Annotated in this window: 114 protein-coding genes, 3 tRNA genes and 2 pseudogenes (2 of these 119 only partly in view); 56 read left to right on the forward strand and 63 right to left on the reverse strand. The window is 65.2% G+C overall.

The window, feature by feature from the left end:
* The 6 genes from atpA to N539_RS0104205 form a co-directional block, all read left to right on the forward strand.
* On the forward strand, nt 1-1,460 hold the 3' portion of the coding sequence (gene atpA / locus N539_RS0104180) for a F0F1 ATP synthase subunit alpha (protein ID WP_028969262.1). 70 nt of this gene lie to the left of the window's left edge; only the last 1,460 of its 1,530 coding nucleotides appear in the window; the start codon falls outside the window, past its left edge; its stop codon occupies nt 1,458-1,460.
* The gene (locus N539_RS0104185; protein WP_028969263.1) at nt 1,461-2,348 is read left to right on the forward strand and encodes a F0F1 ATP synthase subunit gamma; all 888 of its coding nucleotides are present in this window, start codon (nt 1,461-1,463) and stop codon (nt 2,346-2,348) included.
* A gap of 26 nt (nt 2,349-2,374) precedes the next feature.
* Nucleotides 2,375-3,898: a F0F1 ATP synthase subunit beta gene (gene atpD, locus N539_RS0104190; RefSeq protein ID WP_028969264.1), complete on the forward strand. Its 1,524-nt coding sequence runs from the start codon at nt 2,375-2,377 to the stop codon at nt 3,896-3,898.
* On the forward strand, nt 3,899-4,102 hold the full coding sequence (locus N539_RS0104195) for a hypothetical protein (protein ID WP_028969265.1): 204 nt from the start codon (nt 3,899-3,901) through the stop codon (nt 4,100-4,102).
* Nucleotides 4,083-4,343, forward strand: coding sequence for an ATP synthase F1 subunit epsilon (locus N539_RS0104200; protein ID WP_028969266.1), 261 nt, complete (start codon nt 4,083-4,085; stop codon nt 4,341-4,343). Before N539_RS0104195 ends, N539_RS0104200 begins: the two co-directional genes overlap by 20 nt.
* 120 nt (nt 4,344-4,463) lie before the next feature.
* Nucleotides 4,464-5,978 carry a CpaF family protein gene (locus N539_RS0104205; RefSeq protein WP_028969267.1) on the forward strand — a complete coding sequence of 505 codons (1,515 nt, stop codon included), beginning with the start codon at nt 4,464-4,466 and terminating at the stop codon, nt 5,976-5,978.
* A gap of 28 nt (nt 5,979-6,006) precedes the next feature.
* Here N539_RS0104205 and N539_RS0104210 read toward each other — a convergent pair whose 3' ends face one another.
* Nucleotides 6,007-6,369, reverse strand: coding sequence for an ATP-binding protein (locus N539_RS0104210; protein ID WP_028969268.1), 363 nt, complete (start codon nt 6,367-6,369; stop codon nt 6,007-6,009).
* A gap of 104 nt (nt 6,370-6,473) precedes the next feature.
* Here N539_RS0104210 and N539_RS0104215 point away from each other — a divergent pair, with 104 nt between their 5' ends.
* Nucleotides 6,474-6,908: a FecR family protein gene (locus N539_RS0104215; protein WP_197018337.1), complete on the forward strand. Its 435-nt coding sequence runs from the start codon at nt 6,474-6,476 to the stop codon at nt 6,906-6,908.
* Nucleotides 6,909-6,931: 23 nt separating this feature from the next.
* Nucleotides 6,932-7,489: an OmpA family protein gene (locus N539_RS0104220; RefSeq protein WP_028969270.1), complete on the forward strand. Its 558-nt coding sequence runs from the start codon at nt 6,932-6,934 to the stop codon at nt 7,487-7,489.
* On the opposite strand, the gene N539_RS0104225 is transcribed toward N539_RS0104220, so the two are convergent.
* The 9 genes from N539_RS0104225 to N539_RS0104265 all read right to left on the reverse strand — a co-directional run bounded on the left by N539_RS0104225 (nt 7,486) and on the right by N539_RS0104265 (nt 16,966).
* Nucleotides 7,486-9,552: a CHASE2 domain-containing protein gene (locus N539_RS0104225; protein ID WP_081774186.1), complete on the reverse strand. Its 2,067-nt coding sequence runs from the start codon at nt 9,550-9,552 to the stop codon at nt 7,486-7,488. The genes N539_RS0104220 and N539_RS0104225 overlap by 4 nt on opposite strands.
* A complete protein-coding gene (locus tag N539_RS0104230; protein WP_231462872.1) occupies nt 9,527-10,516 on the reverse strand; it encodes an MBL fold metallo-hydrolase in 990 nt (329 codons plus the stop codon). The genes N539_RS0104225 and N539_RS0104230 overlap by 26 nt, the downstream gene beginning before the upstream one ends.
* The gene (locus N539_RS0104235; protein ID WP_028969273.1) at nt 10,513-10,851 is read right to left on the reverse strand and encodes an STAS domain-containing protein; all 339 of its coding nucleotides are present in this window, start codon (nt 10,849-10,851) and stop codon (nt 10,513-10,515) included. The genes N539_RS0104230 and N539_RS0104235 overlap by 4 nt, the downstream gene beginning before the upstream one ends.
* 61 nt (nt 10,852-10,912) lie before the next feature.
* On the reverse strand, nt 10,913-11,782 hold the full coding sequence (locus N539_RS0104240) for an RDD family protein (RefSeq protein WP_028969274.1): 870 nt from the start codon (nt 11,780-11,782) through the stop codon (nt 10,913-10,915).
* Nucleotides 11,772-12,800, reverse strand: a complete 1,029-nt coding sequence (locus tag N539_RS0104245) for a stage II sporulation protein M (RefSeq protein ID WP_051531326.1) — start codon at nt 12,798-12,800, stop codon at nt 11,772-11,774. The genes N539_RS0104240 and N539_RS0104245 overlap by 11 nt, the downstream gene beginning before the upstream one ends.
* A complete protein-coding gene (locus N539_RS0104250) occupies nt 12,797-14,101 on the reverse strand; it encodes a DUF58 domain-containing protein (protein ID WP_028969276.1) in 1,305 nt (434 codons plus the stop codon). Before N539_RS0104250 ends, N539_RS0104245 begins: the two co-directional genes overlap by 4 nt.
* Entirely contained in the window at nt 14,098-15,054 is a 957-nt protein-coding gene (locus N539_RS0104255) for an AAA family ATPase (RefSeq protein WP_028969277.1), read from the reverse strand. The genes N539_RS0104250 and N539_RS0104255 overlap by 4 nt, the downstream gene beginning before the upstream one ends.
* On the reverse strand, nt 15,051-16,268 hold the full coding sequence (locus tag N539_RS0104260; protein ID WP_028969278.1) for a hypothetical protein: 1,218 nt from the start codon (nt 16,266-16,268) through the stop codon (nt 15,051-15,053). Before N539_RS0104260 ends, N539_RS0104255 begins: the two co-directional genes overlap by 4 nt.
* Nucleotides 16,265-16,966, reverse strand: coding sequence for a DUF4129 domain-containing protein (locus N539_RS0104265; protein ID WP_028969279.1), 702 nt, complete (start codon nt 16,964-16,966; stop codon nt 16,265-16,267). Before N539_RS0104265 ends, N539_RS0104260 begins: the two co-directional genes overlap by 4 nt.
* A gap of 285 nt (nt 16,967-17,251) precedes the next feature.
* Between N539_RS0104265 and N539_RS0104270 the strand changes: the two genes are divergently transcribed.
* Nucleotides 17,252-17,893 (forward strand): hypothetical protein, encoded by a 642-nt coding sequence (locus tag N539_RS0104270; protein ID WP_231462873.1) that lies wholly within the window; start codon nt 17,252-17,254, stop codon nt 17,891-17,893.
* 54 nt (nt 17,894-17,947) lie between these two features.
* Here N539_RS0104270 and N539_RS0104275 read toward each other — a convergent pair.
* From N539_RS0104275 to cpdR, 3 genes are all read right to left on the reverse strand, one after another.
* Nucleotides 17,948-18,022 (reverse strand) — tRNA-Val (locus tag N539_RS0104275).
* Nucleotides 18,023-18,097: 75 nt separating this feature from the next.
* On the reverse strand, nt 18,098-18,838 hold the full coding sequence (locus N539_RS15325; protein WP_051531328.1) for a winged helix-turn-helix domain-containing protein: 741 nt from the start codon (nt 18,836-18,838) through the stop codon (nt 18,098-18,100).
* A gap of 84 nt (nt 18,839-18,922) precedes the next feature.
* On the reverse strand, nt 18,923-19,300 hold the full coding sequence (gene cpdR, locus N539_RS0104285; RefSeq protein ID WP_028969281.1) for a cell cycle two-component system response regulator CpdR: 378 nt from the start codon (nt 19,298-19,300) through the stop codon (nt 18,923-18,925).
* Between the two features lie 155 nt (nt 19,301-19,455).
* Here cpdR and N539_RS15330 point away from each other — a divergent pair, with 155 nt between their 5' ends.
* The gene (locus N539_RS15330) at nt 19,456-20,247 is read left to right on the forward strand and encodes an N-formylglutamate amidohydrolase (protein WP_051531329.1); all 792 of its coding nucleotides are present in this window, start codon (nt 19,456-19,458) and stop codon (nt 20,245-20,247) included.
* A gap of 4 nt (nt 20,248-20,251) precedes the next feature.
* On the opposite strand, the gene N539_RS0104295 is transcribed toward N539_RS15330, so the two are convergent.
* Nucleotides 20,252-21,043, reverse strand: coding sequence for a SapC family protein (locus N539_RS0104295; RefSeq protein WP_028969282.1), 792 nt, complete (start codon nt 21,041-21,043; stop codon nt 20,252-20,254).
* 206 nt (nt 21,044-21,249) lie between these two features.
* Here N539_RS0104295 and N539_RS15335 point away from each other — a divergent pair, with 206 nt between their 5' ends.
* The 3 genes from N539_RS15335 (at nt 21,250) to yghU (ending at nt 24,174) form a co-directional block, all read left to right on the forward strand.
* Nucleotides 21,250-21,693 carry a hypothetical protein gene (locus N539_RS15335; protein WP_156029752.1) on the forward strand — a complete coding sequence of 148 codons (444 nt, stop codon included), beginning with the start codon at nt 21,250-21,252 and terminating at the stop codon, nt 21,691-21,693.
* A gap of 88 nt (nt 21,694-21,781) precedes the next feature.
* Nucleotides 21,782-23,179 carry a DEAD/DEAH box helicase gene (locus N539_RS0104305; protein WP_028969283.1) on the forward strand — a complete coding sequence of 466 codons (1,398 nt, stop codon included), beginning with the start codon at nt 21,782-21,784 and terminating at the stop codon, nt 23,177-23,179.
* A gap of 74 nt (nt 23,180-23,253) precedes the next feature.
* Nucleotides 23,254-24,174: a glutathione-dependent disulfide-bond oxidoreductase gene (yghU, locus tag N539_RS15340; protein ID WP_051531333.1), complete on the forward strand. Its 921-nt coding sequence runs from the start codon at nt 23,254-23,256 to the stop codon at nt 24,172-24,174.
* 42 nt (nt 24,175-24,216) lie between these two features.
* On the opposite strand, the gene tgt is transcribed toward yghU, so the two are convergent.
* Complete coding sequence (tgt, locus tag N539_RS0104315) at nt 24,217-25,374, reverse strand: tRNA guanosine(34) transglycosylase Tgt (protein WP_028969284.1); 1,158 nt, start codon at nt 25,372-25,374, stop codon at nt 24,217-24,219.
* Nucleotides 25,375-25,420: 46 nt separating this feature from the next.
* On the opposite strand from tgt, the gene N539_RS0104320 reads away from it, so the two are divergent.
* Entirely contained in the window at nt 25,421-26,176 is a 756-nt protein-coding gene (locus N539_RS0104320; RefSeq protein ID WP_231462875.1) for a TSUP family transporter, read from the forward strand.
* Between the two features lie 208 nt (nt 26,177-26,384).
* Here N539_RS0104320 and queA read toward each other — a convergent pair whose 3' ends face one another.
* From queA to N539_RS0104365, 8 genes and pseudogenes are all read right to left on the reverse strand, one after another.
* The gene (queA, locus tag N539_RS0104330) at nt 26,385-27,413 is read right to left on the reverse strand and encodes a tRNA preQ1(34) S-adenosylmethionine ribosyltransferase-isomerase QueA (protein WP_028969287.1); all 1,029 of its coding nucleotides are present in this window, start codon (nt 27,411-27,413) and stop codon (nt 26,385-26,387) included.
* A gap of 21 nt (nt 27,414-27,434) precedes the next feature.
* Nucleotides 27,435-28,001: pseudogene (locus N539_RS15345) on the reverse strand (peptidylprolyl isomerase); the annotation flags it as partial.
* A 56-nt stretch (nt 28,002-28,057) separates the two neighbouring features.
* Nucleotides 28,058-28,546, reverse strand: a complete 489-nt coding sequence (coaD, locus tag N539_RS0104340; RefSeq protein WP_028969288.1) for a pantetheine-phosphate adenylyltransferase — start codon at nt 28,544-28,546, stop codon at nt 28,058-28,060.
* A 9-nt stretch (nt 28,547-28,555) separates the two neighbouring features.
* Complete coding sequence (locus N539_RS0104345; RefSeq protein WP_081774189.1) at nt 28,556-29,470, reverse strand: polyprenyl synthetase family protein; 915 nt, start codon at nt 29,468-29,470, stop codon at nt 28,556-28,558.
* Nucleotides 29,460-29,705: an exodeoxyribonuclease VII small subunit gene (locus tag N539_RS0104350; RefSeq protein WP_028969290.1), complete on the reverse strand. Its 246-nt coding sequence runs from the start codon at nt 29,703-29,705 to the stop codon at nt 29,460-29,462. Before N539_RS0104350 ends, N539_RS0104345 begins: the two co-directional genes overlap by 11 nt.
* A gap of 32 nt (nt 29,706-29,737) precedes the next feature.
* Nucleotides 29,738-30,448, reverse strand: a complete 711-nt coding sequence (locus N539_RS15350) for a DUF1013 domain-containing protein (RefSeq protein ID WP_081774190.1) — start codon at nt 30,446-30,448, stop codon at nt 29,738-29,740.
* A gap of 109 nt (nt 30,449-30,557) precedes the next feature.
* Nucleotides 30,558-31,166 (reverse strand): glutathione S-transferase family protein, encoded by a 609-nt coding sequence (locus N539_RS0104360; protein ID WP_028969291.1) that lies wholly within the window; start codon nt 31,164-31,166, stop codon nt 30,558-30,560.
* 2 nt (nt 31,167-31,168) lie between these two features.
* Nucleotides 31,169-32,149 carry an NAD(P)H-quinone oxidoreductase gene (locus tag N539_RS0104365; RefSeq protein WP_051531337.1) on the reverse strand — a complete coding sequence of 327 codons (981 nt, stop codon included), beginning with the start codon at nt 32,147-32,149 and terminating at the stop codon, nt 31,169-31,171.
* 74 nt (nt 32,150-32,223) lie between these two features.
* Between N539_RS0104365 and N539_RS0104370 the strand changes: the two genes are divergently transcribed.
* Together N539_RS0104370 and clpA are read left to right on the forward strand one after the other, a co-directional pair.
* The gene (locus N539_RS0104370) at nt 32,224-32,424 is read left to right on the forward strand and encodes a DUF1192 domain-containing protein (protein ID WP_028969293.1); all 201 of its coding nucleotides are present in this window, start codon (nt 32,224-32,226) and stop codon (nt 32,422-32,424) included.
* Nucleotides 32,425-32,570: 146 nt separating this feature from the next.
* On the forward strand, nt 32,571-34,919 hold the full coding sequence (gene clpA / locus N539_RS15355; RefSeq protein WP_051531339.1) for an ATP-dependent Clp protease ATP-binding subunit ClpA: 2,349 nt from the start codon (nt 32,571-32,573) through the stop codon (nt 34,917-34,919).
* A gap of 45 nt (nt 34,920-34,964) precedes the next feature.
* Here the strand turns inward: clpA and N539_RS0104380 are convergent, their stop codons facing one another.
* The 3 genes from N539_RS0104380 to N539_RS15360 form a co-directional block, all read right to left on the reverse strand.
* Entirely contained in the window at nt 34,965-36,188 is a 1,224-nt protein-coding gene (locus tag N539_RS0104380) for an NAD-dependent formate dehydrogenase (RefSeq protein ID WP_028969294.1), read from the reverse strand.
* Nucleotides 36,189-36,367: 179 nt separating this feature from the next.
* A complete protein-coding gene (locus N539_RS0104385) occupies nt 36,368-37,495 on the reverse strand; it encodes a hypothetical protein (protein WP_028969295.1) in 1,128 nt (375 codons plus the stop codon).
* Between the two features lie 137 nt (nt 37,496-37,632).
* A complete protein-coding gene (locus tag N539_RS15360; RefSeq protein ID WP_051531341.1) occupies nt 37,633-38,562 on the reverse strand; it encodes a hypothetical protein in 930 nt (309 codons plus the stop codon).
* Nucleotides 38,563-38,817: 255 nt separating this feature from the next.
* Between N539_RS15360 and N539_RS0104395 the strand changes: the two genes are divergently transcribed.
* The 6 genes from N539_RS0104395 to N539_RS0104420 all read left to right on the forward strand — a co-directional run bounded on the left by N539_RS0104395 (nt 38,818) and on the right by N539_RS0104420 (nt 45,871).
* Entirely contained in the window at nt 38,818-39,717 is a 900-nt protein-coding gene (locus tag N539_RS0104395) for an alpha/beta hydrolase (protein ID WP_028969296.1), read from the forward strand.
* Between the two features lie 136 nt (nt 39,718-39,853).
* Nucleotides 39,854-41,941 (forward strand): alpha/beta hydrolase family protein, encoded by a 2,088-nt coding sequence (locus tag N539_RS15365; RefSeq protein ID WP_051531347.1) that lies wholly within the window; start codon nt 39,854-39,856, stop codon nt 41,939-41,941.
* An 80-nt stretch (nt 41,942-42,021) separates the two neighbouring features.
* Nucleotides 42,022-43,728 (forward strand): M28 family metallopeptidase, encoded by a 1,707-nt coding sequence (locus N539_RS15370; protein ID WP_051531349.1) that lies wholly within the window; start codon nt 42,022-42,024, stop codon nt 43,726-43,728.
* A complete protein-coding gene (locus N539_RS0104410; protein WP_028969297.1) occupies nt 43,725-44,237 on the forward strand; it encodes a CinA family protein in 513 nt (170 codons plus the stop codon). The genes N539_RS15370 and N539_RS0104410 overlap by 4 nt, the downstream gene beginning before the upstream one ends.
* 32 nt (nt 44,238-44,269) lie before the next feature.
* Nucleotides 44,270-44,917, forward strand: a complete 648-nt coding sequence (locus N539_RS0104415) for a glutathione S-transferase family protein (RefSeq protein ID WP_028969298.1) — start codon at nt 44,270-44,272, stop codon at nt 44,915-44,917.
* 93 nt (nt 44,918-45,010) lie between these two features.
* Nucleotides 45,011-45,871, forward strand: a complete 861-nt coding sequence (locus N539_RS0104420; protein ID WP_028969299.1) for a dienelactone hydrolase family protein — start codon at nt 45,011-45,013, stop codon at nt 45,869-45,871.
* On the opposite strand, the gene N539_RS0104425 is transcribed toward N539_RS0104420, so the two are convergent.
* Nucleotides 45,868-46,413, reverse strand: a complete 546-nt coding sequence (locus N539_RS0104425) for a TetR/AcrR family transcriptional regulator (protein ID WP_197018338.1) — start codon at nt 46,411-46,413, stop codon at nt 45,868-45,870. The genes N539_RS0104420 and N539_RS0104425 overlap by 4 nt on opposite strands.
* 177 nt (nt 46,414-46,590) lie before the next feature.
* Between N539_RS0104425 and N539_RS0104430 the strand changes: the two genes are divergently transcribed.
* On the forward strand, nt 46,591-47,244 hold the full coding sequence (locus N539_RS0104430; protein ID WP_028969301.1) for an SDR family oxidoreductase: 654 nt from the start codon (nt 46,591-46,593) through the stop codon (nt 47,242-47,244).
* A gap of 172 nt (nt 47,245-47,416) precedes the next feature.
* Entirely contained in the window at nt 47,417-48,622 is a 1,206-nt protein-coding gene (locus N539_RS0104435) for a S53 family peptidase (protein ID WP_028969302.1), read from the forward strand.
* Between the two features lie 51 nt (nt 48,623-48,673).
* On the opposite strand, the gene N539_RS0104440 is transcribed toward N539_RS0104435, so the two are convergent.
* The 4 genes from N539_RS0104440 to N539_RS0104455 all read right to left on the reverse strand — a co-directional run bounded on the left by N539_RS0104440 (nt 48,674) and on the right by N539_RS0104455 (nt 54,985).
* Entirely contained in the window at nt 48,674-49,213 is a 540-nt protein-coding gene (locus tag N539_RS0104440; protein WP_028969303.1) for a GNAT family N-acetyltransferase, read from the reverse strand.
* Between the two features lie 4 nt (nt 49,214-49,217).
* Nucleotides 49,218-50,948 carry a gamma-glutamyltransferase gene (gene ggt / locus N539_RS0104445; RefSeq protein ID WP_028969304.1) on the reverse strand — a complete coding sequence of 577 codons (1,731 nt, stop codon included), beginning with the start codon at nt 50,946-50,948 and terminating at the stop codon, nt 49,218-49,220.
* Between the two features lie 131 nt (nt 50,949-51,079).
* Complete coding sequence (locus N539_RS15375) at nt 51,080-54,016, reverse strand: TonB-dependent receptor plug domain-containing protein (protein ID WP_197018339.1); 2,937 nt, start codon at nt 54,014-54,016, stop codon at nt 51,080-51,082.
* A gap of 228 nt (nt 54,017-54,244) precedes the next feature.
* Complete coding sequence (locus tag N539_RS0104455) at nt 54,245-54,985, reverse strand: Bax inhibitor-1/YccA family protein (protein ID WP_028969305.1); 741 nt, start codon at nt 54,983-54,985, stop codon at nt 54,245-54,247.
* 125 nt (nt 54,986-55,110) lie between these two features.
* Between N539_RS0104455 and N539_RS0104460 the strand changes: the two genes are divergently transcribed.
* Complete coding sequence (locus tag N539_RS0104460) at nt 55,111-56,157, forward strand: metallophosphoesterase (protein ID WP_028969306.1); 1,047 nt, start codon at nt 55,111-55,113, stop codon at nt 56,155-56,157.
* Complete coding sequence (locus tag N539_RS15380; RefSeq protein ID WP_156029754.1) at nt 56,154-57,191, forward strand: hypothetical protein; 1,038 nt, start codon at nt 56,154-56,156, stop codon at nt 57,189-57,191. Before N539_RS0104460 ends, N539_RS15380 begins: the two co-directional genes overlap by 4 nt.
* On the opposite strand, the gene N539_RS0104470 is transcribed toward N539_RS15380, so the two are convergent.
* Both N539_RS0104470 and ppk2 read right to left on the reverse strand, forming a co-directional pair.
* Complete coding sequence (locus N539_RS0104470) at nt 57,188-57,883, reverse strand: DUF4956 domain-containing protein (RefSeq protein ID WP_028969307.1); 696 nt, start codon at nt 57,881-57,883, stop codon at nt 57,188-57,190. The two genes, N539_RS15380 and N539_RS0104470, sit on opposite strands and share 4 nt — an antisense overlap.
* A gap of 50 nt (nt 57,884-57,933) precedes the next feature.
* Nucleotides 57,934-58,791 (reverse strand): polyphosphate kinase 2, encoded by an 858-nt coding sequence (ppk2, locus tag N539_RS15385; protein ID WP_081774192.1) that lies wholly within the window; start codon nt 58,789-58,791, stop codon nt 57,934-57,936.
* A gap of 82 nt (nt 58,792-58,873) precedes the next feature.
* Here ppk2 and N539_RS15390 point away from each other — a divergent pair, with 82 nt between their 5' ends.
* Together N539_RS15390 and N539_RS17625 are read left to right on the forward strand one after the other, a co-directional pair.
* On the forward strand, nt 58,874-59,341 hold the full coding sequence (locus N539_RS15390) for an NUDIX domain-containing protein (protein WP_051531356.1): 468 nt from the start codon (nt 58,874-58,876) through the stop codon (nt 59,339-59,341).
* Nucleotides 59,342-59,428: 87 nt separating this feature from the next.
* Nucleotides 59,429-60,190, forward strand: coding sequence for a sterol desaturase family protein (locus N539_RS17625; RefSeq protein WP_051531357.1), 762 nt, complete (start codon nt 59,429-59,431; stop codon nt 60,188-60,190).
* Here N539_RS17625 and N539_RS0104490 read toward each other — a convergent pair whose 3' ends face one another.
* The 3 genes from N539_RS0104490 to N539_RS0104500 form a co-directional block, all read right to left on the reverse strand.
* Nucleotides 60,191-63,787 carry a M1 family aminopeptidase gene (locus N539_RS0104490; protein WP_028969308.1) on the reverse strand — a complete coding sequence of 1,199 codons (3,597 nt, stop codon included), beginning with the start codon at nt 63,785-63,787 and terminating at the stop codon, nt 60,191-60,193. It lies immediately after the preceding gene.
* A gap of 15 nt (nt 63,788-63,802) precedes the next feature.
* Complete coding sequence (locus N539_RS0104495) at nt 63,803-64,678, reverse strand: ABC transporter ATP-binding protein (protein ID WP_028969309.1); 876 nt, start codon at nt 64,676-64,678, stop codon at nt 63,803-63,805.
* Between the two features lie 107 nt (nt 64,679-64,785).
* Nucleotides 64,786-65,073, reverse strand: coding sequence for a DUF1330 domain-containing protein (locus N539_RS0104500; RefSeq protein WP_028969310.1), 288 nt, complete (start codon nt 65,071-65,073; stop codon nt 64,786-64,788).
* 50 nt (nt 65,074-65,123) lie between these two features.
* Between N539_RS0104500 and thpR the strand changes: the two genes are divergently transcribed.
* The 3 genes from thpR to N539_RS0104515 all read left to right on the forward strand — a co-directional run bounded on the left by thpR (nt 65,124) and on the right by N539_RS0104515 (nt 67,291).
* The gene (gene thpR, locus N539_RS0104505) at nt 65,124-65,657 is read left to right on the forward strand and encodes an RNA 2',3'-cyclic phosphodiesterase (RefSeq protein ID WP_028969311.1); all 534 of its coding nucleotides are present in this window, start codon (nt 65,124-65,126) and stop codon (nt 65,655-65,657) included.
* A gap of 127 nt (nt 65,658-65,784) precedes the next feature.
* Nucleotides 65,785-66,528, forward strand: coding sequence for an HD domain-containing protein (locus tag N539_RS15400; RefSeq protein WP_081774194.1), 744 nt, complete (start codon nt 65,785-65,787; stop codon nt 66,526-66,528).
* Nucleotides 66,518-67,291 carry a DUF3108 domain-containing protein gene (locus N539_RS0104515; RefSeq protein WP_028969312.1) on the forward strand — a complete coding sequence of 258 codons (774 nt, stop codon included), beginning with the start codon at nt 66,518-66,520 and terminating at the stop codon, nt 67,289-67,291. The genes N539_RS15400 and N539_RS0104515 overlap by 11 nt, the downstream gene beginning before the upstream one ends.
* A gap of 20 nt (nt 67,292-67,311) precedes the next feature.
* Here N539_RS0104515 and N539_RS0104520 read toward each other — a convergent pair whose 3' ends face one another.
* The 3 genes from N539_RS0104520 to N539_RS0104530 all read right to left on the reverse strand — a co-directional run bounded on the left by N539_RS0104520 (nt 67,312) and on the right by N539_RS0104530 (nt 71,445).
* Entirely contained in the window at nt 67,312-68,913 is a 1,602-nt protein-coding gene (locus N539_RS0104520) for a M56 family metallopeptidase (protein ID WP_028969313.1), read from the reverse strand.
* Nucleotides 68,913-69,284, reverse strand: a complete 372-nt coding sequence (locus N539_RS0104525) for a BlaI/MecI/CopY family transcriptional regulator (protein ID WP_028969314.1) — start codon at nt 69,282-69,284, stop codon at nt 68,913-68,915. Before N539_RS0104525 ends, N539_RS0104520 begins: the two co-directional genes overlap by 1 nt.
* Before the next feature lie 121 nt (nt 69,285-69,405).
* Complete coding sequence (locus N539_RS0104530; protein ID WP_051531361.1) at nt 69,406-71,445, reverse strand: M13 family metallopeptidase; 2,040 nt, start codon at nt 71,443-71,445, stop codon at nt 69,406-69,408.
* 198 nt (nt 71,446-71,643) lie between these two features.
* Between N539_RS0104530 and uvrA the strand changes: the two genes are divergently transcribed.
* The 3 genes from uvrA (at nt 71,644) to N539_RS0104545 (ending at nt 76,365) form a co-directional block, all read left to right on the forward strand.
* Complete coding sequence (gene uvrA / locus N539_RS15405) at nt 71,644-74,724, forward strand: excinuclease ABC subunit UvrA (RefSeq protein ID WP_081774195.1); 3,081 nt, start codon at nt 71,644-71,646, stop codon at nt 74,722-74,724.
* An 85-nt stretch (nt 74,725-74,809) separates the two neighbouring features.
* Entirely contained in the window at nt 74,810-75,841 is a 1,032-nt protein-coding gene (locus tag N539_RS0104540; protein ID WP_051531362.1) for a YaaC family protein, read from the forward strand.
* Between the two features lie 2 nt (nt 75,842-75,843).
* Entirely contained in the window at nt 75,844-76,365 is a 522-nt protein-coding gene (locus N539_RS0104545) for a nucleoside 2-deoxyribosyltransferase (RefSeq protein WP_197018340.1), read from the forward strand.
* Nucleotides 76,366-76,516: 151 nt separating this feature from the next.
* Here the strand turns inward: N539_RS0104545 and N539_RS0104550 are convergent, their stop codons facing one another.
* Complete coding sequence (locus tag N539_RS0104550; RefSeq protein WP_156029755.1) at nt 76,517-77,071, reverse strand: T4SS efffector SepA family protein; 555 nt, start codon at nt 77,069-77,071, stop codon at nt 76,517-76,519.
* Between the two features lie 218 nt (nt 77,072-77,289).
* On the opposite strand from N539_RS0104550, the gene N539_RS17630 reads away from it, so the two are divergent.
* On the forward strand, nt 77,290-77,835 hold the full coding sequence (locus tag N539_RS17630; RefSeq protein ID WP_028969319.1) for a DUF4386 family protein: 546 nt from the start codon (nt 77,290-77,292) through the stop codon (nt 77,833-77,835).
* A gap of 20 nt (nt 77,836-77,855) precedes the next feature.
* Here N539_RS17630 and N539_RS0104560 read toward each other — a convergent pair whose 3' ends face one another.
* The gene (locus N539_RS0104560; protein ID WP_156029756.1) at nt 77,856-78,332 is read right to left on the reverse strand and encodes a hypothetical protein; all 477 of its coding nucleotides are present in this window, start codon (nt 78,330-78,332) and stop codon (nt 77,856-77,858) included.
* Nucleotides 78,333-78,351: 19 nt separating this feature from the next.
* Nucleotides 78,352-79,005 carry a hypothetical protein gene (locus tag N539_RS18105; RefSeq protein WP_081774198.1) on the reverse strand — a complete coding sequence of 218 codons (654 nt, stop codon included), beginning with the start codon at nt 79,003-79,005 and terminating at the stop codon, nt 78,352-78,354.
* A 305-nt stretch (nt 79,006-79,310) separates the two neighbouring features.
* Between N539_RS18105 and N539_RS0104570 the strand changes: the two genes are divergently transcribed.
* A complete protein-coding gene (locus N539_RS0104570) occupies nt 79,311-79,667 on the forward strand; it encodes a hypothetical protein (protein WP_156029757.1) in 357 nt (118 codons plus the stop codon).
* Between the two features lie 45 nt (nt 79,668-79,712).
* Here N539_RS0104570 and N539_RS17635 read toward each other — a convergent pair whose 3' ends face one another.
* Together N539_RS17635 and N539_RS15425 are read right to left on the reverse strand one after the other, a co-directional pair.
* Nucleotides 79,713-80,297, reverse strand: a complete 585-nt coding sequence (locus tag N539_RS17635; protein ID WP_051531366.1) for a hypothetical protein — start codon at nt 80,295-80,297, stop codon at nt 79,713-79,715.
* Nucleotides 80,298-80,386: 89 nt separating this feature from the next.
* Nucleotides 80,387-80,956, reverse strand: coding sequence for a hypothetical protein (locus N539_RS15425; RefSeq protein WP_051531369.1), 570 nt, complete (start codon nt 80,954-80,956; stop codon nt 80,387-80,389).
* 222 nt (nt 80,957-81,178) lie between these two features.
* Between N539_RS15425 and N539_RS0104585 the strand changes: the two genes are divergently transcribed.
* On the forward strand, nt 81,179-81,589 hold the full coding sequence (locus N539_RS0104585; protein WP_028969322.1) for a hypothetical protein: 411 nt from the start codon (nt 81,179-81,181) through the stop codon (nt 81,587-81,589).
* An 18-nt stretch (nt 81,590-81,607) separates the two neighbouring features.
* Here the strand turns inward: N539_RS0104585 and N539_RS0104590 are convergent, their stop codons facing one another.
* On the reverse strand, nt 81,608-81,790 hold the full coding sequence (locus N539_RS0104590; protein WP_028969323.1) for a DUF3606 domain-containing protein: 183 nt from the start codon (nt 81,788-81,790) through the stop codon (nt 81,608-81,610).
* A 281-nt stretch (nt 81,791-82,071) separates the two neighbouring features.
* Here N539_RS0104590 and N539_RS15430 point away from each other — a divergent pair, with 281 nt between their 5' ends.
* The 3 genes from N539_RS15430 to N539_RS18725 all read left to right on the forward strand — a co-directional run bounded on the left by N539_RS15430 (nt 82,072) and on the right by N539_RS18725 (nt 83,391).
* Complete coding sequence (locus tag N539_RS15430; protein WP_051531371.1) at nt 82,072-82,413, forward strand: hypothetical protein; 342 nt, start codon at nt 82,072-82,074, stop codon at nt 82,411-82,413.
* A 92-nt stretch (nt 82,414-82,505) separates the two neighbouring features.
* On the forward strand, nt 82,506-82,691 hold the full coding sequence (locus N539_RS0104600) for a hypothetical protein (RefSeq protein ID WP_028969324.1): 186 nt from the start codon (nt 82,506-82,508) through the stop codon (nt 82,689-82,691).
* Between the two features lie 103 nt (nt 82,692-82,794).
* Nucleotides 82,795-83,391, forward strand: coding sequence for a hypothetical protein (locus tag N539_RS18725; RefSeq protein WP_231462877.1), 597 nt, complete (start codon nt 82,795-82,797; stop codon nt 83,389-83,391).
* A 27-nt stretch (nt 83,392-83,418) separates the two neighbouring features.
* Here N539_RS18725 and N539_RS0104610 read toward each other — a convergent pair whose 3' ends face one another.
* From N539_RS0104610 to N539_RS0104620, 3 genes are all read right to left on the reverse strand, one after another.
* A complete protein-coding gene (locus N539_RS0104610; protein WP_028969325.1) occupies nt 83,419-83,625 on the reverse strand; it encodes a hypothetical protein in 207 nt (68 codons plus the stop codon).
* Between the two features lie 64 nt (nt 83,626-83,689).
* Nucleotides 83,690-84,259, reverse strand: coding sequence for a PilZ domain-containing protein (locus N539_RS0104615; RefSeq protein WP_156029758.1), 570 nt, complete (start codon nt 84,257-84,259; stop codon nt 83,690-83,692).
* Nucleotides 84,260-84,336: 77 nt separating this feature from the next.
* A complete protein-coding gene (locus N539_RS0104620) occupies nt 84,337-84,696 on the reverse strand; it encodes a GFA family protein (protein ID WP_037552245.1) in 360 nt (119 codons plus the stop codon).
* A gap of 54 nt (nt 84,697-84,750) precedes the next feature.
* Between N539_RS0104620 and N539_RS0104625 the strand changes: the two genes are divergently transcribed.
* On the forward strand, nt 84,751-85,023 hold the full coding sequence (locus N539_RS0104625) for a hypothetical protein (protein WP_028969328.1): 273 nt from the start codon (nt 84,751-84,753) through the stop codon (nt 85,021-85,023).
* Here N539_RS0104625 and N539_RS15440 read toward each other — a convergent pair.
* Nucleotides 85,020-85,577 (reverse strand): superoxide dismutase family protein, encoded by a 558-nt coding sequence (locus N539_RS15440; RefSeq protein ID WP_081774199.1) that lies wholly within the window; start codon nt 85,575-85,577, stop codon nt 85,020-85,022. The genes N539_RS0104625 and N539_RS15440 overlap by 4 nt on opposite strands.
* Nucleotides 85,578-85,690: 113 nt before the next feature.
* Here N539_RS15440 and N539_RS0104635 point away from each other — a divergent pair, with 113 nt between their 5' ends.
* Nucleotides 85,691-85,987: a glycine zipper 2TM domain-containing protein gene (locus tag N539_RS0104635; protein ID WP_028969329.1), complete on the forward strand. Its 297-nt coding sequence runs from the start codon at nt 85,691-85,693 to the stop codon at nt 85,985-85,987.
* Between the two features lie 72 nt (nt 85,988-86,059).
* Complete coding sequence (locus tag N539_RS0104640) at nt 86,060-87,163, forward strand: hypothetical protein (RefSeq protein WP_028969330.1); 1,104 nt, start codon at nt 86,060-86,062, stop codon at nt 87,161-87,163.
* Here the strand turns inward: N539_RS0104640 and N539_RS0104645 are convergent.
* Together N539_RS0104645 and cysE are read right to left on the reverse strand one after the other, a co-directional pair.
* A complete protein-coding gene (locus N539_RS0104645) occupies nt 87,144-87,485 on the reverse strand; it encodes a DUF2794 domain-containing protein (RefSeq protein ID WP_028969331.1) in 342 nt (113 codons plus the stop codon). The two genes, N539_RS0104640 and N539_RS0104645, sit on opposite strands and share 20 nt — an antisense overlap.
* Entirely contained in the window at nt 87,482-88,168 is a 687-nt protein-coding gene (cysE, locus tag N539_RS0104650; RefSeq protein ID WP_028969332.1) for a serine O-acetyltransferase, read from the reverse strand. Before cysE ends, N539_RS0104645 begins: the two co-directional genes overlap by 4 nt.
* A 193-nt stretch (nt 88,169-88,361) precedes the next feature.
* On the opposite strand from cysE, the gene N539_RS0104655 reads away from it, so the two are divergent.
* Both N539_RS0104655 and N539_RS15445 read left to right on the forward strand, forming a co-directional pair.
* Nucleotides 88,362-89,144 (forward strand): sulfite exporter TauE/SafE family protein, encoded by a 783-nt coding sequence (locus tag N539_RS0104655; protein ID WP_028969333.1) that lies wholly within the window; start codon nt 88,362-88,364, stop codon nt 89,142-89,144.
* Nucleotides 89,145-89,206: 62 nt separating this feature from the next.
* Complete coding sequence (locus N539_RS15445) at nt 89,207-90,163, forward strand: hydrogen peroxide-inducible genes activator (RefSeq protein WP_051531378.1); 957 nt, start codon at nt 89,207-89,209, stop codon at nt 90,161-90,163.
* A 53-nt stretch (nt 90,164-90,216) separates the two neighbouring features.
* On the opposite strand, the gene katG is transcribed toward N539_RS15445, so the two are convergent.
* Together katG and pgsA are read right to left on the reverse strand one after the other, a co-directional pair.
* On the reverse strand, nt 90,217-92,454 hold the full coding sequence (gene katG / locus N539_RS15450) for a catalase/peroxidase HPI (RefSeq protein ID WP_051531380.1): 2,238 nt from the start codon (nt 92,452-92,454) through the stop codon (nt 90,217-90,219).
* A 107-nt stretch (nt 92,455-92,561) separates the two neighbouring features.
* Nucleotides 92,562-93,128, reverse strand: a complete 567-nt coding sequence (gene pgsA / locus N539_RS0104670; protein ID WP_028969334.1) for a CDP-diacylglycerol--glycerol-3-phosphate 3-phosphatidyltransferase — start codon at nt 93,126-93,128, stop codon at nt 92,562-92,564.
* A gap of 92 nt (nt 93,129-93,220) precedes the next feature.
* Between pgsA and N539_RS0104675 the strand changes: the two genes are divergently transcribed.
* Nucleotides 93,221-94,492, forward strand: a complete 1,272-nt coding sequence (locus tag N539_RS0104675; protein ID WP_037552251.1) for an MFS transporter — start codon at nt 93,221-93,223, stop codon at nt 94,490-94,492.
* 27 nt (nt 94,493-94,519) lie between these two features.
* Here N539_RS0104675 and N539_RS0104680 read toward each other — a convergent pair whose 3' ends face one another.
* From N539_RS0104680 to N539_RS15465, 8 genes and pseudogenes are all read right to left on the reverse strand, one after another.
* Entirely contained in the window at nt 94,520-94,813 is a 294-nt protein-coding gene (locus tag N539_RS0104680) for an antibiotic biosynthesis monooxygenase family protein (protein ID WP_028969336.1), read from the reverse strand.
* A gap of 39 nt (nt 94,814-94,852) precedes the next feature.
* The gene (locus N539_RS18390) at nt 94,853-95,020 is read right to left on the reverse strand and encodes a hypothetical protein (RefSeq protein WP_156029759.1); all 168 of its coding nucleotides are present in this window, start codon (nt 95,018-95,020) and stop codon (nt 94,853-94,855) included.
* Nucleotides 95,021-95,123: 103 nt separating this feature from the next.
* The gene (locus tag N539_RS15455; protein WP_051531386.1) at nt 95,124-96,761 is read right to left on the reverse strand and encodes a putative bifunctional diguanylate cyclase/phosphodiesterase; all 1,638 of its coding nucleotides are present in this window, start codon (nt 96,759-96,761) and stop codon (nt 95,124-95,126) included.
* Nucleotides 96,762-96,843: 82 nt separating this feature from the next.
* A tRNA-Leu gene (locus N539_RS0104695) sits at nt 96,844-96,931 on the reverse strand.
* Nucleotides 96,932-96,946: 15 nt separating this feature from the next.
* On the reverse strand, nt 96,947-97,249 hold the full coding sequence (locus tag N539_RS0104700; protein ID WP_028969337.1) for an integration host factor subunit beta: 303 nt from the start codon (nt 97,247-97,249) through the stop codon (nt 96,947-96,949).
* 410 nt (nt 97,250-97,659) lie between these two features.
* Nucleotides 97,660-99,381 (reverse strand): annotated as a pseudogene (gene rpsA, locus N539_RS15460) (30S ribosomal protein S1); the annotation flags it as partial.
* Nucleotides 99,382-99,689: 308 nt separating this feature from the next.
* Nucleotides 99,690-100,700, reverse strand: coding sequence for a PHB depolymerase family esterase (locus N539_RS0104710; RefSeq protein WP_028969338.1), 1,011 nt, complete (start codon nt 100,698-100,700; stop codon nt 99,690-99,692).
* 83 nt (nt 100,701-100,783) lie between these two features.
* On the reverse strand, nt 100,784-102,409 hold the full coding sequence (locus N539_RS15465) for a putative bifunctional diguanylate cyclase/phosphodiesterase (protein ID WP_051531388.1): 1,626 nt from the start codon (nt 102,407-102,409) through the stop codon (nt 100,784-100,786).
* Nucleotides 102,410-102,677: 268 nt separating this feature from the next.
* Between N539_RS15465 and N539_RS0104725 the strand changes: the two genes are divergently transcribed.
* The 4 genes from N539_RS0104725 (at nt 102,678) to N539_RS0104740 (ending at nt 106,869) form a co-directional block, all read left to right on the forward strand.
* On the forward strand, nt 102,678-103,217 hold the full coding sequence (locus tag N539_RS0104725) for a hypothetical protein (protein WP_028969339.1): 540 nt from the start codon (nt 102,678-102,680) through the stop codon (nt 103,215-103,217).
* Nucleotides 103,218-103,282: 65 nt separating this feature from the next.
* On the forward strand, nt 103,283-103,894 hold the full coding sequence (locus N539_RS15470) for a CAP domain-containing protein (RefSeq protein WP_051531390.1): 612 nt from the start codon (nt 103,283-103,285) through the stop codon (nt 103,892-103,894).
* 114 nt (nt 103,895-104,008) lie between these two features.
* Nucleotides 104,009-106,180 carry a hypothetical protein gene (locus N539_RS0104735; protein ID WP_156029761.1) on the forward strand — a complete coding sequence of 724 codons (2,172 nt, stop codon included), beginning with the start codon at nt 104,009-104,011 and terminating at the stop codon, nt 106,178-106,180.
* On the forward strand, nt 106,177-106,869 hold the full coding sequence (locus tag N539_RS0104740; RefSeq protein WP_197018341.1) for a DUF3142 domain-containing protein: 693 nt from the start codon (nt 106,177-106,179) through the stop codon (nt 106,867-106,869). Before N539_RS0104735 ends, N539_RS0104740 begins: the two co-directional genes overlap by 4 nt.
* Here N539_RS0104740 and cmk read toward each other — a convergent pair.
* Entirely contained in the window at nt 106,866-107,528 is a 663-nt protein-coding gene (cmk, locus tag N539_RS0104745; protein WP_231462878.1) for a (d)CMP kinase, read from the reverse strand. The genes N539_RS0104740 and cmk overlap by 4 nt on opposite strands.
* Before the next feature lie 98 nt (nt 107,529-107,626).
* Here cmk and N539_RS0104750 point away from each other — a divergent pair, with 98 nt between their 5' ends.
* The 5 genes from N539_RS0104750 (at nt 107,627) to N539_RS0104770 (ending at nt 111,713) form a co-directional block, all read left to right on the forward strand.
* Nucleotides 107,627-107,947 carry a TIGR02300 family protein gene (locus N539_RS0104750; RefSeq protein ID WP_028969343.1) on the forward strand — a complete coding sequence of 107 codons (321 nt, stop codon included), beginning with the start codon at nt 107,627-107,629 and terminating at the stop codon, nt 107,945-107,947.
* A gap of 146 nt (nt 107,948-108,093) precedes the next feature.
* The gene (locus N539_RS0104755; protein WP_028969344.1) at nt 108,094-109,011 is read left to right on the forward strand and encodes an ABC transporter ATP-binding protein; all 918 of its coding nucleotides are present in this window, start codon (nt 108,094-108,096) and stop codon (nt 109,009-109,011) included.
* On the forward strand, nt 109,008-110,507 hold the full coding sequence (locus N539_RS0104760) for an ABC transporter permease (protein ID WP_028969345.1): 1,500 nt from the start codon (nt 109,008-109,010) through the stop codon (nt 110,505-110,507). Before N539_RS0104755 ends, N539_RS0104760 begins: the two co-directional genes overlap by 4 nt.
* A gap of 69 nt (nt 110,508-110,576) precedes the next feature.
* Nucleotides 110,577-110,652, forward strand: a tRNA-Ala gene (locus N539_RS0104765).
* Between the two features lie 71 nt (nt 110,653-110,723).
* Nucleotides 110,724-111,713, forward strand: coding sequence for a glucokinase (locus N539_RS0104770; RefSeq protein ID WP_028969346.1), 990 nt, complete (start codon nt 110,724-110,726; stop codon nt 111,711-111,713).
* Here N539_RS0104770 and N539_RS0104775 read toward each other — a convergent pair.
* Nucleotides 111,707-112,810 (reverse strand): 6-phosphofructokinase, encoded by a 1,104-nt coding sequence (locus N539_RS0104775; RefSeq protein ID WP_028969347.1) that lies wholly within the window; start codon nt 112,808-112,810, stop codon nt 111,707-111,709. The genes N539_RS0104770 and N539_RS0104775 overlap by 7 nt on opposite strands.
* Nucleotides 112,811-113,091: 281 nt before the next feature.
* Here N539_RS0104775 and N539_RS15475 point away from each other — a divergent pair, with 281 nt between their 5' ends.
* A protein-coding gene (locus N539_RS15475; RefSeq protein ID WP_231462881.1) for an MFS transporter crosses the window boundary here: on the forward strand, nt 113,092-113,173 show its beginning. The gene runs 1,448 nt beyond the window's last position; only the first 82 of its 1,530 coding nucleotides appear in the window; the start codon lies at nt 113,092-113,094; its stop codon lies beyond the right edge, outside the window.

Consider the following 113,173-nt stretch of genomic DNA (forward strand, 5'->3'; position numbering starts at 1 on the left):
AGGTCTCCGAAGTCGGCACCGTGCTGTCCGTCGGCGACGGCATCGCGCGCATCTACGGGCTCGACAATGTCCAGGCGGGCGAGATGGTCGAGTTCGCCAACGGCACCAAGGGCATGGCCCTGAACCTCGAGGCCGACAATGTCGGCGTCGTCATCTTCGGCTCGGACGCGGAGATTTCGGAAGGCTCGACGGTCAAGCGCACCGGCACCATCGTCGACGTTCCGATCGGCAAGGCGCTGCTCGGCCGCGTCGTCGACGCGCTCGGCAACCCGATCGACGGCAAGGGCCCGATCGAGACGACCGAGCGCCGCCGCGTCGAGGTCAAGGCGCCCGGCATCATCCCGCGCAAGTCGGTGCACGAGCCGGTCCAGACCGGCCTCAAGGCGCTCGATGCACTGGTTCCGATCGGCCGCGGCCAGCGCGAGCTGATCATCGGCGACCGCCAGACCGGCAAGACCGCCGTCGCGCTCGACACCTTCATCAACCAGAAGGAAATCAACAAGTCGGGCAAGGAGAGCGAGAAGCTCTACTGCATCTATGTCGCGATCGGCCAGAAGCGCTCGACCGTCGCCCAGATCGTCCGCGCGCTCGAAGAGAATGGCGCGATGGAATATACCATCGTCGTCGCCGCGACCGCCTCGGAACCGGCGCCGTTGCAGTTCCTCGCGCCCTACACTGGCTGCGCGATGGGCGAATATTTCCGCGACAACGGAATGCACGCCGTGATCGTCTATGACGACTTGTCCAAGCAGGCCGTCGCCTATCGCCAGATGTCGCTGCTTCTGCGCCGCCCGCCCGGCCGCGAAGCCTATCCGGGCGACGTTTTCTACCTTCACAGCCGTTTGCTCGAGCGCGCAGCGAAGATGAACGAGGACAACGGCGGCGGATCGCTGACCGCGCTGCCGATCATCGAGACCCAGGCCGGCGACGTCTCGGCCTATATTCCGACCAACGTCATCTCGATCACCGACGGCCAGATCTTCCTCGAGACCGACCTGTTCTATCAGGGCGTTCGCCCGGCGATTAACGTCGGCTTGTCGGTCAGCCGCGTCGGCTCGGCCGCGCAGACCAAGGCGATGAAGAAGGTCGCCGGTTCGATCAAGCTGGAGCTAGCCCAGTATCGCGAAATGGCGGCGTTCGCGCAGTTCGGCTCCGACCTCGACGCTTCGACCCAGAAGCTGCTCGCCCGCGGCGCGCGGCTGACCGAACTGCTCAAGCAGGGACAGTATCAGCCGATGCCGGTCGAAGAGCAGGTCGCGTCGATCTACGCCGGAACCCAGGGCTTCCTCGACACCGTCGGCACCAAGGACGTCGTCCGCTACGAAGCAGCGATGCTGAGCTTCCTCCGCTCGGAAAAGCCAGACGTTCTGAAGGCGATCCGCGACACCAAGGCGCTCGACGACGACACCGCTAAGGGGCTCAAGGACGCGCTGACCGAATTCGGGAAGACCTTCGCGTAAATGGCGTCACTCAAGGCCCTCAAGCTCCGCATCGGCTCAGTCAAGTCGACGCAGAAGATCACCAAGGCGCTGAACATGGTCGCGGCGTCGAAGCTTCGCCGCGCTCAGCAGAATGCGGTCGCCGCGCGACCCTATTCGGCGCGCATGATCGAGGTCGTGGGCTCGCTCGCAGCCAAAATCACTCCGGGTCCGCAGAGTCCCAAGCTGATGGTCGGCACCGGGAAAGACGACACCCACCTAATCATGGTCGCGACCGGCGATCGCGGGCTCGCGGGAGCGTTCAACAGCAACATCGTTCGCGCCGCACGGCGCAAAGCCGACGAGCTGACCGCCCAGGGCAAGACGGTGCTGTTCTACATCGTCGGCCGCAAGGGCCGTCCGGTCCTCCAGCGCTTCTATCCCAAGCAGATCATCGCGCAGTTCGACACCACCGAGATCAAGGCGCCGAGCTATGCCGACGCCCAAGCGATCGCCAAGGACATCATCGACCGTTACACGACCGATGGCATCGACGTCGTCCACCTCGCTTACGCCAACTTCCGCTCGACGTTGGTCCAGGAGCCGACGGTCGACCAGATCATCCCGGTCCCGCCGCGCGCGGACGAAGAAGAAGCGAGCGGTCCCGCTTCGCTCGCCGCGATCGAATATGAGCCGGACGAAGAGGACATCCTCAACGACCTCATCCCGCGCGCGATTGCGGTGCAGGTCTATCGCGCGCTGCTCGAGAACCAGGCCGGCTTCTACGGCAGCCAAATGACCGCGATGGACAATGCGACCCGCAATGCCGGCGACATGATCAACAAGCTGTCGATCCAGTACAACCGAACCCGTCAGGCCGTGATCACCACCGAGCTCATCGAAATCATCTCGGGCGCCGAGGCGCTCTAACGAACTTGAACGCAAGGAAGACAGACATGGCCACCGCCGCCGACACGAAGCCCAAAGCCAGAAAAGCCGCGCCCAAGGCTGCTCCCCCAGCGACGCCCAAGGCGACGGCGCAGACGACCAACCTCGTCGGCCGCGTCTCGCAGGTGATCGGCGCGGTCGTCGACGTCGCGTTCGAAGGCGACCTGCCGCCGATCCTCTCGGCGCTGGTTACCGACAATGGCGGCAACAAGCTCGTGCTCGAGGTCGCGCAGCACCTCGGCGAGAACGTCGTTCGCACCATCGCGATGGACTCGACCGACGGCCTCACCCGCGGCCAGACCGTCAACGCCACCGGCTCGCAGATCCGCGTGCCGGTCGGCCCGAAGACGCTCGGCCGCATCATGAACGTGATCGGCGAGCCGATTGACGAGCGCGGCCCGATCGGCAGCGACCTGTTCGCCCCGATCCACGCGGAAGCTCCCCCCTTCGTCGACCAGTCGACCGAAGCCGCGATCCTGGTCACCGGGATCAAGGTTATCGACCTGCTCGCGCCTTACGCGCGCGGCGGCAAGATCGGCCTGTTCGGCGGCGCCGGAGTCGGCAAGACCGTGCTCATCCAGGAGCTGATCAACAACATCGCCAAGGGTCACGGCGGCGTTTCGGTGTTCGCCGGCGTCGGCGAGCGCACCCGCGAAGGCAATGACCTCTATCACGAGTTCCTCGACGCGGGCGTCATCGCCAAGGACAAGGACGGCAACCCGACGCCCGAAGGCTCGAAGGTCGCATTGGTGTTCGGCCAGATGAACGAGCCGCCGGGAGCCCGCGCTCGCGTCGCTCTGTCCGGTCTCACCCAGGCGGAATATTTCCGCGACGTCGAGGGCCAGGACGTCCTGTTCTTCGTCGACAACATCTTCCGCTTCACCCAGGCCGGTTCGGAAGTGTCGGCGCTCTTGGGCCGCATCCCCTCCGCCGTGGGCTACCAACCGACGCTGGCGACCGACATGGGCACGCTCCAGGAACGTATCACATCGACCAACAAGGGGTCGATCACTTCGGTTCAGGCGATCTACGTGCCCGCCGACGACTTGACCGACCCGGCTCCGGCGACCTCGTTCGCCCACTTGGACGCAACGACCACGCTCAACCGCGCGATCTCCGAGCTCGGCATCTATCCAGCGGTCGATCCGCTCGATTCGACCAGCCGCGTGCTGACTCCCGCGGTCGTCGGGCAGGAGCATTACGAAACTGCCCGCGCGGTTCAGGAGACTCTGCAGCGCTACAAGAGCCTGCAGGACATCATCGCCATTCTCGGCATGGACGAGCTGTCGGAAGAGGATAAGCTCACCGTCAGCCGCGCGCGCAAGATCCAGCGCTTCCTTTCGCAGCCGTTCCACGTCGCCGAAGTGTTCACCGGAATCCCCGGCAAGTTCGTCCAGGTCGAGGACACGGTGCGCTCGTTCAAGGCGGTGGTGAACGGCGAATACGACCACCTTCCGGAAGCGGCCTTCTACATGGTCGGCGGCATCGACGAAGCCGTCGCCAAGGCCGAGAAGATGGCTCACGAGGCCTAAGTGGCGGACGTCCTTCGCCTCGAAGACTGCGTCAACGAGCGCTGCCCTTGGTCGGGAGACCCGGTCAGTGCCGATAGCCTGACGCTCTACAAGGGCCAGGTCGTCGGCTTCTGTAACACCGGCTGCCGCGACAAGTTCGAGGCGGCGACCGGCGCATTCGACGCCAAATTGAAGGCAAGGACTGATGGCCGATCTGCATTTTGAGCTGGTGACTCCGGACCGGCTGGTGATGGCGGACGACGTCTACATGGTCGTCGTTCCCGGCACCGAGGGCGATTCCGGCATCATGGCCGGCCACGCGCCCTACATGACCACGCTCCGCAACGCCGAGATCGCGGTTTACCGCACCGCGGGCGGGCAGCCCGAGCGAATCCTCGTGACCGGCGGCTTCGCGGAGGTTGGCGACAAGGGCCTGACCGTGCTCGCCGAGAGCGCCGGCGAATAGGTTTTGGTAGTAGGCCCCGACCGCGTGCCGCCGCGGCGTCTAATTTTGAAGGTTAGTCATTCTTTAGGCATCTGTCGTTAATTCTCCGCGCGGATTTCCAGTAAGCGAGTGGCAAACGGCATGAGCGCATTCGGTAAGCGTGGCGGGATCAGCGGCGGGCGGCCAAGCTTCGGCGTTGCCAAGCCGATGAAGGGCGGGCCCGCGGGCTCGTCGGCCCCGCTTGAGGGCGGCGACCAGTTCCCGCCGATCGATGACCTCGCAGTTCCCGAGGACGCGATGGAGACGCCGAGCGGCTCCACGGGCGGCGCGATGGATCGGCTCACGGCGCGCCAGAACGCCAGCGGCGAGCAAGGCAGCAGCAAGTCGGAAGGCTTCGAGGCCTCGGTTCACCGGATCAAGGAACAGGTCCTCCCTCGCCTGCTCGAACGCGTCGACCCGGAAGCGGCCGCCACGCTCAGCAAGGACGAGCTGGCCGAGGAATTCCGTCCGATCATTTCCGAGGTCCTGACCGAGCTCAAAATCAACCTCAACCGTCGCGAGCAGTTCGCGCTCGAAAAGGTGCTGGTCGACGAGCTGCTTGGTCTCGGCCCGCTGGAAGAGCTGCTCGCCGACCCGGCGGTCAGCGACATCATGGTCAACGGCCCCGAGCAATGTTACATCGAGCGCAAGGGCAAGCTCGAGATCGCGTCGATCCAGTTTCGCGACGAGGAGCATCTGTTCCAGATCGCCCAGCGTATCGTCAACAAGGTCGGCCGCCGCATCGACCAGACCACCCCGCTGTGCGACGCTCGCCTTCAGGACGGCAGCCGCGTCAACGTGATCGTCCCACCGCTGTCGCTGCGCGGCACCGCCATTTCAATTCGTAAGTTCTCCGAGAAGCCGATCACCCTCGACATGATGAAGGGCTTCGGCTCGATGTCGGACAAGATGGCGACCGTGCTCAAGATCGCCGGCGCGTCGCGCATGAACGTGATTATCTCGGGCGGTACCGGCTCGGGCAAGACGACCATGCTCAACGCTTTGTCGAAGATGATCGACCCGGGCGAGCGCGTCATCACGATCGAGGACGCCGCCGAGCTTCGGCTGCAGCAGCCGCACTGGCTGCCGCTCGAAACCCGGCCGGCGAACCTCGAGGGCCAGGGCGCGATCAGCATCCGCGACCTCGTCATCAACGCTTTGCGCATGCGCCCCGATCGCATCATCCTCGGCGAGATTCGCGGCCAGGAGTGTTTCGACCTGCTGGCGGCGATGAACACCGGCCACGACGGATCATGCGCTACGCTTCACTCCAACTCCCCGCGCGAGTGCCTCGCGCGTATGGAAAACATGGTGATGATGTCGGACATCAAGATCCCGAAGGAGGCGATCAGCCGCCAGATCGCGGACTCGGTCGACCTCATCATCCAGGTCAAGCGCCTTCGGGACGGTTCGCGCCGCACCACCAACATCACCGAGGTGATCGGCATGGAAGGCGACGTGATCGTCACCCAGGAACTGTTCAAGTTCGAATATCTCGACGAAAGCGCCGACGGGAAGATCATCGGCGAGTATCGGTCGATGGGCCTTCGTCCCTACACGCTGGAGAAAGCGAAGATGTTTGGCTTCGACCAACCCTATCTCGAGGCCTGCCTCTAGGCTTTCCGCGACGATGCCGCGAGAATCGTCAGCGGCCGCCGATCGGCAACATGACCACCAGACGATTGCGCCCGTCCGCATAGTCGTGCTCGAGATGCGTGCTCCACGCCTTCACGAGCTTTAAGCCAGCCCCCGCGCCGGCAGCCTGGGACGGACCTTGGACAATCGAAGACGTCGGATCGAAGCGCTTCCCGGGCGCCCTTAATGCCAGGCGCACTTCGTCCGCAGTGACCGACAGCTCGAGTTCGAAAACCTCGTCGGGCGCCAATTCCCCATGGTCGTAGAGGTTCGTCACCAGTTCCTCGACCACGATCGCCAGGCGCGACCTGGTCGCGTGGTCGATCCCGGCAGCGTCGGCGAACGCATGTGCCTCGGCAACCGAGTCATGCACGGCCCCCGGCCCCGAGAGGGCGAAAGTTAACGGCTTTTGACTTGATTCGCGCCCCGCCACGTCCTTGGGTATGACATGAACGCAATTGGGGTGGGAGATAGACGATGATTGGCCGGTCGCTTTTCCTGGTTTCATGCATCGCGCTGGTCGCCTCGCCAGCCTTCGCCGAGATCGCTCGGGTCAAGTCCAGCAGCGGCGCGGCAAGCGTACAGCGCGGCGCGAACCAGATCCCCGCCAAGACGGGCCAGGACCTCAACGCCGGCGATTGGCTCGTTACCGGCAAGGACGGCCGCATCAGCCTGACGTTCGTCGACAATACCCGCTTCGCGGTCGGCCCCAACAGCCGCATCTCGGTCAGCAAGTTCGAATATGAGAAGACCAGGCAGCAGGGCACCTTCCTCACCCAGGTCGATCGCGGCTCGCTCGCCGTCGTATCGGGCAAGATCGCCAAGTCGGGGCACGATGCGATGAAGGTGCGAACGCCCAACTCGCTGCTGGGCGTGCGCGGGACGCGGTTCCTCGTCGAGGTCCCCAAGTGAGGCGTGCGGGCTTCGCGGCCTGCTTGCTGATTTCCCTCGCGGGTTGCGCGCATTCCTCGATGGTCCTCCTGCCCGACGAGGATGGCGGGCACGGCCAGGTCGCCATTTTGGAATCCGGCGGCAAGGCGGGCGAGACGATCGTCGGCGAAGCGAATAGCCGGGCGACGCTCGGCGGGGCGGTGCCTTCCATTCGGCCGGTCGGCGCGCTCAAGCCGGCGGAAGCGGCGCTGGTCAGCGACCTGCCCCCGCCGCCGAAGAGCTTCACGCTCTATTTTCTCCAGGGCGGGACCGAGATGACCCCGGACTCCACTCCGGTCGTCGAGGACATCCGGGCCGAGATCGCCAAGCGGCCCGGCGCCGAGGTTCAAGTGACCGGGCACACGGACACGGTGGGCAGCGACGAAGACAATGACGCTTTGTCGCAGAAGCGCGCCGAGGAGATTCTCAATCTCCTCGCAAGCAAGGGCTTCGAGCGGTCGATCATGAGCGCGGTCGGGCGCGGCGAACGCGAATTGAGAGTGCCGACCGCCGACAATGTCGGCAGTCCGGTCAACCGGCGCGTCGAAGTGATCGTTCGTTAGCCCGCGTCCGGGCCCAGGTAACGAAGCGCCATCACCGTCAAATCGTCGGTCGGCTCGATGCCCCCCTCGAACGCGCGCACCGAGTCCCGTAGCCTCTCGCACAATTCCGCCGCGCTTGCGGTCTTGCGGCTCGCCTCCGCGACGACGTACTCGCGTCCGTAAAGCGCGTCGGCGCGGTCCTGCGCTTCGGTGATCCCGTCGGTCACCAACAGCAGCGTATCTCCGGCTGACAGGCTGAGCTCCTCGACGGGATAGGAAAAATCCACCAGCCCAAGCGGGGGGCCGCCGTCCAGGCGATGGGTTTCGGCCCTGCCGTCGGCGGACAGGATGATCGGGTCCTCATGCCCCGCGCACACCAGCGACACGGCGCCGCTGCGAAGATCGATGATGCCGATGATCATGGTGACGCTGAGGGCCTCGGCGCCGCCGCGAAGCAGCTCCTCGTTGACGCTCGCGACCGCGCCGCCGAGGTCGGCATTCTGGCGGCTGAGCACGAATGAGGTCAGCGCTTTCGACATGGCCATGAACAGCGCCGCGGGCACACCCTTGCCCGTCACGTCGCCGATCAGGAAGCCGACGCGATCACGGTCGAGCCGCGCAAGGTCGTACAGATCGCCGCCGACCAGCCGCGCCGGCTCAAGCAGCGCATCGGCATCGAGGCGCGGATCGACCGCGGCGAGCGCCGAGCGTGGCGGCACCATGCTCATCTGGATCTCACGCGCCGCCTCGAGCTCGCCTTCCGTCCTGGCCGCCGCCATTTGCCCCTGGAGCAGCGCCTCGCGGAGCTTTTCCCGATCGCGCCGGGAGTCGGCGAACAAGCCGATCACCACGCCGGCGAGCGCGGCGGCGCCGATCTCCAGTGGCCGCGCGGCGTCGATAAGCAGCGACAGGCGATCGAAGGCGAGCCAGCTCGCGATGGGTATCGCAACGAAGGCCGTGGCAAGCGCGACTCTGGGCGCTCTCCCGCCCCACGCGGCGGCAAGCGCGAGCAAGGCGAGGGCGATCGCTACCGCCCATTCGACCGCGTCCGCCCATAGCGGTCGGGACAGCCATCCGCCGCCAAGAATCGAATCGACCGCCTCGGCCTGAACGACCACACCGAAATTTTCCGCCGCCAAGGGGGTCGAGACGATATCGGCGGTGCCCTCCGCCGCAAGTCCAACCAGGACGATCTTGCCCCGGAAGTAATCGTCCGGAAGCGCGTGCTGGAGGACATCGGCGGCCGACACGATATTCCGATTGGGGAAGGCGCCGAACCGGAAGGCCATCCGGCCTCGCGCATCGATCGGGATCCGACGCCCCGCGAGACCGAGCTGGTTGGGTGACAATCGAACACCCTCGGCGTCGAGGGCGAGGCGGGCCAGCTCCAGCGCCAATCCAGGCATTGGCCGGCCGGCGACCCGCATCACCAGCGGAACGCCGCGAACCGTGCCGTCGGAATCCGGCGGACCGTTGACCAGCCCATGGCCCAGCGCGACGTCTTCCAGCTCCGGGATGGCCGTGATCGCGGCCGGCCAAGAGTCGATCCGCCGCGGCAGGGCGCCGGTGATTTGCGCGTCGACCGCCAGCGCTTTGCCGTCGCGGACACCTTCCGAGGCACCGGCCCGGGCAATGACCACAGGCGCCTGGCCGAGGACTTGGCCGAACAGCTGGTCCATTGACGGCAGGGCCGAGACCTCGCTTGCGGCACTGACGCTGAGCTCTGGATAGAGTTTGGCGAACAGCTCGGGCTTCACCCGGTCCGGCTCGGGGAACAGCACGTCGAAACCGATGACCTTTGCGCCCTGCTTGGCGATGTCCTCCGTCAGCCGCGCCAGATAGTAGCGCGGCCACGGCCACGGCCCGACCAATGTCAGGCTTTCGCCGTCGATCAGCACGACGCGAACGTTCGGGGCCGTGATCGGCCGCGGGCTGAGCCTCTGCCAGCCGTCGAATAGCATCCGCCGCGTCTGGTGCCCGGTCGCTAGCGAAATCAGCAATGCGAGAACGACCATCGCCGCCCAGGCGGGCCAGACCCGGCTGCCGCGGCGCTTGGGCCTAGATGGCGACTTCAAGTCCGTCATAGGCGCACAGCACCTCGAGCGGCGGGCCGTCGCGAGTCAGCGTCTCGTAACGGATGCTGTCATCGTGCAGCCGCTGGATGACATCGTCATCATGCAGCGGATCGTGGTGGAACAGTGCCAGACGCTTGGCCCGCGCCTGATGGCAGAGGTCGATCGCGACGACGTTGCTAGAATGGCCCCAATGCTCCTTCGTCGAGCTGGTCTCGGCGAGCGAATACATGGTGTCGCAAATGACCAGGTCGGCGTCCTCAAAGAAGCGGACGAACGCCGCCTCCTTGTCCATGTCGTCGATATTGTGCTCGCTGTCGGTACTGTAGACGATTGCGCGCCCGGCGCGATCCTGGAAGCGATAGCCGAAACTCCCACCCGGATGATGCTGGGCCATCGTCGCCACGCGGAGGCCGTCGATCTCAACCTCCTCGCCGGGTTGCAGGGTAACGAAGCGAATGTTGGCCCCGAGGCGGTCGAACGAAACCGGAAAGAAGGTCTCGTCCTGCTGCCGGCGGAGCGCCTGCTCGGCCTCCTCATGGCAGGAATGGATCACGATCTCGGATTCGGGATCGTAGGCGGGCTGGAATGACGGGAAGCCGATGATGTGATCCAGATGCAGGTGGGAAAGGAAGAAATTGTATTTCCTCGGCCGCCCGTACCGGCTCCGCCGCACTGCATCGCGGCCGACTTCCTGGAGCCCGCTCCCCATGTCGCAGATAAAATAGGCTTGCTCGCCGCAATCCAGCTCGACGCAGCTGGTCGCACCGCCATAGGTCGCGGCGGCGGCGAAATAGAGTTCCTCGTCGATGAACCGCGCCGCCTCGTCGCGATTGGCAAGGCTCCGACCGCTGGCCGCCATCAGGACGTTGACGATCTTGCTTCGGACCTGGCCGGCGGTGGCGGAAACCGGAAGCGTTCCGCGCGTCCCCCAGAAACGTACGGCGATCGGGTCGCCACTCCTTGGGTCGGTCAAGCGCCGGTCCCCGGAACCGCATCATCGACCGGAAACAGCTTGTCGTATCGGCTGATCGCGAGGATCTCGCGCATCACGTCGTTCGGCGCGGCAAGCCGGATCGCGACGTCGACCGCCCTGGCCTGCTGCCGCGCGACCGTCAGTGCCCGCAGGCCGCGCGACGACATATAATCGACCCGCGAGAGATCGACGATCAGCGTGTCGAGCGCCTCGCGCGATGCCCGCAGCACGCCCGTCGCAAGGTGATTGTCGAAGTCCTTCCAGGTGGCTTCGTCCACGCGCCCGACGGGACCGACGATCAGCGCGTCACCCGAGCGAAGGTATGTGGCCTCCATGATCGCCCTCCCCTGCGGATGATACTGCGCCGGCTTCCGGCATGGCAATGGGTCGAGGGGGTCATGCGAATTTGCTGTCGCGCCGCCGGCCGACCATCAGCCCGGCCTCCAGATGCGCGCACAGCGCGGCATAATAATCGGACAGGAAACCGTAGTCGTCGCCGTCGTCGACAATATCGCCCTTCGCCCGAATCATCCGCGCGACGGTCGCGATTGCGTCGGGGTTCTCCTTGCGCAGGACGTCTTCAAGGGTCTGCAGCTCGTATACGCCGTACAGTTCCAGCGCGGCCTTGGAGAATGTTCGCCTCGCCCGGACGGCGCTTCCGACCAGGTCCTCGGACAATCCACCTTTTTCGGCCTGCACCACCCAGGTCCCGGCGACGAGGTCGCCAACGCGCAGCCGGTCGCGGTTGAACAGCGGGAAGAACAGGAAGATGCCGCTCCACACCAGAGCAAAGATGATGAGAAAGGTGTCCGCGGTTCCCTCGCCGACTTGATCGCCGAGAAAGGACAGCGGCAGGAACACCTCGATCTCGCGCATGGCATTGCGGGCGATCACGGCGGACCCGGTAAGCCGGGCACCGTCGCGCGCCACGACCCGCAGCCCGAGCAACCGCTTGCCCGGAGTCGCGCCGCGGCCGCCCATCTCGAACAGCGAGAACCAGCCGTTGCGGAGAATGAAGAAGCCGATCAGCCAGATCGCGACGATGATTTGAGCGGCGATCGAGCCGCTCTTCCCGCCCAGGCTCGCGCCGAACAAATAGAGCAGGCCGAGCGTCGCCACGACCAGCACGACCACCATGATGATCAGGTCGATGATGAAGGCGGCCGCCCTGCTTCCCGCCGAGCCAAGCTCAAGGCGCAGGTCGACGCCCTCCGGCGTGATGAACGTACGCCGAAGGCTTTTCGGCGTGGTCGCCCTAGTCGCCACGGGCCTGCCTCGCCGAGGGCAGCGCGTAGAAATAGGCGAGCCAGCCGAGGAGGACGGCCCCGCCGATCAGCATCCGCAGACCGTCCGCGTTGACGGTCTGGCGGCCAATTCCCTCGAGGAGCCCGGCAACCGCGAGCATGATCACCGTCCCGCCGACCGCCGTCGCGGCGAGCCGTCCGGCGCGGACCGCCGCATCCATGCGCGATGCCGTGCCCGGAAAGGCAATCGCGAGGCCGATGCGCAGACCCGCCGCGCCAGCGATGCAGATGGCGAAAATCTCGGTGGTGCCATGAATCATCAGCCAGCCGAGCACATTGAGTCCCAAGCCTTTGCTGGCGAAGACCGCGAAGAAGGCACCGAGCGTGAGGCCGTTGTAGAGGATCAAAAGCACCGTCGGTACGCCGAAGGCGAAGCCGAGCGCGAAGGCGAAAATGGCGATCTGGCTGTTGTGGGTGAAGAGGAAGGCGGCGAACGTTGCGAGCCAGTCCTCCTGCTTCTGATAGAGCGTGTTGCGGAGGAAATCGGCGGTGGCGGACGGATCGCGTCCGTCGGCAAGGCCTTGCGGGATCATGCTGTAAAACAGGCTCGGGTCCGCGCGGACGAGGAAGTAGGCGAGGAGCGCGGCGCCACCGGTCAGCAGAACGCAGAACAGCGTCTCGCGCCAAAGGTCGCGGACGGCCTGCGGCCAGTCGCGTGCGAAGAAACCCGCGAGCTGCCGCCATACGGGCGTCTGTACGCCGTAGATCTGGAAGTAGGCCCGCGTCGACAGCCGCTCGAGATATGTGACGAGCGCGCGGTCGAGCGACGTGTCGCGGGCGACGGACAGCGATGACAAGGTGGTTCGATAAAGACCCGGAAGCGCGAGCAGGTCGTCATTGCTCAGCGAGCGGATCGACCGCTTTTCGATCCGGTTGACGATCTGCTCGAGCCGCTCCCAGTCGGCCGCATGCCCCTGCCGGAAGCGCGTCGCATTGACGAGCGGCCGCGCATCCGCCTCGCCGACCAGCGGGGCGTTCACAGCAGGTCCCTTTTCTTAAGGTCGATGTAGCTCAGCACCAGCTGATCCGAGACCTTGTCATAGTCGCTTTCGACGACGTGGACGCCGAGATGGCGAAGACGGGAGATGACTAGCCGGCGGTCCTTCAACAGCGCCGCCGCGGTGACGGCGCGAGTCACGTCGTCCGCCTTCTCGGGCGAGGCCGACGCGATTGTTTCGAGCTCTTCGTCGCGCAGCACCACGACCAGCACGAGATGGGTTTCGACCAGCCGGTGCAACGCCCGGACCATGAAGTCGGCGGAGATCGCGTCGGTGATCTCCGTGAAGAGGATGATCATCGAGCGGCGAGTCAGCCGCGACGCGAGCGAGGTCAGCGCGAATGTGTAATTGGTCTCGTCCGAGCTGTAATCGATATCGGCGGCGAGCCGCTGAAGCTCGCCGAACGCGCCGCCCCCCGAGACGAAGCCGCTCGATAGCCGGGGGCGGGAATCGAAGGCGTTGAGGGCGACGCGGTCACCGAGCTTGAGCGCGATCCAGGCGGTCAACAGCATCGCCGAAACGCATCGGTCGACCCGCGCCAGCCCAGCGACCGGCTCGCACATCTGCCGCCCGGTATCGATGGCGAAGACGATCTGACTGTTGCGCTCGGTCCGATATTGCTTGCCGAGCAACTTGGTGTGGCGCGCCGATTGCTTCCAATCGATGGTCCGGCGATCCATTCCCTGGCGGAAATCGACCAGGGCGTCGAAATCCGATCCTTCACCGCGGCTCAGCTGCAACAGCAGGCCCTCCAGGGCGAAACGCTGAAAGACCCGCGCGCCCTGCTCGTGAACCGGACGAAGGTCGGGCAGGACCGGGAAGCCCGCCCGGAGGTCCACGGTGGCTTGCCGCCAGACGAGCCCCAACGGCCCCGTCCAGCGAAGCCACAAATGCTCGACGCGGGCGGCACCGCGCCGAAGCATGGTCAGCGAGAGAAGAATCGCGCCGCGCCCGGCGTCGAGCGGCACCCTTGCCCGTCCGTCGTCCTCCATGCCGATGAGCGGCGACGAATCGAGCGACACCCACGCCGCGCGAGGCCGGCTGCCGACCTCGACCGTCACCGCGCAATCGCGGACCTCCCCGACATAGGCATGGCCGGGAAGATCGACGACAGCGGCGGCCGCGCCCGCACCGCGCAGCGCGTCGAGACCGCACATCAGGGCGATGGCAAGCGGCCAGGCGAGAGCGAGGTACCAGCGCCCCGGAGCAACCGCGGCCAAAGCGAGTGCGAGCGGCGCGCCGCCCGCCGTCGCCAGGACCGCCAGCCGCGTCGGATAGATCAACGCGGCGCCTCGATCGCTTCGATGATGCCGTGCACGATGTCCTCGACCTTGCGGCCGTTGATCTCGGCCGCGGAGGACAGGATGATGCGATGCCTCAGCAGCGCCGGAGCGAGAGTCTTCACATCGTCTGGGATGACGAAGTCGCGGCCGTCGAGCGCGGCGCGTGCCCGCGCCGCTCCCGCCAGCATGGCCCCGGCCCGAGGGCTCGCGCCCGACTGAAGCTCGGGATTCTCGCGCGTCCCGCGGATCAGGGCCGCGACATAGTCGACAATTTCCTCCACCAGCCGGATCTCTCCGACGGCATCGATGGCCGCGCTAATCCGGGCCGAATCGGCTTTTTGCTCGACGCCCCAGGCCTCGGGCTCCATGGCCGTCTTATGGGCGCCGTGCGCGCTGATGATCTTCCGCTCTTCGTCGAGCGTGGGATACCCGACCGTCTGCTTGAACAGAAAGCGGTCGAGCTGCGCCTCGGGGAGTGGGTACACACCTTGCTGCTCGATCGGGTTCTGGGTCGCGACGACCGTGAAGCGAGCGCTCAGCTGATGGCTTTCGCCGTCGATGGTGACCTGCCGCTCCTGCATTGCTTCGAGCAGCGCCGCCTGGGTCTTGGGCGGAGTGCGATTGATCTCGTCGGCCAGCAGCAGCTCGGTGAAGATCGGGCCGCGCGTGAGGCTGAAGGCGGACGTCTGGAAGTTGAACAGGTTGGCGCCAATGATGTCGGCAGGCATCAGGTCGGGAGTGAACTGGATCCGGCCAAAATCGAGACCGACGGCGCGGGCAAAGCTGTGCGCAAGCAGCGTCTTGGCGGTTCCCGGCGGTCCTTCGAGCAGGATGTGCCCGCCCGCGAACAGCGCGACCAGCATCAATTCGATGGTCGAGTCCTGGCCGACTACGGCCTTGGCGATCTCGCCCTTGACCGCTTCGGCCAGTTTTTGCACTTCGTCGACGTTCACTCCTGCACCTCCGTCAGCCAGCGATTGAGGGATTTTGCGGCGGCGACCAGCTGGCTGCGGTCGTCGGCGGAGCGCGCGGCCGCCGCCGCGGCGGCGAAGCTGCGGCGCGCGTTGAGCGCTTCGAGCCGCGTGTCCAACGTCACCTCGTCAAGCGTCGGCGGAAGCTGGAACAGCGCGACCGCGCGATCGCGGATGAGCTGAACGTAACGGCCGCCGAGCTGCGCTTCCCGGCCCGCCCGGCGGACGAGCGCCGCGCTGTTGTCGACCAGGGCGGCCTTGCCGAACGCGATCGCCCGCTCGGCCCGGTGGATCGGACCGAAGCGCACCAGCGCTTGCCAGCCGGCAAGGAGCATCGCCACGAAGATGGTCAGCGTGACCGAGAGAAACGGCGGGTCGAAGGCGAGCTTGAGCGGGCTTCGCGACCGTCCCAGGCCGTTCGCGGTGACGTCGAACAGGATCGAGCTGGCGCCAGTGCTGTTCAGCATATCGAGGAGATCGAGGGCGGCGCGCGCCTGCCGCATATCCCCCATGCCGTGATTGTTGATGAGGTCGGGATCGCTGAGCACGTACAGCGCGCTCTTGCGCACGCGCCCCAGGACGATGCGATTGTCGGACGTAACGATCATCGGCTCGATGGCCTCGCCGGACATTGTCTGGACGACGGCAGGCGCGAGGAACGCGGCGTGCATTGGGCTGCCTAGCCCGACCGCCCTCAGCCGCTGTCCACGTCCCCGCGATCGCGCGATCGCCAGCTTGATGCCCGGCGCCAGGACAGTTTCCGGATCCTGGGGATAGACGAGCTGGCGGATGCGAACCCAGCCGGGATGGGTCGGGTCCGCCACTGCGGCCCATTTCGGGAGGACCAGCAAAGTCGCCCGGGGGCCGCGAGCGGCGAGGATCCCGGAGAGGTCGGTCGAGCCGCTTTCAGGGGTGACCACGGCGAGGTCCTCGCTGCCCAAATCCTGCTCGGACCGAACGATCACCGGGTTGCGGCCGGTCTCCTGGACCAGGCGGACGAGCCCGCTGTAGCCGATTGCTCCGTTGGAAAGCGCGTGGGCGCCGCCGTTCTTTCCCGAGCGCAGGTCGGGGGCATAGGCGCCAAGGATCAACATGGCGATGAAGGCGACAACGCCGACTCCGATAATCGTCAGCATGGCGTTGCTGTTGAACGGCCCGTGCGGGCCGCGATCGGGATGCACGGGAAAGTCGCTCATGGCCGCCAGGCGGCCGCGAGCGCGAAATCGGCATAGGCATGGCGGGCCTCCAGCCAGTCGCGTTCGCCGACCGCGCGTCCGCCAAACAGGCTCCGCTCGACCAGCGCCGCGATTGAAGCGAACAAGCCGCGGGCCGTGCCGGGAATGCCGTTCGAGGCGGCCAGCTCTCGGCTGGTCAGCGCCGGCTTCACGAGCAGCGGGCGGCGGCGGGCGATATCTTCGACCGACCGGAACAGCAGGTGGTGGATCGCTTCGGCGAAGCGGCCGTCACGGGCCAGACCGTCGGCCTCCTCCAGCCACGAACGAGCCCCCGCTTCCTCGGGCCGCCACTCGTCCTGCTCCGCGATCTCGTGCGGCGCCGTCAGCCTCGGCAGGCGGAGGCGCCATACGCCATACCGAAGGCGGTTGTAGAGCGCCCACAGCAGCGCCGCGGCAGCGATCGCGACGACACTCCAAAGCAGGATTCGCGCATAGGGAGCGTCGGGGAGGAAGCTGACAATCCATTTGAAGAAGCGGCCAATCGGCGCGAACCCCTTGCCGAGCCAGTCGAAGAAAGCCGCGAGCCAGGCGGGAGGTGTCGGCGTCGGCGGCGGCGGCGCAAGGTTGAACTGCACCGACGGGTCGGCGCGAAGGGCGCGATAGGCTTGAGCGAACCGGTCGGCTCCTGCGGCGGCCGATTGAACATTGTCGCTGGTCACGCACCCCCCTTTGCGGCCCTCAAGGGATAGCTGCCGCACGGCGTGGCGCAAGCCCGCGAAAATCGCTGGACAGACGGCTCGCCATCCCGCAACTTTTGGCCCTAAATCAGGGGGATTTTTCCGATGTCGACTGCAGCGTCTGTCTACGAAGATCGCCGGATGTCGGTTGGCCGCGTGTTTCAGCGCGCCTTTTCGGCGATCGCGTTCAACCCCGTCGTGGTGCTTGGGCTGGCGCTGGTGATTGGCGCTTTACCCGGGTTGCTGATGACCTGGCTGTTCTTTCAAATGGGCCTGACCTCGCCGGAGGCCCTGCGCAGCGGCGCTTTTTCGTTTCGGGGCTTTTTTGCGGCGGTGATGCTGTCCACCCTGATCAGCTTGATCATCGCGACGCTCGTTCAAGCGGCGCTGACCCGCGCCACGGTGGCCGCCAACGAAGGCCGTCGCGCCACCTTCGGCGAAAGCCTGTCGAGCGCTCTTGGAGTGGTTGCTCCCCTGATCGGGTTGAGTATCCTCTTCTCCCTCGGTGTGGGGCTCGGCTTCGTCCTGTTGCTCGTCCCCGGATTCATTCTGTTGACGATGTGGGCGGTCGCGGTTCCGGCGCTGGTGATCGAACGAACCGGGGTGTTCGCCGCATTCGGCCGCAGCGCGGAACTGACCAAGGGCGCACGCTGGAAAATCTTCGGCCTGTTCCTCGTTCTGGGCGTGGCTTATTGGCTGCTGTCGATCGTCTTTGGCCTCGTCGGCCTGGCGACGTACAATCCCGCCACCGCCACCTCTGGCATCAGCGTCGCGAACGTCATCGGCAGCGTTGTCCTCGGCACCGTTTTCAATACGCTCTGGGGAACTCTTCAACCCTCGCTGTACGTCGAGCTGCGCCAATGGAAGGAAGGCTCGAGCGTCGACAATCTCGAAGCGGTGTTCGCCTAAATCCAGGGCGGATCTGGACTGCCATATTAAACTACTGATTTTGCGAGATAAAAATGGTGGGCGTGGCAAGGATTGAACTTGCGACCCCTGCGATGTCAACACAGTGCTCTACCACTGAGCTACACGCCCACCCGGGGTACGGCCATGGCCGGAAGGCTGGGCATGTAGAGGCAGCCTCGCGGCCGCGCAACCCGGAGCGGGCGCTTATCTCCGGACCGTGCGCTGGAACTCGTCAAGCTTGACCCGAAGGCCCGCCGGGACGGCGTCGGGCGTCCCTCTGGTCATGGCCGACCAGCGCACGACGCCATTCGCATCGGTCGCCGACACCCCGAGGTAGGGCTCGCCGCTCCACATCACGAGCTTGCCGGTAATCGACATGTGTCCCCGGGTGTCGCGCTCAACATCGAAGCCGCGCTTGCTGAGCTCGGCCAGCATCAGCTCGCTCGTCGCCCGCGCCAGCGGATCGTACCGCGGGTCGCCGGTCTGGTTGGCGATGTCGGTCATCGCGATATCGGGCCGGGAGGTCATCGAGCGTACCGCGAGCACGGCGCCGATCCCGACGAGGATGGCAACGGCCGTAGCGGTGATCACGCGCCAGCGCGCCGGCCTCGAAGCGGGTGCGGAAGCGGAGCCGATCAGGCGATAGCCCCGCTTGGGGATCGTCTCGATCAGCTTGGCGTCGCGAGCGTCGTCATCGAGAGCGCGCCGCAGCTGCCCGACCACCACGGCGACGCTGTTTTCCGACAGCGAGCGGCCGCTCCATACTTCCTGGATCAGTTGTTCGTGCGTAACCACGCCGCCGCGCGCGGCGCACAGCAGCTCGAGCGTCTTCGCGGCGCGCGGCTCGAGCCGGCGGACCTCGGACCGGCGCCTGAGCTCGCCGGCCGCGGGGTGGAAACGCCACTCGCCAATGCGGTGACCGCCGATGTCGCTGACGAGATTCATGACTGATGCCCATAGCGGAGCAGTGCGCGGGCGGCGAGATTGGCTCTGAATCGGACTTCCAGAAAGGTAGAGACGGCGGCAGGCCTAAAGCTGCCCGTGCTGGTCCTCCGTCTGGAACATCCGGTCGACCTCCATGACGAGGTCTTTCAAGTGGAACGGCTTGGAGAGGAGCTTGGCCTCCGGCGCGGTGCGGCCGCCCTGAAGCGCGACGGCGGCGAAGCCGGTGATGAACATGACGCGGATCGACGGGTCGATCGCGCTCGCTTTCTGGGCCAGCTCGATGCCGTCCATCTCCGGCATCACGATGTCGGTCAGCAACAGGTCGAAGCGCTCGGTCTCGAGCAGCGGCATCGCCTCGGTGCCGCAGCCGACGGCCTGGACGTCATAACCGACCCGCTGCAGCGCACGCTGCAGATACTCGCGCATCGACGTATCGTCTTCGGCTAGAAGGATTCTCGCCATGGCCATGTGTATGCTCTGATCGATTGCGTTTTGCCAGAAGCGAATAACACATTCGTGCGTTGCAGCGCCTCAAGGCGAGTCCTAAACTGGCACGAATTTTAACCGTGACGCCCCTCCCTCCTCCAGTCGCGCACCCGGCCCGCGGGCCATTGCCGGTGCTGCTCTCGGTTCCGCATTCGGGCCGCGACTATCCCGCTTGGCTGATCGACATGGCCGCGGCGGGACGGCCATCGCTGACAGCGCTGGAAGACCCACTGGTGGACCGCCTGGTGTGGCGCGCGGTCGGCAAGGGTGTTGGGGCAATCATTGCCCAGGCGCCACGCGCAGCGGTCGACTGCAATCGCGCCGAGGACGAAGTCGACCCGTCCGTGATCGATGGCGCGCGCCGGTCGCGGGTGACCGCGCGGGCGCGCGGCGGGCTCGGCATCGTTCCCGCGCGAACGCTTCAACATGGTTTCCTGTGGCGCCGCGCGATCAGTCCCGCGCAGCTCGATGCGCGGCTCGACCAGGCGCACCGGCCTTATCACCAGGCGATCGCGGACGAACTGTCGCTATTGCTCGACCGCTTCGGCTGCGCGCTTCTGCTCGATTGTCATTCGATGCCACCGCCCGCGGCGGGGATCGCTTCGGTGATCTTCGGCGACCGTCGCGGCCGCACCGCGGATGCCTGGCTGAGCCAGGAAGCGTTGGCCATTGCCGACCGCTGTGGTTTCGCGGCGGGGCTCAACGACCCGTTTGCCGGCGGCCACGTCATCGAGCGCCACGCGCGCCCGGCACACGGCGTCCACGCGCTTCAGATCGAGATCGACCGCAGCTGCTATCTCGACGCCAGGCTCACCGCGCCGGGCCCGGGATTCGACCAAGCCGCCGGCCTGATCGAGGCGCTCGCAATTGGCCTCGGCGAAGCCTTGCTCGGCCGCCACCAGTTCGCGACGGCGGCCGAATAGAGCGTCAGGCGTCGGTCGTCACGGGCTGCGGAACCGGTACCGGCGCCTTGCCCAGCTGCATCTGCCGCCCGAACACTTCGCGCATCTGGCTCAGTGAGAAGAGGTGAGCGAAGATCAGCGCGAGCATGCCGTTCTGGTTCATCTTGCGCAGCTCGTCGCCGCGCATGTCGCGCAGCTTGTCTTCGTCGATCATGCGGAAGCCGCGGTAGATGAAGGGCTGGTCGGACCCTTCCGGCTGGATCGCAACTTCGCCGTCCATCAGGAGGTTGCTCGTCTTGAGCTCCTCGACAAAGGCGCCGGTGCGCTGGCCGGCGGCCTCGAACTGCTCGCAAAACTGCAGGATCGCCTTGGTCGCATCGCTCGGCTGATCGCCGTCGAACAGCGCCTGGCCCTCCTCGAAATCGCCGACCGCATCGGCGGTCGGGTCGAAGCACAACGACAGCTCGTCGGTGTCCGGGCGCAGCCGGGCCAGCATGAACGGATAGCGGCGGATATAGGCCGGGATGTAAATGCCCTGCTCGCGCGGGCGGCCGTCTTCGTCGAGGAACACGTTGACGCCCTCGTTGAGGCCCATCAGCGCGATCGGGACGGGATTGTCGCCGATCGAGAAGACGATCGGATAGTGGCGCTGGGCGAGACCGAATTCGTCGACGGTTACCGGAATTGCATGGGTCTGACCGATCTGACCCATCTTGAGCATGGTGCGGACCTTCATGGTGCCATGCTGGGTGACGTTGACCGGCTCGAGCGTCTGATAGAAAAGCGGCAGCTGTGGGTTCTGGGCGGCAGTCGCCATCCTGATTTCTCTCCTGGGGGGCGGGCTTACGGCTTTGGACGAGCAGCGCAGGCCTGCCGATAAGCAGTGCGAGCCGCCTCTATTGGCCTCGCCTCGATTCCGCAAGCCGCGGGGCTGCCTCCGCTTGGTGCATTCGCCTTGCGGATCAGTTCATTGATCATTCAACGCACCGCTGCGAAGCCCGGCCTCGAGATGGCGGGGACAGCGTGACTCCTGGGACGATGTTCGGCGTGTGGCCGTTCCTGCTGGCTTTGTTCGCCGTGCAGAGCGGGCCGGCGCCCCAGACCATCACCCGCATGGTCGTCGAGCAGACGGTAGTTTGGCGGGTCCCGCTCCAGCCCCGGCCGATGATGGCGCAGATCGAGTGGATCGAGGGAGCGGGCCTTAAATGCATCCCCGTCGAGAACATCCGGCGCGCGCTGCTGTCGGGGCCCGAACGTGTCGATTTCGTCTTCGCCCGCGGAGCGCGAGTTCGGGCTGAATTCGATGAGGACTGCCCGGCACTCGATTATTACGGCAACTTCTACCTGCAGCCGCGGGACGGCAAGCTGTGCGCCGGCCGCGATGTGGTCCATTCGCGGATCGGGGGAAGTTGCACAATCGGCAGCTTCCGGCGCCTCGTGCCGCGCCTGAAACGCCAGATTCCTTGACTTTTCGGGCTGCGGCCTCAAATAGCTGAGGCTTGGTTGCCGCGCTTTGACGCAGTGCCGCCGCATAACTCTATCTTCCGGATTTTGAATGTCTTTTGCCGATCTCGGCCTTTCTGATGAATTGCTTCGCGCGGTCGCTGACAGCGGCTATGGCGAGCCAACGCCGATCCAACGGGCGGCGATCCCCTCGGTTCTGATGGGCAAGGACCTGGTCGGCATCGCCCAGACCGGGACCGGCAAGACGGCCGGGTTTGTCCTGCCGATGATCGACATCCTGCACGAAGGCCGGAGCCGGGCGCGTATGCCGCGCTCGCTGATCCTCGAGCCGACGCGCGAGCTGGCGCAGCAGGTGTCGGAGAATTTCGAGAAATACGGCAAGTACCACCCGCTTTCGATGGCGCTGCTAATGGGCGGTGTTCAAATGGGCGACCAGGTGAAGGCGCTAGAAAAGGGAGTCGACGTGCTGATAGCGACGCCGGGGCGGCTGATGGACCTGTTCGGCCGCGGCAAGATCATGCTCACCGACTGCAAGCTGCTGGTGATCGACGAAGCCGACCGGATGCTCGACATGGGCTTCATCCCGGACATCGAGGAAATCTGTTCCAAGCTTCCGAAGAGCCGCCAGACCCTGCTCTTTTCGGCGACGATGCCGCCGCCGATCCAGAAGCTCGCCGCGAAATTCCTCACCGATCCCAAGCGGATCGAAGTCGCGCGGCCGGCCACCGCGAACGTCAACATCGAGCAACGGCTGGTCGAAGTTCGCGGCGACAAGAAGAAGGACGCGCTGCGCGACATCCTGCGTCACGAGGAATTCAGGAACGCGATCGTCTTCTCCAACCGCAAGACCACCGTCCGCGAGCTGGCCTCAAGCCTCAAGCGCTCGGGCTTCTCGGTCGGCCAGATCCAGGGTGATATGGACCAGTCCGATCGCATCGCCGAGTTCGACCGGTTCAAGAAGGACGAGATCAACATCCTCGTCGCCTCGGACGTCGCCGCGCGCGGGCTCGACGTCAAAGGCGTCAGCCACGTGATCAACTTCGACGTGCCGTGGCAGCCCGACGATTACATCCATCGCATCGGCCGCACGGGCCGCGCCGGCTTGACCGGGATCGCCATCACACTGGCCACCCGCGAGGACCGCGAGGCGGTAGCCGCGATCGAGAAGCTGATCGGCCACAAGATCACCCGGGTGGGGACGGCGGAAGACCAAGCGACGCCCGCCGAATCGCCCAGAGCCCGCGAAACGAAAGAAGCGGTGGAGGCGACCAAACCGCGCGAGGACAGAAGGCCTGCGCCCAAGCCGCGCGAGACCAGAGAGCCAGCGCCCGAGCCGCGCGAGGCCAGAAAGCCGGCGCCCGAGCCCAAAGCGAAGCCCGCGCCGGCGAAGACACAGGAACCACCGGCCGAACGTTCGCCCGTGGTCGAGGACATGCAAAGCGAGTGGAACGGCCCGCTCCCCAGCTTCCTGTCCCACCGCGCAAGCTAGGCACAGCGCTGACACTGGAAAGCGCTGGCGGCGCTCCCTAGCTCCTTCGTCGGCTGGCCAGCGAAGGAATCCCCATGACCGACGACACGACCGAGTATGTTCCGCCGAAAGTCTGGACCTGGGAACAGCCGAGCGGAGGCCAGTTCGCCAATATCAACCGCCCGATCGCCGGCGCTACGCACGACGCCGAGCTGCCGGTCGGCAAACATCCCTTCCAGCTTTATTCCCTCGCCACGCCGAACGGCCAAAAAGCCGGCATCATGTTCGAGGAGCTGCTCGCCAGGGGGCACACGGACGCCGAATATGACGCCTGGCCGATCCGCATCGGCGAAGGCGACCAGTTCGGCAGCGGCTTCGTCGCCATCAACCCCAATTCGAAGATCCCTGCCCTGGTCGACCGCAGCGGGCCCGAGCCGGTGCGCGTGTTCGAATCCGGCGCCATCCTCGTCTATCTCGCCGAGAAGTTCGGGGAATTCCTCCCCAAGTCGGGCCCCGAGCGCGCCGAGACCCTGTCCTGGCTGTTCTGGCAAATGGGCAGCGCACCCTTCCTCGGAGGCGGCTTCGGCCACTTCTTCGCTTACGCGCCGACCAAGCAGGAATATCCAATCAACCGCTATTCGATGGAAGCCAAGCGGCAGTTCGATGTGCTCAATCGTCGTCTTGCCGAGAACGAATATATCGCGGGCGCGGACTACAGCATCGCCGACATCGCCATCTGGCCGTGGTACGGCGGTGTCGCGCTCGGCCGGTCCTACGCCGGGGCCGACGAATTCCTCGCGACTCATGAGTATGAGCACGTCATGCGCTGGGCGAAGGCGATCGACGCTCGCCCGGCGGTCAAGCGCGGCCGCATCGTCAACAAGATGACCGGCGACGAAAGCGAGCAATTGCACGAGCGCCACGACGCCAGCGACTTCGATCTGCGGACCGAGGACAAGGTTCCGCTGACCCCGGAACTGGAAGATGCCGCCGCGGTCAGCGACGACGCGATCTAAACCGTGCCCCTGCGGAGGCAGGGGCCCAGACGCGCGAAGCGCTTAAGCGGCTTCGCCGGACTGGGCTCCTGCCTTCGCAGGAGTACGATACCGCGCCAGGAACTCACCGGCGAACGACTGCAGCCGCTGCTCCTTGATCGCGTCGCGCGATGTCTGCATCAATCGCTGATAGAACCACAGATTGTGCTGGGTCATCAGCATCGCGCCGAGGATCTCGCCCGATTTGACCAGGTGATGGACGTAGGCGCGGCTGAAGGTCGCGCAGGCCGGGCACGGGCACCCAGGCTCGATTGGGTCGGCGTCTTCGGCAAAGCGCGCGTTGCGGAGGTTGAGGGGACCGTCGGCGGTAAACGCCTGGCCGGTGCGGCCCGAGCGGGTCGGCAGCACGCAGTCGAACATGTCGATACCGCGCATCACCGCCTCGACGATGTCGTCGGGCTTGCCGACGCCCATCAAATAGCGCGGCTTGTCGGCGGGCAGCATGCCGACCGCAAAATCGAGGCAGCCGAGCATCGCTTCCTGCCCTTCTCCCACCGCAAGGCCGCCGACGGCATAGCCGTCGAACCCGATGTCGATCAGCGCATCGCTTGACGCCCGGCGCAGCGTCTCGTCGAGCGCACCCTGCTGAATGCCGAAAATGGCGGCTCGCCCGCCATGCTCGCCGCCGCGGTCGAATTCCGCGCGGCTGCGCTTCGCCCAGCGGATCGAGCGCTCCATCGCCTCGCGCTGCGCCTGCGGCGTAGAGGTCGTCGGCACCAGCTGGTCGAATTGCATGACGATGTCGCTATCGAGCAGGCGCTGCACCTCGATCGAGCGCTCCGGCGAGAGCATATGGCGCGACCCGTCGAGATGGCTGGCGAAGGCGACCCCCTCCTCCGTCACCTTGGTCAGTTCGCTAAGGCTCATCACCTGATAGCCGCCGCTGTCGGTCAGGATCGGCCGGTCCCAGCCCATGAAACTGTGCAGCCCGCCGAGCTTCGCGACGCGCTCGGCGCCGGGGCGGAGCATCAGGTGATAAGTGTTGCCGAGGATGATGTCGGCGCCCGACGCCCGCACCTCTTCGGGGCGCATCGCCTTGACCGTCGCCGCGGTCCCGACCGGCATGAACGCCGGCGCCCGGATCTCGCCGCGCCGCATCGCGATGGTGCCGGTGCGCGCGGCGCCATCGGTCGCGGAAATCGTGAAGGCAAAGCGGGTCACGGACGCGCTCCTAGCGGTGAGGAATCCTCGCGGCTACATCCGCGCCGTGATCGATCCCCTCGCCTATCCCATCATGACCGGGGTCGCCGTCGTTTCGGGGTTCGTCGATTCCATTGCCGGGGGAGGCGGGCTGATCATGATGCCGGCGTTGTTCTTCGCCGGCGCCGCCCCGCTCCAGGCGCTCGGCACCAACAAGCTGCAATCGGTGTTCGGAACCGGCGTCGCGCTGCGCAATTACTGGCGCTCGGGCTTGATCGAGTGGCGCCCGAACCGCCTCACGGTCGCTCTCGTATTCAGTGGCGCGGTCCTCGGCGCGCTGGTGGTCCAGCTAATCCAGACGCGTCTGCTCAACCTGATTATCCCCGTGCTGCTGGTTGCCTCCGCGCTCTACATCCTGCTGTCGCCGCGGATGAGCGACGAGGATGCGCATCATCGCGCGACGTCGAAAGGCTATGCCCCGATCGGCTCGGCGATCGGCTTCTACGACGGCTTCTTCGGCCCCGGCACCGGCACCTTCTTCTCGACTACCCTCGTCGGCTTACGGGGTTACGGCCTGACCAAGGCGACCGCGGTTACCAAGCTGTTCAACTTCTCGAGCAACGTCGCCAGCGTGCTGCTGTTCGCGCTCGGCGGCCACATGCTGTGGCTGCTCGGCCTGTGCATGGCGGTCGGCGCGATGATCGGCGGCTGGCTCGGCAGCCACAGCGCGCTCAAACTGGGCGCGCGCCTCATCCGCCCGCTGCTGGTGACGATCTCGCTGGCGCTCACGGTCAAGCTGCTGTGGGGCTATTTCGCGGGGTGACGCTTTGGCGCTAAGGAAAGCGGATGTCAGAGACACCACCGATCGAGCGCGCGTTCGCTCTGGCTCGATCGGGGCATTACCGAAGCGTTTCGGAAATCATCCGGCGCTTGCCTGCGGAAGATCGCGAAGCCGTTCAAGCGCACCTCAGCGACCACGCGGCGAGACGTGAGCTCATTTTGATGTGCAGCGACGCCTGGCTCGCAAACAACTAGCGCGGCAGCAGCAAGCTCGCGTCGCCATAGCTGAAGAAGCGGTATTGCTCGGCGACCGCGTGGGCATAGGCCGCCTTCGTGACGTCGAGGCCCATCAGCGCGCTGACCAACATGAACAGCGTCGACTTGGGTAGATGGAAGTTGGTGATGAGGCCGTCGATCGCCTTGAAGCGATAGCCCGGCGTGATGAAGATCGCAGTGTCGCCCTCGAACGGGTGGATGGTGCCGCGCTCATCGGCGGCGCTTTCGAGCAGGCGCAGGCTCGTTGTGCCGACGGCGATCAAGCGCCGTCCCTCCGCCCGCGCCGCGTTCAGCCGGTCCGCCGTCGCCGCGTCGATGCGCCCCCATTCGGCATGCATCTTATGCTCGTCGATCCTCTCCGACTTGACCGGAAGGAAGGTGCCCGCGCCGACGTGGAGGGTCAGCACCTCGCGCCCGATGCCGCGCGCCTGCAGCGCCTCGATCAGCTCGGGCGTGAAGTGCAGCGCCGCCGTCGGCGCGGCGACGGCGCCTTCCTCGCGGGCGAACATCGTCTGATAGTCGCTGCGGTCGGCTTCATCGACCGCCCGCCGCGACGCGATGTAGGGCGGCAGCGGCATCCGCCCCGCTCGTTCGAGCAGGAGCTCGACCGGCTCGTCGCCGAGGAAATGGAGCAGGCCCGACCCGTCCTCATGTTTCGCGACCAGCGAGGCGCTGACCCGCTCGCCGAACTCGATGGTATCGCCCGGCCGCACCCGTCTGGCGTTGCGCAGGAATGCCTGCCAGTCGCGTGGGCCTTCGCGCTTGTGCAAGGTGGCGCCGATGCTCGCGTCCCCGCGCCGCCCTTCGAGCTGCGCGGGGATGACCTTGGTGTCGTTGAACACCAGCACGTCGCCAGGCTCCAGCAGCTCCGGCAGGTCGCGCACCGAGCGGTCGGACGTCTCAGAGCCACGAACGACGAGAAGCCGTGCCGAATCGCGCGGGCGCGCCGGCCTCAGCGCGATGCGCTCGGCGGGAAGCTCGAAATCGAAGTCGGACAGGCGCATCGCGCCCGAGCATTAGACGCCGAGGTGCGCGCTCACAATTTTGGTCGGCTCGGGCGGCGGCTCGCCCGGCGCGATCTTGTCGACCGCGTCCATGCCCGAAATCACCCGGCCGAAGACCGTGTAATTATGCTCGAGGGTGCGGTTGGGAAGAAACATGATGAAGAACTGGCTGTTCGCACTGTCGTCGGACGCAGCGCGGGCGGCGGCCACGGTGCCGCGAAGGAACGGCATTTCGGTGAACTCGGCCTTGAGATCCGGAAGCGTCGAGCCGCCCTCGCCCGTTCCCTTGGGATCGCCGCCTTGCGCCATGAAGCCCGCGATCACGCGATGGAAGGTGAGCCCGTTGTAGAAGCCCTGGCCGACCAGCGTCTGGATCCGCTGGACATGGTTGGGAGCAAGATCGGGGCGCAGCTGGATCACGACCGTCCCGCCATTCGACAGCACGAGCGTCAGCTTGTTGTTGGGGTCGGCGACAACTTGCGGCGGCGCGGCCATGCTCGGCAGCGGCGGCGCGACGAACGGCGCCGGCTTGGCGGCAATCAGCGCGAATGCCGCGAACGGCAGCGCGTACAGAAACTTAGTGGACATAGAGCTCCCCGGGGAATGCCGATCCGCCTAGTGCGGCGACGCGGCTGACGCCAGCCTTAATGGCTACCGTTCAGGTGTCGCCGGACGTCTTCGACGACCGCGGGCGTCACGAAGCTGTCGATCGATCCGCCATAGCGGGCGATTTCCTTGACCAATTTGGATGCGATCGGCTGCAACGACACGTCGGCCATCAGGAAGACGGTCTCGATATTGTCGTTCAGTTTCTGGTTCATTCCGGCCATCTGGAACTCATATTCGAAGTCCGCGACCGCCCGCAGGCCACGCAGGATCGCCTCCGCACCCTGGGCCTCGGCAAAATCCATCAGCAGCGAATCGAACTCGACCACGTCGATGTTGCCGGGGATGCCAGCGACTTCGCGCTTCACCATCGTCATCCGCTCGGCGACGGTGAACATCGGTTCCTTGGACGGGTTGGTGGTGACCCCGATCACCAGCTTGTCGACGATGTGCGCCCCGCGCCGGATGATATCGAGATGCCCGAGCGTGACCGGATCGAACGTCCCCGGATAGACCGCGATCTTCATAGCTTCCCCCTAATGATCCCGCTCGATCGCGAAGCGCGCGATCGCGCGCAGCAAATCCGCCTCAGACCCATGGTCCGACAGGTGCTCGATGGCCTGGCTGACGAGCAGGTCGGCCTGTTGCCGAGCCCGCTCAGCCCCAAGCAGCGAGACGAAGGTCGCCTTGCCCGCGTCGGCGTCGCGCCCGGTCGGCTTGCCCGCTGCGCTCACGTCGCCGCTATGATCGATCAGATCGTCGGCGATCTGGAAGGCAAGCCCGATGTTCCTCGCGTAGCCGCGGTAGGGCGTCCGCGATTCCGCCGGCAGCTTGGTCATGATGCACGCCGCCTCGATCGAATATTCGATCAGCGCGCCCGTCTTCAGCTGCTGCAGGCGGGTGATCGCGGGCAGATCGAGCAGCTGTCCCTCCGCGGCGAGATCCATCATCTGGCCGCCCGCCATGCCGCCGGGACCGACCGCGCGGGCCAGCTCGAGCAACAAATCGGCACGGACCCGGGGATCGTCGTGGGTCGCGGGATGAGCGAGGATCTCGAACGCCAGCGCATGGAGGCTGTCGCCGGCCAGCACCGCCTCGGCCTCGCCGAACGCCTTGTGCACCGCCGGCTTGCCGCGGCGAAGGTCGGCGTCGTCCATGCACGGCAAATCGTCGTGGATCAGCGAATAGGTATGAATCGCCTCGATCGCGCAACCGACGCGAAGCGCGCGCGCCGGGTCGATCGCCAACATCTGGGCGGCGGCGATGGTGAGCAGCGGCCGCAGACGCTTGCCGCCGCCGATCGCGCCATGCCGCATGGCTTCGTACAGCCGTGCCCGCCCGTCGTTGGGCGGGGTGAGCAGCAGGGCGAAGAAATCGTCGACGTCGGCGGAAACGCGCGCCGATTCACTATCGAGCTCGCTGGCGAGCCGGTCGATCGTATCAATCGGCATCGAACGGCTTGAGGCCGGCGGGCTTGCCGTCGCTGCCGAACGCGATCTGCTCGATGCGCGCCTGGGCATCCTTCAGCCGCGCTTCGCAGTGGCGCTTCAGCCGATCGCCTTCCTGGTAGAGCTCGATCGACCGATCGAGCGGCGTCTCGCCCTTCTCGAGAGCGCGCACGATCTCCTCGAGCCGCGCAAGGGCCGCCTCGAAGCTTAGCTGGCTGACATCTTCCACGGTGGCCATTGTTCAGGTTCTGACCCTCATGGGTCCCCGAATCAAGGCGTCGGGGTGTTCTTGAACGGGTCGCGGATGCCTGGGAAGATTTCGTCGCTGGGCGCTTCATCGCCCGCTTCCGCCGCCGCGAGCGCCGCCTCGGCGTCGCGCGCATGCTGCTCGCGCTCTGCCCGCAGCTGATCGATGAGCGCAGCGCGATCGCCTTCGAACCGGGTGTCCTGGAACGCCGGCACGCCCGCTGCCTTGGCCGCCTTGGCGACGGCGGCGTCGAGCTCGCGCTGGGTGGTCAGGCCAAGCGTGACCGGATCCTTCGGCGTGATGTTCGCCATGTTCCAGTGCGAGCGGTCGCGGATTGCGGCGATGGTCGTGCGGGTGGTCCCGATCAGCTTGCTGATCTGCCCATCGCTGACCTCCGGATGATTGCGGATGATCCAGTTGATCCCGTCCGGCTTGTCCTGGCGCTTCGATACCGGCGTGTAGCGCGGGCCGCGGGTGCGGCGGATAGGATCGGGTTCCTTGTGCATCTGAAGCCGGTAATCGGGGTCCGCCTGCCCCTTCTCTATCTCGCCATGAGTCAGCTCACCGGCGCGGATCGGGTCGCGGCCGGTCAGCTTGGTTGCCGCCGTGTCATCGGCGATCGCCTGCACTTCGAGAATGTGGAGGCCGCAAAACTCGGCGATCTGCTCGAACGTGAGCGAGCTGTTTTCGACCAGCCAGGCGGCGGTCGCATGCGGCATCAGGGGCTGGGCCACTGGGTTTCTCCCGGAAAAGATCGAAATTTGAAACAAATAGGGCCGCCCCTCACGGAGCGGCCAGCTTGGCGGGCGATGTAATCCCCCTGCCCGCGCGGAGCAACCCTCGTTAGGCGTCCAACGGCACATGCCCGGGCTGGGTCATGATCCGCTCCATCCACTCGATCACATTGGGATAAAGCGCGAGGTCGAAATCGGCTTCGTCGGCGACATGGGTGTAGGCGAACAGGCAGATATCGGCGAGGCTGAGCGCGTCCCCGACGAACCATTCGCGTACCTTGAGGTGCGAGTCCATCAGCTGCAACGCCTCGTTGCCGAGCTTGCGCTTCACCGGCATTTGGGAGCGCTGGAGATCGGTCAGGCGGTCGATCCCGACCCAGTCCAGCCAGAAGCGTAAGGTCGCGATATTGGGCTCGTGATTGTACTGCTCCCAGAACATCCAGTGGAGCATGTCGGCGCGCTCGAAGCGGTCCGCCGGGATCAGCGGCGACCCCTCGGCGACATAGAAGCAAGCCGCATTGCTCTCGGCAAGAAAGCGCTCGCCGTCTTGAAGCACGGGAATCCGGCCATTGCCGTTGACGCTGGCGAGAAACTCCGGAGTGCGCGTCTCGCCCTTCATGATGTCATATTCGCGCCGCTCGAGCGGCACCCCGACGTGAGCCGCGGTCAGTCGCACCTTGTAGCAATTTCCCGAGAGCGAGAATTCGTGGAGAATCATCGTTATTCCCCCATCTCCAGCACGATCTTGCCAACATGCTCGCCTGATTCCATTCGCGCATGCGCTTCGTTGGCGTCGGCGAGCGGATAGACGCGGTCGATCACCGGCTTCAGCCGCCCGCCCTCGACATAGGGCCAGACCGTCTTGGCGATCTCATCCGCGACCATCGTCTTGAACTCGACCGAGCGCGGCCGCAGCGTCGAGCCGGTCAAGGTCAGCCGCCGCCGCATGATGTCGACGATGTGGATTTCCGCGCTCGGCCCCCGCTGCACGGCGATCGACACGTGGCGCCCCTCCTCGGCCAGGCACGATAGGTTGCGGGGAAGATAGTCGCCGCCGACCATGTCGACGACCACGCTGACGCCCTTGCGGTCGGTCAGGCGGTGCACCTCCTCCACGAAATCCTGGCTCCGGTAGTTGATCGCCGCCTCGGCGCCGAGGTCCAGCGCGCGGCGGCATTTCAGATCGGTCCCGCATGTGACGATGACGTGCAGCCCGAACAACGTCCCGAGCGCGATTCCCATCGTGCCGATGCCGCTGGTCCCGCCATGGATCAGCACCCAGTCGCCGTCGGCGGCGAAGCCGCGCTCGAACAAATTGACCCACACGGTGAACAAAGTCTCGGGCATGGCCGCCGCTTCGACCATCGACAGCGCGTCGGGCACCGCCAGGCAGGTTCCGATCGGCGCGAGGCAATATTCGGCATAGCCGCCGCCCGCGACGAGCGCGCACACGCGCTGCCCGAGCACCTCTTCCGCGCCCTCGCCGGTCGCGACAATCTCGCCCGCAATCTCCAGCCCAAGTACGTCGGGCGCGCCCGGGGGCGGCGGATACATGCCGCGCCGCTGCAGGATGTCAGGGCGGTTCACGCCGGCCGCGGCGACCTTGATCAGGGCTTCGCCGGGACCTGGCTCAGGCAGCGGCCGCTCGACCATGACCAGCCGATCGTCGCCCTCGGTCGGCGAAGCGATCACCGCCTTCATCGTCGAGGGGAGCGAGCCGGGCACAGCGATCCGACTTATTGACAGCGCCCGCCCATCGGTCAACGGTTCGCGCCGTGGACCTCGAAGAACTCTTCCCGAGCAAGCCCGACGACCCGCTGGTCGCGCTCGCTCGGCAGGACCTCGACCCGATCTCGATCGAGGAGCTCAACGAGCGCATCGCGGCCCTGAAGACGGAGATCGAGCGCGTCGAAGCGCACATCGAGGCGGTGAACAAGCATCGCTCCGCGGCCGAAGAGCTGTTCAAGAAGCCATGACCCGCGCGGCCGTTCAGCCGCCGAACAGCTCCGAGTGCGATAATCTGTTGAAAAGCCGTGGCCCGGCACTTGATTGCCGCGCTTTCGCGTATGACATTCCAAGCCAAGCCCGCTGGCTCTTCAGGGGGCAGGGAGTTTTAGCCTAAATGCCTAGTTTCGCTCGCGAACTCGAACAGACCCTGCACAATGCGCTGGGTGAAGCCAGCCGCCGTCGGCACGAGTATGCGACCCTCGAACATCTGCTGATCGCGCTCATCGATGACGAACATGCATCGAAAGTGATGACCGCGTGCGGCGTCAGCCGCGACGATCTGCGCACGTCGGTGAAGCAGTATCTCGACAACGAGCTTGGGGCCCTGGTCGCCGACAGCGCCACCGACCCGACTCCGACCAGCGGCTTCCAGCGCGTCGTCCAGCGCGCGATCCTCCACGTTCAGTCGTCCGGCCGCGATGACGTCACCGGCGCCAACGTGCTCGTCGCATTGTTCTCCGAGCGCGAGAGCTACGCGGTCTATTTCCTCCAGCAGCAGGACATGAGCCGGCTCGACGCCGTCACCTATATCAGCCACGGCGTCGGCAAGGGCGAGACCGCCGCCGAGCCGCGCGCGCCCGAAGGCCCCGAGGACAAAAGCGAGAAGACCGAAGGCAAGAAGGAATCTGCCCTCAAGCAGTTCACCGTCGACCTCAACGAGAAAGCGCGCGCCGGCAAGGTCGACCCGCTGATCGGCCGCATGCCCGAGGTCGACCGCACCGTGCAGATCCTGTGCCGGCGCTCGAAGAACAACCCGCTCTATGTCGGCGATCCGGGGGTCGGCAAAACCGCCATCGCCGAAGGCCTCGCGCGCAAGATCATCGAAGGCGACGTCCCCGAAGTGCTCAAAGGCGCGGTGATCTACGCGCTCGACATGGGCGCGCTGCTCGCCGGCACGCGCTACCGCGGCGACTTCGAGGAGCGCCTGAAGTCCGTCGTCAACGAGCTTGAGAAGCTGCCCAACGCGATTCTGTTCATCGACGAAATCCACACCGTGATCGGCGCCGGCGCAACATCGGGCGGGGCGATGGACGCCTCCAACCTGCTCAAGCCCGCGCTATCCTCGGGAACGATCCGCTGCATCGGCTCGACCACCTACAAGGAGTTCCGCAACCATTTCGAGAAGGACCGCGCGCTGCTGCGCCGGTTCCAGAAGATCGACGTCAACGAGCCGACGATCGAGGACACGATCAAGATCATCGCCGGGCTCCGCTCGTCGTTCGAGCAGCACCACAACGTCCGCTATACGACCGATGCGGTGAAGAGCGCGGTCGAGCTCAGCGCGCGCTACATCCACGACCGCAAGCTGCCCGACAAAGCGATCGACGTGATCGACGAGGTCGGCGCGATGCAGATGCTGGTACCGCCGTCGCGCCGCAAGAAGGTCATCACGACGAAGGAGATCGAGGCGGTCGTCGCGACCATGGCCCGCATCCCGCCGAAGTCGGTCAGCGCCGACGACAAGCAGGCGCTAGGGCACCTGGAAGCCGACCTGAAGCGCGTCGTCTTCGGCCAGGACCTGGCGATCGAAAAGCTCGCCTCGGCGATCAAGCTCAGCCGCGCCGGACTGCGCGATCCCGACAAGCCGATCGGCAACTATCTATTCTCGGGCCCGACCGGCGTCGGCAAGACCGAAGTCGCGCGCCAGCTCGCCTCGATCATGGGCATCCCGCTGCAGCGCTTCGACATGTCCGAATATATGGAGCGCCACGCGGTCAGCCGGCTGATCGGCGCGCCTCCGGGCTATGTCGGCTACGACCAGGGCGGCCTCCTCACCGACGCGGTCGACCAGCATCCGCATTCGGTGCTCCTGCTCGACGAGATCGAGAAGGCGCACCCCGATCTGTTCAACATTCTGTTGCAGGTCATGGACCACGGCAAGCTCACCGACCATCACGGCAAGACCGTCGATTTCCGAAACTGCATCCTGATCATGACCACCAACGCCGGCGCGTCCGACATGGCGCGCGAGAGCATCGGCTTCGGTGCCGCGAGCCGCGAGGACATGCAGGAGGACGCGGTCAAGAAGATGTTCACGCCCGAGTTCCGCAACCGCCTCGATGCGATCGTGCCGTTCAGCTATCTGCCGCCGGCGGTGGTCGCCCGGGTGGTCGACAAATTCATTCTCCAGCTCGAGCTTCAGCTCGCCGACCGCAACGTCCACATCGATCTCGACGACGAGGCGCGCGAGTGGCTGACCAACCGCGGCTACGACAAGCTCTACGGCGCGCGCCCGATGGGCCGCCTCGTCCAGGAGAAGATCAAGCAGCCGCTCGCCGAGGAGCTGCTGTTCGGCAAGCTGGTCAACGGCGGCGAGGTCAAGGTCCGCATCAAGGACAATGCGCCAGCGTTCGAAATCACTCCGGCCGCGCCCAAGGTCAAAGGCAAAGCCGCCGCCAAGCCGAAAGCGGACAAGGCGTCCGCCAAGCGTAAGGCTGGAGGCACCGCGCCGGCCGCGGAGTAAGCCGCAAACCGAACAATGGCCGGGAGGAAACTCCCGGCCGTTTTCTTATTGGGCGGGGATTGGCGGCAGCGGCACCTTGAACTGCTCGGCCTCCTCCGAGCCCTTGGTCGCATTGCCCTCGCTGTAGCTGTGCGCTCCCGCGCCCGCGAGCCTGCCGCCGTCGACGATCAGATATTCCTCGCGGATCGGCCGGCCTTCGAGGAAGCATTCGAGGATCTCGCGCGTGCCGGCCGCGTAGCGGGCCTGCGCCGACAGCGTGGTACCCGAAATGTGCGGAGTCATCCCGTGATTGGGCATCGTTCGCCACGGATGGTTGCGCGGTGCCGGCTGCGGGAACCACACGTCCCCGGCATAGCCTGCCAGTTGCCCGCTCTCGAGCGCGTCGGCGACCGCTTCGCGATTGGCGATTTTCCCGCGGGCCGTGTTCACCAGATAAGCGCCGCGCTTCATCCGCGCGATCATCGCCGCATCGAACAGATTTTCAGTCTCCGGATGCAACGGCGCATTGATCGTCACGACATCGCAATGCGGCACCATATCCGCCGCGCTGTCATGGAAGGTAACACCAAGCTCGGCCTCGACCTCCGCCGGCAGGCGATGTCGGTCGGTATAGTGCAAATGGACGTCGAACGGCTTGAGGCGCCGCAGCACCGCGGAGCCGATGCGGCCCGCGGCCACGGTGCCGACATGCATGCCTTCGATGTCGTATGACCGTGCGGCGCAATCGGCGATGTTCCAGCCTCCAGCCTTCACCAGGTCCCACGACTGAAGATAATTGCGGGCAAGCCCGAGGATCATCATCACCACGTGCTCGGCGACGCTGATCGAGTTGCAGTAGGTGACCTCGGCAACCGTGACCCCGTTCTCGATCGCCGCTTGCAGGTCGGTATGATCGGAGCCGATCCCGGCCGTCACCACCAGCTTGAGATTCCGGGCTTTGGCGAACCGCTCCGCCGTCATGTAGGCCGGCCAGAACGGCTGTGAGATGACGACGTCGGCGTCGACCAGCTCGCGCTCGAATTCGGAGTCCGGCCCGTCCTTGGCCTCGGTGACGATCAGTTGGTGTCCCCCGGCTTCGAGGAATTTGCGCAGGCCCAATTCACCGCCGACGCTGCCGAGCAACTGGCCGGGCTGGAAGTCGATCGCATTGGGAGTCGGCAGCGTCTGGCCGTCGGGATAGCGCTCGATCGTCGGCAAATCATCGCGCGGATAGCTTGTCGGATACCCGTCAATCGGATCGTCGTAGAGGACGCAAAGTATCTTCGCCATGAGACGCACCTTTCTTGCTCGCTAGGGTGCGCGCGGAAACGCTCGACAGACTCACTGGCGCGTTGGACCTTCGGGGGCGCCTCTACCAGTTTTTCAGCTGTGCCGCACCGTTGAGCGCGCTGGAAGCGCCCGGCAGCATGGCGCCAATGTTCGCCACGGGTGGGAAGCGGACAGGCAAGTCAGAAATTCGGTTCGACCTGGTCGAATCGGCACACGACGCGATGGCCTGTTGCGGTTGGCCGCACGAGGATGGCGGCAGGCTGATTTTCAAAGTTAGTCGGTTGAGCGAGAAGATACACGCGTCCCCGTATTTTCTGGGTGTCGAAGTGGACGTAGCGCCAGCTGACGTCGGGGTAGAGACCGGGCTGGCCCCCGGAGATCAGGTGCCATCCCACAGGTAGTTTCTCGGTCGGGAAGCGAGCCGGATCGTCGATCATCTCGTCTTTGAGGATCGGTTTGGCATCGGCCGTCGCCGGTGCAAGAAAAATCAGATCGCCATCGAAATAATGATTGTCCGCGCTCCAGCTGATCAGCTTTCGCCGAACGCCGGTTTCGACCTCGATAATCGCCTCTGCCCGAGGAGGCTCAGCCGGTTTTAATTTAGTGCCGAAGATCTTCGCGCTGTCGACCATCGCGTAGCTCTCGGGCCAGTCCTTGCGGTGAATGCGCAAAAACTCCTGGCAGAGTTTCGGCTCTGGTGATCCGGACATCACCAGCCGCGTACCAACCGCAAGTTTACTGCCCGGTGGCGCATATTCGACGTGATCGATTTCGTAGCGGTCAAGTCGCAGCGGGTTGTCGCTGCATTTGATCTTGCCCTTCTCGGGCGCATCGGAACTCGCAGCGACGCGGCAAATGGTCAGCCGGTCGGGGCGGATGACGACGGCGATCGTCCACGGAGTCTCGCCATCCCCATATCCCGGCTTCCATTCCTTGCGCGAGAGGACCTTGTGCCTCGCGATCCACAAGCTGAAGAAAGCAGGGGGATCGCCGCCGCCCATGCCGTAGGCGTAGGCCTGCCTCTCGCCGCTGCGGGCGCGGATCGTCCAGCCGTTGGCCATGGTGCAGTCGTGTCGCTTTGACCGCCGCTCCGCCGACAGGCCGCCATCAACGCTGCTCGGCAGGCGGCGATACACCGGAGCGTCCCCGTTCCACGCCATTGCGAAGCGAACCAGCGCGACGTTCGCGCCTTTCCGGCAGACAACTTCTTCGTGAAGGTTAACCTGGTCCGCCCACGCCGTACCGGGCGCGACCGCAAGGACAGCCGTGAGTCCAACGGCACTTAGCTTTACTCGGCTGTTCATCATTGAAGACTTGCAGCTTTCACCACGGCCCGCAACGCGTCGAAAATAGCCTAAACAAGCATGAAATGGCCGAAACACGGACATCGGAGCTGCCTTGCTAATGTCCGCAATGGCTCGAAAGCAGACATTCGGCGACACCGTCACCAGAAGCGCTGGATCGCGATCGCGGGGGTCACCGACGACTGCGTGTTGTGGCCCTTGGGAACGATCCAGACGCCGAAAATCGCGCCGGCGCGTGGGCTCCAATTATATTCGACCGCGGGGGCGAAGCCGATGTTCCAGCTCCTCGGCGACGTCCGCCGAACCAAAGGGCCATCGGGCCCGTCGCGGCCGGCGACTTTGGTCTTGCTCCATTGATCACGCTCGATGTCGAACGCCAGCACCCATTCGTTGGTCAAGGTATATTCCGCGCCGAGAATCACGGTCGTCTTCGAACCCGGCCTGGCATGCCCGCGGAAGTCCGCACCGGTCCCATAGGTGCTTCGGCCGGAGACGTCGGTGCGCAGCGGAAAGTCCTTGAGGACGTTGATCCGCCCGCGGAGCAGGCGGCCGCTCTTCAACAGGAAATATTGCTGGACGTTGATGCCGATTTCCGGCGCGAATGAGCCCGAGCCATGGCCGCTCTTGGGCGCGCGGAGATGGTCGCTCTTTCCCGTCGGAAGCTTGAGGTTCGTGACCAGCGCCACGCTCGGAACGCGATGATCCGCGGTGAAATGGGAGAGCCGGACCTGCGACAGTAGCTTGAAGTCTCCGATCGCGACGTCGCGGTTGTATTTCTGCGTTCCGAGCGAGAAGAACGGCTGCATGCCGACGGTCCAATCGTCGGTAAGCCCATATTGATAGAAGCCGCTGGTTCCCGGGTGATGATCCCCGCCCGAGATCCCGTCGAAGAAATAGGGCTCGGTGTAGAAATGCCCTTGGGGCAGCGTCTCGGCGTTCGAGGCCAGCAACGGTCCCGTCCAGCGCGCGTCCTTCATCGCTTCGCGCAGGCGCTCTGCTTTAGAGTCCGCCGCTGAGGCAGCGGTCGCGCACGTTAGCGCAGCAGCCAAGACGGGCACCGCGAGCTTCATCCCAATCCCTCCACACACTTCAGTTATGGAACGGGACTAGCAACCCGACACTGTCGCCGCTTCCGCATCCACGCTGTCAAACCCGGGGGAACAAAAGCAGACCTTTGACGCACCACGCCAATAGAATTCGTGAGGTATCCCATAAAACGAGCCAAGGTCCGCTTCGCAGCACGGCCGTGGCTGTCCGTCGAATAGGGATTTCGTGTCCCGCGATCCTGCTCAAAGCGATTAGCGAGTTCGAATAGGGGGGAAGCCGTGTTGCGCACGACAATCGTCTGCTGTCTCGCGCTCGCGGCATCCGCCTCATCAGTGCCGCTGGCAGCCGAGACGCCAATCCCGACCGCCGTCATTGCCGATCCGCCGCCCGATCCCGCGCATATCCCGCGAATGATCGTCGCGCCGATGCCGACCGGCGGCATCGCCATCCCGGCGATGTTCTACACCGCAGCCGACAGCGGGAAGCATCCGACGATGGTCATGTTCACGGGCATGCCGGGCGCGGAAATGAACAGCGACCTCATCTACGCCGTCCGCCGCGCCGGCTGGAACGTCGTCGCCTTCCATTATCGCGGCTCGTGGGGCAGCGGCGGCGAGTTCAGCCTGACGCATTGCATTGAAGATGGCGCAGCCGCCGTGGCCTGGTTGCGCAATCCTACTCCCGATGTCGCGCCCTTCGTCGATCCGGATCGGATCGTCCTCGCCGGGCACAGCTTCGGCGGGTGGCTCGCGGCCTACACCGCGGCGCATGATCCGAAGGTCATGGGCGCTGCGATGATCTCCGCGGCGGACATGGCGGCGCCTCCCGACACGCCGCGGGCCGATCTGGTCAAATATCTCGATGGTTGGGTTCACGTCGGCGGCATGCAATTGCTCAACGCGAAGGCCGACGACCTTGCGACTGAGGCGCTCCGCGACGGGGCAAGCTGGGACCTGTCCAAGATGACTGACGGCCTCGCCGGCCATCGTCTTCTGGTCATCACCGCCAATGACGGTCTCGGTCCGTCCGCCGACGCGGTCGCCACCGCGGTATCGGCAAAGCCGGACGCGAGGGTCACCAAGGTCCATTTCGAGACCAACCATGGCTATAACGACAAGCGCATCGCCCTCGCCGGAGCGCTCGTCACCTGGCTCCAAGGCCTGCCAGGGCCGCGATGATGCCGGGCCTCGTCGCTGCTCGCGACCGTTCGTCGACTAATTGCGCGTGGGCGAACCAAGGCGCTTGCCGCGCATGTCCGAAAGTTGAATCGTGCCGCGCTTGATCCGGAGGGGACCTTTTGTGACTCGATCCCGCATGCTTTTCGCTGCACTGCTCGCCGCCGCCAGCTTCCCGGTTCCGGCGCAAGCCGCTCCGGCGTCCGCCCCCAATCGCTATTTCACCGGCGCCGATTTGTTCAACCTCGAGGTCGCGACCGACCCGCAGATCAGCCCGGACGGGCGGACCATCGCCTATGTCCGCAAATCCAACGACATCATGACCGACAAGGCGCGCCAGACCATCTGGCTGGTCGACGTCGCAACGGGCCAGCAGCGTCCTCTTGTCGCCGGCGCTGGAACCTATTTCACGCCGCGCTGGTCGCCGGACGGCGCCCGCCTGGCCTATGTCGGGACAGACGGCGGCGCGCCGCAGCTGTTCGTGCGCTGGATGGCGAGCGGTGACAGCGCGCGCATCACCGGCCTGCCCGACAGCCCCGACAGCATTGCCTGGTCGCCCGACGGACGGCGCATCGCCTATGGCATGTTCATTCCCGATGACGGCGCGCACCTCGGCATGGCACCGGCCAAGCCGGAGGGCGCCAAATGGGCCGACCCGCTGCAGGTCATCGACGCGGTCACCTACCGCTTCGACGGCGCCGGTTACTTCAAGCCGGGCTACACCCAGGTGTTTTGGGTTCCGGCCGACGGCGGCGCTCCGACGCAACTGACCTTCGGCGCGACCAATGCCGGCGGCCCCGTCGCCTGGACCGCCGACAGCCGCGCGGTCCTGTTCAGCGCCGACCTTTCCAAGGACTGGGAGCGCACCATCAACGAGAGCGAAATCTATCGCGTGAGCCTCGATGGCGGCGCGCCGGTTGCGCTGACCAGCCGGCGCGGACCGGATGCTGCGCCGGCAGTATCGCCGGATGGGCGGCAGATCGCTTATGTCGGCTTCGACTATGACGGTCGCGCGTCGCAGCAGGCGCAGCTCTCCGTGATGAATGCCGACGGGTCAAACCGCCGCGTGCTGACGGCGAACTTCGACCGCAACGTCACCAACCCGGTATGGGCCGCGGACGGCCGCTCGATCTACGTCCAGTATGACGAGCGTGGCAGCAATCGCGTGGCCCGGGTCGGCCTCGACGGCTCGGTCCGCGACGTCGCGACCGGCCTCACCGCCAGCGGCCTCGACCGCCCCTACAGCGGCGGCGAGTTCAGCGTTTCGCGCGGCGGTGCTGTAGCGGTGACCGCCGGCGATCAACTCCACCCATCCGACGTCGGCATCGCGTCAGGCGGTTCGGTTCGGCGATTGACCCATCTCAACGAGCAGCTGTCGGCCAACGTCATGGGCCAGCCACAGAAGCTCAATGTTGTCTCGACCTACGACCAGCGCCCGATCGACGCCTGGATGATCATGCCGCCCGACTTCGATCCGGCGAAGACCTATCCGCTGATCCTCGAGATCCACGGCGGCCCGCAGGCAGCGTATGGGCCGGCCTTCTCGACCGATCACCAGCTCTACGCGGCTGACGGCTACATCGTCCTCTACACCAACCCGCGCGGGTCGACCTCTTATGGCCAAGCATTCACCGACCTCATCGAGAAGGATTATCCCGGCCACGATTACGACGATCTGATGAGCGCGGTCGACGCGGCGATCGCTACCGGCCACGTCGATCAAAACAATCTCTTCGTGACCGGCGGCTCGGGCGGCGGCGTTCTCACCGCCTGGATCGTCGGTAAGACCAACCGCTTCCGCGCCGCGGCGAGTCAGAAGCCGGTGATCGAGCTTGCCAGCTTCGCGCTCACCACCGATTTCGCGGCCGCCTTCACGCCCGGCTGGCGCAAGGAGCGGCCGTGGGAAGACCCGCAAGGCTACTGGAAATATTCGCCGCTGAGCCTGGTCGGGAACATCAAGACGCCGACCCTCGTCGTCGTCGGCAGCGACGACTACCGCACGCCCGTCAGCCAGGCAGAGCAGCTCTACATGGCCCTGCAGCTGCGCAACATCCCGACGGCACTGGTGAAAGTGCCCGGGGTTGGACACGGAGCGATCGCGTCGAGGCCCAGCCAGGCCGCGGCCAAGGCGAGCGCGATCCTCGCCTGGTTCGACCGCTACCGGGCGAAGACCGTGGCGAGCTCGGTACCACTGGGACAAGGAACTTCCGCGGTCACCGCCCGCTAGCTATCGCGCCATCGCAACCTTTTTGCCTGCCGGCCGTCCTAGGCCGGCGGCGTTCGCACCGCTTTGGGGAGAGAAGTGAAGTGAAATCCTGGCTGTTGGCGAGCACGCTCGCATTTGTCTCTATCCCGCTGTCCGCCGCCTCGACCGACGGCTTCGACCCGCAGCGGCTGTCCCAGCATGTTCAGACGCTCGGCTCCGACGCATTCGAGGGCCGCGGCCCCGCCACCCGGGCCGAGACCAAGACCGTCGCCTACCTTTCGCAGCAATTCCAGGAAGCAGGCCTGGAGCCCGGCGGCGATCTCGTGAACGGCCGGCGCAAGTGGACTCAGGACGTGCCGCTGCTTCAGTCCGACCTCGTCGGCGATCCCGCGGTCACCGTTCAGACTCCGGCCGGCGCGATGCGGCTGACGCAGGGCAATGAGATCGCCGTAAAGTCACCGACGAATGGCCAGAGCCAGATCAGCCTGGCCAACGCCCCGCTCGTCTTCGCCGGCTACGGCGTGTCCGCGCCGGAGCGCAACTGGGACGACTTCAAGGACCAGGACATGCACGGCAAGGTCCTCGTCGTGCTCGTCAACGACCCCGACTTCGAGGGCGGTGAAGGCGCTTTCGGCGGCAAGGCGATGACCTATTACGGCCGCTGGACCTACAAATACGAAGAAGCCGCGCGGCTCGGCGCTGCCGGCGTCATGATCGTTCACGAGACCGCGCCGGCCTCCTATGGCTGGGCGACGGTCAAGAACTCGAACACCAACACGCAGTTCGACATCGTCCGCCAGAACCCGACGGCATCGCACACGCCGTTCGAAACCTGGATCCAGCGCGACACCGCGGTGCAGCTGTTCAAGAATGCCGGCCTCGACTTCGAGGCGGCCAAGCAGGCCGCCAGGCGCCGCGACTTCCAGCCGATCGACCTTAAGTCGACGGTGAACGTCGCCGCCACCGCGAAGATTGCGACCATCACTTCGCACAATGTCGTCGGTATCCTGCCGGGCAAGAAATACCCGAACGAGACGGTGCTCTACACCGCCCACTGGGACCATCTCGGGATCGGCAAGCCCGACGCCACTGGCGACACCATCTACAATGGCGCGATCGACAACGGCACCGGCCTTGCCCAGCTGATCGAGCAGGCGCGCGCCTTCGCTCACGGACCGCGGCCCGATCGCTCGGTCGTGTTCATGGCCGTCACCGCCGAGGAGAAGGGCCTGCTCGGCAGCGAATATTACGCGACCCACCCGCTCTACCCGCTCGGCCTCACCGCCGGCATGATGAACACCGACGTGCTCGGCGTCCTCGGACCGACGCGCGACTTTACCGTTCGCGGCAACCAGAAGTTCGGCCTGCTCGACATCCTGGTTGACGAAGCCGCCAAGCGCGGCCGGCGCTACACGCCCGACCCGCATCCGGAGACCGGCGGCTTCTACCGCTCCGACCATTTCACGCTGGCGAAGGTCGGCGTGCCGGCGCTCAGCTTCGGCTCGGGCCAGGACCTGGTGAATGGCGGCGTCGCCCGGGCCGAGGCGTGGTCGGCCAACTATACTGCCACGATGTACCACCAGCCGGCCGACGAATATTCGCCGGATTGGGACTTCACCGGGATCGCCGCCGACGCCGCCTTGCTTCATTCGGTCGGCTTGCGGCTCGCCAATTCGCACGACTGGCCCAACTGGTCCGCCGACAGCGAATTCCGCGCCGCCCGCGACCAGAGTGCCGGCGAGCGCGGCGAAGCTCCTGCGCCCGCTTCCGCCCCGGCTCAAACGCCCCAAAAGGGAGAGCGCGGTTGAGCGAAACGCTCGAGCCCGCCCTTCCCGATCATCTGGATGAGCAGGCCGAGCGGCTGATGCACCGCCTGTGCGACCAAGGCCTGACGGTCGCCACCGCGGAAAGCTGCACCGGCGGGATGCTGGCCGCGCTGCTGACCGACATCGAGGGTGCGGGCCGCGGCTTCGACCGCGGCTTCGTCACCTATACTAACGAGGCGAAGGCCGAACTGCTCGGCATCGACCGCGAGGTGCTGGCGCAGAATGACGCCGTCTCCGAAACCGCTGCGCGGGCCATGGCGGAAGGCGCGCTCGCCCGCTCGGTGGCAGCGATCGCCGTCGCCGTCACTGGCTTTGCCGGCCCCGGCGCACCGGACCAGGAGGAGGGGTTGGTGCATTTCGCGCTCGCCCGACGCGGTCAGCCAACTCGGCACCGCGAAGAGCATTTCGGTCCGATCGGCCGTGGCTCGGTGCGGGTGAAAAGCCTGAAAACGCTGCTGGAGATGCTTGAGCACGCGCTTCAAGGGGAGTAGTTCGCTTTTTGTTCTCACCAAGGAGTCGCGCAATGGCAGACCTGACCTTCTACACCCATCCCCAGTCGCGCGGGCAGACGATCCGCTGGATGCTCGAGGAAGTCGGCGCGCCCTACGACGTCGAAGTGCTCGATTACGGCGCCACGATGAAGGCCGAGCCCTATCTGTCGATCAACCCCTTGGGGAAGGTCCCGGCGATCAGGCACAAGGGCAAGGTCGTGACCGAGGTGGCGGCGATCTGCTGCTATCTCGCGGACGCCTTTCCGGAGGCGAACCTCGCGCCCCCGCCGCCCGAGCGCGCGGACTATTATCGCTGGATCTTCTTCACGTCGGGTCCGGTCGAAGCGGCGTTCAGCAACAAGGCGGCGGGCTGGGAACCGACCCCGGAGCGCCAGCGTATGTTCGGCTACGGCAATTTCGATCTCGCCATCGACACGTTCGAGAAGGCGATTGCCGGCAAGGACTATATCGCGGCGGACCATTTCACCGCGGCGGACCTGTTCGTCGGTGCCAACGTCAACTTCATGCTGGCGTTCAACCTGCTCGAGCCGCGCCCGGTGTTCGTCGACTATGCGCGGCGGACGACCGACCGTCCGGCCTACCACCGCGCCAAGGAGCTCGACGCGCAGTTGATCGCCGAGATCCAGGCGCGCCAGGCGCAGACCCCGCAGCCGGCCTAACTCGCTCGTCATTGCGAGCGCCGAAGGCGCGTGGCAATCCAGGCTCGCGCACTGCTGGATTGCTTCGCTGCGCTCGCAAGGACGGAGGCCGCAATGGACGACACCACCCGCCAACACGGAATCACCCTCTACGACCGGTTCACTCACGAAGGAACCGACCGCCGCGCGTTCATGGCGGAGATGGTCAGGATCGCCGGTAGCGTCGCCGCGGCGGAGATGCTGATCGCGGGCATCGCCGCCGCCCCTGCTGCGGCCGCGCAGGTTCCGGAGAACGACCCGCACATCTTCACCCGCACGCAGACGCTGGCCGGAGGCTACAAGGCCTATGTCGCCGAGCCGCGGACGCGCTCGCTCAAGGCGACGGTGCTGGTGATCCACGAAAACCGCGGCCTCAACGACCATATTCGCGACGTCGCCCGACGGGTCGCGGTGGCGGGCTATCGCGCAGTGGCTCCCGACATGCTTTCGCCCTCGGGCGGCACGCCGGCGAACGAAGACGCGGCGCGCGACGCGATCGGCAAGCTCGATCTCGGCAAATCGGTCGACGACGCCGTGGCGTTCGTCGACGAGCTCGCCAGATCGAGCCGCGGCGGCAAGGTCGGAGCGGTCGGCTTCTGCTGGGGCGGAGGGTTCGTCAATCGGCTCGCGGTCGCCGCGGGCGGGAAGCTGGCTGCAGCAATTCCCTATTACGGTCCTGCGCCCGATCCGGCCGAAGCCCCGAAGGTCGAAGCCGCGATGGAGTTCCACAACGCCGGCCTCGACGAGCGCGTGAACGCGACCTCATTCCCGTGGATCGCAGCGCTGCGAAATGCCGGCAAGACGGTGAAGTTCTTCCTCTACGACGGCGTCAATCACGCCTTCAACAACGACACCTCGGCCGAGCGCTACAACAAGCCGGCCGCCGATCTCGCCTGGAAGCGCACGCTGGCCTTCTTCAGGCAGCACCTCGGCTAGGCCCGACACCCGGAGCAGTAGAGCCAGCAGACGTTCTCGACGATCCGATCGATGAACGCATTATCGAGCGGCCGCGCCGAGATGAACTTGCGGAACCAAAGCGGCCCGGCCGCCGAAGTGAACAGCTCTTCGCGGTCGATGTCGTCCGGCAGGTCGCCGCGCGCGATCGCCGCCGCAAACATCGGTTCGAGTTGCGCCATGCGCCCGTCGAAATAATCGCGCGGATAGTCCGCGTTCGGATCGGCCTGCATTCGCGCGGCGATCGCCATAACCGCCGGACCAAGTGGGCTGTCAAGCGCGTCCGCGAGCTTTCGAAGAACCGACCGCAAGTCCCTTTCGAAGCTGCCGCTCAGGTCGGCAACCACGTCGTCCCCGGTCTTGGCGACAATCGCATCGATGATCGTCGTCCAGCGGTCGGGAAAGCGGCGGTAGAGAGTCGAGCGCTGCACGCCGGCCCGCTCGGCAATGTTGGCAAACGTGCAGGCCGGGAAGCCGCCCTCGATCGCCAGCTCGATCACGGCGTGACGGACACGTTCGGTCACGTCCGCCGTGCGCCCGCCCGGCCGCTGATTCACACTTCGCTTGCCAACTGTTGACTCCATGACACTCTTCTACTAACGCACCATTTGTTGCATTAACAGGGTGCACTCCCGAATGTCCATCAAAATCAAGCGGCGCGCCGCCGGCGCGCCGTTTTCGTCGTTATTGTACGTCCGAATATGAGCGTGGCCGGCGACCGGCCGCGCGTGTTGATCACCGGTGCCGGAGACGGCGCCGGCTTCGCGTGCGCCTGCGCGTTTGCGGAGCGGGGCGCGGAAGTGATCCTGTGCGACATCGACGGCGTGGCGCTGACGCGCGCGAACGACTTGGTAGATGGCTTTGCGCGCTACTGCGACGTCGTCTCGGAGGCGAGCATCGCCGTGTTCGCCGCGGAAATCGCGGACACCTTCCCGTCCCTGGATGTCATCGTCAACGCGGCAGGGCGGGGCTATGTCCGCTCGCTCGGCATGATGCGCGTGAGCCAAGCCCTTCTGCCGCTCGTCCGCCGCGCTCGTGGGCGCCGTTTCATCCTCAACGTCGCGCCTGCGGGCGGCTTCGCCCTGAAGGAGTCGATGTTCCCATATGCAGGCTCCCGCGAAGGCTTCCAGCGGCTGTCCGACGCGTTGTCCGACCAGGTGGTCGGCACCGGCATCTGCGTTCTCGCCGTAACTCCGAGGCGGCGGCTCAATGCCCATCCGCCGGCGAGCGATCAGCCCTATTTTCTTGAACGCGCGGATGACAGCGAATTGGCGGAACGGATCGTTCGCACCGTGGCCGCTTCAAGGCCCGGTTGGCGGCATCATCGAGTGCAGCCATTCAATCGCCGTGCGTAAGACACGTTTGCGACCCGCGAGCTTTACCGGGAAGTCGGCGTGCCGACACTTCGAAGGTTATTTCTCCCGAAACGACACAATCTCCACGATTTAATCCGCCAATTCCTTGACTTCTTCGGTTTGCCGGTCAGCATCGCGACTCTTGCTCGGGCAAGGTAACGGAGGGAAATCAATGGGTTTGCGTAAACTTGGGGCACTTGTGCTCGGACTCGCACTGGGCCTCATCGGCACCAGTCCGGCCACGGCGGCCAGCAACGTCGCCATCGAACGGAGCGGTAATACATTTCACAAGGCGGCGTGTGCGCACGGGCAACCGTTCGGAAGGGCGCGCTGCTTCGCTCATGTCGTCACCGACTCGGCGGGTCGCACCAAGACCTTCCAGCCGACCGGACGACCGAACTTCAATTTCACCGGTTACACCCCGGCGGACCTGCGCGCCGCCTACAAGCTCACCGGCAGCGGCAGCTCCGGTTACACGGTCGCGATCGTGGACGCTTACGGCTATCCGAATGCGGAAGCGGACCTCGCGGTATATCGCGCTAAGTACGGGCTGACTCCCTGCACGACCGCCAACGGCTGCTTCAAGAAGGTCAACCAGAGCGGCGTCGAGGGCAATTACCCGGCGACCGACGTGGGTTGGGACCAGGAGCAGGCGCTCGATCTCGACATGGTGAGCGCGGCTTGCCCGAACTGCCGCATCCTTCTCGTTCAGGGGACGGACGCATTGGTTCAAAATCTTGCGGCCGCGGTCAACACCGCTGCCGGGCTGGGCGCGAATGCGATCTCCAACAGCTACGGCCTCGCGGAAAGCAGCGGCCTCAGCAGCTATGACAGCGCCTATCATCATCCGGGGCTGGCGGTGACCGTAAGCACCGGTGACTCCGGCTACGGCGTGCAATTCCCGGCCAATTCCGCCTGGGTTACGGCCGTCGGTGGAACCAGCCTCAGCAAAGCCTCGAATACCCGCGGCTGGAGCGAGACCGCATGGAGCGGAGCCGGCAGTGGCTGCAGCGCGATCACTAGCAAGCCGACCTGGCAGACCGACGCGCTGTGCGCTCGTCGCACGGTTGCCGACGTCTCCGCGGTTGCGGACCCGAACACCGGCGCTTCGGTATACGGACCGACCTCGTCAACCGCGAGCGGCTGGATGATTATCGGCGGAACCAGCCTGTCGGCACCGTTCATCGCCGGTGTCTACGGCGTCAATGGCGGTACCGCGAACTCCGGATCGGACCCGTACGCTCACTTGGGCGCACTGTTCGACGTGACCAGCGGGAGCAATGGTCGCAACTGCGGCAAGACCTACTTCTGCACCGCGGGCGTGGGCTATGACGGCCCGACCGGCCTCGGAACGCCGAACGGCTCAGCGGCCTTCTAAGCGTACGAAAATTCAACTTTGGGGGGCGTCCGTCCGGGCGCCCCCTTTCTTTTAAGTCAGCACCTTTTCCATCCGCACCAGCGGCACCCGAACGCCATCGACCGGCGCGCTCATCACCGGGTCGACCTGGACGTAGCCGCAGGCCTCGTACAGCGGCACTCCGGCCATCGTCGCCATCATCGTCGCTTTCCCGAAGCCGGCGCGCACTGCCGCTTCCTCGCACAGCCGCATGACCAATCGCCCGACCCCCTGCCGCGCAAAATCCGGGTCGGTGTACATCGCCCGGATGCGGGCGGCGTCGATCGCCGGGTCGAGCGCGTCAGGCTCCCGCGAGACCATGCTGTCGTCGCCGCCGTAGAGGGTCGAGCGCCAGCTCCAGCCGCCGCAACCGGCAATCCGGCCCTCGCACTCGATCACGAAGTAGGTCCCGTCCTTAATCAGCTGCGTGTCGAGCCCCATTACACTATGGCTCACCCGCACCTGAGCCGAGGTGAGGAAACCGGTCTGCAGCGTTGCGATGGAACGGCGCATGACCTCGCGCAGCGCGTCGAGGTCATCGAGGCTCGCCAGGCGGTGGGTAAAGCCCGCCATCGGCTCAATACCCTTCGACGTCCCCAAGGTTGAGGCGCGGATCGATCGCCCCGTACAGCGTCTGACTGCCCAGCGGCTTCGCCCCGATCGCCGGCGCGCCGACGAGGATCGCGGCGACCTGGTTGCCGTAGTCGATCGGCACCACCTTGTGGCCCATCGCCTCGAGCCGCGCGACGGTGTCGGCGCTCAGGGCGAAGCGCTCGTAGCCAATCTCGTCGGGCAGCCATTGGTGATGGACCCGCGGCGCATCGACCGCTTCGGTCACCGTCATCCCGAAGTCGATCATGTTGCTGATCGTCTCGATCACCGCCGACGGGATGCGGCTCCCGCCCGGGGTCCCGACCACCATCGCCAGCTTGCCGTCTTTGGTGACAATGGTCGGAGTCATCGACGACAACGGCCGCTTGCCCGGCGCGACGGCGTTGTTGGGACCTTCGACCAGGCCGTACATGTTGGGCGCGCCGGGCTTGGCCGAGAAATCGTCCATCTCGTCGTTGAGCAGGATCCCGGTTCCCGCCGCCGTGACGTGCGCGCCGAACCAGTCGTTCAGCGTATAGGTCAGCGAGACCGCATTGCCCTGCCGGTCGACGATCGAGAAATGGGTCGTGTTTTGGCCCTCCCCGCTACCGCCGATTCCGCCGAGGCTCGCCGACGGTGTCGCGCGATTGGGGTCGATGCCTTGGCGAAGCGCGGCGGCGTAACCCTTGTCGATGAAATGGGCGGTGTCGACGGTGACGAAGCTGGGGTCGCCGAGGTTCAAGTTGCGGTCGTGGTAAGCGCGCCGCATCGCCTCGGTCAGCAGGTGGGTTCCCGCCGCCGAGTGAAACCCGAGCTCGCCGATCGGATAGCCCTCGAGGATGTTGAGCGTCTCGCACAGCACGACTCCGCCCGAGCTGGGCGGCGGAGCGGAGATCATGTGATAGCCGCGGTAGTCGCACTCGAGCGGCTTGATCTCACGCGCCTTGTAGGCGGCGAAGTCCCTGGCCGCGAGGATCCCGCCGCCCGCTTTGCTCGCGGCGACGATCTTCGCTGCGATCGGCCCTTGGTAGAACGCCGTCGGACCGCCCCTGGCAATCGCCGAGAGCGAACGCGCGAGGTCGGTCTGGACCAGCCGCTGGCCGGGCTTCCAAGCCTGTCCATGGTTGAGGAAGATCGCGGCGCTTGGGCCGTCCTTGCGGAACTCGTCGGCCGCATCGGCGAGCATGTCCGCGTCGCCCTGGTCGAGGACGAAACCTACGCGCGCCAGCCGGATCGCATCCGCCATCAGTGCCGCGCGCGGCCGGGTTCCGTAGCGAACCCGCGCGAGCTCGAGCCCGGCGACCGTTCCGGGCACGCCGACGGCGAGATAGCCGCGGCGGCTGCGCTCGGGCACGGGATTGCCGTTCGCGTCCTGGAACATGGTCGCGGTCGCCTTCGCGGGCGCCGTCTCGCGGAAATCGACGAAGGCGGTGCGGCCGTCGTGGAAACGGACGGTCATGAACCCGCCGCCGCCGAGATTTCCGGCCTCGGGGAAGGTCACCGCCAGTGCATATCCCACGGCGACGGCGGCATCGATCGCATTGCCGCCGGCTTTCAAGACGTCGATCCCGGCCTTGGAGGCAAGGCGGTGGGCGCTGACGACCATGCCATGCTCGGCGCCGACGGGGGTCGGGGACGCAGCTTCGGCTGCCGCCGGTATGGCAAGCGCGAAGGCGGCAACTCCCGCCAGCATCAAATCAAGTCGCTCGCCAATCATTTTTACCTCGCAAAATCGGGAGCAGACCGTCCGGCCAAACATGATCACCCGTCAAGCGCTCAAACTTGTGATCGAATAGGAAAAGGCCGCCCCTTGCGGAGCGGCCCCTTCCCCTTCTCGATCACTCGTTCTTAGCCGCGCTGACCCTTTTCCACTGGCGGAGGAGGGGGCGGCGGAGGCGGGGGAGGCGGCAGCGCCGCGACCGGACAAGCCGCGCCAACGGCGACCATGCTGCCGTCCGCGCAGGTCTGCATTGGCGGCGGCGGCGGCGGCACGAACGCCGGCGGCGGCGGTGTCGATCCGACGAACGGCGCGAACTTTGCCGCAAGACGGACGTACCACATGCCGCCGTTGATCCCGAATGGGCCGCCGAGGCGCGGATAGATCTGGCCGAAGTCGGTGGTCCCCGTCAGCGGGAAGACCGGGTTGATGTCCTTCGTGCTCTTGATCTTGTCCGGGTAGGTATTGAACAGGTTGATCGCACCGACCGTCACGGTGAAGCGCTGCGCGAACGTATAGCTGAGGTCGACATCGGTCGTGAACTTCGCACCGAACTTTTGCGCTTCGATCCCGACGTTGTCGGCATCGACAACCGTCGGGTAATCGACGGCATCCATCCACGATCCGTAATAATTCTCGCGTGCGTTCAAGGTCCATGGACCCCGCGCGAAGCTGCCGGACAGGGTTGCCCGGTGGTTCGGGGCAAGGTGAGCGACGTCGATGATCTGGGCCCTGTTGATCACGAGCGGATCGAAACTGGTGACCTTCGACTTGTTGTAATTGTAGGCGAGGGTCATCGACAGGTTGCCGTCGAACAGCTCGTGCCGCCAGGTACCGACCACGTCGATACCCTTGGTCGACGTATCGAAACCATTGGTGAAGAAGTTGACCGCACCTTCGGCGCCGACCGCGGCAAGCGCCGGCTCGAGGAGGATGTCGGCCGCGTGCACCGTAAAGTTCTGCGTGATGCCGATGCGGTCCTTCACCTTGATGAGGTAGGCATCCGCGGTGAGGGTCAGCGTCGGTGTCGGCTTGATGATGATGCCGGCGCCGTAATTGCGCGATTTCTCCGGCTTCAGAATGTGCGCGCCGAAATATTGCGCGATCGGGCTATCGACCGGGTATGTGCCCGTCTGCACCTGGACGCCGCTGACGAAGTTGGTCGTCAGGATCTCGTCATGCGACTGGCCCGGCGACGGTGCGTGGAAGCCAGTACCGATCGTGCCGCGGAGCGAGACCTGCGGAGTGACCTTGTAGAGCGCATTCAGCTTGTAGACGAAGCTGCCGCCGAATGAATGATAGTGCTCGTACCGTCCCGCGAGGCCCATGCTGAGCGCGTCGGTGATGTCGGCTTCGGCATCGCCGTAAACGCCCCAGCTCCAATCGCTCCAGCTCCCGGCGGCTTCCGGGCTGGTGCCTCCATAGCCGCTCGCGCCCGGGCCCTTGGCCGCGGTGCAGACCGCGCCAGGTGCGGTGCAGTCGGCGCTTGTCCCGACCAGCGCGTAAACCCCGGGCGAGACCTGCGTATAGAGGGGGTGCGGCGTCGCATAAGGCCCGGCGCCGTAGGATTGCACGTCGCCCGCGGTCTGGCCGTAGGTCTCCTTCCGATATTCGGCGCCCCATGCCAGCGTGAGCGGGCTCGCGAGACCGACGTCGATTGGATAGGTCATGTCGAGGTTGGCGTTCTTCTCCTTCTGGCTGAGCGTGCCGAAGTCGAATTCCGTCTGCGAGTCCGGCCCATAGGTGGGGCTCAGCGAATGGTTCATCGACAGCGCGAGCGTGTTCTTGGCGAGCGTACCCGACAGGTCCCAGGTCAGTCCCCCGCCAAGCTCCCCTTTCCAGCCGACCGTCCCCCACCGTTCTTTGGTGATTCCGACGAACCGCGGCAGGAAGCCGGCGGGATAAATGGAGGCGAATAAGAAGGTGTTGCTATCCTGGACAAACCCGCCGGCGGCGCAGGTTGCGCTACTCGCCGGGCACGGGGTCAGATAATATGGGGTAGAGAAAGCGCTATTCGGACCGAAATGGACGGGATTGCCGTCGACATCCACCGCATCGCCGCCGATCGGCGAGCGGTAATTGAAGCTTTCGTCCGCCTTGTTGTAGGCGGCCAGGCCGGTCGCGTAGAGCTGGCTGTTCTCGGTGACGTCGATCCCGGCGTTGACCATCCCCTTCCAGCCGTGCGCCGGCGAAGAGCCCCAGATTTGCACCGGAAGCGGAGCATTCGGCAGCTGGTCGGCAAGCTCTGGATGCTGCTGCGCGAAGATCGCCGCGATCGGACGCTGCCCGCCGCGGCTGGTGCCGTCGTCCTTATACCATTCGCCGGCGACGTCGATGAACCCCGTCGCGCCGATTCCGACGCCCACATTGCCGGCGACTTGGCGGCTCCTGCCGCTATCGAGCTTGGTGTGGCCATGATCGAAGGTCTGGCCATAGCGCGCCTGCAGGTCGATCACGTTGCGGTCGTTGCGCATGACGAAATTCATGACGCCGGCGATCGCGTCCGAACCATATTGAGCGGTCGCGCCGTCACGCAGCACTTGAAGGTTCTTGATCGCGATCGCGGGGATCGCCGAAATGTCGGGACCCTGCGAACCGAACGACAGGCCAGTGTCGCCGCCGGTATAGACCTGGACCAGGGCGGAGCGGTTGAAGCGCTTGCCGTTGATCTGGACCAGCGTTTCATCGCCGGGCAGGCCGCGCAGCGAGGGCGCGCGAACGAACGTCGAAGCGTCGGAGATTGAGTTCGTCGGGACGTAGAATGACGGCACGATGTTCTTGACCGTATCCAGCAGGTTCGCCGTCGGCTGGCTGGTCAGTTCCTGCGAGCTGATGACGTCGATCGGCGAGGCCGAGTTCGTCACCGTGCGGTCGGTACGGCGGGTACCGGTGATGACAATTTCCTCAGTTCGCACCGGAACGGCTTGCGGCGCGGGCGCAGGCGCCGGCTGGACATCCGGAGCCGCGGGCGCATCCTGCGCGGCGGCCGGAGTGGCGATGATCAGCGATGCGAGAGAAGCGGTCGAGACGAGAAGCGACCGGCGGAAGTGCGTCCGAGCGTTGGTCATAGGAAGTCCCCCCAAAAGACCTCGCAACGCCTTTTTTGCGCTGCAACAACAGCATGATTGATAGCCGTTACAAGTCAACAGCGCTGTGCATCCGCCGGCATATGTGACGGGTCCGTGACAAAATCATCACACGAACCAAAGACAATGGCCCCAGCGCGACCACATCGCCGGAGATGAAAAAAGGGCCGGAGTTTCCTCCGGCCCTTCGTTTTTCGGCTGCTCGAGCGTCTAGCGGCGGTCGCCCATGAAGCTGAGCAGGAACTGGAACATGTTGATGAAGTCGAGGTAGAGCGTCAGCGCGCCGAGGATGACGGTCTTCCCGGCCATCTCCGTGCCCTGCACGTAGAAGTACATGCTCTTGATCCGCTGCGTGTCGTAGGCGGTGAGCGCGGCAAACAGCAGCACGCCGATCGCGCTGATCGCCAGCGCCATCGCGCTCGACTGCAGCAACATGTTGAGCAGCATCGCGACCAGCAGGCCGACGACGCCCATGATCAGGAACGTGCCGAGCCCCGAAAGGTCGCGCTTGGTGGTGTAGCCGTAGAGGCTGAGCCCAAGATAGGCCGCCGTCGTCGCGAAGAAGGTCTGCGCGATCGAGGCCCCGGTATAGGCCAGGAACAGCGTCGACATCGACAGCCCCATCAAGCCGGCGAAGGCCCAGAACAGCAGCTGCAGCGTCCCCGTCCGCATCCGCTGCGCGCCGAAGCTCATCGCGAACACGATTCCGAGTGGCGACAAGGTCACGATCCAGCCGAGCGGGCTGAGGCCGCGGCCGGTGGCGCTGATCAGCACCTGCCCGGCATAAGGCGCGAACAGCAGCGCGACGATGCCCGTCAGGAGCACGCCCGACGCCATGTAGTTGTAAACCGAAAGCATGTACGACCGCAGGCCCGCATCGCGGGCGGCGCGTGGAACACCTACCGTGGCGGTATTCACGCCGGTCGTTTGCGGGTCTTGCCAATTGGCCATGTCATCTCCTTTGCCGGGGGCCAAAGTGCCCCTTGCACCCTGAATATATCGTGGATGCGCCGGTTCACTTCAAGCGAATCCGGCACGCCATTGCTCTTGCTTCGTCTCGGTGCGACAAACGACCCATGTTGGGGCGGCTCCTGCGATGGGCGGGAATCCTGGCCGGCGCGGTGCTTGTCACGCCGGCCGGAAGCGTCGCGGCCGCGCCGCAAGCGCCGCGCATCGTCGCCGTCGGCGATCTCCATGGGGATTATTCAGCTTGGATGGACATCGCCCGGGGCGCCTCCCTGGTCGACGCGCAGAACCACTGGGCCGGCGGCCGAACCATCTTCGTCCAGCTCGGCGACATTACGGACCGCGGCCCGGATTCGCTGAAGATCGTCCGCAGCCTGCAGCAGCTTCAAAGCGAGGCGCCCCGCGCCGGCGGCCGGGTCGTCGTCGTGCTCGGCAACCACGAGGCGATGAACCTGCTTGGCGATTTCCGCTACACGACGCCGGGCGAATATGCAGCGTTCGTCGATGCCCGCTCCCCGGCCCGCCGAGAGCAGCTCTACATGCGCCTGCGCAAGCAGCTCGAAGCGACCGCCCGCGCCGCCAATCCCGCGGTCACCCCGTCGCAGGTGCGCGATCGCTGGCTGTCGCAAACCCCGCTCGGCTGGGTCGAGCACCGGCAAGCCTGGAGCCCGTCCGGTGAGCTCGGCCGCTGGGCCCGGCGCAATCCCGCGGTGGCCAAGGTCGGCGACAGCTTGTTCGTTCATGGCGGCCTCAGCGACGAATATTCCCGGCTCACGATCGACCAGGTCAACGCCCGCGTGGCGCAGGCGATGGCCGTGGCGCAGGCGGGTCCTGGCTCGGTCCTCGAAGATCCGCTCGGTCCTTTATGGTACCGCGGTCTTGTGGGCGCAGACGCCGACGCGGCAGCGGCGCGGGCGGCGACCCGAACGCCCACCTTGCCCCGCGATCAGGAGCTGGCGGCGGCCCTTCAGGCCGATGGGGCCAAGCGCCTCGTGATCGGCCACACGCCGAGCCTGGCCGGCATCGTGATCAGCGCCGACGGCAGGCTCGCCCGGATCGATACCGGAATTTCTCGCTACTACGGCGGACCGGTCAGCTGGCTCGAAATCGTCGGCGACCGGATGACCCCGCACACCGTCAGGAGGTCAGGACAATGAGGAACGGCATGCTGTCGGCTGCGGCCGCTCTGGGACTGGCCGGCACCCCGTCCGCGGCTACTGCCCAGGCATCGTCGCCCTTGTTCGCGTCGAACGATCTCATTCACATCGCCATCGCCGCCCCGGTCACCACGCTGATGCGCAACCGCGCCAGCAGCCAGCCGGTAGCCGGCACCCTCACTGATCCGGCGGGCCAGCCTCTTCCGGTCGCTCTTTCAATCAGGAGCACGACGCGGCGCAACGCCGAGGTGTGCGATTTCGCGCCTCTGCGGGTCAATTTCACGGCGCCGCCCTCCCCTAATTCCCTGTTCGCCGGCCAGAGCAAGCTGAAGCTGGTCACGCACTGCGGCAGCGCCCCCGGGGCCCAGCAATATGAGCTGCTCGAATATGCCGCCTACCGGATGCTCAACCAACTCTCGCCGCGCAGTTTCCGGGTCCGCCTTGCGAGCATCGATTACCGGGACGGGAACGGCCGCCCGATGGTCACACGCTACGGCTTTTTCATCGAGGACCTGAAGGACGTCGCCCGCCGCAACGGCCTCAGGCCGGCCCATGCGCCCGAACGAATCCCGGCCGCGGACCTGAGCCCGTCCGACTCCGCGCGCTACGCGCTGTTCCAACACATGATTGCCAATCATGACTGGTCGATGCGCGCCGGCGCCGCGGGCAAGGACTGCTGCCACAATGCCGAGATCATCGGCACCCTTACCCCCGGCGGCGCGATTCCGATCCCCTACGACTTCGACTATTCCGGGTTCGTTGGCGCGCCTTATGCGGTTCCGCCGGCGCAGATGAGCATCAGCAACGTCAAGCAGCGCTTCTACCGGGGATTTTGTGCGCACAGTCCGCAGGCGATGGTGGCGGCACGGCAATTCCGCGCCGCCCAGCCGCAGATGCTCGCCGTGCTTGCCCAGACGCCGGGGTTGGAGCCGCGCGTGCAGCAGCGCGCGGTGTCCTTCCTCAACGGCTTCTTTACCGACATTGCCACCGACGCCGACGTATCGGCCAAGGTGTTGAAGCGCTGCGCCGCCTAAGCCGGTTCGACCGGCTCGGCTGGCTTGTCGGGTGACTTGGCCGCCTTGACCTTGGCCTGCGCGGCGATGTCATTACCGTCGTAGTCGGCAAGGTAGCGCTTCATCCCTTCGCGCTCGCCATATTCGGTCAGCCACAGGACCGCGAAGGTGTAGTTGAGCGCCATGCTGATCACGGCGGCGAGCTCGACCGCACCGATGCCGGCCGACAGGCCGATGGCGACCGCGAGCAGGATGAAGATCGCATCGCCCGAGCTTTTGAGTGAGTTTCGGAAGCGCACCGCGCCGGCGATCCCGGCCAGCGCGAACGCGAGGGCGAGGGAGTTCTGGACGATGATGACGACGCCGGTGACGACCATCGGCAGGACCAGGATCGTGTTGACCAGCGACTGGTCGTAATCCTCGCCGCTGCGCACCGCCATGTAGACCCAGGTGACGGGCAGCGCCGCGAGCAGGGCGCCGACGATTGCAACGACCAGCCAAAACAGGCTCTCGCCCATGTTGCCGACATGCGCGGCGCGAATGGTGTCGGTGCCGTCGAGGGCACTCTTGCTCGGCTGGGTGATCAGTTGTTCGACCCCGCCAATCGGCAAATAGCCGCGAAGGTCGGGCCATATCTTGACCGCAATCAGGATGACCAGGCCGATGATCAGATAATAAGCCGTCAGCTGAACCAGCAATTTCGATGCGCGCATTACTTTCCCCCTGTCCGCGCCTCGCCCCCGGCGCAATGATCTGATGAACCTTACGTCAACTCGTCCTCGTCTTCGTGATCGTGCTTATGCTTATGCTTGTGTTTGTGCTTATGTTTTTCCGGGGGAGCTGAATAGCTCGGGATCGGTTCCAGCACTCCGTACTGCTCCTTGAACGGCTTATGCTCCAGCGGCGGCCACGGGATGTCGGCCAGCGAAAGCTCGGTGTCGGGCACGCGATCGAGGAAGTCGCGCAGCACCGTCAGGCGGCCGACCGGCTGGTCGTTGAAATCGACCAGGGTCCATGGCGCATAATCATTGTGGGTCGCGGCAAGCATCCGCTCGCGCGCCTGGGTGTAGTCATCGTAATGCGCGCGCGCCTTGATATCGATCGGCGACAGCTTCCACCGCTTCATCGGATTGTTCAGCCGGTTTTCGAACCGTTGCTCCTGCACCGCCTGGTCGCAGCACAGCCAATATTTGAACAGCAGGATGCCGTCATCGGCGAGGTGGCGCTCGAACTCCGGGGCGGCGTTGAGGAAATCCTGCGTCTGGTCGGGCGTGCAAAAGCCCATCACCCGCTCCACCCCGGCGCGATTGTACCAGCTGCGGTCGAACAGGACGATCTCGCCTTCGGCCGGCAAATGCTCGACGTAGCGCTGGAAATACCATTGCGTCCGTTCACGCTCGTTGGGACTCGGTAGCGCCACGACCCGGCATTGGCGCGGGTTGAGCACTCGGCGGAACATCTCGATCGAGCCGCCCTTGCCGGCCGTGTCGCGGCCCTCGAACAGGATCACGACGCGCTGGTTGGTCTCGGCGACCCAGCGCGCGAGGGCACTCAGCTCCCGCGCCATCGGCTTCAGGAGCTCGCTATAGTCCTTGTCGCTGAGCTTGCTTGGTCCGCTCATCGGGCGCCCCTCCGAACGGCGACGAATGTGGCACGGGCGGAGGATGATTGGAACTCCCCCGCCTCTGAACGATAATCACGGCGTGAAGAGGCTCCTCGATCCCGCCTTGCGCGTCCTGCTCACCGGCGTTCACGGGCTGCTGAAGATGAGTTGGCGGCTACGCCGGCCGCGCACGTTCGGCGCCCACGCGCTCGCGCTTACGCCGGACCGCAAGGCGATCCTCGTCAAGCTGCGCTATGCGCCCGGCTGGCGGCTTCCCGGCGGCGGCCGAGGCGAGGACGAGCACCCGCGCGAAGCGGTGCTGCGCGAGCTTCGCGAGGAAATCGGCATGACCGGCCACGGCGCGGTTCGGCTCGCCGCCGAGCTTAACGAAGACACGGACTTCAAGCGCGACCTCGCCTTCCTGTTCATCGTCGAAGACGTCGCTTACCGCCCCTCGCGCTGGTCGTGGGAGATCGAGCGCATCGTCGAGGCGTCCCTCGATGAGCTGCCGAGCGACCTGTCGCCACGCACCGCCGGCTGGCTGCGCGCGATCCGCACGAAGCTTTAGCAAGCGGCGCCGCGGCGGAGCGTGGAATGCCCGCGTGAATCGAGCTATGACCACAGCCCTCAGTTGGAACGCACGGGGGCTAGTCCGATGGATTTCGATACCGCCATTCTGCTCGCGATTCCCGGAAGCTTCCTGCTGTTTCTCGGCCTCGAAGCGGCATTCCCGTCAAAGCGCGAAATGCCGGCCATTCGCCACTGGCGCCTGATCGGGCTCGCCGGGCTTGCCGTGACCCTCCTCGTCTACGTCTTCGCACCGCTGCTGATCGTGCCTTACCTGCCGCCGATGGCGATCTTCGACCTTCAGGGCTGGGGGAATTGGGCGGCGATCCCGCTGTGGATGCTGACCACGTTCCTCGCTTACTGGGCGCACCGCACCATGCATTATTTCGACCTGCTGTGGCGCATGGGGCATCAGCTTCATCACGGCGTCGCGCGGGTCGACGTCAGCTCGGCGATGATCTTTCACCCGTTCGATGCGCTGGTCCAGGGCGTGCTCTGCGGCCTGCTTGCCGCGGGTCTCCTGCATTCGACCGCTCATGCCGCAGCCTGGGCCGGACTGTGGGGCTTCTCGGTTGGCGTCTACCAGCATTGGAACGTCCGCACGCCGGCGTGGACGGGCTGGATCATCCAGCGGCCCGAAGCGCATATGCTCCATCACGAACGCGACGTGCACGCCCGCAACTTCGGCGACATGCCGATCTGGGACCGGCTGTTCGGCACCTATGGCGCGCCGGTCGACCGTCCGGTGAAACTGGGCTTCGAGCCCGAACGGTCGCGGCGCTGGCTGGCGATGCTGGCGATGGTCGACGTCAACCGAACTGACCAGGTCGACGGACGCATCCGCCTCTAGCTAGCTCGCGGTCACGTCTTTCACATTGTCGTCGCTGTTGCGGTCGACATAGAAATTGTACGGGTCGATGCCCGCGAACGCCGGCTTCAGCTTGCTGTGGACCGTGATCTTCTGGACCCCGCTCCTGACCGGTTCGCGGCCCATGACGATCACGTCCTTGGCCGAGAACGCGCCGAGCCCCGGCCGAGCCGTGAACAGCCCGACCTCGATTGGTTCGCTGAGGCGGACCTTGGTCTCTTCGCCCTTGCCGCGGGCGTAATATTTGTCCGCGGCGATGGTCAGCGTGGTGGTCCAGCCATCGCCGTCCTTGCGCGTCGAGGCGTCGGTGACCTTGAGGTCATACAGGGTGATCTTCTCGAACAGATCGGTGATCAGCTGCTGCTGTTCCGGGGTCTTCGCTTCCTTGCGGAACTCGTCGATCAGATCGACCGACCGCTCGTAAGGCGCGCCCTTGAACCGGAAACGATCGAGGAACCGCGCCAGCGCACGGTTCACCGCATCTTCGCCCAGCCGCTCCTGCAGCAGGTACATGACCAGTGCGCCTTTGCGATAGTGGACGTAGGCCTGGTTCTCCACGCGCTCTAGCGGGACTTCCTCAACTGCTTCGCCTTGGCGCCCCTGCAAATAGTTATCGAGCTCATATTTCAGGAAACGGCGGATCTTGTCCGGTCCGTACATGTGCTTCATCACCATGAGGGCAGAATATTGGGCCAGCGTCTCGCTGGTCATCGTTCCGCCCTGCATGTCGGCGCCGATGACCTGGTGCGCCCAATATTGATGCGCCATCTCATGGGCGATGACATAAGTCGTGAAATCGATTTTATCCGGGTCATCGGTGTTGGCGTTGAAGCCGATTGATTCCGAATAGGGCATGGTTCCGGCGAAGGCCTGCGCGAAACTGTTGTAGCCGGGGAATTCGACGATCCGCGCATATTTGAACTGATAAGGCCCGAAGTGCGCCCGGTAATAATCAAGTGCCGCAGCCATTGCGTTCAGCATCTTGGGCACGTTCCAGTCGTGGCCCTTATGGTAATAGACCGACAGCTGGAGCCCGTTGTGATTCCGCGTCGCGACCTGGTAATCGGCCGACTGGATCGAGAAGAAGTTGAGGATGGGCGCACCGCTAATGAAGTGCGCGGTCCGGCGTTCGCCATTCGTAACGTCGGATACGCGGTTGCCAGGCGCGATCGGCGTCTGGTCGGCGTCGGTGGTCAGCGTAATGTCGGAGGTCGTCCAGTCGCTGCCGATATAGTTGCGAGCGGTCGCCGAAAGGTCCTCGAGTTTCGCCGGCCGCAACTCGGGCGCCAGTCCCTGCCGCCGCCGCTTGGCGCGATCGCTGAGCAGGTCCTGCTCGTTCATGCCGATCACCGGCGCGAATTGGAAATTGTTCGCAAAGGTTCCGTTCTCGATGATGTCCGTGTCCGGCGCACCCGCCTTAAAACCGCGGTGCCAGATTTGCGACGCAAAGGTCAGCGTGGCCTTGGCCCCCGGGGCCAGCGGCGTGTCGAACCGGTAAATCCGATACCCGAACTTCTTGTCGTCGGCGACCAGCCGGGCTCCGCTCAGATCGAGCCGACTGTACACCGCATCGAGATCGGTCTGCCGGACGTGCACGTCGCGGATGGGAGCGCTCGTGCGGTTGATGAGGTCATAGCGGCCGAGCGCGACCAGCCGCCGCTCCTTCGGATACAGCTGCACGTTGAGCACGACGTGCGCGATCGACGGTTGCGGCAGCTTCTCGTACTTGAGGTACTTGCGCTCATAGTCCGCCTGAAACTTCTCGAGCTCGTCCGACGTCTGGTAGCGGTTGAACTGCTTGACGTTGTGAAAGGCGTAGGCGCCGGTCGCCACCATCGCGACCGCGGCGATGCCGGCAAATGCAAGCGGCGTCGCCGTGGCGTAGCGGCCCATCTTCCGAAGGCGCACGCCAAGGCCGAGATCGGTCCCGCGCGGCCACAGCAGATGTGCAAGGACGGCCAGGACGACGGCGAAGCAGAGCCAATAAAAGCGGAAGACCGCGGCTCCCCACCAGAAACTGCCTGCGCCGACAAAGTCGCTCAGCGGCACGGCAGTCGAGCGTCCGTAATTATACAGCGGGTTGCCGTAGCCCATGTTGGCCAGGAAGATGCCGGCAACGAACCACACGAACAGGATGCCCCAGCCGACATATTTGTTGGGGCTCAGGACCTGGACGAACACGGCGAGGATCGCGGTCAGAAGCCCGCTGACCGCGGCCGGAAGAATGAACCAGGCAAAATATTCCGGAAGCCCGAGTGTCCGCGCGCCCTCAATCAGCTGATAGACGATACCGGCGAGCGCTGCGGCTAGATTGACGACCAGCAGCACGACGAAGATGGCGATCATCTTCGGCACGGTCATAACCCAGCTCGGGACGGCAGTGGAATCGATGATCTCGTTGAGCTTACGGTCGCGCTCTCGCCAGACCAGCTCACCGCCATAGAAGGCGGCGATCATCAGGAGGAAGATGGTCGAGCCACCTTCGACGCCGGTGATGGTCGCAGATAATGTCGGGTGGTCCGACGTTCCGTAGAGGGATGGTGAAATCGACAGCGTCAATCCGGTGAAGGCCATCGCCAGAAGCGTGATGACGATCAGTCCCGGGCTCGTCAGAACCTGGCGGAGCTCGATCCGAATCCGGGCCATGAACTGGATCCAGCGCGATGGCCGAGCTGTGGCGGCAACAACCCGCTCACCGTGGAGCGCTGGAGCAACTGCCGCTTTTTTCTCTGCGCGTGCCTGACGCTTCGCCAGCTTGCGCAACCGACGCTTCGAAGGCGCTCGCTCGGTCATCGAGAAACGCCACACGGTGAAAGCCAGGAACAACAGTCCGAGCAGGACGCAGAAGGCGCGGTTGAACAGCAAGGTGCCGCTGAGGTCGATCAGCCGGGCGTTCAGCTCGCTCTGCGTCCAATAGCGCGTGGCCTCGCCAAGCGCGCCGGTGCCAAGCGGCTCCCAGCTGGCGAGCGCCTCGCGGTATTCGATCTTCGGGAAAAGAATGCTGGTGGTAATGAGATAGCCCATCACCAGAACGACCGCGCCGATGTAGGCGGCCATCATCGATCGCAGCAGTGTAGCCAGCGCGAACAGCACCGCGCACATGAGGAAGATGTTCGGGATCGCGAAGACCAGGAATGGCCAGGTGTAATAGGAAAGAAACTGCGGCCCGATCGTCTCGGGGTCGACCCACGGCATAAGCGAGCCGCAGTACATCCCGAGCGGTATCGTCAGATATCCGAGCCATGCAACGATGAGCCCGCCGACAAAGCGTCCGATCAGAATCTGTGAATTGGTGACCGCGGTGGCCCGGACGATTGGCGCGAAGCCACTGGTCTCGTCGCGCACGATCGCATTCGCCACGAACGCGGTAACGACGAACAGGTAGAAGAGAGAAAAGACTGCCGTCGTTACGGCAATCGCGTTCGGTGCATTCTCATGGACTCCGCCCGGCGTGCCCACGCTTACGTTTTGGCTTGCTGTGAGCCCGAAGCCCATCAGGAAGAAGATCGCAATCGAAACCCAGAACACCGGATTGCGGAGCTGATAGCGGATCTCGAATGCGGTGATTCCAAGCAGCATGGGTCGGGTCTCCGCTCAGGCCGCGCGGCGAAGCGTCGACAGGGTCGAGAAATAGACGTCCTCGAGCCCGCCCTCGACCTGCTCGAAGCCGCTCGGCTGCGTGTCGGAAAGGACGTGAACGATGGTCTGGCCGGCGAACATGCGGGTGGAGATCACTTCGTGGCTCTCCTGATATTTCTCGAGCTCGGAATGATCGATCGTCTTCTTCCACACCTTGCCGCGGGTCGACGCGATGAGGTCGGCGGGCTTGCCCTGCAATTGCAGGCGCCCGTTCGCCAGCACCGCCATCAGCGGGCACAAATCAGCGACGTCGTCGACGATGTGGGTCGACAGGATCACCACGACGTTGTCGCCGATCCCGGCGAGCAGGTTGAGGAAGCGGTTCCGCTCCTCGGGGTCGAGGCCCGCGGTCGGCTCATCGACGATGATCAGCTCGGGGTTGCCGATCAGCGCCTGGGCGATCCCGAAGCGCTGCCGCATGCCGCCGGAAAAGCCGGTGATCGCCTTGTCACGCACCGCCCACAAATTGGTCTGGTTGAGCAAGGTCTCGACGACGCTCTTGCGCTCGCCCTTGCCGGTGATGCCCTTGAGCACCGCCATCTGGTCGAGCATCGAATACGCCGAGACGCGCGGATAGACGCCGAAATCCTGCGGCAGATAGCCGAGCGTCTTGCGCAGCGTTTCGGGCTCCGCGAGCACGTCGATATCGCCGAACTTGATCGTCCCCGACGTCGGCTCCTGCAATGTCGCCACGGTCCGCATCAGGGTCGATTTGCCGGCGCCGTTCGGCCCCAGCAGCCCGAACATCCCGCGCGGGATCGAAAGGTCGACGTCGGCAAGCGCGACGGTGCCATTGGCATAAGTGTGCGAAAGGTTCGCGATTTCCAGCATGAAGTCCCCCGGCCTCTTGGGTCCAATTGGCGAAGGGGTTAGCGGGCGCCCGGAAACCCGGCAATCGACCGTTCGACGAGCGGATGAAATTGCCGTTGGTCGGCCCGTCAGGCCCCTTCGACGATGAACATGTCGGTCGCGGCATTGTCGGTCCGCGCTGGGAGGATCCGCTGGTAGTCGGCGCTGTCATAGAAGACCCGCGCCGCCTCGACCGACGGGAATTCGATGACCACGAAGCGCTCGATGTCCTCCGCGCCCTCGAGCGGATGCACCGTCCCGCCACGGACGAGGAACCGCCCCCCATGGGCTTCGACGATCGACTGTGTCCGGCTGCGATACTCATCGTAGCCGAGCGGATTGTGAACGTGGATCGACGCGACGAGATAAGCGGCCATGCAACTTCCCTTTCACCCGGACGCCGCGGAATAAGCTATTGCGCGGCGCGATGCACCGCCTGTTCGTCGCCATCCGTCCGCCCGAAGCGATCCGCGACCTCTTGATCGACGCGATGGATGACAGCGCGGACTTCCGCTGGCAGGACGACGAGCAGCTGCACCTGACGCTGCGATTCGTCGGCGAGGTTGAGCGCCCGATCGCAGAGGATCTTGCCGCGGCGCTCGCCGCGATCCGGTCCGCCCCCTTCGAGATCCGAATCCACGGCACCGGCCGCTTCGAGCAGCGCAGCTCCGGCGCTCTGTGGGCGGGCGTCGAGCCGAAGCCGCCGCTCGTCGCGCTGGCCGCCAAGGTCGAGCGCGCGTGCCAGTCGGCCGGCCTCGAGCCCGAGCGCCGCGCCCTCCATCTGCACATCACGCTAGCACGGTGGAAAGGTCGCCGCAGCCGCGAGCTCACCGGCTTCCTCGACCGCACCCGCGGCCTCGGGTCGGAGCCGTTCGAGGTCGACCGTTTCGCTTTGTTCGAAAGCCGGCTCTCGCGCCATGGCGCGCATTACGAAGAGGTCGCGAGCTACACGCTATCTTGATTGACCGCTGCGCGAAGTCAGTGGTGAAATCCGCCGAATTGGTCATCTGGCGTCATTCAAAAGTGGATATTGGTTTGGGGCAAGCTGCGGACGAGTCAGTCCCTGTCCTCCATCGGAGACGTAATCCATGCACCGTCAACTGACCTGGTTCTCCCGAGCCGAGCGAGCTGCGACCATGATCTTCGCCGCACTTGCTCTAAGCAGCCTCGCGACCGACACGAGCGCCGCCCGGACGGACCCCACCATCGGCGGCGTCGTGATTCCACAGACACCCCTGGCGTTGAAGGCTGCTCAATTCGCGAAGCTTCATTCGCCTGAGTTCCTGTTCAACCATTCGATGCGGACCTACATTTACGGCGCGCTCGGAATGAAGGCTCACAATGTCCCGTTCGATGCCGAGACGGCGTTCGTCGCGGCGGCCTTGCATGACCTCGGCTTAATGCCCGGCTCCGCCTCGGCCCAGGGGTCGTTCGAGGTCGACGGCGCCAATCTCGCCGAAAAATTCGTGAAGGATAATGGCGGCTCCGAGCAGCAGGCGCGAACGGTGTGGAATGCGATCGCGATGCACGACGTCGGCCGGGCCTTTCAGTCGCATCAATCGGGCAATGCACTGCTCGTCGGCTATGGCGCCGGGACCGATGTCGACGGACCGGACCCCAAGGTCGTCACCCCTGAAATCGTTGCGCAAACGCTCCGCGCCTTTCCCCGCGCCGGCTTCAAGACCGGATTTACCGCGCTCGCGGTCGACCATTGCAAGCGCAAGCCCACCTCGCAATTCGGCTGGCTCGACGGGCTGTGCCGGGAAGTTGCGCCCAACGTCGATCGCGGGTCGGTCCGCGACGAGATCCAGAGCGCACCTTATGCGGACTAGTACGCTCACGGCGGCACTGGTTCTGGCGGGGGCCGCGCCGCACTCAATCTCTGCCGCGGAAGCGCCCGCAGACCTGGTCCGCGTCGGCGATGCCGCGATGAACGGCGCCGCCCTCCAGCCCTACGACAATCTGTGGCGTGTCACGGTCCGCCGCAACGATGGAAGCTCCGAGGACCTTGGCCTGTCGAGCGATCACGTTCGAATCCGGACGATTGATGGCAAGCCCTATCTGACGCGGGTGGAAGGTTCGACCAACGTCAACAGCAAGTCCCGTCCGCTCTCGAGCAGCTTCGACATGACGTTCAACGTGTTCGACCGCCAAACCATGGCGCCGATCCACAGCGAGGCATATGCGTCCGACGGATCGTACGTGATCCGCGATTTTTCAGGCCGGCACGTTGTCACGGTCACCGCCGGCGAACGCCCGGCCCCTGCCCAGCGAACCGAGATGGATGCCGATCAACCGGTGTACGACTTCCACGGCGGCATGACCGGCCTGCTCCTGGCCGCGCTTCCATTGCGGGCGGGCTATACCGCAACGCTTCCAGGGATGGGCGACACCGCGTCCGACCTCAATCTCATCCGCGTCGTCGGCCGCGAGCGGATCGATGCCGGCCGCCGCGGCAGGTTCGATTGCTGGGCCGTTGAGATCGGCGCTGCCCCGAGCCGGTCGACCTACTGGATCAGCAAGCAGTCGCCCTATGTCATTCGCGCAGCGGTGAAGTCGCCGCGAGGCACTGCTTACTGGATCATGGCCGATTAGCGAGCAGGTTCCGCACCGCCCTAGCGGCGCTCGGCGGCGGAGCGCCGCATCTCGGCCGCACCCCGCCGCATCTCGGCTGCGCCACGAACCATCTCGTCGGCGCCTTTCTCCATTTCCGGGATGGCATCGATCAATTCGCGGTCGGTGACGTGGCGGCCGCGCGCCGCCTCTTCGGCGATTTTGCGCTGGCGGTAGGCCGGATCGCGCAACTTGTTCGCTTCGTCGCGCATCCCCTGCGCACCGCGCAGCATGCCGTCCGCGCCGCGTTCCATGCCGTCGGCGCCGCTCCGCATCGACTCCGAGGCGCGCCGCATCGACACTTCGACGCCGCGCCGCATCCGCTCCGCCGCGCGCTCCATGTCGTGCGACGCTTCTTCGATCTCGCGATCCTCCGCGTTCGCCGCCGGCGCGATGGCCATCGCGATGGCAACGGGCGAAGCCATCGGCGCGATCGGAGCGATCGCCGGAAAGGCGGGCACCTTCATCGGGACGAATGGCGCAAAGTGAGCGATCGGCGCGCCATGCGGCGTCCTGATCGCGGGCATGGTCGGCGGGACTGCAATCGGCGCCCTTGGCGCAGTCCGCGCGGCTGTCGGCGTGGCGATCGCAATTTCAGAAACCGCCGCGGCAATTTTCGGGACCACGGAAATCCTCGGCGGCGCCTCAATTCGCGGCACGATGGTCAGCGCCGCGACGGGAGTCGCGAGACCGATCGCCGCCAGGCTCGCAACCGCCCTCCAGCCCGGGGCCTGCCCGCCGCGGTCCTGCAGCACACGGAGGATGCGCCGGCTCAGCGGCCCCGCGGCCATGCTGTTGGCGGCGGCGGCAAAGCCGCGCGGCGGCGCCGCGATCTTGACCAGCGTTTCCGCATAGCGCGCTGGCTCGATCGTCCGCACCGCTTCGGCGTCCGCCGCCTGCTCCGCTTCGTGAAGCAAGGCGCGTTCGAGCAGCCACACCAGCGGATTGATCCAGAACAGCGCGACGACGATGCGCGCGAACAGCAAGCTGGCCCAATCGCGACGCCGGAAATGGGCGATCTCATGGGCAATGACCGCATCCGCATTGCCGGGATCGGCGAGAACGTCGGGGCTGAGCAGGATCGTCGGGTGACGCCAGCCCCAGCTCATCGGCGCGCTCGTTCGCGGGCTGACCAGCAGCCGCACGTGGGTCGCCCCGGCCCGGCGAAGCGCGCTCGTCCATGCCGGCGTATCGACCGCGGCGGCAGTGGTCGCCCAGCGCCGCAAGGTTAGCACGCCCGCGGCGAGGCGCAGCAGGATCGCCGCGGCACCAACCAGCCACAGGATGCCTATCAGCTGATTGACGGAAATCACAGGCGCCGGGACGGGTTGCGGCGGCGACATTGCCGACAGCGGCTCCTGGGCCGTGGCAAAGGAAGCCAACATCTGCGGAGTCGCAGGGTCGGTGGCCGTGCCAATGGTCATTTCCAGCGGCGGCAGCAACAGCGACAGGGCCGGCAGCGCCGCCACGAACGCCAGGCCGATCAGGATCAGGCGCGATCGCTGCGCCGGGGAATGTCCTCGCGCGGTTTGCAGCAGCAACCATACTCCGGCGCTGATCGCGGCCGATTTCCAGGCCATCTCGAACAGGAAATGCGCGGTCATCACTTGCGCTCCTTCGCTGCGTCGATCGCGCGTTGCAGCGCTTCGACTTCGTTATCCGTCAGCTTCTTCGACATGCCGAGCAGCGCCGTCGCGGCGCTCGCCGGCGAGCCCTCGAAGAAGGTCTCGATGAATTTGTTCAACGCGCTCCGGCGCACCTTCGCGGGCTGCGGCACGGTGCTGTAAATGTAGGTTTGATCGTCGGCGCGATGCGTAACCAGCCCACGGGCCTCGAGCCGCGACAGCATCGTGCGCACGGCCGAATAGGATGGCGGATCGGCGAGCCTGGCGCGGATTTCGGCGGCGGACGCTTCACGCACGCTGCACAGGATTTCGAACAACTCGCGCTCGCGGCGCGGAAGCTTGTCGATCATCCGGCGACTCTCCTGCTACATTTGTAGCATGCCACACTTGTAGCAGGATGCAAGCCATTTTCTCTTGCCTGGCCGACAAAAGAAAACGGGGCGATCGCTCGCCCCGTTCCCCTCCTAACCGCTACCAGAGCCGGACGCGCTTTTCCGGCGGGATGTAGAATTTGGAATCCGGCCCGATGTTGAAGGCCTTGTACCAGGCGTCCATGTTGCGGACCGCGCCGATCACCCGCCAGCGATCGGGCGGATGGGGGTTGCTCGCGACCTGCGCCTTGACCGCATCGGGCCGCTGGTTCGCGCGCCACACCTGGCCGAAGCCGAGGAAGAAGCGCTGGTCGCCGGTCAGGCCGTCGATCACCGGCGCTTCCTTGCCGTTGAGCGCCATCTTGTAGGCGTCATAGGCGACCTCGAGGCCCGACATGTCGCCGATATTCTCGCCCATGGTGAGGTCGCCGTTGACGAACACGCCCGGCGCCGCCTCGAACGCCGAATATTGCTTGCCGAGCTCGGTGGTGAGCGCCTTAAAGCGGTTGGCGTCAGCGGCGGTCCACCAATCCCGGATCGCTCCCGTCTGGTCGATCTTGCGCCCCTGGTCGTCGAACCCGTGCATAATCTCATGCCCGATGCCCGAGCCGATCGCGCCATAATTGACGGCGAGGTCGGCGCTCGGATCGAAGAACGGCGCCTGCAGGATGCCGGCCGGGAACACGATCTTGTTCTCCTGCCCGCCATTGTACGCATTCACCGTCGCCGGGCTCAGTGCCCATTTCTGGCGGTCGACCGGTTGGCCGAGCTGGCTCAGCTGATACTGCCATTCGAAGACGTTGCTGCGCTTGACGTTGCCGTAGAGGTCGTCCGCCTTCATCGCGAGCTTCGAATAATCCCGGAACTTGCTGGGATAGCCGACCATCACGTCCATCTTGCCCAGCTTGACGAGCGCGGCCTCCTTGGTCGCGTCGCTCATCCAGCTGTTGGCCTTGATGTGGAGCGCGGCGGCCTTCTTCAAATTGCCGACGAGGTCTTCCATCATCGCCTTCGACGTGGGCGAGAAGTAGCGCTCGATATAGGTCTTGCCGAGCAGCTCGCCGAGGCGGCCGTCGACCTGGTCGATGCCGCGGCGCCACCGGGGCCGCAGCTGCGACACGCCGGACAGGACCTTGGTGAACTCGAAGCGGTTGTCGACGAAGCGCTTCGACAGATAGTTGGACGCCTGGTGCGTGACGTTGAAGCGCTCCCACGCCTTGAGCGTGTCGAGCGGCGTCGCGGCGAACAACGCCGCCTTCGCCTTCACCGCGCTATTGTCGCCGACGATGAGCTTGTCGGTGTGGATGCCCGAAGCCGCGAAATAGCTCGGCCAGTCGAAGCCCGGCGCATAGGCGGCGAGCTCGGCCATGGTCATCGGATTGTTGTTCTTGTCGATGTCGCGCAGGTCCGCGATCGGCCAGGTCAGCTTGGCCACCTCGGTCTCGAACGCGAGGATGGCGTCGGCCTGCTTCGCGGCGTCGGCCGCGCCCGCCATGGTGAGCGCGCGCTCGACATAGGCGCGATAGGCGTCGCGCTCCTTCTTGTACTTGTCGTCGAGATAATAGTCGCGGTTCGGCAGGCCGAGCCCGCCCGATCCAAGATATAGTGTGTTGAGGTTCGGGTTCACCGAATCCGGGCCGACGCCGGCGCCGAACAGGCTCGCTCCGAAATCGGCCGAGGCCTCGCCCATGAACCGGGTCAAGTCGGCCTTGTCCTTGATCGCCTCGACGCGGGCGAGGTCGGCTTTCAGCGGAGCGTCGTCGACCTGCTCGAGCCGCGGTTCGTCGAGGTAGCTCGCATAAAGCGCGCCGAGCTGGCCGTCCTTCGCGGCGCCGACGATGATGTCCTTCAGTCGGTCCTGGTTGCTGTTGTAGGTGTCGAAGAAGGTGCCGTTGCTCGACTGGTCGGCCGGGATCGGATGGGCGTCGAGCCACTCGCCGCTGGTGTAGCGCTGGAAGTCGTCGCCGGGCTTCACCGCGGTGTCGCGCGCCGACAGGTCGACCCCCCATTTGCCGAAGCTGACGACGGTAGGCGCCGCTCCGCTCGCGCCTTGCGCGATCGCCGCCCCCGCCAGCACCGTCGATGCCGCAAGCAGCACCGCCGCCGCCCGAACGAATCTGATCCCCGAACTCTGAGCCATGAAAAATCCCCGCCAATGCAATGAGATGAGCCGTGTGGCGCGCCACGGTTAAGCGCTCCAGCCGGGATCGACAAGCGTCCCCCGCCCATCGACGAACACTGGCAAATTCGCCGCTCCGCACCCATATGCGCAAAGCCGCGTTGACCGGGTGCGGCGCTCCACGCTAGACTAGAACATAAACGGAACGAAGCCGACCCGATGCTGACCCATATTTCTGTCAGAGGTGCCCGCGAGCACAACCTCAAGGGGATCGACGTCGATATCCCGCGCGAGAGCCTGACGGTCATCACCGGCCTGTCGGGCTCGGGCAAGTCGTCCCTCGCCTTCGACACCATCTATGCGGAGGGGCAGCGGCGCTACGTCGAGAGCCTCAGCGCCTATGCGCGCCAGTTCCTCGAGATGATGCAGAAGCCCGACGTCGAACATATCGACGGCCTCTCGCCCGCCATCTCGATCGAGCAGAAGACCACGTCGCGCAACCCGCGCTCGACGGTCGCCACCGTCACCGAGATCTACGATTACATGCGCTTGCTGTGGGCGCGCGTCGGCGTCCCTTACTCGCCCGCGACCGGGCTGCCGATCGAGGCGCAGCAGGTCAGCCAGATGGTCGACCGCGTGATGGCGCTGCCCGAAGGCAGCCGCCACTACCTGCTCGCCCCCGTCGTGCGCGGCCGCAAGGGCGAGTACCGCAAGGAGCTCGCCGAGTGGCAGAAGGCGGGCTTCCAGCGAGTCCGCATCGACGGCGTCTTCTATGCGATCGAGGAAGCCCCCGCGCTCGACAAGAAATACAAACATGACATCGAGGTGGTGGTCGACCGCATCGTCGTCCGCGAAGGGATCGAAGCCCGCCTCGCCGACAGCTTCGAGCAGGCGCTCAAGCTCGCCGAGGGGCTTGCCTACCTGGACCCCGCAGACGCGCCAACTCCCTCCCCCTCGATGGGGGAGGGTCGGGGTCGGGGTGGGGGTGACGGTGGAGACAGCCGCGCCTTTTCCGGAGACGTCACCCCGCCCCCAACCCCTCCCCATCAAGGGGAGGGGAGCCAGTTCAAGCTCGACTACGCACCCCCCGGCCGCATCCTCTTCTCGGAGAAATTCGCCTGCCCGGTCTCGGGCTTCACCATCGCCGAGATCGAGCCGCGCCTGTTCAGCTTCAACGCCCCGCAGGGCGCCTGCCCGGCGTGCGACGGCCTCGGCGAGAAGCTGGTGTTCGACGAAGATCTCGTCGTCCCCAACCACAACCTCTCGATCGCCAAGGGCGCGGTCGTCCCCTGGGCCAAGTCGCAGCCGCCCAGCCCTTATTACATGCAGGTGCTCAGCTCACTCGCCCGCGCCTATGATTTCGATCTCCATGTGCCGTGGAAGGACCTCCCCGAGGAAGCGCAGCGCGTGATCCTCCACGGCACCGCCGGCCGCCCGGTCACCCTCCGCTTCATCGACGGCCGCCGCAGCTACGAGGTCAACAAGCCGTTCGAGGGCGTCATCGGCAATTTGAACCGCCGCATGCTGTCGACCGAGAGCGCGTGGACTCGCGAGGAGCTGTCGCGCTACCAGGGCAGCCGCCCGTGCGAGGTGTGTCACGGCGCCCGCCTCCGCCCCGAGGCGCTGGCGGTGAAGATCGCGGGCGAGGACATCTCGCTCTCCAGCCGCCGCAGCGTCGCCGACGCGCTCGCCTGGTTCGCCGCGCTCCACACCAAGCTCACCGAGACCCAGAACGCGATCGCCGGGGTGATCCTCAAGGAGATCAACGAGCGTCTCGGCTTCCTCCACAATGTCGGCCTCGACTATCTCCACCTCGACCGCACCAGCGGCACCCTCTCGGGCGGCGAGAGCCAGCGCATTCGCCTCGCCAGCCAGATCGGCAGCGGCCTGTCGGGCGTCCTCTATGTCCTCGACGAGCCCTCGATCGGCCTCCACCAGAAGGACAACGACCGCCTCCTCGAGACCCTCAAGCGCCTGCGCGGCCTCGGCAACACCGTGCTGGTGGTCGAGCATGACGAGGAGGCGATCCGCACCGCCGACCATGTCATCGACATGGGCCCGGGCGCCGGCGTCCACGGCGGCGAGATCGTGTGCGAAGGCTCGCTTGCCGACCTCCTCGCGTGCGAAGGCAGCCTCACCGCGGACTACCTCTCCGGCCGCCGCGAGATCCCGCTCCTCGCCACCCGCCGCAAGGGCAGCGGAAAATTCGTCACGGTCCACGGCGCCACCGCCAACAACCTCGACAACGTCACCGTCAAGTTCCCGCTCGGCACGTTCACCTGCGTCACCGGGGTCAGCGGCAGCGGCAAGTCGAGCCTGACCATCGACACGCTCTACGCCGGCGCCGCCCGCGCGCTTAACGGCGCCCGCATCGTCTGCGGCCCGTGCGAGCGCATCACCGGCCTCGAGCAACTCGACAAGGTGATCGACATCGACCAGTCGCCGATCGGCCGCACGCCCCGCTCCAACCCCGCGACCTACACCGGCGCCTTCACCCAGATCCGCGACTGGTTCGCCGGCCTGCCCGAGAGCAAGGCGCGCGGCTACAAGCCCGGCCGCTTCTCCTTCAACGTCAAGGGCGGGCGGTGCGAGGCGTGCCAGGGCGACGGCCTGATCAAGATCGAGATGCACTTCCTGCCCGACGTCTACGTCACCTGCGACGTGTGCCACGGCGCGCGCTACAACCGCGAGACGCTCGAGGTGAAGTTCAAGGGCCACTCGATCGCCGACGTGCTCGACATGAACGTCGAGGAGGCGGCCGAGCTGTTCAAGGCGGTCCCCGCAATCCGCGACAAGATGCGCATGCTGCAGGAGGTGGGCTTAGGCTACATCAAGGTCGGCCAGTCCGCGACCACGCTCAGCGGCGGCGAGGCGCAGCGCGTCAAGCTCTCCAAGGAGCTGTCGCGCAGAGCCACCGGCAACACCCTCTACATCCTCGACGAGCCGACCACCGGCCTCCACTTCGAGGACGTCCGCAAGCTCCTCGAAGTGCTCCACGCGCTGGTCGAGCAGGGCAACACCGTGGTCGTGATCGAGCACAACCTCGACGTCATCAAAACCGCCGACTGGGTGATCGACCTCGGCCCCGGCGGCGGAGTCAACGGCGGCAAGATCATCGCCGAAGGCCCGCCCGAGAAAATCGCGGAAACCGCGGTCTCGGCGACGGGGCAGTATCTGCGGCCGATTCTGGAGCGGGCGAGCGTCAAGCCGAAGGTGGTGGAGACGAAGCCGGTGCGGGTGAAGCGCTCGCGCAGGGTTGCGGTCGACGAGAACGAACCGGACTTGATTCCGGCGAAGTAGGTTACGCGTCACCCGCTTGCATTGCCTATCGTTTCATCCAACAACAATGCCGCTCGGCTCGGGGTGAATGGGGAGAGCCGCACGTATGGCTGAGAGACCGCTGAAGTTGCGCGCCAAGACGCTGCGCCCTCACAAGGCGCGGGTCAGTGCGCAATTCGAGATTCGTAATGTCCTCGCCAACGATCCTTTCGTGTACGTCGACCTATGGTTGCGACGAAATCATCAGGAGGACGCGAGGTTCTTCTGGAAGCAGGCCGGCGCATTTTACAAGAGCGCTGAAACTCTTCCTTTGGAGGCAAAACCGCTTCTCCTATATTATTGTTTCATGAACGCAGTGAAAGCACTGCTGTCAGCAAAGTCTATACCCTTCAACCAACACCACGGCGTCGGCCAGGGAGATACGCTAGGTAAGTTTGTACTTAGCAACTATGGAATTGAGATACGGAACGCTGGCATTCTCCCCTCACTCTCCGGTTATTATAACGAGACAGAACCGAGTACTCGGCACAGCTTAGAAGACATTTTTTATAATCTTGTTCACATTCATCGAACTTACTGTCTCACGTATCCGCGGCGACGCGACCTTTTTCTTCCGCTGCGTGACGCCATGTTTGTCCGTGACAATGTCACAGGCAATACTAGGGTTCGTGCAGTCGTCGGCAGCGACGTAGACTGGCCGAGCTATCGTCGCGCCATGCCCGGAAATTTCACCCATTACTTGGAGGGCGCTGACCGGGTGGTCGAGTCCATCTCGACGGCGACTCTTTCGATCGCTGCAGTTCCCACCGCCGCAGACCTCACTCAAGTGGCCCACCTAAACCAAACGATTCGGGAGAGGGTGAAATACATCCGAGGCTCGCAGTCTCTGTGGTACCTCAAAACTGATAGCCCCAGCAGTATCGCGAGGGAGCAGCTCACACTAACCTTGGCAGCGATGCACCGTCTGAGTGAGTTGACCCGATATCAACCGAAACAGCTGACATCGCTGCTAGATGGACAGAGAAACTGGTTGCTTACCGAATTTATTGAGATGTCGCCCGCGCAGTTCATGGATGAGATCGCTGCCGAAATTACGGGCCACCAAATTCTAGTTCCGAATGTTCGCATCCCGGCCTGACTGTGAAGATATATCTTGCCTGCAGTCTAACGCATTTGCCCCAACAACATTTTGGAAGATATGTGTCCTACCTACACGCGTTGGCCGCGTCGCTCAGGGGCATCGGTGGCGTTGAGGCTGTCAAGTACGCGTTATTGGACAGCGATCCGCAGCTCAAGGAGCGCCCTCCTGAACGACGGGCCGAGCTTTGCTACGCGTGGGATCGGCAGATGATTGAGGACGCCGACCTCGTTGTTGCCGATGCAAGCTTCCCATCCACTGGAATGGGTGTCGAGCTTCAAATCGCCGAAGGGGCCGGCAAGCCGATAATCATGTTAGTCGGTGATTACGGGGATAATCGGGTACCTTCTCGCGAATACGAAAACCCCGACCATTCGCGACATCATTTACAAGTTGGTGAGGGCGTTGTTTCCCTCATGGCCTTAGGTGTCCCCACGATTTCACAGGTGATTCAATACGCTTGCGAGGTGGAAGCCATTCAAAAAGCTAGCGAAGCCGTCGCCCTCTTCGTTCGACCCAGTTAGGGTTACTTAGCTCGTAAACGAAAATAGCCCGCGATCTCTCGCGGGCTATTCCCTTGGTCCACCCTTGGAAACCTCTCCCGCCGAGGCGGGCTGTTGTCCGATGTACAAGGGGGCGAACTGCGACAGCTCTCGCAGAGCGCTGGACCTCAACTCATTGCCCGGTTCCTTCGACGTAGAACGAACCAACCACGTTCGGCATCGCCGCCTTCGGGTTATTTTGCCACGCGAACACGACCTCGACTGCGATCCCAGTTGCCGACGCGATGACGTACGTCTGACGCCATGCGCCGTTCGCGTCCTGGCCCTGCACCGAGAGGCCCGCCTCATCGATATACGTGAACCCGTTGTCGAGCCGACGGCCCGCTTGACGATTGGTCGTGATTAGATCGAGCAGGTCCTCAGTCGAAACACCGCGAGCAGCAGCCCGGCGGATGACCGCAAACCAAATCGAGTTCCAATACGCGTCGCTGTAAGGCAACGCGATACCGTCCACCTTGGCACTACGCGGCTTCGTGTGCGTCAGACTTGGCGGAGCAGCCGGGTTGAACGATCGCGGGGCATCGTTGCCGACGACTGCGAGCGCTCCGGTCGACGGCTCTTCATCCCCTTGCTCCAACGCCCTCACCGCACGCTCGATCACAGTCACTGGAGTGTCGATGAACGGCACCGCGTGCTTCTGCAATTTCGCGAACAAATCGTCCGGCAATTCAACTGAATATGGCATCTCAACCTCGCTTCTGACGCTCACGTACCGAGTCGCTGTAAGGCTGTCAAGTCTATAAGTCTACAACCATTACGGCCGCAAGCTCGCATTCATGCAGGATGCCACAAAGCTTATCCCGGTATAGCATACGATGACGAACACGATCCATTGCGTTCACTGCCCGTTGGTGTATTACAACACTAACTCGGTCGGAGCAGGGGATGATCGACATGACGCAGCAGCGCCTCGCGCGGATCGCCGGGCTGTTCTACGCGCTCAACTTCGTCCTCGGCATTCTCTCGCTGGTCCGGTTGAAGGCGGGCGATCAGGCCGCGTCCGACCAGATGATGCTGTTCGCGGCGATCGATTATGCAATCGTGGTGATCCTTCTCGGCCGGCTGTTCGAGCCTGCCGGGCGGGCGCTGTCCTGGGCCGTGGCCGCAGTCGGCCTCACCGGTTGCGCGCTGTCCGCCGCGGCTGCGCTCCATGTCTTTGCAGCGCCGGTCAATCCGCTCGCCATATTCGGCGTCTATTGCCTCGGCGTCGGAAGCTTGATCGTTCGGTCCCGCCTGATGCCGTCCGTGATCGGCGTGCTGCTCATGCTCGGCGGCTTGAGCTGGATGACCTACGCCTCGCCCGCCCTCGCGCACCGTCTCGTGCCGTACAGCATGGCACCCGGAGCGATCGCCGAGCTGATTTTCACCCTCTGGCTGCTGATCTTCGGCGTTCGGGCGCCCTCATCGCTGTCAGCCCCTAGTACCGCCTGATCCACCAATTCGGGCGGAGGTCACTGCCTCTCGAACACCAGCACCTGCGAGAATTTCTCGCCCTTCCGGTTGGTACCGTCATCAGTGATAGTCATGACCTTCCCGTCGGGCGAAACCTTGCGAATGGCGATGCCGACGACCTTGCCGCCGCGCTTTTCCTCCGACTTCACGGTCAGCGCATCGACCCTGACCGCGTTCAGCGTGTCGTAGTTCGCCGACCCCTTCATCGGATAGTCCTTGCCGTCGGTCTTGGACTCGAAGCGCACGCGCATCGGCTCGCCGTGGCCGCCGACGCCCACCCAATCCACGATCACGCCACCGCCCGGCGCGAGCCGGTAGGTCCGTGTCTGGCTCCGCCAGCCCGGCCCCGGAGTGAAGGTCGATTTCGCAACGTTCAGCTTCCACGTGCCGATTATGGGATTGCCCGGCGCACCCGCCCGCGCGCCCGACAGCGCGAGCCCCGCAACCAAACCGAACGACAGCAAGCGTAACCCCATCACGCCCTTCCTCCTCGCGTCAATGCGGCTGCACCTGAACCACCATCGGCGCAGGCGCACCGCCAACCTGCATCGGCGCTAGGGCGGCCACCGGCATCGCCAACGGCACATCTTCGTCGACAAAGCCCTTCACGACTGAGCCCATCGGCACCCGCGCACTCGTGCCGGTCATGAAGAAGCCCGCTGGCAAGAACACGATCCCGGAAACGAGCGCCGCTCCAACTCCACCGGCGACGCCCTTGTCGTCGAACGCTCCGCTGAGGCGGATCTGTCGTCCGTTCACGGTCACGTACAAAAGTCGCGCGGCCAAATGGCCCGATTTGCCCCACATGCCCTTGTTGCGGGCGTCGGTGATCTCACCCATCGCCGGGCTGCCGACCGGAATCACGTTCACGCCCTGGACCATCACAGCTTCGGACGTCTCGAGATGGAACCGGTCGCCGACGCGCAGCTTCTTGCCCTTGGTCGTGAGCTCTTCGCTGAGCCTCAGCGGAACCACCGTTCCGACCCGCAGGATCGCGTTCACCATCACCGGAGCCGCGATCGGCGGAGCGGGCAAGGCAGGCGCCGGTGCAACGATCAGCCCCTGTTCCTGCTTGGCTTGTTGGCTGTTGAGCGGCACCCATTGCGGAGCCGCCGCCGCAGCTGCGGCGACTAGGATACTCACGAACATAACTCACACTCCCCCGTTTCGACTCGCCCCCCGAGCACGAGCGTCGACGATAGACTGCCCCGCCCCGTTAAATTTGCAAAGGGCGATAGAGGGTTAACGTAAGACGGCAGGCTTCAACCCCGATTGCCATTGGCCGGAAACCCCGCCAGCATGCTCCTCAATCTGCGGGGGGAAGTATGTCGTATCGGAACGATGAAGAGGGTTATGACTCGGGTGGCGCCAAGAGGTCATTTTGGTACTGGCCGGCGCTTGACACATTAGATGACTCTTACTCTGTCGCCCGCAAATCATTCGGTGGATGGGTGTTGGCCGGGATGATCGTTTTAGGAGCGGTGGTCACCTATTTCACCGGCCTGAGTACGCGTGATCTCGCAACTCCTGAAACCGATCCGATGGGTGCGTTGATAGGCGAGTTCGTCGAGCTTCTGTTCGTCCTGTTCGCCTCTTATCGGATCATGATCGGACGCGGCTGGATCGTCTCGTGGTTCCTGCTCGCAATCTTTGCCGCCGAAGCGGTCATGAAGGTTCTCGGGGGGCATTCATTCGGCTGGATTATCTTCTACCTGGCGGTCGGATCGTCCATCCTCGCCGGCGCCCGCGCCTGCTGGGACATCCGGTCACGCCTCAAATTCGGCGAATCCGTCGCGACAGTTTTTGAGTAGGGACGCGTCAGCACCTTTTCGCGATATCCTCGCCCTCGCCCCGCCTCACAACGGCACCGGCTGCACGAAGCTCATCACCGCCGAGTACAGGTAGATCAGGATCAGCACGACGAGCGCCACGACGTTGGCGCGCTTGTTGCGCGAGAGGATGCAGGTCAGCATCGCCGAATATTGAAGCGCGTTCTCGAACCACACGCGCGTCGGGATGTCGTGAAAGCGCAGGATCGCGATCGGCGCCATCTCGATCAGGTCGCAGATGATCACCGCGCTCATCACCTGCCACGCGTGCTGCATGTAATGGGCGTCGAAGTCGGCCCCACTCAATTCCTGATCGCGCCTGCCGAACTCGGCGGGGAAGATCAGCGACGCCGCGAGATAATAAAGACCGCTGACCACGAGGCCAATCAGCAGGATGCCATATTGGGGGTTGAGGAAGCGCCGCGCGCCCCAGCCGAATTCCCAGAAGCTGGTCAGGTCGAGCATCACGAAGACGGCAAGCAATGGGGTCAGCCAGCCGAGGTGGACTACCCGCCGCTGCTTCAGCGCCCGCGCAAAACCGGTCAGCACCTCGACCAGGCTCAGCCCGAGAATGATCGCGAACAGCGAAAAGGCGAAATTGAATGCGTCCACCCGAGCCCCCTGCCGGGGCGCAGCCTAGTGAAAAGCCTGTCCTACAGCACCCCTTTTTATGGCTTACGACCGGGATCACGGCGACAGGATCAAAACCACGTATTGGACATGATCCCGAGCGCGTCGAACAACGGGTAGAGCAAGAGCTGGTAGATCAACGCCGCCATGTTGAGCCGGCGCCCCGGCAGGAAACAGACCGCCGCGACCCCGGCGCTGAAGGCGAGGAACACGATCCATTGGTTGCCATTGGCGAGCTGCGGGATGCCGATCGCCTGCTCCCCGGCCATCGCCAGCAGGTTGCAGATGTACATGCCGCCCATCAGCCACCGCCGGTGCTTGAAATAATAAGCGTCGAGGTCGGGCCAATGCTCGATGTCGTCGGGGAAGGCGAGCTGCGCGATCAGGTAATAAATGCCGAAGATGACGAGGCCCGCGGCAAGGCTGATGAAGCTGATCGGGATCGCCGACCGGCTCTGCCAGGCGATCAGCCACAGACTGGTGATGTCGAAGGTGATCAGCAGGCCGAGCAGCGGCAGCAGCCAGCCGATGCGGATCTTGTGCCGCATCTCCAGCGCCTTGCCGAACCCGCCGATGGTCTCGGCGAGGGCGAGCCCCATGAGCAGCCCGAACAGCGTGAAGACGAAACTGAATGCGTCCACCGAAGCCCCCTCTCCAGCCCGACAGCCTAGTAGAAAATCCTGTCCTACAGCACCGCTTTTGTGGCTTATCCTCGCCGATGCCTACGCATTCGAGTCGTCGCTTCCGTTCCCCCACGCCGCCGCGTCGCGCGTACGCTCGCCCACGGGGTTGGTAGGACCGCTGCATTCGCTGCGTTTCGCTTCCGTTACTGCGAACATTCGCGAAGATTCGAGGAAAACCAAATGCCCCGCCGCCGCGACCCTAGCTTCACCACCGGCCATCTCTGCCGCCTCTGCGGGGAGCTGGTGCCGTGGGGGACGATCCTGCGCCTGATCCGGGTCGATCCGGACACGCCCGGCTTCATGCTCAGCGAAAGCGCCTGCCACAGCGAATGCCTGGCGCAACACTTACGGCCCGAGGTCCCGCTCACCTTCCACCGCCACTGGAACGGCCGGGCGCCGATGCTCGCCGACGACGCCGACGTGGACGCGAAGCCCTGCGCCATGTGCGGTCAGGCGATCGCGCCCGACACCCTCGTCCGCCTCCGCGTCCAGCGGCCCGCCGGCACCGTCAAGGCGCCCGAGTTCGACGAGCAGACCCTGCCCCTCCACTTCGACTGCCTCGCCGCCGTCAGCACCACGCGGCTGTTCTGAACCGGCGGCCGAAGCGGTTTAGGCGGCCGTCGGCCCCTTCATCCTCGCCACCGCCGCCTCAAGCGTGTTGCGGTCGTTGCCGTACTCTTTGATCAGCGCCTGGACCTGGTCGTCGGTCAGGTCGTGCTTCTTCCCGAAATAGCGCACTTCGCTGGGATCGCTCGCCGCGACGCGGCTGCGGTCGCTCTGGGTGTTCGACATCCTGGCTCTCCTTCGACTGGGCGGCTGACGCTTATCCGGTGCTGGACCGGACCGTCCCCTGCCCCATACGCCTCGCCGATCCCGCCAACCAACGAAATGCGCCCAAGCGTGCCGCCGCCCCCGGAAAAGGCTGTCCTACAGCACCCTATTTGTGGCTTATCCTCGCGGATGGACCCGCTCCTGAGTCGCGCCCGCCCAATCCCGCATCGAAGGGCCAATGCCGCACCGCGAACGCATGCTCGTCACTGCGAACATTCGCGAACATTCGAAAGGGAACACCCATGATCTTTCGCAAATGGACCGGCCGGATCCGCACTGGGGACCGCGCGGCCTATGTCGCCTACATCGTCGAGACCGGCCTCGCCGATTATGCCAGCACCCCGGGCAACCGTGGCTACCAGATGGTCACGCGCGATCTTGGCGACGGCACCACCGAGGTGTCGACGATGAGCTGGTGGGAGTCGATGGACTCGATCCGCGGCTTCGCCGGCGACGAGCCGGAGCGCGCGCGTTACTATCCGGAGGACGACGCCTTCCTCGTCGAGCGGCCCGTGCACGTCGAGCATCACCTCATCGAGGCGGGCCGCGTGGCGGTCGAGATTTCCGCAGGGGGCGCTGCCTAATTCTGCGTTGGCAACTTGGACACGCCCCCGAAACGGTCGGCACGGCCTGGGCCCGCGCGCGTTTGTCATGTCGAACCGCCGCGGAGTGCCGCTTGCCGAAGGATCGCATCGTTGCCGTCGCCTTGCTGACCCAGCGCGACGTGGACTTGCTCGGTCCGACCTTCGAGCGGCTGTGGCCGGTCGACGACGCGCCCTGTTTCGCCGAGCTGCTGCGGGCGATCGACGCGGCCGAGCGCGAACTGCGCGAGGTGCGGGCGGAGATGCCGGCGCAGGTTTGATCTCCCGTCCGGCCATTGTTGTTTTAGGTTCATGCGACCGATTGGAGAATGCGCGCGTTCTGCACTGCACTGGCCCATTCCGGGCACAAGGAATTTTCCGATGATGAACCTGGCAAGATTCGCGGCGTCCGCGGCGGCGATCGGCGGCTTCGCGCTCCCGGCAGCCGCGCAGACCCCCTATCCCTACACGCAGCCCTACGGCCAACCTTACGCCCAGCCGTACGCGCAACCCTATGCCCAGCCCTATCCCGGCTATCAGCAGCCTTATGGGCAGAACGTCGTCGGCTCGATCATCGATCAGTTGCTCGGCAACCGCTACAACGTCACCGACCGCCAGGCGGTCAGCCGCTGCGCCAGCGCCGCCGTGGCGCAGGCCTCGGCACAGTACCGACCCAACGGCGGCGGCTACAACGGCCAAGGCTATAACGGCCAAGGCTACGGCGGCGGCTATAACGGCCAGGGCTATGGCGGCTATGGCAACGCCCGGGTGACCGCGATCACCGACGTCCAGCGCCGCAGCGGCGGGCTACGTGTCAGCGGCATGCTCGATTCACGCGGCGGCTACGGCACCTATGCCCAGCCTGGCTACGGCAACCGCGGCTTTGCCGCCGGGGGCGGCGACCTCACCTTCCGCTGCAACGTCGATTATCGCGGCGCGGTCACCAACGTCCGCGTCCGCCGCAACAACAACCGCTACTGACGGGGGCAGAAGCTAAGCGCGCGCCGCTCAGTCCTGCGGGCGGTGTGCGTTGTTCTTCAGGCGGGTCTGCCCGCGGGCCTTGAACGATTGCTGCAGCAGCCGCTCCGAGGTCTCCTCGGCCGCTTCGGGCGTCAGGGTGACGTCGACCTGGTCGGGGCCGTCGACATCAACCTTGCCGTCGACCGCTTTGACCTCGCTCGGATCGTGATAAACGGTGCGGTCTTTGTGCTGCATGCCCGATCAACTCGGTTTTCCGCCATTTGTTGCGGACGTTTCGGCGCCGCACCGGCCCGTTCGCTCAGCGCAGGCGGGCGATCAGCAGCTCGAACACCGCGGGATGGAAGCTGCGCTCGAAGCTGAGGCCGGCCTGAGGGCCCTCGACCCAGCGGACCTGGACCTCGAGCGGCTCGATTCCGGCGAAGCGGATCACGGCGCGCTCGCCGACCAGCGGGCGCTCGATCATCTCGGCCTTGCAGCCGTCGGGGGACAGATCGAACACCCGGCACTGATAGGCGTTCTTGCCCATCCGCCGCAGCCACACCTCGGCCGCGACCGACACCCGTTCGGACTTGCGCGGCTGGGCCGGGGTTTCGGTCTTGATCGGGAAGCCGAGCCCGGCCTTGCCGTCCTTGACCCAGCGTACCTCGGCGTCGAGCGCGCCGCGGCGGAGCACCGACAGTTTGATCGCCTGGCCCGGCTCGAGCGGCGCATTGGTCTCGATTCCGCAGCCTTCGTAGGACAAATCGGTGACGGTGATTTCGTGGGTGATTCCGCCGGCCAGCATGACGTGACCGTCCATGCGCACGCTGCGCCGCTCGGCGCGCCCATCGAGCGCCCGAGCCGCAGGATTCGCAGCCGTCCAGTTCATCGAGGCGTCCACGAGCCTCCTCCACTGCCACGCCTTAGTCTAGACCGATGGAGGTAAAGGCGGATTTAACGGCGATGCTAGGTGTCGGCATTGTCGAGGTATCGCACCTCAAGGGCGCGGCCGTCGAGCAGGTACCGGCCCTCGCTGACCGCGAAGCCGTCGAGCAGGCGCGAGCTGACGCCGATCCGGCCGTAGCTTTCGCCGGTCGATTCCCAATGGGTGAAGCAGGCGCAGGTCGGACAATGATGAAGGGCAATCATGCGGTCGCCCCAGATGTAGGTAGCGGTCTCGCCGGTGACGCGGACGCTGCCGTCGTCGGGATAGTAAGCCATCAGCGACCCGATCTTCCGGCAAATGCTGCAATTGCAGCTGCCGAGCCATTCGGGCGCGTGCGGCACCTCGATGCGCACCGCTCCGCAATGGCAGGATCCCGTCATGCTCATCGCTCCATCTTACCGCGGAAATGACCGCATTCCAGCGTGTTTACAGCGATGAAACCAACCGGCGGCTTCGTCGTTGAACAGGCCAAACGCCGCTTTCGGGCGGCTGCAGAAACAGGGTTTGTGCGCGTGACAGGTTACAGGCTTTATGGCCTCGACGGGGTCCATAAGGTCGCGTCCGGCGAGTGGATCGACGCCGACAGCGACGAGGCCGCGATCGAGGCCGCGAATGAAGTATTTCGCGGTTCCGAGTGTGAGATCTGGCAGGGCACGCGCCTCGTCGCGCGCCTCGACCTTCGGCGCCAGCCCTCGAGATCCGGCTAGCGAACCTCGGCAACCGGCTGCAGCACCGCGCAGGCGATGCGCGGGCCGCTGTTGCCGCTGGGGTCGGTGACGTAATCGTCGGCCTGGCCGTGGATCACGAGAGCGGCGCCGTCGGCGTCGATGACCGCACCGCCCACTCCGACACCACCGACCAGGGTCGCCCCCGGCAGGGTGACGGTCGTGGCGAGCACGCCGTTGGCCGCGACCTCGACGTTGGGCAGGTCGCCGGCATGCGGACCCGCCGGATTGTTCATGCCGTGCTTGCGGGCGCCGGGGTTCCAGTGAGGGCCGGCGCTCGCGAAGTCGGGCGGATCGCAGCGCCCGACGGAATGGACATGGATCCCGTGGATTCCGTGCGGCAGGCCGATCGCGTCGATGCGGAAGGTGACTCCGCCCGCAGTTTGCCAGGCGCGGATGCTGCCGATCGACTGCCCGCTCGCGTTGACGAGCGCGACCGGCGTCCCGCCCGTCGGCTCGATGGGTGCGCACCCGGCGATGGTTGCGCCAACGAGAAAAACGAAGCACTTCACGCCAGGTCCAAACCGCAACCGCATTATCCTGTTCCTTCGCAACAACCGTTTGCCGTTAACGGGCAGGGAACGGTTTGACACGCGCGGCGGTTAGGATTGTTACGGATGCACATCGTCAACGCTCTAAAGGGGATCCCATGCGCAAAGTGATACTCGCTTTCGCCGTCGCCGGCCTGACCTTCCCGGTCATGGACACGCCGGCCGCGGCTCGGCCTCACTATTACCAAGGCAAAGTCTGGCGGGATTCCCACGGGAGGATGCGTTGCCATCGCTCAAACGGGACCACCGGCCTGATCGTCGGCGCCGCCGGCGGAGCGTTGGTTGGCCGCGCGATCGATACCCATGGGGGACGAGCCTCCGGCACGATCCTCGGCGCGGTGGGTGGGGCGCTGGTCGGCCGTGCGGTGGACCGTCAGCGGATGATCTGCCGCTAGCCGAGCCCGTTGTGGTGTATTGACACGATAATACACTCGGCATAACCTCCCGCGCGAACAGGGAGGAATAGAATGTACAGTCAACAAGAGCTCGACGATGCCGTCGCATCCGGCGCGATCACGGCTGAATCCGCGGACGCCTTGCGCAAATATATCGAAGGCCAGCGCGTTGCCGTAATTCCCGATGAGGAGCAATTCCGGCTGATCACCGGCTTCAACGATATATTCGTGTCGATCGCCGCTGCCATTCTGCTGGTCGCGGTCGGCTGGATCGGCCAGTGGATCGGTCAACAATCGGGGCTGATCGTCGGCGAGGACGGACCATCGTTCCTCGCGCCGCTGTTCGTCGCCATCTGCTCCTGGGGCCTTGCTCTGTTCTTCACCGCCAGGCGCCGCATGGCGCTGCCATCGATCCTGTTGCTGCTGAGCTTTGTCGGCGGCGTGGTCGTTACTGCCGGCTTCGCCCTCGCGTTTGGCATCGGCGACGAAGCCTTAGACAACAACCCGCAGCTTGGCGGCATTGTCGGCGCGATCTCGGCAGCTGTCGGCGCCGCCGGAGCGTGGTTGCATTGGCGTCAGTTCCGCGTGCCGATCACCATCGCCGCCGGCGCGGCGTCGGTCGCCGGCATCGCGGTCGGACTCCTCTACGCCGCGCTCGGGCAGAATGCCGAACAGGCGAAGGATCTGATCCTCGGCTTCATCCTGTTGCTCGGCATCGGCGTATTCCTGTTCGCCATGTGGTGGGATGGATCGGATCGGGAACGGCTCACGCGCCGGTCGGACGTGGCCTTCTGGCTGCACCTCCTCGCCGCACCGATGATCGTGCACCCGGTCTTCACGCTGCTCGGCCTGAACGACGGTAATGCGACGATAAGCGAGGGGCTGGTCGTGGTCCTGCTCTACGTCGCGCTCGGACTGACCGCGCTTGCCATCGACCGCCGCGCGCTCCTGGTGTCCGCTCTGGCTTACGTCCTGTTCGCGCTGCAGCAGCTGTTCCGTCAGTTCGGCGCGGTCGAGCTCAACGTCGCGCTGACGGCGCTGGTCATCGGCTCGTCCCTGCTGCTGCTCTCGGCCTTCTGGCACCAGGCCCGCGGCGCGATCGTTCGGCCGCTACCTGGATCGCTGCAGGCGCGGTTGCCGGTGCTCGATCGGATGGTCAGCCAACCAGCCGCATAAGCCGTCGCTCGAGCGGGGCCAGCACGGGCTGAAGCTCGTGGCCCCGCTTGAGGACGACGCCATGCTCGCCGACCAATGCGAATGCCCCTTGCTTCAGCCGAAGCGAGGGGCATTTTTCGATGCGGATCTCGGGGCGCTCGGAATGGCGCCGGAAAGCGGCAAATACCGCGACGTCCGGATCGATCCGCAAGGCATAATCGCGCCAGTGGCCGGCGGCGACCATGCGGCCGTAGAGATCGAGGATGCGGGTCAGTTCCCGGCGGTCGAAACTGGCGATTGGGCGCCGGTCCCTCAAATTGGGGAACGGCGCGATGACGCTCAAGCGCTTTTGACCTTGGGCTGGGGCTGGCGCGCCGTCTTCATGCCTTTGATCTCCTGACGCAGATCGTCGATCTCCCGCTCCAGCTCAGCGATGCGCGCCCGCACCGGATCGACATCTTCGCCACACGGCGTTCCGTAGGGGAGGAACCCGGGGCTGTAGTGGATGGAATCGACGGGAACCGCCTTAGCCGGGATACCGACCACGGTCTGGCCCGGCGCCACATCCTTGGTAACCACCGAGTTCGCACCGACCTTGGCCCCTTCGCCGATCTCGATCGGGCCGAGTATCTGCGCGCCGGAACCGATCACGACGCCATTGTGCAGGGTCGGGTGGCGCTTGCCGCCGACGCCGGTGGTCGGATTGGTACCGCCGAGCGTCACATGCTGGTAGATGGTGACGTCGTCGCCGATCTCCGCGCTTTCGCCGATCACGCTGAACCCGTGGTCGAGGAAGAAGCGCCTGCCGATCTTCGCACCCGGGTGAATGTCGATGTTGGTCAGGAACCGGGCGAGATGGTTCACCAGTCGGGCGATGAAAAACAGCCGTCCTTCCCACAGCCAATGGCCGAGGCGGTGAAGCGCGAGCGCCAGCACGCCAGGATAGAACAGCACGTCCCAGCGGGAGCGGGCCGCGGGATCGCGCGATTTGACGGAGTCGAGATACGCAATCAGGCCGGACTGCAAGCTTCGGAACCCTTTGCCGTTACATGAGGCCAATTTAAGTGAGCCCCGAGCCAAATACCAGCCGGTCGAGGCAATACCGCGAAGAGTGCTTGCCCGACGCCCGACCTTTCGGCACATCGCTCGCCTGTAACAGGGGCGAACTTACAGCCAGTTCCATGACATCGCACAGAACGAATTAGCGGAGAGCCGCATCATCTCCGCTTACAACCCACTATATTCGATCGCCGGCTTCCTGGTCGGCATGCTCGTCGGCCTGACCGGGGTCGGCGGCGGCTCACTGATGACGCCGCTGCTGGTGCTCCTGTTCGGTTTCCATCCGGCGACCGCGGTTGGGACCGACCTGCTCTACGCTTCGGTGACCAAGAGCGTGGGCACCGTCGTGCACCATAAGGGCCAGACGGTCGACTGGAAGATCGTCGGCGGGCTCGCGACCGGCAGCATCCCGGCCGCCGCGCTGACGCTGTTTGCGATGAGCCAATTGGGTGCGACGACCTCGCATAGTCCGCTGATCCTCAACTTGTTGCTCGGAAGCGCGCTCCTGCTGACCAGCTTTGCGGTTTTCTTCCGGCCGCGGATCCTCCGCTGGGCCGGCGATCACCTCGAGGCGATGGACGACGCGCGAGTCCGCCGCAGGACGATCATCCTTGGCGCCGTTCTCGGCGTGCTGGTGTCGATAACGTCGGTTGGCGCCGGAGCGTTGGGCACCACCGCATTGCTGATCCTCTATCCCAAGCTGCCGGTCGCGCGGATTGCCGGCAGCGACATTGCCCACGCGGTGCCGCTGACATTGATCGCCGGGATCGGACATTGGCTGATGGGCTCGGTCGACTTCACCCTGATGGGCGCGCTGCTGCTCGGCTCGATTCCGGGGATCATCGTCGGCAGCCTGCTCGGCAGTCGCTCCTCGGATGCCATCCTCCGCCCGATCCTCGCGGTGACCTTGCTGATCGTCGCTGTGCGCCTGCTCACCGCCTAGGGCTGGCTCCAATCGATCGGCTGCATTATAGCGGTCGTATTCATTGGTATTTCCGATTTAACATGACCGTCCACCAGCCAACCATCAAGCAGCTCCAATATCTCGTCGCGCTGCGCGAGCACGGCCATTTCGGCCGCGCCGCCGAGGCCTGCTACGTCACCCAATCGACCCTGTCGGCCGGCTTGCGCGAGCTCGAGACCTTGCTTGGCGTGACGCTGGTTGAGCGCACCCGCCGGGTGGTCCGGTTCACCGCGCTGGGCGAGAAGATCGCCGACAAGGCCGTTCGTGTGCTGCGCGAAAGCGAAGAGCTCGCCGAGCTCGCTCGCGCCGAAGGCCAGCCATTGCACGGCGAGCTCCGCATGGGCGTGATCCCGACGATCGCGCCCTTCCTGCTCCCGGCGATGCTGCCGAAGCTGCGCCGGGAATGGCCCAGTCTGCGCCTTTACCTGCGCGAAGAGACCAGCCAGGCGGCGTGCGAAGCGCTCCATCGCGGCCTCCTCGATTGCGTGCTGCTCGCGCTCCCCTACGCCTGCGGCGACGTCGATTTCGCGCTGCTGTTCGACGATCCCCTGTTCGTTGCCTTTCCACGCGGCGAGGCGCCGGCCGGCAGCGTCATCGATGTCAGCCAGATCGACGAGACCCGCCTGCTGCTGCTCGAGGACGGGCATTGTCTCAAGGACCATGCGCTGTCGGCGTGCAACCGGCCCGATCTTCGCGCCCACGCCTCGATGATGGGCACCTCGCTCCACACATTGGTGCAAATGGTCGACAACGGGCTCGGGATGACGTTCATCCCGGCGATGGCGATCGAGGCCGGAATCCTCGACGGGACCGAGGTCGACGCCAAGCCCCTGCGCTCGGACCATGGCTCACGCCAGATCGCGCTGCTGTGGCGCCCATCAAGCCCGCGCGAGAACGAGTTCCGAATGCTCGCGGCGGCGCTTCAAAGGATCATCCGCGAGCTCGTGCGGGCGGCGCAATCGCCGGCCATGCTCGAAGCGGTTCCCGAACCGGCCTGACTGGCCGCGGCGCCCCGGAGGGAGGGAGGAACGGAGCGCCGCGGCGGAGGTGCCTATTTGGCCAATTCGGGCTCGCGCGCCCGCGCCTGGGACGCGGCGCCGTTGGCCCGAAGGTCGAAGCGGTCGGCATTCATCACCTTGGTCCAGACGGCGATGAAATCGCGCACGAACTTCTCCTCGCTGCCCTTTTCGGCATAGACCTCGGCGGTCGCGCGCAACTGGCTGTTCGAGCCGAAGATGAGGTCGGTGCGGGTCGCCCGCCACTTCTCGTGCTTGCCCCCTCGATCGCGGCCGATGAATTCTTCATCGCCGCTCTCGTCGACCACTTCCCAGAAGGTGCCGTTGTCGAGCAGGTTGACGAAGAAGTCGTTGGTGAGCTGGCCCTTGCGGTTGGTGAACACCCCCAGCGGCGTGTCCTTGTAGTTCGCGCCAAGGACGCGGAGGCCGCCGAGCAGCACCGTCATTTCCGGCGCCGACAGGCCGAGCAGCTGGGCGCGGTCGATCAGCAGTTCTTCGGTCCGCACCGAATGCTTCGTCTTGAGGTAGTTGCGGAAGCCGTCCGCCGCGGGCTCCATCACCTCGAAGCTTTCGACGTCGGTCCATTCCTGAGTCGCGTCGCCGCGGCCGCCGGTGAACGGAACGCTGACGTTGAAGCCGGCGTCCCTGGCCGCCTTCTCGACCGCGGCCGTTCCCCCAAGGACGATCGCATCGGCCATCGACAAGGTCCCGCGCAGCTTGTCGATCCTGCCGAGCACGGTGGCGAGCTCAGCGGGCTCGTTGACCGCCCAGTCCTTCTGGGGTGCAAGGCGGACGCGGGCGCCGTTGGCGCCGCCGCGGAAGTCCGACTTGCGGAAGGTGGACGCCGAGGCCCAAGCGGCCTTGACGAGCTGCCCGATGCTGAGGCCGGCGTCGAGTATCTTGCCCCTGAACGCCGCCACGTCGGCATCGGACGGCGCGGCGCCAGCGGGGACCGGATCCTGCCAAATCAGGTCTTCCGCCGGGACTTCCGGGCCGAGGTAGCGGACCTTGGGGCCCATGTCGCGGTGAGTGAGCTTGAACCACGCCCGCGCGAAGGCGTCCTTGAACGCTTCATGGTCGTTGCGGAATTTCTCCGAGATCACGCGGAATTCGGGGTCCATCTTCAGCGCCATGTCGGCGGTCGTCATCATCGTCGGCACGCGCTTCGATGGATCGTGCGCGGCCGGCGCCATGTCCTCTTCGCGCTGGTTGATCGGCTGCCACTGCTGCGCGCCCGCCGGCGAGCGCACCAGCTCGTACTCATAGTCGAGCAGCAGGCGGAAGTAATTCTCCGACCATTGGGTCGGGGTATTTACCCACGCGCCCTCGATGCCGCTGGTGATGGTGTGCTCACCGATGCCGCTTTCGAACGAGCTCGCCCAGCCGAGGCCCTGCAGCGCGATATCCGCGCCCTCGGGCGCCGCATCGACCAGGCTCGCGTCGCCCGCACCGTGGGCTTTGCCGAAGGTGTGGCCGCCGGCGGTCAGCGCGACGGTCTCCTCATGGTTCATGGCCATGCGCTCGAACGTGATCTTGATGTCGCGCGCTGACTGCAGCGGGTCGGGATTGCCGCCCGGGCCTTCCGGGTTGACGTAGATCAGCCCCATCTGGATCGCCGCCAGCGGATGCTCGAGCTCCAATTCGCGGTCGGGCTGGATGCGGGTCTCCGCACCTTCGCTGACCCACTTTTCTTCCGCGCCCCAATAGACGTCGCGCTCGGGTTCGAAGACGTCGGGACGGCCGCCGCCGAAGCCGAAGATCGGTCCGCCCATCGATTCGACCGCGACGTTGCCGGCGAGGATGAAGAGGTCGGCCCAGCTGATGCTCGCGCCATATTTCTGCTTGATCGGCCACAGCAGCCGCCGCGCCTTGTCGAGGTTGCCGTTATCCGGCCAGCTGTTGAGCGGAGCAAAGCGCTGCTGGCCGCTGTTCGCGCCGCCACGCCCGTCGGCGGTGCGATAGGTGCCGGCGGCGTGCCAGGCCATGCGGATCATGAATGGACCATAATGCCCGTAATCGGCCGGCCACCACGGCTGGCTGTCGGTCATCAGCGCGGTCAGGTCGCGCTTGAGCCCCTGATAGTCGAGCTTCTTAAACCCTTCGGCATAATCGAAATCTTCGCCCATCGGGTCGGGCGAGACGCCGCCCTGATGAAGGATGTCGAGCGGCAGCGCTTCGGGCCACCAGTCGCGATTGGTGCGGCCGAGCAGCGAGCGGACGGTCGTCGGCCGATCGACCGGACAGCCACCCATTTCACCGGTTTTCGCGTCCATGTCCTGCCTCTCCCAAATTGGTGTTCGAGGCTGCTCTAGGCGCGCCGCCAAGGCGCCGGAAACGATTAAAGTTGGTCAGTCAGACGCGCAAAATCGATTAATCCGCCTCAATCCATGTGGCGCAGGCCGATCCGCAAATAATCGTATCCGGTCAGGAGTGTGAGGGCTGCGGCGAGCCACAGGCAGACGAGCCCGACGAGGTGCACCCACTCCATGTTCGGAACCGCGCCGCCGAGGATGAGCGCGCCGAGCGCGACCATCTGTAAAGTCGTTTTCCACTTGGCGAGCGCGCTGACCGGCATCGAAACCCGGAGCTCGGCGAGGAATTCGCGAAGGCCGGAGACGATGATCTCGCGCAGCAGGATGACGAGCGCCGGGATGATGTGGAGCCCCGCGATCTCCGGCAGCGGGTTGGCCTTGCGGCTGGAGATCAGCATCACGAGGACCGCCGCGACCATGATCTTGTCGGCGATCGGATCGAGGAACTGGCCGAGCCGCGAAATCCGGCCCTGGGCACGCGCCAGATAGCCGTCGAAATAGTCGGTGATGCCGACGACGCAGTAGAGTACGAAGGTGATCGCATAGTCGAGCGGCGCCGGGCGCCACAGCAGGAACACGAGGATCGGAACCGCGAAGATCCGCGACAGCGTCAAAAGGTTGGGCAGCGTCAGCATCCGTGGCCGTGCAGTTATAGGGTTTGGCGGCATGCGCAAAGCTGGCTATGCCACGCACCCATCCCCATGGCAGCCCGCGCGCCCCAGCCTTGATTCAAAACGTCACCCATCTGCTGCGCGCGCGGCGGTTCCTGCCGTTGTTCTCGACGCAATTCCTCGGCGCCTTCAACGACAGCCTGTTCAAGCAGGCGGTCGTGCTGTTCGTCACCTACCAGCTCTATTCCAACCCGGCGAAGGAGTTTCAGTTCAGCGCCATTGCGCAGGGGCTGTTCATCCTGCCGTTCTTCCTGTTCTCGGCGCTGTCCGGCCAGCTGGCCGACGATCATGACAAGGCGCGCCTGATCCGCATCATCAAGTTCGCCGAGATCGGCATCATGCTGGTCGGCGGGGCGGGGCTGATGCTTGCGAACATCCCGCTGATGCTCGCAGCGGTGTGCGCGATGGGCGTTCACTCTACCTTCTTCGGACCGATCAAATACGCAATCCTCCCGCAGCATCTGCAGAGAGACGAAGTGCTCGGCGGCACCGGACTGGTCGAAGCCGGAACCTATCTTGCAATACTGGGTGGGACCATTCTCGCGGGGGTGCTCGCGGCCACTCCGTCGCTCACCGCCGCGGCGACCTTCGGGCTCGCGGTCTTGGGGCTCCTTGCGGGGCGCCAGGTGCCGCCGGCGCCGCCCGCAGCCGAGCGCATTCCGTTCAACTGGCATATCCTCCACGCCTCAATCGAGCTGGTCCGAGCGACGCTGCACATCCGGCGGCTGTTCCTGGCGATCCTGTCGATCAGCTTCTTCTGGACCATCGGAGCGGTGCTGATCATCATCTTCCCGCCGCTGGTGAAGAACGTGCTCGGAGCGAACGAGCAGGTCGCGAGCCTGTTCATCGGCATTTTCTCGGTCGGCATCGCGATCGGCTCGGTGCTGATCAACCGCCTCCTCAAAAGCGAGGTCTCGGCCCGGTTCGCGCCGATGTCGGTCATCGCCATGGGCGTGTTCGTTGTGCTGCTTCATTTCGTCGCCCTCGCCTGGGGCAAGAACGGACCCGAGCTGACGACGCTGAGCAATTTCGTATTCCACCCGATGGCCGGCCTGATGATCCTGGCGCTGCTCGGAGTGTCGATTAGCGGCGGCATGTTCGTCGTGCCGCTCTACGCTTTCCTGACGACGACGGTACCGAAGTCCGAAACGGCGCGCACCGTGGCGGCGAACAACATCGTCAACTCGGGCGCGATGGTGATCGGTTCACTGCTAGCCTTCGCGCTCAGCAGCGTTGGCGTCGGCCCGACCGGCCAGTTGCTGCTGGTCGCGGCGATGTGCATCATTTCCGCCTGGCTGGGGTGGAAGCTCCACCTCGCCTGCGATTAGGGCCTGCGATTAGGGCCTGCGACCAAGCTATTTGAGCTCCACGACCACCGGGCCGGACACCGGATCGGTCACGTTCCCGTCGCTGACCTCCTCGAGCGTATCGCGGAAGCTATCCAGCGTCGCGATCATGTGCGGCCGCGCCGCAGCCAGGCTGTCCATGTCGTCCCATTCGCCGATGATGCAGTAATCCTGCTCGCCAGTCTTGATCAGATTGACGCTGCGCAGGCCCGGCCAGTCGCGGTCGACCTGGCGATGCGCCTCGATGAACTCCTCGTCCCGGCCCGGCTTCACCGGGAAACGTACAGCGTTGAATGCAGTCATGACGGCTCTCCCGCGTCCCAACGGACAGCGGCAGCGGCCTTAGCCGATCACGATCGAGACGAACAGGAATCCCGCGGCAAAGGTCAAAGCGAAGAGCCGCAAATCGTCGTTTAGGGCGGGCGCAACGCAGACCGCGTCGGCCAGCGCTACGGCCCGCTTGCCGAAGCGGCGAGGGTCGCGTGCAAAGGCGGGCCGAGCGAGCTGCATGGCAAATCCTTAACGCGGCTTTTACCACGTTTAAACCTGCCATTTGCGCGATCGGCTCCCCTCGTCCCGGCACGGGACAAGGCGCTCTCTTCAGTCCGTTGGGTTAGCCGTGCGCGGCGCTGGACAGCGGCGGATCGCCGGCGCGGCGGCGCGAGTCGAGCAGCTCTCGCGCCTGCTCGGCCGGCATCGGCTTTCCGAAATACCAGCCCTGGCCGATTGCGCAGCCGAGCGTGATGACGGTGTCGAACGCGGCCTCGTTCTCAACCCCCTCGACGCAGACCGGCACCGAGAGGGCGCTGGCGAGGGTCGTCACGGCGCGGATGATCGCGACGCTTTCCCGCTTGGTATGGATGTTGGCGACGAAGCTGCGGTCGATCTTGATGATGTCGAAGGGCAGCGACTTCAGATGTCCCAACGACGAGAAGCCGGTGCCGAAATCGTCGAGCGCGAGACGCACGCCCTGGTTCTTGAGGCTGGTGACGATCGACCGCGCCAGGTCGATGTCGGCGAACAGCGAGCTTTCGGTGACCTCGACCACGAGCCGCTCGGCCGGGAAGGCGCTTTCGGAGAGAATGCGAACGATGCGCTGTGCGAGCCAGCTGTCGGCGAGCTGCACGGGCGAGATGTTGACCGAGATTTTGATCGACTGATCCCACGCGGCCGCCTCCCGCAAGGCCTCGGCAATCACTTGCTCGGAAAGCCGCCCGATCAGCCCGCTCTCCTCGGCCACCGGGATGAACACATCCGGACCGACGACGCCGGAAAGCGCGTGGTTCCACCGCGCCAGTACTTCAAAACCGACGATCTCGCCGGTCGCGAGGTCGACCTGCGGTTCAAAATAAGGAACGAATTGATGATGATCGAGCCCGTAGCGAATGCCCTGCTCGATCTCCCCCTGAGCGATCAGCGCCCGCTCCATCCCGGCGTCGAACCAGATCGGCCGCGCGACACGACCGTTCCGCGCATGATCCATCGCGATGTCGGCGCGGCGGAGCAGATCAGGAATGCGGGCGTCGGCCGCGGGGACCGAAGCGATGCCGGCGAAGGCGCCGACCTGCATGATCCGCTCGTCGATCACGAACGGCCGGGTGACCGCATGGAGTATGGTTTCCGCAAATTCTTCGGCCCGAGCGAGCTCGTCCGCGTGTAGACCTAGGGCAACGGCAAATTCGTCGCCGCTGAGGCGTGCGATCACGGCGTCGCCGCCCAGCTCATTGGTCAGCGCTTCGGCAATGCATTTCAACAGCCGATCGCCGGTCTCATAGCCGTGCTGGTCGTTGATCGTCTTGAAGCGATTGATCTGCAGCGAGATGATGACGACGTTGTCGCGGCGGGCAGCGGCATCTGCGCACAGCTCGCCCGCGCGGTCGGCAAACCCCTTGCGGTTGTAGAGCCCGGTGACGAAGTCGGTCGTCGCCAGAACCACCGCGCGCCGTTCCTGCTCGACTCGCATCTCCTCCTCGTGCTGGAGGTCCACATAGCGGCGCCAGCCGAACAGGATCAGCGCGACGTTGAGCGTCAGCGCGGTGCTGGCGATGCGGATTTCGCTGCCGAAATCTTCGCCGGCAAAGCGCAAATTGTGGAAGAAAGCATTGCCGTTCCAGATCAAGAGCATGACGGCGCAGATGAGGATCACAAGAACGAGGGCGTCGCGGCGCGCGCCGACCAGGCGCGAGCCCGACGATGACGTCTCGACAGCGGTGGCCTCCGATTGCGACACGCAACCGAAATAAACGACCACGCTTAATAAATTACTGTCCGAAATGGAGACAAACGGCCGGCCCGAACCGTTCGGGCCATCCACGATTGGCTGCGCTCTGCGATGGTGCGGACGGCGGGACTCGAACCCGCACGCCCATTAGGGGCAGAAGATTTTAAGTCTCCAGCGTCTACCGGTTCCGCCACGTCCGCCGGGATGCAAATGCATCATAAGTCGGCGTAGGCGGCTTCCTGCAGATTCAAGCGCTCGCGCATTTCCTTCCCCGGCTTGAAATAGGGCACGCGCTTGGCGTTGACCGACACGGATTCGCCGGTCCGCGGATTGCGGCCGACGCGCGCATCGCGCTGACGGGTGGAAAAGGCCCCGAAGCCACGAAGCTCGACGCGACCGCCTTTGGCAAGCTGATCGGTGATAGAATCGAAAATGGAGCTCACCACGCTCTCGACCTCGCGCTGGGTGAGGTCCGGAAAATCGGTGCACAGCTTCTGCACCAGCTCGGAACGGATCATCGGCAACCCCGCATCATGGAATTGGACAGGTCCCGGTACGCCCCCTGTACCCGCCGGGACTGCTTGCGCTGGAAGCTGTCAGGAAACATCTTCCGGCGCAAGCGTGATTCGAGCGGCATTATTCAAAAGAAATGCCGCATTTCCCGTTACTTCTCGGTTTCCGGGGCCTCGACTGCTTCCGCCACCGTTTCAGATTCGGCTTCGGCGGGCTCGGCTGCTTTCGCTTTGGCGGCCTTTGCCGGCTTGGCGGCCTTCGCCGGTTTCTCGGCCTTCACGGCCTTCTCGGGCTTGTCCGCCTTGGTTGGCTTCTCAGCAGCCTCGGCCTTGGCTGGCTTCTCGGCAGCCTCCGCCTTGGTTGGCTTCTCGGCAGCTTCCGCCTTCGCCGGCTTCGCGGCCTTGGATTGGGCTTCCTTCAGGGCTTGACCCAGAATATCGCCGAGCGACGCGCCGCTGTCGGACGAGCCGTATTGCGCGACGGCCTGCTTCTCTTCGGAGATCTGCAGCGCCTTGACTGAGAAATTCGGCTTCTTCGAGCGATCGTACCCGCTGACCATGGCGTCGAACTTCTGTCCGACCTGGAAACGCTCCGGACGCTGCTCGTCACGGTCGCGGCCGAGGTCGGTGCGCTTGATGAACCCGGTGACGCCGTCGTCGCCGACCTGAACGTCGAGCCCGGCATCCTGTACCGCGCGAACGATTACCGTGACCGTCTCGCCCTTGTTGACGCCGGCTCCGCCGCGAGCACCGCCAGAGCGCGCGCTTGCGCCCGCGCCAGCGCCGGTGCCGGCCCCGCCGCCCTCGAGCTGCTTCATGCCGAGGCTGATGCGCTCCTTCTCGACATCGACGTCGAGCACCTGCGCCTTGACCAGCTCACCCTTGCGGTGAAGTCCAAGCGCCTCCTCGCCCGACACGCCCCAGGCGATGTCGGACATGTGGACCATGCCGTCGACGTCCCCCTCGAGCCCGATGAACAGGCCGAACTCGGTTGCGTTCTTGACTTCGCCCTCGACCACCGAGCCGACCGGGTGGGCGCCCGCGAAGGCCTCCCACGGGTTCGACTGCGCCTGCTTGAGGCCGAGCGAAATCCGGCGCTTCTCCTGGTCGACTTCGAGCACCTTGACGTCGACTTCCTGCGAAGTGCTGACGATCTTGCCCGGGTGGACGTTCTTCTTGGTCCAGCTCATCTCGGAAACGTGGACGAGGCCCTCGATGCCCGCTTCCAGCTCGACGAAGGCGCCATATTCGGTGATGTTGGTGACCCGGCCGCGGAACGTACCGCCGATCGGATATTTAGCGGCCGCGCCCTCCCATGGATCGCTTTCGAGCTGCTTCATGCCGAGGCTGATGCGCTGCGTTTCCTTGTTGATGCGGATGATCTGCACCTTCACCGTGTCGCCGATGCCGAGCACCTCGGACGGGTGGTTGACCCGCTTGTACGAAATGTCGGTGACGTGGAGCAGGCCGTCGATCCCACCCAAATCGACGAACGCGCCGTAGTCGGTGATGTTCTTGACCACGCCCTCGATCACCTGACCCTCGGCGAGGCTCTGGATGAGGCCGCTGCGCTGCTCGGCGCGGGTCTCCTCGAGGATGGCGCGGCGCGACACGACGATATTGCCGCGGCGCCGGTCCATCTTCAAAATGACGAAGGGTTGCGGCAAGTCCATCAACGGACCGACGTCGCGCACCGGGCGAATGTCGACCTGGCTACCCGGGAGGAAGGCGACAGCGCCGCCGAGATCGACCGTGAAGCCGCCCTTCACGCGGCCGAAGATCACGCCCTCGACGCGGTTGGCGGCGGTGAATTCGCCCTCGAGCTTGTCCCACGCGGCTTCGCGGCGGGCGCGGTCGCGCGACAGCATCGCTTCGCCCTGGCTGTTCTCGACCCGGTCGACATAGACCTCGACCTCGTCGCCGATCTTGAGATCGGCCTTCTGGCCCGGCGCGGCGAACTCGCGCAGCGGCACCCGGCCCTCGCTCTTGAGGCCGACGTCGATGACCGCCATGTCATTCTCGATTCCCGTCACGGTGCCCTTCACCACCTTGCCTTCGAAGGTCTCGTTCTCGCCGCCGAGGCTTTCGTTGAGCAAGGCAGCGAAATCGTCGCGGGTCGGGAAAGTCGTGGTCGCCATAAGGTCTGTGTATCTCTCGTTACTTGTCGGGCCTGCCGCGTGGCGCGCCACCGTGGCGGGCCTTCACATGCGGACCTGGTCAAATGCACTGCCGCGAACGGACCATCCGGGCGCGGCGTCTTTGAACAGAACGTCCATGGCAAAAAGCGCGTCCCGGTTCCGGCCCGAAGCCGATGAACCGTACGCGCTCGCCAAAGAGACGGGCTGCCGCGAGCGCTGAATGGAGCACCCGCCGGACGGCGCGCGCCTTAGCTCAGCAGCAGTTTCAGAGCAAGGCTAAGCCGGGCGGCGGCCGGACGCGCAGCGTGTCAGGCGCCAACGCGGGCGCGCAGCTCCAGCGAACGGGGAGCGGCCAGCCGTCCATACCGGCGGTCGATCGTGCGGATTGCCGCCCGCGCCCCGCGGCCTCCGTGCTGCACTATCGCATCGGCTCGCGCGAGTTCACCATCGATTTTCGAATAAAACTCCTCACGGCATTGGCGATCGCCCGGCGACGGCTCTTCACGCGTCCGGTCGAGGAACTCGATCGCCTTGGCGAGCGACCTGCCGTTCATCATGTCATGTCCTTCGTGCGGCCGAACCTCGACCGACAACCGATCGAAGCAATGGCCACGCAGGCTGGACACAACCCGCTTGGCGTCCGCGGTATTGTACTCGTCCTCTTCGCCGGTCGAAAACACCATCGACATCCGCTCGAGAAGACGCTCGAAATTTTCGCGCGGCGGCAGTGGAAGGTCGTTCGAGCCGATGCTGTCCGAGCTACCGTCGAGAATCGCTCCTGAAAACACATCGGGGTAAGCCAGCGCCATCCGCTCGGCGATGCGCGCGCCGCCGGAGAAGCCCGCAATCCAAATGCGATCAGGATCGATCGCGTGGTTGCGAGCCACGTTGGCTGCGGCCGTCAATGCGAGCGGGATGCGCCGACCGAGCGGCGAGGTGTCGTTTCCGCTTCGCGCGGCGGTCACGAAGATCACCCCGCGGTCCTCCAGGGTCGGTGGCCAGCCGAGCGGCATCCCGGCTCCGTCGAGAGGGGAAACCCAGACGAGAAGCCCATAGCCTTTGGCGGGCTTTTCCGCCGGGACGTACAGGCCGAACTTCTCGTCCTTCGGGTTGATCGGAAAAGCGTTGAGGACCGCGGCATCGTTTTTCTTCGCCAAGTCTGCAGAGGCGAACGGGCTGAGCAGCCGCTTGATCAACTCGCCGTTTCTCGCCAGCGGCGTTGTTTCGGTAAAGGTTACCGCCTTGAATTTCGCGATGCTCCCCGGACTTGCGGCAATGGAGCAGAAAGCGACCAAGGCCCCGAATACGCGAAGCTTCATCAGACCGACGCTAGTTGCGAGCCTCAGTGCGGTCCAGCACCACTCCGGCGCACTGCAGAGATACCGGTTTTTCTTGGACGATTCTACGCCGGGCGGCGGCGGATGCGCGGCGTGAAGCGGGCATCGTCTGCGCTGTCGTCGGCCGTGGGGCTTTCGGGAGCTGACGCTTCGGACGCAGCGCCCTTCTCGCTCATGTCGAGGAAGGTGCGCACAGTCTCCGCCGAGACGGCGCGGCCGAACAGCCAGCCCTGGGCTTCGGAGCAGCCGAACTTTTGTAGCTCGTTGCGGATACTCTCCGATTCGACGCCCTCGGCCGTGATCGGGACGTTGAGCGTGTGACCAAGCTGCGCGATCGTCGCGACGATCGCGGCGGTCTGCTCGCTCTTGACCAGGGTGGCGATGAAGCTCTTGTCGATCTTGATCCGGTCGACCGGCAAAGTGTGGAGCTGGGCCAGGCTCGCGTAACCGGTGCCGAAATCGTCGAGGCTGATGCTGATCCCGACGTTCTTCAGGCTCTGGATGATGGTGGTGAACTGGTCGCGGTCCTCGAGCAGGGAGCCTTCGGTGATCTCGATCTCGAGGCGGTGCGCGGGGAAGCCGGTCGCGGCCAGCACCTTCATGATCTGCTCGGCGAGCGAGGCGTCGCGGAACTGCACCGGCGAGATGTTGACCGCGATCTTGAGGTGCTGGGGCCAAACACGCGCCTCGCGCAGCGCAGTTTCCATCACCGCCAGGGTCAGCGGGCCGACCAGCCCGGTTGCTTCGGCGACTTCGATGAACGCTTCGGCCTCGACGAAGCCGCGGGTCGGCGAGCGCCAGCGGGCAAGCGCCTCGAAGCCAACCAGCTCGCGAGTCTGGAGGTCGATCAGCGGCTGGAAGAACGGCACGAACTCGCCGAGCCTCACCCCGGCCCGGATGTCCTCTTCCAGTTTTAGCCGCTCGGTGAGCTCGCGCTCGAGTTCCTCGTCGAACCAAGCGAGGCAATTCCGGCCGGCGCGCTTGGCCGCGTAGAGCGCGACGTCGCTCTGGCGCAGAATGTCCTCTTCGGATTGGCCGCGGGCGAGCTCGGCCAGGCCGATCGACGCCGAGACCTGGACCTGGGACCCGCCGAGAAGGACGGGTGCAGCGAGCTGGGCGATGATGGCACGAGCAACCCGCTCGGCCCCCACGGCGGTCGAATTCGCCAGCAGCACCGCGAATTCGTCTCCGCCGATGCGCGCGCAACAGGCCGCCGCGGGCGCGGCTCGGGTTAAGGTTTCGGCGAAGACCGCCAACAGCTGATCGCCGGCAAGATGGCCGTGAAGGTCGTTGACCCGCTTGAAATGGTCGAGGTCGAGAAGAAGCAATGCGCCGGAGGTTTTGGTTTCGCGTGCCTCGGTCAGGCAACGCAACAGCTCGCGCCGGTTGGACAGGCCTGTGGCGGGATCGGTGTTGGCATTGCGATGCGCCGCCCGCTCCGATTCCTCATAGGCCTCGAGGGCCTCCTTGAGATCCTTGGAACGGCGCCACCCGAACAGGATGATGGCGATGTTGAGGAGGAAGGCGACCGTCAGCGTGCTATTGGCATCGGGGACGGGCGCGCCCCTCAGCGCACCCGGAAGGACCTGGCTGCCGAGCCCGACGAACAGCAGCAGCGCGGCGATCGTCGCGCAGCTCGTGATCAAATGGCTGCTCGCGATGCGAACGGCGTTGCGGCTTGCTCCGTGCACTCTTGATTCACCTGGCTTGAAACTCAGCCACTCCCATGTGTCAGGAAAACATTGAGAATAGCTTTACCGGTCATCGGCCATCCCATCGGATGGATAGGAATATTCCTATTGCATCTAGGAAACAGATAGGGAACATGAGGCGCCGGAGTCGCTCATCATGCTTGTTCTCGATCCTTCGATGGTGATTGCCGTCGCCGCCCTCATCACCAGCCTGTCCGCGTTGATCTGGGCCGTGCGGCGAAAGCCGTGATGCGCTAAAGGCGCAGCGATGTTTGAAGGCTGGCAAGATTATTTCCTGCTCGTCGGATCCGCCGCGGCGGCGCTGATCGGACTGTTGTTCGTGGTCGTGACGCTGACCGCGGGGCGCGAGCGGTCGACGCTCGAGCTCGGGCAACGCTTCTACATGAGCCCGATCGTGGCCGATCTCGCCGCGATCCTCGTCCTCAGCGGGGCGGCGATGATGCCCCACCTCCACCCGACCCCATTCGGCTGGTTCATCGCTGCCGCCGGCCTCGTCGGGTTCATCGCCGACATGCGCATCGCACAGGGCATCGGCCGGCTCAGCATTCCGGGCGAAAACATGCTGTTCGACCGGTCGTGGTATGGGCTCGTCCCCGCGCTCGTTTCGCTCCTGATCGGCGGTGCGGGAGTTTCGGTCCTCCTGCGCATCGGCTGGGCCCCCTTCGCGCTCGCGGTCGCGTTGATGGTTCTGCTGCTTGTCTGCGTCCACAACGCCTGGGACCTGGTCACCTATATCGCGCCGCAAGCGGGCCAGCCGCCGACGCAGAAGCTGGAAGAAAAGGAATGAGCGCAAGTCCGCGTTAACCACGGCTGCTGACCCTAGCTTAGCGACTTGCTGCGAGACTTGCGGACATGATCGCCGTCCGCTTTCTCGCCGCCGTCGCGGCGCTCGCCTTCGCTATTCCTGCGCAGGCCCAGCAATGGGAGGGCGCAACCGGAACCCTCGCCCGGCGCCTGCTCGACGCGCACAATCGTGAGCGCGCCGCGGTCGGCGCCGCGCCGCTCGAGTGGGACGCGCAGCTCGCGGCACACGCCGCCTCTTACGGTCCGGCCCTCGCGAGCATCCGCAGTCTGGTGCACTCCCCGCGGCAAGGGCGGCCCGGCGAGCGCGAGAACCTCGCCATGGCGTGGCACGGGACCCTGACGCCCGAACAATTCATCGCCTTATGGTCGCGCGAAAAAGGCATGCTTCAGCCCGCCGCCCTCGGGCTCGGCTGCCCAGTGCAATTCGGCTGCATGACCTTTCCCGCGGCGAGCCGGACGGGGCGCTGGGAGGATGTTGCGCACTACACGCAGATGGTGTGGCCGACGACCACCCGAGTCGGCTGCGCCATCTTCGCCGCCGACTGGGACTATCTTGTCTGCCGATACTCGCCGCCAGGAAACATCGATGGCAAGCCGGTATTCGCGGCGGCCCTGGCCCACGATCCCCTGGCGCCACTGAATAGCCCATCGGGCCGCTAGGCGCGGCAAAATCCGGCGCCTTTTCACGGTTATTTGCGAATAACGCCGTATCGACATCGACCGACGCTTGGTTGATCTTCCTTCCGTTCTGGGAGGGCGAGTGAAATGGCGGGCGTGCGTTTGAAAGCCGGCCTGGGCGCGTTTGCCGCGGCGGCGTTGGGAGCGATCGGCTGGGCCTGCGCCGGAGGTCCCGACGCCCCGACCTGGACCTTGGTCAAGCCAGAGTTCGACGAATACGGAAGCGCGGCGGTGCTGCTTCCGAGCAACGACACGCGGGTGAACCTGCTGCTGTTGCTCGCGGATCGCCGCGGAGCGATCGTCCGCGATCCCAACGCCAAGGCCGAGGGGGTGCCGCTCGCCCTGTTCCCGTGGTCGGTGATGTCCGAAAAGGCGCTGCCGCCGGTCGAGCCGGACTATGCCTACGATCGCTATTACGGAACGCGGTGCCAATCGAACCAGGCCGGCGCTGCGGCGTTCATCGCGGCGGTCCTGGCCAATGCGCACCTGGACGAGCGAGATCGCGCGAAATTGATCGCCGCTCGCCAAAACCTTAGTCCCGAGGCCAAGGAGGTCCATCAATATATCGGCGACCTCAATTGTGGCGCGGCGCCGCTATCGAACGTGGAGGCTCTGTCGCCCCCGGCCCGCGAGTTCGCCGTCTATCTCTCAGGGGCACGGGACTTCTACGCGGGTGAGTTCGTGCGCTCCGAGAGCGAGTTTCGAGAGCTCGCGAAGGCGAGTGATCCGTGGTTGAGGGAAACCGCGTCGTACATGGTCGCGCGGACCTTGCTGACGCGGGCCCTCGAGAAATCGATGACGCAATGGGGCTCGCTGGAAAAAGACCCCGCAAAGCGCGACGCCGCCACCGTAAGTGCGGCGGGCACTGCCTTCCAGAGCTATCTCAAGGACTATCCTGACGGGTTTTATTCGGCCTCCGCGCGCGGGCTGATGCGCCGCGTCTATTGGCTCACCGGGAACGACACTGCGCTCGCCGCCGAATATGCGCAGCAGGTCGACAGCCGAGAGAACCTCGCCGACGCCGCGGCGGCGATCGAACTGGTTGACGAGATCGACAACAAATTGCCGCTGCCGACCCTGCAGCCCCAGGCAGTCCGCGATCCCATCCTGCTGGCGGTCGTCGACCTCAACCGGATGCGTCACCCGGAGGATGAGAGCCTGCGCGAATATTGCTGCGGTCCGGCGATCACCAAGGCTGAGATCGACGGCCAGCGCGCTCAGTTCGGCAATGACAGCGAGCTGTTCGACTATGTCCGGGCTGCGGAAGCCTCCTTCGTCCGCCACCAGCCGGGCGAGGTGCTTCAACTGCTTCCCGATGCAGCGCGGCAGCCGCGCTTCACCTACCTGCAGTTCAGCCGCCAGATGCTTCGGGGGCTGGCGCTCGAAGCCGCCGGCGATCGCAATGCGCGCGGCTTCTGGCTGAGCCTGTTCTCCGGAGCGGTTCAGCCATACCAGCGCGAAGCGGTCGAGCTGGAACTTGCGCTGCACGACGAGAAGGCCGGCCGACTCGATCTGGTGTTCGCGCCCAGTTCGCCGGTGGCCCACCCAATCATGCGCGCGATCCTGCTTGAAGAGGTGGCTGGACCTGACCTCCTGCGGCAGCAGGCAAGCCGCCCTGGAGTGCCGCAATATGAGCGCGAAGCCGCGCTCTACACCTTGCTCACCAAGGAAGTCCGGCGGGGCTATTACCGGAGCTTCATTGGTGACGCCCGACTGGTGCCCGCCGACGCACCGGCGGATGCTTGGTACTCGCCTGCAATTTTCTACTCGCCACGGTGGTCGACGACGCTCAATCGGCCGCCGCTTGGCAAGTATGGGCCCAAGGCGCCGCTCGGCGATTATGGCTGCCCGGCGCTGACTGCGACGCTGTCGCAGCTCGTTGCGAAGCCCGCTTCAATCCGGGGGCGTCTGTGCCTCGGCGAATATTTCCGAGCGAACGGCTTCACCTGGTACCCGGAAGGGACCGGCACCGGCTATTATGATGCGCTGCACAAGCCGGGCACTCTCGGCAGCAGCAGGGAGCTCTTTCCCCAGGGCCGTCCTTATTCTCGCCTCGAGGACTATAAGGCGATCATGAGCGACCGGGCGGCAACCGCCGACGAGAAAGCGCTGGCGCTCAACCGGGCAGTCCGCTGCTACGCGCCGAGCCACTCAAACGACTGTGGCGGGGTCGAGGTGAGCCTGGCCGTGCGACGCGGCTGGTTCAATCGGCTGCGCGCGCAATATCCTCAGTCGCGGTGGGCCAAAGACCTGAAATATTATTGGTGAGACGGTGCGCCTTTGCGCTGGCGGGACTGCTGCTGGCCGGATGCCGCGAGCCGGATCGAGTCGACGCGCGCGACTATGACGCTTTCTGGCTGTGGGCGGGGGTCGCGCCGCAACCGGTGCTCGAGCAGGCGCGGACGATCTACATCCTCGATGGCGAAGTCCGCGATGGAGCCGCGATTCGATTCACGCGCCTCCTCGCCCAGCCTCCGCGGCTTCGTGACAAGCAGGTCTGGCTCGTTGTGCGCACCGACACGATCGATTGGCCCGCGGAGGCTTACGAACCCGTCTTGCGTGACCTCGAAGCCTGGCACGACCCCGCCGGCGTGCAGATCGATTTCGACGCGAAGACGCGCAAGCTCGGCCGATACGCCGCGTTCCTGCGCGACTTCCGCAATCGGCTGCCCGGACGCTATCGCCTGTCGGTGACGGGGCTGCTCGACTGGAGCGCGAACGGCGATCCGCAAGCGCTGCGCAGCCTACGTGGGACGGTCGATGAGGTCGTCATCCAGACCTACCAGGGGCGCAGCACGATCTGGGGCTATGAGCGCTATTTCGAACGGATGCGCGGCTTTCCAATCCCGTTCAGGGTCGGGCTGGTGCAAGGCGGACGCTGGATCGAACCCGCGTCGCTGCCAACCGAGCGGAACTTCAAGGGCTATGTCGTCTTCCTGATAAATCCGCGCCGCTAGCCGGCGGCCCGCTCCTCGATCAGCCGGATCGCCTCGGCGATCGCGCCGTCGATATCGAGCTCAGTGGTGTCCAACAGGATCGCGTCGTCGGCGGCCCTGAGCGGCGCGACGTCGCGCTGCGAATCCCGCGCATCGCGGGCGCGGATGTCGGCGAGCACATCTTCGAGATGCGCCGGCATGCCGCGGGCCATCAACTCTCCCATCCGGCGGCGCGCCCGGACCTCGGGAGTCGCGGTGACGAACAGCTTCACGTTGGCTTCAGGTGCAATGACGGTTCCGATGTCGCGCCCGTCCAGAACTGCGCCGCCCGGCTGGCCGGCAAAATCCTGCTGCCGCTCGAGTAGGGCCGCGCGCACGGCCGGGTAAGCCGAGATCGCCGAAGCGATCTGCGATACCGGCTCGCTCCTCAGCTCGGGATCGTCATGGTCGATCCCCAGCTCATGGCAGGCGCGCAAGGCTTCGAACTCGTTCCCCGGGTCGCCACCCCACCGCCACAGGTTGAGGGCGACGGCGCGGTACAGCAGGCCCGTGTCCATGTGCGGGAGACCGTAATGCCTGGCGAGCGCGCGGGCGATGGTGCCCTTACCGCTCGCGGCGGGCCCGTCGACGGCGATGAGGAGGGCCTTCCGTGAGGCCAGCGATGCACTATTTTCAGCCAAGGCGGGCGCTTTGACAGGGCCATATCGCTATGGCAAGGCGCGCGGCCGAACGCCGGGCATGGCCCGCGACCAACGCTTTTTACTGGAGTAAAACCCTGATGGTGAAGCCCGAATGGGGCACCAAGCGCACTTGCCCCAAGTGCTCGACCCGCTTTTACGATCTGACCAACGACAATCCCGTGCACTGCATCGAATGCGGCACCGACTTCATTCCCGACCCGGTGTTGAAGTCGAAGCAGCCGATGGCGTTCGAGCCGGCGGCAGCGCCGGTGAAGGAGCCGGTCGCCGATCCGGAGCTCGAAGCCGAGGATTTGGCGGTCGACGAGGATGCCGAAATCAGCGCCGACGAGGAAGTCGACCTTGAAACCGGCGACGACGACCTTGGCGTCGAGACGGCCGGCGAGGACGACGAGTCCTAGCCGCGTTTCCGGCGTTCGCAGACGTGGCGCGCCGCACTGTCGGACGGTTCTTGCCGCGTCGTTCCTGAACGGGCATGGTTCGCCAAATTCTGGGGCGAATCCATGATATTAGTATGTAGCGCGGCACCGCGTGACGGAGCTTTGCGATGAGCGCGCTCGACGTCGACAATGTGACCAAGAGGTTCGATCGCACGATTGCGGTCGATGGCTTGAGCTTCGCCGTGCCCGAAGGCCAGGTGTTCGGCTTCCTCGGCGGCAATGGCGCCGGAAAGACCACGACGTTGCGCATGGCGCTCGACATCATCCGTCCAACCGAAGGCCGGCTGACGGTGCTCGGCCGCTCCCCCGGCCGCGAGAATGCCGCCGACATCGGCTTCCTTCCGGAGGAGCGCGGGCTTTATCGGCAGATGACCGCGATCGACACGATCGTCTATTTCGGCCGCCTCAAGGGCATGACCGCCCATGACGCGCGGACCGAGGGCCTGGCCTTGCTCGAGCGCTTCGGCCTCGGCGACAATGCGCGGTTCACCATCGACAAGCTGTCCAAGGGCATGGCGCAAAAGGTGCAGCTCGCCACCGCGGTGGTGAACCGCCCGAAGCTGTTGATCCTCGACGAGCCCTTCTCCGGCCTCGACCCGGTCAACCAAAGACTGCTCGAGGATGAAATCCGCCGCGCGTCCGCGAATGGCGCGACCGTCGTTTTCTCGACCCATGTCATGCAGCACGCCGAGCGGCTGTGCGACAAGCTCCTGCTCCTCGCACGGGGCCGCAAGAAGTTCGAAGGCACGCTCGACGAAGCACGCGCGCAATTGCCGGCACGCCTTTCGGTCGTGGCGCGGCAGTCGCTCGCCGGGGTCGCAGGGGTCAAGAGTTGCGTGCCGGCCGGCACTGCGAAGGACGGCTGGCAGGAATGGGACGTGGAGCTAAACCCGGGCGTGGCCGCGGGTGACGTGCTGCAAGTATGCACCGAGCAGTCGATTTCACTGCGACGGTTCGACGAGCGCCGCGCCAGCCTCCACGATGTATTCCTGCAGATTGTCGGCCCAGCGGAGGCCCGCCCATGAACAACGTCCTCATCATCGCCGCCCGCGAGTTCCGCCAAATCACCTCCATGCGCAGCTTCTGGCTTACGCTACTCATCCTGCCGATCGCTTTGTCGCTGGGCCCCATCGCGCAACGCTTCCTCAACGACGACGGCGCCGACCGGGTCATCGTCATCGACCGCACCGGCGGCGGCGAAGCGCGCTCGATCGCGCAGCGCCTCGCCGCCGACCAGGACCGCGAGCTGCTGCAGAAGCTGTCGCGCTACGTCCAGCGCCACAAGCTGGAACGAGCGGATCCGGCGGCGCCGTGGGCGAGTCACGATCGCTGGTACAGCGACGCCGACGTCGGGCAGTTTCTGGACTCGGGCGGTCTCGACGCCGCCCTTGCGAAGATCGCCCGGGTCAAATCGTCCGAAGCGCCCGACTTCAAGCCGCCAACGGCCGATTATGCGGTGATCGAAACGCCCGCGCTCGCGACCCTGCCCGATGCCCAGCTTGATGCGGCGGTCCAGCGCTACCTGAAACCCGCCGGCGATAAGGCGAAGCCGGTCGACTACGTCCTCCTCATTCCGAGGGAGTTCGGAGCCAGCCCGGTGGTCCGCCTATGGGCGCGAGGTGAAGCAAGGCCGGGCTTCGTCGCGGCAATCCAGGACGTGCTGACGCGCGACCTTCGTTCGCGCTTTCTCCAGAGCCAGGGCCTGTCGCCGCAGGCCGCCCAGGCCGCCACCGTGATTGCTCCGACGCTAGCCGTCTCCTCCCCTCCTCCGGGCGGCGGGGCGCGCGAAGCGATGCTGGTGCGCTCGATCCTGCCGCTCGCCGCGTCCTATTTGTTGATGATGAGCCTGATGCTGTCGGGCAGCTGGATGCTTCAGGGCACCGTCGAGGAACGCTCGAACAAGCTGCTTGAAACGGTGCTGGCGTGCGTCAGCCCGGAAGAGCTGATGTACGGCAAGCTGCTCGGGACCATCGCGGTCGGACTGTCGATGATCGTTGCCTGGGTCGGGTGCGGCATCGTCGCCGCTTATGCCACGCATGGCGTCATCGCCGACCTCATCCGGCCGGCGCTCGAGCCGTTGACCTCGCCGGGGACGATCATCGCGCTGATCTACTTCTTCATCACCGGCTATGTCGGCGTCTCGGTGATCTTCCTGGCGATCGGCGGGATGAGCGATTCGATGCGCGAGGCGCAGGGCTATCTGATGCCGGTGCTGCTCGCGATCCTGATGCCGATCACCTTCCTGCTGCAGGCGATCGTCGCCGGACGCGGCGGAGTGCTGGTCGAGGTCCTGACCTGGGTCCCGCTCTGGACTCCGTTCGCGGTGCTGGCGCGGCTGGGGATCGGCATCCCGACCTGGGAAGTGATCGGCAGCGGTCTGGTGCTGGCGGCGTTCACGGCCATGTCGCTGGTGCTGGTCGGCCGCCTGTTCCGGGCCAGCCTGCTCGCCCAGGGCCAGCGGCCGAACCTCCGGCAGGTCATCGCCCGCATGCGCCACGGCGGCTACTCCGCGATCGGCTGAACGATTGCGGCGACCCGAGATTTTAGGGGATTTACGCGAGGGAGAAGTTCCGCCTAAAGGCGCGGGCACGGGGCCGTAGCTCAGCTGGGAGAGCGTCGCAATGGCATTGCGAAGGTCAGGGGTTCGATCCCCCTCGGCTCCACCAACCCCCTAGTCCGTCGTCGTTCCAACGACTGGTTTTGTGCTGCTCCAGCGATTGTGCGACTACCTGCGCCCATGACCAAACCGGCAAACAGGATTGTCAGCGCCGACATCGGCGGAACACACGCGCGCTTTGCGATTGCGACCATCGACGCCGAGCGAATCGAGCTTGGCGAGCCGGTCACCCTGCGCACGGCCGATCACGTCAGCTTTGAGAGCGCCTGGAACGAGTTCGAGCGTCAATCGGGGACCGCGCTGCCGCGGGAGCTGTCGATCGCCATTGCCGGACCGGTGGACGACGCGGAGCTGTCGCTGACCAACAGCCAGTGGCGCTTCAACCGCGACCGGATGGTCGAGGAACTCGGCCTCCATTCGATCACCTTGTTGAACGATTTCGGCGCGGTCGCCCATGCCGTTGCGACCGTCGGCGAGGCCGCGCTGTTGCACATCGCGGGCCCCGATGAGCCGCTACCCGAGCGCGGGGTTGTGACCGTCGTCGGCCCGGGCACCGGCCTCGGCGCGGCGGCGCTCCTGCGCCGGAGCAAGGACGAATATGAGATTCTCGAAACCGAGGCCGGGCACATGGATTTCTCCCCGCTCGACGCGCTCGAGGACCAGATCGTGAAGGAGCTTCGCAAGACCTTCCGCCGCGTCTCGGTCGAGCGGCTCGTGTCCGGGCCGGGCCTTCGCAACATCTATGACGTGCTCGCCCTGGTTGAAGGCGAAGCCGCCGGAATCCGCGGCGAGACCGAGCTGTGGACGGCTGCTCTTGCGCTAACCGACAGCCTCGCCACCTTGGCGCTCGAGCGGTTTTGCATGTGCTTCGGGGCGGTCGCTGGGGATTTCGCGCTCGCCCATGGGGCAAGCGCAGTCGTGATCGGTGGCGGAATTGGCAAGCGCCTCAAGGACTATCTGCCAGGTTCGGGCTTTGCCGATCGCTTCGCCGCCAAGGGCCGGTTTTCGTCCCGGCTCGCCGCGATGCCGGTGAAGCTGATCACGCACCCGGAGCCAGGCCTGCTCGGCGCCGCTGCCGCCTACGTGCAAAAATCACGCGCCTCTCAGTAGAGGAACATCGGCATCCGCTCGATGCGCATCAGCTTGGCGCGATAGAGCGCAGGGTCGTAGAGGCCGGAAACGTCGACAGACTTTCGGCCCGTTTCGAGCGTGCCGATCGGCACGTGGTCGTAGCGGCCATCCTTCAGCGCCAGCATCCGGCCGGTCTCGCCGCGCGACATCAGCTGCACCGCAAGGGCGCCAAAGGCGAGGCCGACCATGCGGTCCATCGCGTCGGGCTCACCCGCCCGCATAAGGTAGGCGAGCTCCTGGACGACGGTGCCGAAGCCGAGGTCCTGCTTGATGTGATGGCTGATGCGGCTGCTGACGCTCATTTCCTCGCGATCGCTGGCCGGCAAGGAGCGGATGGAATCGTCCAGCGCCGGCTCGCCGGCGATCGTCGCGCCTTCGGATACGACGCACATCGCGTAGCCTTCGCCGCTGTCGCTCTTGTCCCTGGCGAGCAGGGGCAGAAGCACGTCAAGGTCGACGGGGATCTCCGCGATCACCGTCCGGTCGACCTGGGCAAGGAACCCCGCCAGCAACGCCGTCTCGCCGCTGCGCCGGCCGAACAGCTCGACGATCCCGATGCGCTCGTGGCTGCCGACGGTCGTTCGAAGCGCATTGATCGCTTCCACCGATCGGCTCACCGCAGTCGAGAAACCGATCGAATAGTCGGTTCCGAACACGTCATTATCCATCGTTTTCGGGATCGAGACGACCGGCAACCCCTGCCGCGAGAGATGCGCGGAGAAGCGCAGCGTCCCGTCGCCGCCAAGCGTGATCATCGCCTCGATGCCAAGGCGATCGAGAACGCTCAGCACTTTGTTCGTCCGATCGCCCTCGGAACCGACGCGCGGGTCGACGCGCGAGGTGTGAAGGATCGTGCCGCCCATTCGGTCGATGCTGCGGACAGACGCTCTATTCAGCGGCATGGTGTTGTCGGCAACCGAGGCCGGATCGTCGGGGTCGATCGCGAGGACGCCTTCCCACCCACGCTTGAGCCCAATCACTTCCCAGCCGAGATCATCGGCGGACAGCGTGACCGCACGGATGCAGGCATTGAGGCCGGGCACGTCGCCGCCGCCAGTCAGGATGCCGATTCTCACCTGTTGATACCCCCGCCGAATGCTAGTTGATTTGACTACGATCAGGAGCCTTAACCGCGATCCAGTTCTAAGTCAGCGCGGCTCCTTGTGCGGCTGGTATTTCGCTGCCAGTAGCGGACAAATCAGGAGGGGTCATCAAGCCACCTCCATCACCCGGTTGTTCCCGCACAAGGGTTTACGCAACCGTCAAATGGTCGTCACTCCGGACATTGGGAACGCGGCAATTGCTTAGCTCTTCGACTCTTTCCGACCGGCGGCACCTGTGGGCTTTCGGGTTCGGAGTGCTCGCAGTCACCGTCGGCGTCCTGCTTCACATCCCGATGTTCCTGATGGGGCGGGACATGGGTTTCCGCCTCTCCGGCA

This window comes from Sphingomonas sp. URHD0057, from assembly GCF_000620665.1.
Classification (GTDB): domain Bacteria; phylum Pseudomonadota; class Alphaproteobacteria; order Sphingomonadales; family Sphingomonadaceae; genus Sphingomicrobium.

Coding starts and splice junctions, on each gene's coding strand:
- N539_RS0104680 (WP_028969336.1), bottom strand. CDS start 94,813: ATGACTGCATTCAACGCTGTACGTTTCCCGGTGAAGCCGGGCCGGGAC.
- N539_RS0104635 (WP_028969329.1), top strand. CDS start 85,691: ATGCGCAAAGTGATACTCGCTTTCGCCGTCGCCGGCCTGACCTTCCCG.
- N539_RS0104490 (WP_028969308.1), bottom strand. CDS start 63,787: ATGCTGCTTGGAATCACCGCATTCGAGATCCGCTATCAGCTCCGCAAT.
- N539_RS0104185 (WP_028969263.1), top strand. CDS start 1,461: ATGGCGTCACTCAAGGCCCTCAAGCTCCGCATCGGCTCAGTCAAGTCG.
- N539_RS0104205 (WP_028969267.1), top strand. CDS start 4,464: ATGAGCGCATTCGGTAAGCGTGGCGGGATCAGCGGCGGGCGGCCAAGC.
- N539_RS0104360 (WP_028969291.1), bottom strand. CDS start 31,166: ATGATTCTCCACGAATTCTCGCTCTCGGGAAATTGCTACAAGGTGCGA.
- N539_RS0104235 (WP_028969273.1), bottom strand. CDS start 10,851: ATGGAGGCCACATACCTTCGCTCGGGTGACGCGCTGATCGTCGGTCCC.
- N539_RS0104430 (WP_028969301.1), top strand. CDS start 46,591: ATGAGCGTGGCCGGCGACCGGCCGCGCGTGTTGATCACCGGTGCCGGA.
- N539_RS0104260 (WP_028969278.1), bottom strand. CDS start 16,268: ATGAGCGACTTTCCCGTGCATCCCGATCGCGGCCCGCACGGGCCGTTC.
- N539_RS0104435 (WP_028969302.1), top strand. CDS start 47,417: ATGGGTTTGCGTAAACTTGGGGCACTTGTGCTCGGACTCGCACTGGGC.
- N539_RS0104560 (WP_156029756.1), bottom strand. CDS start 78,332: ATGGGGTTACGCTTGCTGTCGTTCGGTTTGGTTGCGGGGCTCGCGCTG.
- pgsA (WP_028969334.1), bottom strand. CDS start 93,128: ATGCTGACGCTGCCCAACCTTTTGACGCTGTCGCGGATCTTCGCGGTT.
- ppk2 (WP_081774192.1), bottom strand. CDS start 58,791: ATGAGCGGACCAAGCAAGCTCAGCGACAAGGACTATAGCGAGCTCCTG.
- N539_RS0104440 (WP_028969303.1), bottom strand. CDS start 49,213: ATGGCGGGCTTTACCCACCGCCTGGCGAGCCTCGATGACCTCGACGCG.
- queA (WP_028969287.1), bottom strand. CDS start 27,413: ATGCGCCTGTCCGACTTCGATTTCGAGCTTCCCGCCGAGCGCATCGCG.
- katG (WP_051531380.1), bottom strand. CDS start 92,454: ATGGACGCGAAAACCGGTGAAATGGGTGGCTGTCCGGTCGATCGGCCG.
- clpA (WP_051531339.1), top strand. CDS start 32,571: ATGCCTAGTTTCGCTCGCGAACTCGAACAGACCCTGCACAATGCGCTG.
- N539_RS15360 (WP_051531341.1), bottom strand. CDS start 38,562: ATGAAGCTCGCGGTGCCCGTCTTGGCTGCTGCGCTAACGTGCGCGACC.
- N539_RS15430 (WP_051531371.1), top strand. CDS start 82,072: ATGATCTTTCGCAAATGGACCGGCCGGATCCGCACTGGGGACCGCGCG.
- N539_RS0104515 (WP_028969312.1), top strand. CDS start 66,518: ATGCGGACTAGTACGCTCACGGCGGCACTGGTTCTGGCGGGGGCCGCG.
- N539_RS17625 (WP_051531357.1), top strand. CDS start 59,429: ATGGATTTCGATACCGCCATTCTGCTCGCGATTCCCGGAAGCTTCCTG.
- thpR (WP_028969311.1), top strand. CDS start 65,124: ATGCACCGCCTGTTCGTCGCCATCCGTCCGCCCGAAGCGATCCGCGAC.
- N539_RS0104540 (WP_051531362.1), top strand. CDS start 74,810: ATGGCTGAGAGACCGCTGAAGTTGCGCGCCAAGACGCTGCGCCCTCAC.
- N539_RS0104295 (WP_028969282.1), bottom strand. CDS start 21,043: ATGGCGACTGCCGCCCAGAACCCACAGCTGCCGCTTTTCTATCAGACG.
- N539_RS0104625 (WP_028969328.1), top strand. CDS start 84,751: ATGAAACCAACCGGCGGCTTCGTCGTTGAACAGGCCAAACGCCGCTTT.
- N539_RS0104305 (WP_028969283.1), top strand. CDS start 21,782: ATGTCTTTTGCCGATCTCGGCCTTTCTGATGAATTGCTTCGCGCGGTC.
- N539_RS0104585 (WP_028969322.1), top strand. CDS start 81,179: ATGCCCCGCCGCCGCGACCCTAGCTTCACCACCGGCCATCTCTGCCGC.
- N539_RS0104380 (WP_028969294.1), bottom strand. CDS start 36,188: ATGGCGAAGATACTTTGCGTCCTCTACGACGATCCGATTGACGGGTAT.
- N539_RS15365 (WP_051531347.1), top strand. CDS start 39,854: ATGCTTTTCGCTGCACTGCTCGCCGCCGCCAGCTTCCCGGTTCCGGCG.
- N539_RS0104725 (WP_028969339.1), top strand. CDS start 102,678: ATGTTTGAAGGCTGGCAAGATTATTTCCTGCTCGTCGGATCCGCCGCG.
- N539_RS0104640 (WP_028969330.1), top strand. CDS start 86,060: ATGTACAGTCAACAAGAGCTCGACGATGCCGTCGCATCCGGCGCGATC.
- N539_RS0104610 (WP_028969325.1), bottom strand. CDS start 83,625: ATGCAGCACAAAGACCGCACCGTTTATCACGATCCGAGCGAGGTCAAA.
- N539_RS15440 (WP_081774199.1), bottom strand. CDS start 85,577: ATGCGGTTGCGGTTTGGACCTGGCGTGAAGTGCTTCGTTTTTCTCGTT.
- N539_RS0104350 (WP_028969290.1), bottom strand. CDS start 29,705: ATGGCCACCGTGGAAGATGTCAGCCAGCTAAGCTTCGAGGCGGCCCTT.
- N539_RS0104700 (WP_028969337.1), bottom strand. CDS start 97,249: ATGATCCGTTCCGAGCTGGTGCAGAAGCTGTGCACCGATTTTCCGGAC.
- N539_RS0104530 (WP_051531361.1), bottom strand. CDS start 71,445: ATGGCTCAGAGTTCGGGGATCAGATTCGTTCGGGCGGCGGCGGTGCTG.
- atpD (WP_028969264.1), top strand. CDS start 2,375: ATGGCCACCGCCGCCGACACGAAGCCCAAAGCCAGAAAAGCCGCGCCC.
- N539_RS0104470 (WP_028969307.1), bottom strand. CDS start 57,883: ATGCGCGCATCGAAATTGCTGGTTCAGCTGACGGCTTATTATCTGATC.
- N539_RS0104385 (WP_028969295.1), bottom strand. CDS start 37,495: ATGATGAACAGCCGAGTAAAGCTAAGTGCCGTTGGACTCACGGCTGTC.
- N539_RS17630 (WP_028969319.1), top strand. CDS start 77,290: ATGATCGACATGACGCAGCAGCGCCTCGCGCGGATCGCCGGGCTGTTC.
- N539_RS0104270 (WP_231462873.1), top strand. CDS start 17,252: ATGGGCCTGACCTCGCCGGAGGCCCTGCGCAGCGGCGCTTTTTCGTTT.
- N539_RS18725 (WP_231462877.1), top strand. CDS start 82,795: ATGAACCTGGCAAGATTCGCGGCGTCCGCGGCGGCGATCGGCGGCTTC.
- N539_RS15445 (WP_051531378.1), top strand. CDS start 89,207: ATGACCGTCCACCAGCCAACCATCAAGCAGCTCCAATATCTCGTCGCG.
- N539_RS0104760 (WP_028969345.1), top strand. CDS start 109,008: ATGAACAACGTCCTCATCATCGCCGCCCGCGAGTTCCGCCAAATCACC.
- yghU (WP_051531333.1), top strand. CDS start 23,254: ATGACCGACGACACGACCGAGTATGTTCCGCCGAAAGTCTGGACCTGG.
- coaD (WP_028969288.1), bottom strand. CDS start 28,546: ATGAAGATCGCGGTCTATCCGGGGACGTTCGATCCGGTCACGCTCGGG.
- N539_RS0104615 (WP_156029758.1), bottom strand. CDS start 84,259: ATGAACTGGACGGCTGCGAATCCTGCGGCTCGGGCGCTCGATGGGCGC.
- uvrA (WP_081774195.1), top strand. CDS start 71,644: ATGCTGACCCATATTTCTGTCAGAGGTGCCCGCGAGCACAACCTCAAG.
- N539_RS15470 (WP_051531390.1), top strand. CDS start 103,283: ATGATCGCCGTCCGCTTTCTCGCCGCCGTCGCGGCGCTCGCCTTCGCT.
- N539_RS0104460 (WP_028969306.1), top strand. CDS start 55,111: ATGTTGGGGCGGCTCCTGCGATGGGCGGGAATCCTGGCCGGCGCGGTG.
- N539_RS0104590 (WP_028969323.1), bottom strand. CDS start 81,790: ATGTCGAACACCCAGAGCGACCGCAGCCGCGTCGCGGCGAGCGATCCC.
- N539_RS0104770 (WP_028969346.1), top strand. CDS start 110,724: ATGACCAAACCGGCAAACAGGATTGTCAGCGCCGACATCGGCGGAACA.
- N539_RS0104455 (WP_028969305.1), bottom strand. CDS start 54,985: ATGGCCAATTGGCAAGACCCGCAAACGACCGGCGTGAATACCGCCACG.
- N539_RS0104755 (WP_028969344.1), top strand. CDS start 108,094: ATGAGCGCGCTCGACGTCGACAATGTGACCAAGAGGTTCGATCGCACG.
- N539_RS0104710 (WP_028969338.1), bottom strand. CDS start 100,700: ATGAAGCTTCGCGTATTCGGGGCCTTGGTCGCTTTCTGCTCCATTGCC.
- N539_RS0104365 (WP_051531337.1), bottom strand. CDS start 32,149: ATGAAGGCGGTGATCGCTTCGCCGACCGAGGGCGACGATCGGCTGGTC.
- N539_RS15380 (WP_156029754.1), top strand. CDS start 56,154: ATGAGGAACGGCATGCTGTCGGCTGCGGCCGCTCTGGGACTGGCCGGC.
- N539_RS0104215 (WP_197018337.1), top strand. CDS start 6,474: ATGATTGGCCGGTCGCTTTTCCTGGTTTCATGCATCGCGCTGGTCGCC.
- N539_RS0104415 (WP_028969298.1), top strand. CDS start 44,270: ATGGCAGACCTGACCTTCTACACCCATCCCCAGTCGCGCGGGCAGACG.
- N539_RS0104620 (WP_037552245.1), bottom strand. CDS start 84,696: ATGACGGGATCCTGCCATTGCGGAGCGGTGCGCATCGAGGTGCCGCAC.
- N539_RS18105 (WP_081774198.1), bottom strand. CDS start 79,005: ATGTTCGTGAGTATCCTAGTCGCCGCAGCTGCGGCGGCGGCTCCGCAA.
- N539_RS0104495 (WP_028969309.1), bottom strand. CDS start 64,678: ATGCTGGAAATCGCGAACCTTTCGCACACTTATGCCAATGGCACCGTC.
- N539_RS15400 (WP_081774194.1), top strand. CDS start 65,785: ATGCACCGTCAACTGACCTGGTTCTCCCGAGCCGAGCGAGCTGCGACC.
- N539_RS0104750 (WP_028969343.1), top strand. CDS start 107,627: ATGGTGAAGCCCGAATGGGGCACCAAGCGCACTTGCCCCAAGTGCTCG.
- N539_RS0104520 (WP_028969313.1), bottom strand. CDS start 68,913: ATGACCGCGCATTTCCTGTTCGAGATGGCCTGGAAATCGGCCGCGATC.
- N539_RS0104345 (WP_081774189.1), bottom strand. CDS start 29,470: ATGCCGATTGATACGATCGACCGGCTCGCCAGCGAGCTCGATAGTGAA.
- N539_RS0104420 (WP_028969299.1), top strand. CDS start 45,011: ATGGACGACACCACCCGCCAACACGGAATCACCCTCTACGACCGGTTC.
- cpdR (WP_028969281.1), bottom strand. CDS start 19,300: ATGGCGAGAATCCTTCTAGCCGAAGACGATACGTCGATGCGCGAGTAT.
- N539_RS15325 (WP_051531328.1), bottom strand. CDS start 18,838: ATGAATCTCGTCAGCGACATCGGCGGTCACCGCATTGGCGAGTGGCGT.
- N539_RS15375 (WP_197018339.1), bottom strand. CDS start 54,016: ATGACCAACGCTCGGACGCACTTCCGCCGGTCGCTTCTCGTCTCGACC.
- N539_RS0104200 (WP_028969266.1), top strand. CDS start 4,083: ATGGCCGATCTGCATTTTGAGCTGGTGACTCCGGACCGGCTGGTGATG.
- ggt (WP_028969304.1), bottom strand. CDS start 50,948: ATGATTGGCGAGCGACTTGATTTGATGCTGGCGGGAGTTGCCGCCTTC.
- N539_RS18390 (WP_156029759.1), bottom strand. CDS start 95,020: ATGCAGCTCGCTCGGCCCGCCTTTGCACGCGACCCTCGCCGCTTCGGC.
- N539_RS0104225 (WP_081774186.1), bottom strand. CDS start 9,552: ATGACGGACTTGAAGTCGCCATCTAGGCCCAAGCGCCGCGGCAGCCGG.
- N539_RS0104525 (WP_028969314.1), bottom strand. CDS start 69,284: ATGATCGACAAGCTTCCGCGCCGCGAGCGCGAGTTGTTCGAAATCCTG.
- N539_RS0104500 (WP_028969310.1), bottom strand. CDS start 65,073: ATGGCCGCTTATCTCGTCGCGTCGATCCACGTTCACAATCCGCTCGGC.